The following is a 115,343-nucleotide window of genomic DNA, read 5'->3' as shown; positions in this document are numbered from 1 at the left end:
ACCTATTTAGATAGCCCTAGGACCAATCTAAAGGCGGCAGCACTAGACATGCTTTTAGCTTAGGGTATCACTGTAAGACGGTGTAATGCCGTGAACTAGGAGATAGAGCGCACTGCAACTAATCCCCACGCTCAGCCTTTGCCCCAGTAATGGTTGCACTCTAGTCATATCCTGATAGAAAGATTGTGTTCTTTGCAGCAGCGAGCGTTAAGTTAATCTAAAAATCTCCGCTCGGCAAAAAAAGCTTGGGCCGTCGCCTATCCGCCCACCACCAAAAACTGTTGTGAAGGATACTGGCTTCTGATAGGATGAGACTAATTGCGGTAGAAATACTTATCCTCCAGAATGGTCTTGTGCCTAGGGCGGTTTAGCCGCTTCAGAGGAGTATAGAAAGAGTCAGCGCTTGGGCTGTAGCTTATTTTCAGCCAGGCAAGCGGTGGTGATCTGAATGCTAGGGAAAATTTCGTACTCCCTCTATTCAGAAGACCTCGGCTTCACTGGCGCGACGTTCGCAAGGCATTCACTCCCTAGGCCGATTGGTTTCGGGATGTTAGGCAACGGCTAAACCAGATTCACGTCTAGGAATGGCTTTCTTTTGCTGCGCTGCAGCGCTGGGTTCTATGTATATAAGGTTGTTTTAGGGGGAACTTATGATTAGCAAGCCAGGTAAGGTAGTTCTAATCGGTGTCGCCGGTGACTCTGGATGCGGTAAATCGACATTTCTGCGGCGCTTGAGTGATCTGTTTGGCGCTGAACTCATGACCGTCATCTGCCTAGATGACTACCATAGCCTCGATCGCAAGCAGCGCAAAGAAGCCGGGGTGACCGCCCTCGATCCTAAAGCCAACAACTTTGATCTGATGTACGAACAGATCAAAGCCCTGAAAGAAGGCAAGAGCATTGACAAGCCGATCTACAACCACGAAACCGGTGAGCTCGATCCCCCCGAGCGGGTTGACCCCAACCGCATCATCGTCATTGAAGGCCTGCACCCCCTCTACGACGAGCGCGTGCGCGACCTGATCGACTTCAGCGTTTACCTCGACATCAGCGACGAAGTCAAAATCGCCTGGAAGATTCAGCGAGACATGGCCGAGCGTGGTCACACCTACGAAGACGTGCTGGCTTCTATCAACGCCCGCCGTCCCGACTTTGAGGCCTACATCGACATTCAAAAGCAGTATGCCGATGTGGTGATTCAAATTCTGCCCACCCAGCTCATCCCCAACGACGAAGAGAAGAAGGTGCTGCGGGTGCGCCTCATGCAGCGGGAAGGCATCGAAGGCTTCGACCCCGTTTACCTCTTTGACGAAGGCTCCACCATCGACTGGATCCCCTGCGGGCGGAAGCTCACCTGCTCCTACCCCGGCATTCGCATGCACTACGGCCCTGACTCCTACTACGGGCACGAGGTGTCGGTGCTAGAGGTAGACGGCCAGTTCGATCGCCTCGAAGAGCTGATCTACATCGAGAGCCACCTCAGCAACACCTCTACCAAGTACTACGGTGAAATGACTGAGCTGCTGCTCAAACACCGCGAGTACCCCGGTTCGACCAACGGCAGTGGTCTATTCCAGGTGCTGGTGGGTCTGAAGATGCGCGCTACCTACGAGCGCCTAATCGCCGCCGATCGCGAAGTGGCAGCTACGGCCCAAGCGTAAGCTGGTTTAGGGTAACAGGTATAGGGTTTAAGGCTTACCCTTGAACCTTAAACCGGTCTAATTGAGTTTATCTGGCTTAATCGGGAGAGGATATCGATGAAGATGTCCTCTCCTTTTTGCTATGGAACTAACTACCCCAGCGCTGCTATTCCCTGCAATTTCGCTGCTGCTGCTGGCCTATACCAACCGCTTTTTGGTGTTGGCTCAACTGATTCGTCAGCTCCACAGCTCTGAGCGCGACTACTTCCAAAGCCTGGTGCAGCGCCAGATCGCTAACCTGCGCCAGCGGATTGCCCTCATTCGCCTGATGCAGGCTCTAGGGGTTTCAAGCTTTATTGTCTGCACGCTATCGATGCTGGGGCTATTTTTGGAGCAACAGCAGCTGGCGGAAGTGCTGTTTGGCCTCAGCCTGCTTTTGCTGGTAGCTTCGCTGCTGACGTCGCTCTACGAAATTGCCATTAGCACTCGAGCGATCGAGGCCGAGCTGGCCGACATCGATGCAAAATCTCGCTATCCCAAAGTCTAGGCTGCGCTCAACTACCGAGAACTTTATTCCGGTAGCTGAGCAGAGCCGTTCACCCATTGTCTTCCTCGGGGAAAAACTACTGAGAGGTCAAGGTGAGGGTTTGGTTGGGCTCAACCACCACTACCCGCTGGGCAGTCGTATTGCCGATAATGGCTCCGGCGGCAGCTCCGCCGATAATACTGCCCACCGAGACGCGCCCGCTAAGAATGCCGCCCACAGCAGCACCGCCCGCCGCCCCAATGCCAGCATCGGTCAGAATGGCACCGGTGCTAGTTTCTCTGGGGTCTTTGATATCGCGCAGCAGTTCAGAAACGGCGTTGACGGTGTAGACCTGGTTGCCCACTTCGACAGCGGTGGCCACGTAGCGCACGCCGCCCTCGGCGGGCTCAAACCGACCGCGCACAAGGGAACCAGCGGGAATGCTGCGCCCGTTGAGATTAGTGGCGGCTCCTACCCGAAGGGTCTTCTCGACTGTGGCGTCGGTGTTGAGATAGAGGGTCTCGCTGTTGGGGGTGACGGCCTGAATGGGCGACGACACAAACAGCTGAGCCTGGGCAATGGGAGGTTGCTCCAGGGCAATTACCGGCATGACCGCTAACGACAAAGCGGCTAAGTGACTGACTTTCATCACAACCTCCAGAAAGATGCTTGAAAATGTAGGGGTGCCCTCGTAGCGAATCGGGCTTAGGGGAGAGTGGTAGGGTAACTGAGGCTCGCGATCGCCCCAATACCTATAGTCTAGGAGGACGAGCCGCCCCTTGAGATGTTCCTATCGGTTTTGAGCCGCTTTCACCTATGGAATCTACCGCCGAGTATACCTGCGCCTTTTGCGGCGAGATCAGTACCACCTTTGTCGATCTCTCGGCCGGGCTTACCCAGTCGTACATCGAAGACTGCCAGGTCTGCTGCCGCCCCAATCAGTTCTATGTCACGGTGGATGATGTCTCGTTGGCGATCGAAATTGCTACTGACTATGTCGAGTAAGCGCGATCGCCCCTTTTAGGGTGCCTTTGAGTGAGTTAGACAGTCCATTGCCACCGCTTTTTAAGCTGAAAACAATTACCCTGTCAAGGGCCTAGAGGGCCTCGTTTTTGCTGCCCTGGGTGGTCAACATCGACTGGCGCGGTCGAGAAATGCCCTTGCTAAGCAACACCGCTTCGATTTGCTGTAGCAGTTCAAAATCGGCTGCGGGCAAAGCGGCGCTGGCTTCAGAGGCTGGGTCAAGGTGCAAAAAGTCAAACGCCCCTAAAAACTGCTCTGGGGTGGCGGCGATGGGAGCCTCTAGGTGAGCCGGAATGATGCGCTCAAACTGCCAGGTGGCGACTTTTTTTGCCCAATCTAAAACTGCTTCTGGTCCTCGATTAAAAATTAAGGTTTTGAGAATTGGCGCTACCTGAAGCTGCCCGCCATTGTGCAGCGCCTCAAAGGATTTGCGCCAGTCAGACCGCCAGCGAAAGGGATAGAGGCCGAAGTAGTGCTGGCGCGATCGCACCGGGGCCTGCTTTGCCTCTCGCCACATTTCCCCCGTCGGGGCCACATCTAGGGTGCTGGGGCAAAAGTAAAAGGCAAATAGGGCAATTCGTTGCCAACCTTTGCGGCGATTCTCAGGCGTATCGACGATCGCATCGGTAGCCTTATCTCTAGCGTGAAATAGCAGGGGGAAGGGGTCGATCTGCACGATCGCCGGCGGCTCCGCCGGGATGGCTACGATCGCATCGGTCAGCAGCAGGGTGCGACTGGCCCGATGAAAGCAGGCGGTTTCGCCAAAGGGGCCTAGCCCCAGATCGATCGGGGGCAGCAGGGCGTAGTCAACCTGGTCAGCAAAGGGAGCCTGGGCACTTTCGGCGGGGAGGATGTGGGTGCGATCGCGCGGTAGCCCTAGCCACGGCAGCGGCAAGTTGAGCGGAAAACTCCACTGGTTCGGCGTTACGTACACCTGCGCCTGGGGAAACTGACGGGCAAAGGGACCGACAAACACCTTGTGCTCAATGCCCGTCACCGTCGACATGACAATGTATTTCACCGGGCCGTAGCGCTCTTCTAGCTCACGCACTAGAGCCACGCATTCCGGCGTGGGGGCGACTGGAGAATACACCAGCAGCCCGGCGGGCTCTAGCCGCACCACCGTCATGCGAATCGGCACGACCACGTAGAAAATGCCCTGGAACTGCTCAAAGGTCCACACCTGGTCTTTGACCACCTCCACCCGCTGGGTTGGTCGCTGGCCGTAGGGGTAGAGGGGCACTAGGGGCCAAAAGGGCCAAGCGCGGGCGCGGCGGATAGATGAGACAGAGGTAACAGCTGACATAGGGGCTCGGCGGCAATCCCTGAAGGGAATCAATCGTAGTCATAGCCTACTAAAAATTGGGGATTCAGGGGAATTGCAGCCAATTCTCAGGGCGCTATCAGCGTTGCCCAGGAGAGATACGTTAAGTTAAATAAAACAAGGTTCTGACCACGGCATGCTTGGCGATCGCCAGCCCTTACCCCCCCTACTGTTACCCTGCCATGAAGCGACGCAAGCTACTGGAAGCGGGCACCGCCATTATTGGCGGCAGCTGGCTTTTGAGCAATTTCACTGCTGAAGTTTTTTCTAATCAACTGGATACTATGGCTACTACCGACGAACAGTTTACCGTCAACAAAACCGAGCAAGAATGGCGTGACCAGCTCACCCCTGAGCAGTTTCGCGTACTGCGCAAGCACGGCACCGAGCGGGCCGGTTCTAGCCCCCTCGACAAGGTCTATGAGCCCGGTACCTACAACTGCTCGGGTTGCGGCACTCCCCTCTTTACCTCTGACACCAAGTTCAACAGCGGCACCGGCTGGCCCAGCTTCTATGCACCCATCGAGGGCGCTATTGCTACCACCACCGATCGCTCCTTCTTCATGACCCGAGTCGAAGTGCACTGTGCCAACTGCGGTGGTCACCTAGGCCACGTCTTCCCCGATGGGCCTGCCCCCACTGGTCAGCGCTACTGCATGAATGGGGTATCCCTGGAGTTCGTACCCAAGTCGGCCTAGACCTCCCCTAAGCCTGTCTCTGCCCCCGTTGTTGCTTTAGTCGCAACGGGGGCTTACTGTTGCAAATCCTGTAACCTAGGTGGTTGCTTCTATCGGCTTTTCTAAGATAGAGCAACAGTTACAAGAGCGTGCTATGAAAACACAAATAGGCTTATCACGGTGGTTTGGGCTAGCTGCTGGCCTCGGTCTACTGGTTGCCGGTGGGGCTGCAATTTCGATAGTTACCCAGGCAGAACCAAGCTTGGCTCAAACCGCTGAAGAATCGGCTTTGCCACAAGTGTGGCGACCCGCTAGCGAAGCAGATGAAGCGTTGATTTGGCGCTTTGTACTGCAAAGCCCTATGGGAGTAGCCGCACTCAACCAGCTTGCCATTGAAGGTTTTATCAGCCCCCTTTGCGAAAAGACGTTGTACACCCATGCAACCTACGAGTCGTTCCAAACGCTGCTGCAGGTGCAGTGTCCCACGCCGGGTGGCGTCTCTACAGCTCGAGCCTACGACGAAATGCGCGTTACCTTTAACCGCTTTGAAGACACCATTGACACCTTCTCGGTCGAGCGAATCTACACCGACTGACCTTTGAGATCTAGTCACCTGAACGGATAAGTCCGCAGGTCGCCTTAAATCAACGCTGTGCACGGTGTGTTGTGCTGTAAGCCTGACACACCGGTACGTTCAAGTTGATGCACCAGTGCGTCAGCTTAACGCATCCTTATAAAACTTAGGCATTTCTACTGCTTGCTGGCTTGCTTAGTGGCCCACAATAATTGCTCTTTTTGCGGTGAAATATTTAACAGTTTCTTCTTAAGAGATACATCTAATGAAAGAAGCCGATGACAGTTTGGCGTCATACCATCTATTCATGTAATCAAACTTTTAGTATTAGTTCTAAAACCTGGTCTTTTGCCAAGTCAAACGTTGCCGAAAGATGAATCATGTGAACGCGGCATTAAATCAGGTAAATTCTTCAGCATTATGCGTTGTATATCTCAGCTATTGGGTAACACCTTATCGAGCTTAAAGCCATGCTTTTTAAGAATAGAGTTGATGCTGGGCAACGGCTAGCCAATCTCCTACAACCCTATGCCAATCGGCCTGATGTAACTGTCGTCGCGCTACCCCGAGGTGGCGTACCGGTTGCGGCCGAAGTCGCCAATGCCCTTAGTGCTCCCCTAGATATACTAATTGTTCGAAAGCTAGGTATACCGGGGTTTAGGGAGACCGCCATGGGGTCGATCGCCTCGGGCAATTTTTTATATTTCAATCAAGATTTAATCCGGCGTTTGGCTATTACGCCTGAGGAAATTGATGTCGTAGTGCAGCACGAACAGGAGGAATTGCGGCGACGAGAGCAAGTCTATCGCGATGATCTTACTCCCCTAGATCTCCGCGATCGCATCGTTATTTTGGTTGACGATGGCCTAGCCACTGGGGCAACCATTCAGGTTGCCATTGAAGCCGTCAAGCAGCAGCGCCCTAGAAAATTGATTGTGGCCGTCCCAGTAGCGGACCGCGAGGTTTGCGACTCAGTTGGAACCGCCGTTGATCGCATCATCTGTGCCGAGACTCCCCAACCGTTCTATGCGGTGGGGCTTTGGTATGAGGAATTCGCTCAAACCTCCGACGACGAGGTGCGATCGCTTCTGAACCAGGGCAAACACCGTTCCCTAGAGACTGTCAGCCACCCTCAATAACCCCACCGCTCTCATTAAGCTGCTCTGGCGAACTGTTCATCAAGCCTACGGCGGCAGTGACTTCAGCTAGGGCTCACTCGGCGTTCATCTGTTGCCTCAAATTATAGAATTTGATGGCCATTGCGCTCGGCCTGGGAGGGCTCAACCGTTGGCAGCAACTTCTATAGTTAGTGCCTAGGCGTTTGAGTTAGAAACGTTTCTTTTAGCTCAGTAGAGTTCCACAAAGCTGTCATAATGGCTTGGCCATTATTAAAATAAGTAACGTGAGGCTGGCTCTCTAAGGCCGATTTTTCGTGCCCTCGGCTGCAAAGTTGAGGGGGTTTTGTGCTTCTAATTTTGCCCTGTCGCGCGTCCTATGGCCTTTTCTTCCATTACCCGTGCCCTGCAACGCTCTCCTTTAGCTAAGGAACTGCTGGCTAAGCTCGACCAGCAGGGCCAACTGGTGCTCAACGGCGTGGCTCGATTACCTAAGGGGCTGGTGTCCTCGGCCCTGGCCCTAGCTCAGCAGCGCCCCCTATTGGTGATCACCGCCACCCTAGAAGAAGCCGGACGCTGGGCTACCCAGCTCGAAGCTATGGGCTGGGACACGGTGCACTTTTACCCCACCTCCGAAGCCTCCCCCTACGACCCCTTTGATCAAGAGTCAGAAATGACTTGGGGACAGCTACAGGTCTTGGCAGAGCTGCTGGCCTTGCGGGCGGCCGGCGAAGCATCACCCTTGCGCAAGCTAGCGGTGGTGGCGACTGAACGGGCCTTGCAACCCCACCTGCCGCCGGTTTCTGCTTTGGAACCCTACTGCTTACGGCTAGAGCTGAAGCAGGAAATTAACTTCAAGGCGCTGGGGCAGCGGTTGGCCACTCTCGGCTATGAGCGCGTCACAGTGGTTGAAACCGAGGGCCAGTGGGCGCAGCGGGGCGACATTATCGACGTGTATCCGGTGGCGTCGGAGCTGCCGGTGCGGCTAGAACTATTTGGCGACGAGCTGGAGCGCCTGCGGGAATTTGACCCAGCCACCCAAAGATCCCTGGATGCCATTGACCACCTGGTGCTTACCCCCACTCAATATGGCCCGGTGATCATTGAGCATTTGCGATCGCAGGGCAAGCTGGAGGGACTGCTTTCTGAAGCTGCTCACGAAGGGCTAGAAAGTGGCATTCTCCCTGAAGGCACTCGTCGGTGGTTGGGCCTAGCCTTTTCCCAACCCGCCTCCCTGTTAGACTACCTACCCGAAAACACCCTGATGGCGGTGGACGAGGTCGATCAGTGTCAGGCCCATAGCGATCGCTGGCTAGAGCACGTCGAAGACCACTGGCAGGAGGTGAGGAGTCAAGGGGATGGGGGAGATGCGGAGGAGGACTCATCCACCCATCCACCCATCCACCCATCCACCCCCTACTCCCTCCCCAAAATTCATCGCCCCTTTCTCGACACCCTCAGCGATGCCGAAATTTTCCCGCGCGTTGATCTATCGGAAATCGCCGAGGCCAACAGCGGCTTAAACCTATCGAGCCGTCCGGTGCAGGCAATTCCGCACCAGTTTGGCAAGCTGGCGGAGACGATTCGCAAGGAGTGCGATCGCAAGTATTCTGTCTGGTTGGCCTCGGCCCAGCCCTCCCGCTCGGTATCTCTGCTGCAAGAGCACGACTGCCCAGCGCAGTTTATCCCTAACCCCAAAGATTTTAATGCGATCGACAAGCTGCATACCCAGCATGTCCCTGTGGCGGTCAAGTATTCAGGCTTGGCAGAATTAGAAGGTTTTGTGCTGCCTACCTTCCGCATTGTGGTGGTGACCGATCGCGAATTTTTTGGTCAGCACACCCTGGCAACAGGCGGCTACGTGCGCAAGCGGCGGCGGGCCGCCTCCAAACAGGTTGACCCCAACAAGATGAAGCCGGGGGATTTTGTCGTCCACCGCAGCCACGGCATCGGCAAATTCATCAAGCTCGAAAGCCTGGTGCTCAACAACGAAACCCGCGACTATCTAGTGATTCAGTACGCCGATGGGCTGCTGCGGGTGGCCGCTGACCAGGTGGGCTCTCTCTCCCGCTACCGAGCCGCCAGCGGCCAGGCCCCGGTGCTCAACAAAATGACCAGCACCGCCTGGGAGAAAACCAAGGGTCGGGCCAAGAAAGCGATCCAAAAAGTGGCGGTGGATCTGCTCAGGCTTTACGCCCAGCGGGCCAGGATGGAGGGATTTTCTTACCCCGCCGATATGCCCTGGCAGCAAGAGCTGGAAGACTCCTTCCCCTACCAGGCCACCCCTGATCAACTCAAGGCCGTGCAGGATGTCAAGCGCGATATGGAGAGCGATCGCCCCATGGATCGCCTGGTCTGTGGCGATGTGGGCTTTGGCAAAACCGAGGTCGCCCTGCGGGCCATCTTCAAAGCCGTCACCGCTGGGCAGCAGGTAGCCCTGCTAGCCCCCACCACTATCCTCACCCAGCAGCACTACCACACCCTCAAAGAGCGCTTCGCCCCTTACCCGATTCAGGTGGGGCTGCTCAACCGCTTCCGCAGTCAGCAGGAGAAAAAAGACATTTTGCAACGGCTCAAGACCGGCGAACTGGACGTGGTGGTGGGCACCCACCAGCTGCTCGGCAAAGGCGTCGCCTTCAAAAGCCTCGGCCTGCTGGTGGTAGACGAAGAACAGCGCTTTGGCGTCAACCAAAAAGAGCGAATCAAATCCCTCAAAACCCAGGTGGATGTGCTCACCCTCAGCGCCACCCCTATCCCCCGCACCCTCTACATGGCCCTGTCTGGGGTGCGCGAAATGAGCCTGATCACTACGCCGCCGCCCTCGCGCCGCCCGATTAAAACTCACCTGTCGCCCCACGACCCCGAAGCGATCCGCACGGCTATTCGCCAGGAGCTCGATCGCGGCGGCCAGGTGTTCTACGTGGTGCCTCGGGTTGAGGGCATTGAAGAGGTCTCCGCCAAAATTCGGGAGATGGTGCCAGCGGCGAGAATTGCGATCGCCCACGGCCAAATGGACGAAGGCGAACTCGAGTCGACTATGCTCACCTTTAGCAACGGCGATGCCGAAGTGCTGCTCTGCACCACCATCATTGAGTCGGGGCTGGATATCCCCCGCGTCAACACCATTTTGATCGAAGACGCCCACCGTTTTGGCCTCTCCCAGCTCTATCAGCTGCGGGGAAGAGTCGGGCGGGCGGGTATTCAGGCTCACGCCTGGCTGTTTTACCCCAAAAAATCCCTCACCGACAAAGCTCGCCAGCGCCTCCGCGCCATCCAAGAATTTACCCAGCTTGGCTCCGGCTACCAGCTAGCCATGCGCGACATGGAAATTCGCGGTGTCGGCAACCTGCTGGGGGCCGAGCAGTCGGGCCAGATGGATGCGATCGGCTTTGACCTCTATATGGACATGCTCGAAGAAGAAATCGCCGAAATTCGCGGTCAAGACATTCCCAAAGTGGAAGACACTCAGGTCGATCTCAACGTCACTGCCTTTGTGCCCAACGACTATATCCCCGATCTAGAGCAGAAGATGGGAGCCTACCGCTCCCTAGCTGCGGCCAACAGCAAGGTAGAGCTGATGCAGATTGCGGCGGATTTGAGCGATCGCTACGGCCCCATTCCCTACGCGACCGAGCAACTCGTGCGCATGCTGCAACTCAAGCTGGTGGCCAAGCACGCTGGTTTCTCGCGCATCAAGCCCGAGGGCAAGCAGCACGTGGTGATGGAAACCCCAATGGAAGAGCCCGCCTGGAAGAAGATCAGCGAGAATTTGCCCAGTCACCTAAAAACGCGCTTTGTCTACAGCGGCGGCAGGGTCGTGGTGCGCGGGCTGGGAGTGCTCAAGCCCGAAAAGCAGCTGGAGAGCCTGACCGAATGGTTGGGATACTTGCAGGGGGCAGTTCCAGAGCCGCTAGCTATCTAAACTAGAGATGCTGTGTAGTGATCTCTCGGGCGGTTGGTCTGTCTTATACCGTAGATGTCCAACCTGCCGCAGGATCTACGGTAGTCAATAGGTCACCACGGTAGAGGGTGAAGCCGTCCATTAGCCAGACTGCATTTTCTCCCGTGGTGCGGTTCTGCCAGAGAATATCTAATTCGCCATCCTGATCAAAGTCAGCAGCGCCTTGAGCTTGCCACTCAGCCGGGGCAGCGGTGGTTTCAATACCCTCAATAAGGGTAGTACCATCCATTCTCCAAAACACATTGGTGCCCGCAGTGCGGTGCCGCCAAAAGATATCCATGTTGCCGTCGTTGAAGAAATCTCCCACCGCCCCTACTTCCCAATTTAGGTCAGCGACGGGAGTAATGAGTTCGGCGGAGATGCGCTTAGTACCATTCATTATCCAGACAGCATTTTCACCGGAGATGCCATGTCGCCATAAAAGGTCGTCCTTACCATCGTTATTAAAATCGCCGGCTTCAACTACCTTCCAGTCTGGGCCAACATTCTCTAATACCTCACCCGATAGAAGATTTACCCCATCCATTAGCCAAATAGCGGCTTGGTTAGAAAATTTGTGTTGCCAAACTAGGTCGGAACTACCGTCACCATTCAAATTACCTACAGCTTTGATATCCCACGCCGCATCAACTTCAGGGCTGATGAAATCTACACTGGAAAAGTTAGTGCTATTCATTAACCAAAGACCGACTTTTCCTCCCGCCTGGTTACGCCAGACAATATCGGCCGTATCATCACCGTTAAAGTCGGGAAAACTGGGTAAAAGGGGAGGAATATTGAGGGTGACTTTGCCTAGAGTGAAGTCAGCATAACCTTGGTCAGTGTTATCGCCAAAGAAAAGAAAATTCTGGGTTTCGTAGGGGTTAATTGCAGTAGGAAAGGGAGGATTGCTACTAGATGGGTCAAAGTTATAGTCGCGAAGTAACCCCGTCAACAGAGTTTCGTTATTTACAGCTAGCGAATAGCGATCGCCTTTAACAGTAACTCGGTATTGGTTTTTGTTGCTGATTTCTAAAGCAGCTGTGCTCTTCTCCCCTGCGTTGACCGCATTGAAGTTTGCATTTTGAATGAAAATATAGTCGCCATTAGCACCAGCTTCTTTAAAGCCAAATTCGGCCCCTTTGCTGAGGTCGTTACTAATTAGGGTGAAGCTAAACCCGGCTCTATTGGGATTGCTCTGCTCATAGGCAATGGCCAGATCAAACTCGATGCTAAAACCCAAATCTGGATTTAAGGCAAGAAATGAGGGATTAACCGGTACCAGACTGGCCGAGTCAAGGTTGAAGTTAAAAATATCGACATTTTCAAGACCAAGATCGATGCTGTAGTTGCTAAACCCAGCGTAGCCCTGGTTGGCGGTAGGCGTTAAAAACCGTCCGGTGGGGATTTTAGTCGCCCCGTCTGAGAGATAGTAGGCTGTCGGATTGTAGCCTGGCGAAATTGCCAGCCGCGTTCCCCTAGTGTTGAGTCGAACCCCCGCACTGCTAGTGACTCTGCTGAGAGGTGCGACCTCAAAAACGTCGGTGATATCTGAGATGTTGCTGGGCGGGAACGCCTGCACAAAAATCGGAAAGGTTGGCAGTTGACCATAGGTTAAAAACCCGCCTGCTAAAGGATCCGGATTGATGGCAGGGTCATAGATAGTAGCTGACAAGCGAGGACGGATAAAATCAAATGACATGCGAGGCTCTCCAAAACAGCTGCTAGTTCGGTAATGACGTAGTGATAAGGTCGATCGCAGAAGGGGAGCGATGCCTTAGTCTGAAAGGCTAAACGGTGGCGCGATCGCAGCTAAAGTTCCCACAGTAGCGCCTTCTAGCATGTAGGAACTCTGCTAGGTGTAGAACACACCAGAATTAATTTCTCAGTAAATTTACGATACTTCTAGTTATTGATGAACTTCGTGGTTCACGCCTCTACTGGCAAGACGGCCTTGAGTGGTGGATTGAACTCCTCGGGACGTAGACGAAGGTGTATCGCTGGGCCGTGACGTGATCAGCTCGCTTTGCCCAAGGTCGCTTATCAACGCCTGCCTGCTAGCCCTAAATAGGTTGAGCCAGTTGAGTCTGAAGACTGTACCTCGGCTAGAGCCAATGGGTCTCCAACATCTTTTAGCCTGAGAAAAATGCCGGATCAGCGCGTTCATGCTGATGGGCAAAGTCTAGTTTGCTTGGCCCCAAATTAACCTCAATGGCTACAACCTCGCCTCCGCTTGTTGATAGTGCATCCCTGAATCTGGCGTTACCCTCAGTCACAATTGTGGAACCAGTTCAGTCAGCTCGGGCTGCTGGGCTGCGCTACATCTGCGACGATCGCCCCGGTTGGGGACGGCGGCGCAGCGGCAAGGGGTTCATCTACTTTGATGAGAAGGGCGATCGCATCTCAGACCCCGACCAGCTGAAACGCATTGAGGCTTTAGTTATCCCCCCCGCTTGGGAAACGGTGTGGATCTGTCCCTCTCCTAAAGGGCATCTGTTAGCCACCGGGCGCGATGCCAAAGGGCGCAAGCAGTACCGCTATCATCCCAACTGGCGCACCGTTCGCAACCAGACCAAGTTCGACCGGCTGATTCCCTTTGCCTATGCTCGTCCCCTCATTCGCGAGGTCACCGATCGCGATCTACGCCAGCGTGGCCTTCCGCGAGAAAAGCTGCTGGCAGTTGTCGTGCAGCTGCTCGATGCCACCGTGATTCGCATCGGCAACGACGAGTACCGAGACCAAAACCAGTCCTTTGGGCTCACTACCCTAGAGGAACAACACGTGGAGGTGGGAACGAGCAAAATTCGCTTTCACTTCGTGGGCAAAAGCGGCGTAGAGCACGAGATTGAACTGAGCGATCGCCGTCTGGCCCGAGCGATTAAACTTTGCCAAGATCTCCCCGGTCAACAGCTGTTTCAGTATTTGGATGACGAGGGGCAACCCCAAGCGATCGATTCCGATGATGTCAACCGCTATCTGCAAACCATTACCGGCGAAGACTTCACCTCCAAAGACTTTCGCACCTGGGCTGGTACTGTCTACACAGCCCGAATTCTCAACGAACTAGGAGAACCCACCTCAAAAACCCAGGCCCAGGCCAACATCCGCGAAGCCATTAAAGGAGCGGCGCAGCACTTGGGCAACCGGGTTGCTACCTGCCGCAAGTTTTACGTGCACCCCACCGTAACCCAGGCCTACGAAGAGGGCTGGCTGTTAGAAGTCTGGCAAGCGGGAGAACATACCCCTAGCGATCTAGATTTAACCACCGAGGAAAAAGCTTTGGTTGCGGTGCTGAGTCATCCTCAACAATAAAAATAATACGAAACCCGCCTTGGGAAACCCTGGTTCAAAACAGAGATCTCGTAGGGGCATTGCACTGCAATGCCCCTACAAACCGGGTGTAACTGACCAGCTACAGTTAGCTTTTTCTCTCCTTAATTAAGAAGAGAAAAAGAGGGTCTTTCCAACGCGTTTCATGAATACATCCGGTCCTATGAGTGAGGCTAAATTAACCGCTGCAAAACCATCAGCGATCGCGCCACCACCGGAATAGTATCATCACCTGTAAAGACACGTTCCTCACTAACAAATCGAGGTTCCGTCGTGTCGATTACTACTGACCATTCATGGGGTTGAAACAGCTCGGCCAGCTTGAAATCAATGGTCTCGTAATGGGCGTTGAAAAACATTAAAAAGTCATTGTCGCTAACCCGTTCTCCCTGCTTGCCAGGGCTGGGAATCTTGTCGCCGTTGAGGAAAACTGCGACCGACTTAATGTAGCCAATTTCCCACTGCTCTTGGCTCATCTCAGTGCCATCGGGGCTGTGCCAGCTAATATCGGTTACCCCAGAGCCGTGAATGGGCTGGCCCTGAAACCACTTGCGGCGACGAAACACTGGGTGCTGCCGCCGAAAGAAAATTAGCTCTCGGCAAAAATTGATCAGGTCTTCATTGCCTTTGGGCAGGTTCCAGTCAAACCAGGAAACTTCATTGTCCTGGCAGTAGCCGTTGTTGTTGCCCTGCTGGGTGCGGCCCATTTCGTCACCCCCCAGCAGCATGGGCACCCCTTGCGAGAGCATCAGGGTGGTTAAAAAATTGCGCCGCTGCTGCTCGCGCAGCTGCAAGACCCCGGCGTCATCGGTTTGCCCTTCTACCCCGCAATTCCAGGATGAATTGTTGCTTTCCCCGTCCTGACTGTTTTCGCCGTTGGCTTCGTTGTGTTTGTCGTTGTAGCTCACCAGGTCATTGAGCGTAAAGCCATCGTGGGCGGTGATGAAGTTAATGCTGGCATTGGGCTGCCGACCATTCATCTGGAAATAGAGGTCAGGGCTACCGGTGAGGCGATAGGCAAACTCACCCAGGGTTTCATCCTGGCCGCGCCAAAAGTCGCGCACGGTGTCGCGGTAGATGCCGTTCCACTCCGACCAGTTGACCGGAAAGTTGCCGACCTGGTAGCCGCCCATGCCCACATCCCAGGGCTCAGCAATCAGCTTTACCCCAGCCAGCAGCGGGTCTTGGTGAATTAGGTCGAAGAAGGCCGATAAGCGATCGACGTCGTACAGTTCTCGGGCTAGGGCAGACGCCAGATCAAATCGGAAGCCGTCGATGTGCATTTCGCCGACCCAGTAGCGCAAGCTATCCATAATCAGCTTGAGCACTTGGGGGCTACGCATGTGGAGGGAGTTGCCGCAGCCGGTGAAGTCCATGTAGTAGCGCGGGTCATCTTCCATCAGGCGGTAGTAGCTGACATTGTCAACTCCCCGCAGCGATAGGGTTGGCCCCATGTGGTTGCCTTCCCCAGTGTGGTTGTAAACCACATCGAGAATCACCTCAATGCCCGCTTGGTGAAGGGCCTTCACCATCTCCTTAAATTCCTGCACCTGTTCTCCTAAAATGCCGCTGGAGCTGTAGCCGGAGAAGGGTGCAAAAAAGTTGAGTGAGTCGTAGCCCCAGTAGTTTTTTAGCCCCTTGTCGACCAAGTGACCAGGGCTAGAGAGATAGTGGTGAATCGGCATCAGCTCTACAGCACTGATGCCAAGCCGTTGCAGGTGCTCAATGGCGACGGGGTGAGCCATGCCCGCATAGGTGCCCCGCAGCTCTTCCGGAATGTCGGGATGCTGCTTGGTAAACCCTTTGACATGCACTTCGTAGATGATGGTTTCGTGCCAGGGGGTGCGCAGTAGGGCATCGTCTTCCCAGTCAAAGGTTTCGTCGATCACGACAGACTTGGGCATGAGGGCGGCGCTGTCGAGATCGGAAAAGGAGAGGTCTTCGTCAGGGCTTTCCCAGTCGTAGCCAAAGATCTCAGGCCCGCTGCCCACTTCTCCCGAAATGGCTTTGGCGTAGGGGTCAATCAGCAGTTTGTTGGGGTTGAAACGGTGCCCTTCGTGGGGGGCATAGGGGCCATGCACCCGGTAGCCATACTCTTGACCGGGGCCGATGCCAGGTAGGTAGCCGTGCCAGACAAAGTTGCTGACTTCAGTTAGGGGAACCCGAGTCTCTGTGCCGTCTTTATCAAAAAGGCAAAGCTCAACTGCGGTTGCATGCTCAGAAAATAACGCGAAGTTGGTGCCTTTGCGGTCCCAATGGGCACCTAGGGGATAGACGTCACCGGGCCAAACTGCAACATGCATATGAGTGAAGGGCTTGGGATAGATGGGTAAAGGGCGATCGGCTACCCAAGTTTTTCTAAAGTTGTCAGCTCAAAGCCGACAGCCCTAGGAACAAACCTGGGCAACCGTAGTCAGAACACTAAGCCGAGGGCAAATCAGGGAATGTCTTAGAACGCAGGTTTCTAAGCAAAACAAAGCGACCCCTCCTCGCTACTATTTGAGAGAGTCAAGGCTGTTTTGTTTCGGCTTTTTAACTGCGTCCGAAGATTATCAGACCTTAGCAAAATCTTTTCTGTTCAGAATCTATCTAGGGAAAGACCAAAACCTCGGCGATTGCTACCCATTTCCAAACCGCGCCGCCACTCTAGTCGTTCGCCCTAGTGCCCGTTATTGCACCACCTGGCGCATGTAGTTGCCCCAGACAGCGGCGGCTTGACCGCTGCTGCCCTGGGTGGAGGTATTGTCGTCGTTGCCGAGCCAGACGCCCGTGGTGAGGTCGCGGCCGGGAACAAATCCTATAAACCAGAGGTCGCGGTTGTCGTCCGTGGTGCCGGTTTTGCCTGCTTCCCCTAGGCCCAAAAAGGCGCTGCGGCCAGTACCACCCTGCACCACGCCCTGCATGAGCCCCGTCAGAGTGCTAGCAATGCTGGAGTCGATGGCCTGGCGATCGGCGTCTCCGGCCTGGCCAAACTCGTAGATGACGCGGCAGGTGTTGATGTCGTTGAGGTCAGTGCAGTCGCTGCTGTCGAGCACCCTTAAAACGCCATGGGGTCGGTTCCACACGCCGTTGTTGCCCACAGCGGCAAAGGAGCCGGTGATTTCCAGCGGGGTGACTACACTTTCACCCAGGGTGAGGCCCGGCGAGGCCACCAACTCAGACTCGATGCCCATGCGTTGGGCTAAGTTGATGACGTTGCGCAACCCCGCCTCCTGGGCAATGCGCAGGGCCACGACATTCTCAGAGCGGGCCATACCGGCATACATATCCAGCGAGCCTGAGCCCGACCGGCAGCCTGCAAACTGCTGGCCGCTCCAGTTCATCGGTTCACAGGAGAACGATCGCCCCGGAGAAATGCCCTGCTCTAGGGCCGCCCCATAAGCAAACAGCTTAAAGGTTGAGCCTGGCTGGCGCAGCGCCTGAGAGGCCCGGTTGAACTGGCTCTCGGCAAAGTCTACGCCACCCACCAGGGCGCGAATGGCTCCGGTACTGGTTTCAAGGGTGACCACAGCCCCCTGGGAATAGGCCAAGGCAGCTCCCTGAGTGGCAATATCCTGGCTGAGGGTCTCTTCTGCCGCCGTCTGGAGATTGAGATCGACGCTGGTCTCCACATAAAAGTTGCCCTCCCGCGCCAGGTTGGTGCCCAGCACATTGTCTAGCTCTTCAAAGACATAGCTGTAGAAGTAGGGGGCGCGAGTGCTTTGAAGCTGGCGGGTGGCATCGGGGCTGATTTCAATGCGCGATCGCCGCGCCCGCCGCGCCTCTTCCTGGCTAACCATGCCTAGGGCCACCATGCGATCGAGCACAAGATCGCGGTTGGATACGGCAGCGCCGTAGTTCTGTACGGGGTTAAAGGCGTTGGGAGCGGGCAAGATACCCACCAGGGTCGCCGCCTCCGACAGGGTCAATTCGCGGGCGGGCTTGTCGAAGTAAAATTGAGATGCATCCTCAAAGCCGTATAGGGTTTCGCCTAGATAAACCCGGTTGAGATAGGTGAGCAGCAGGTAATTTTTGCTGTAGAAAGTCTCCAGCTTGAGGGCCGTGATCGCCTCACGAATCTTGCGTCCTGCCGAATCCTCAGTGCCTGTGTACTCACGGTAGACGCTGCGGGCCAGCTGCTGGGTAATCGTGCTGCCCCCTTGGCTAATACGACCACTGCGCAGATTAACCACTACTGCCCGTAAAACGCCGAGGGGGTCTACCCCCAGGTGCCAGTAGTAGCGAGCATCTTCAGACGCAATCAGAGCCTGGGGTAGGTAAGCCGAAAAGTCGCTTATGCGGCGCATTTCTTGGTGAGACTGAGTCAGCTGCTCCCGTAGCGGCACGGTAGCCCCGTCTTCTTCACCCAATACCACCACAGGTCCCTGCACCGAGTCGGGCAAAGGTCGCATCGGAATTTTGGGCCACTCTATCCCAACAATCCAGGCACCAACAGCTAGCGAGAGGCCGGTAAAGCCGTAAAGGGTGTAGCGGGCAGTTTTGACGTACCAGGGGGGCGGCTCGCTAAACCGCAGCTTGACGGCATCCTCCAGCTCTGGCGGGCCGAGGGTATAGACATCGCCGTGGTTCATCACAACCTGGGTGAGCCGCTTTTTGCCCCGATAAATGCCGTTGGTGGAGTTGCGGTCCTTCATCACGAAGGGCTGGCTGGGGCGATTGGTGTCGCGGGTGAGGGTAGCGTGCACCTGGCTGACGATGGGGCTGGGGGCCACAATGTCGCACTGGGAGGTGCTGCGCCCCATGATGTAGTGCTCACCTAGTAGGGGATAGGTGGTGGGCTTGCCGTTGACCGTGACCTCTAGCTCGGCGGCGCGAGCCCCAGGCTTGACCGCCAGCTTGCCAAAGTCAACCTTGGCTTGCACAGCCTGAAAGGCCTGGGTAACGGTTTTGAGCAGGGTGCGAGGCGGGGATGGGGGTGAGGGCGACATGGCAAGTGGCAATAAGCCCAACCGAAATACTGCCCTATTGTAGTCATAAGCTTCGCGATCGCTCTGACAGATAGACCACTTTTAGAGATTGCCACCCAAATTAACGGCCCTGCTCTAACGTTTCTATAACTAACTAAATGACTCCGTCTCAGTATATTGAGCGTTGTTTGCTATTCACAAAATCAAATTCTTTGTCGGGCGCTGAGTGCGACAGTACTGCACTAGGGCAATGAAGATAACTATTCCTGCAATGTATTTGAACTCGTCAGGAATCCAGGTCTGAGGCGAGAAAAACCCTTCAATCAGCCCCGCAATCACCAGCATGGGAATAATGCCGTAGAGCAGCTGAGCCGCCTGTAGGCCATACAATTTCAGTGCATCAATGCGGCGGTAGGGACCGGGCAGCAAAATGCCTCGAGCTAGCAGCAGCCCGCCTCCTCCGGCCATAAAAATAGCCGGTAGCTCCAGCGCCCCGTGGGGAAACACAAAAGCCCACAAGTCGTAGGCCAGGTTGGCTTGGGCCACCAGCACCCCAACGCAGCCAATCATCAGCCCGTTGAACACCAACATAAACACCGTAAACGCTCCGGGCGGCGTAACCAACGGCACCTCGGGCATAAACATCGTCACACCACCCACCAGCGCCCGCAAGGAAACCCCAATGTTGTTGATCATGATGCCGCTGGAGGCAACGGGCTCAATGCCCATGATCGAAACCGTCCACAACTCCTGGCTGGTTTTGACCTCTTCAACAAACTCTTGACCCAGCACTAGCGTGAGAAAGGCGGGGTCTTGCCAGGCAAACCACCAGCCCACCAGCCCACCGATCGCAAACAGTCCCGTAGCCACGGCAATGTAGGCCCAACTTCGCTGCACTACCGCCGGAAAGCCATAGCGGCAGAAGTCCCAAAGCGCTTGCCACTCTTGGCGGCGGGAGCCCTGATAAATTTGGCTATAGCTGCGACTGGTGAGCCGCTGCAGATCCTTAATGACGGCCTGACCCACACCATGCCCCTTGGCCCGAGCCAAATCTGCCGAGACTGATCGATAGAGGCTGGCCATCTGCCGCACCTCGACGGCAGAGAGCGACCTAAGCCCGCTTTTCTCAGCCTGGGCGAGTAGAGTTTCGAGCTGTCGCCAGCTCGCTTCTCGCCGGGCCATCCAACGCTGAATATTCATGAAGCAAAGCCAGAAAAACGGGCATTCTACAGAGAAGTGTAGGCTAACCTCGAAATGAACGCACACCGTTGTAAAACTCCTAGGAGACGGAGCCGATGACCCCATTCGCACAGCAGGGTAGCCATCTCGGCCCCCTCAATCCCGGTGATGTAGTGAGCGCGGCGCTGCGGCTCTGCAAAGACCGATTCAAAACGTTTTGTCAGTTGGCAGCGCTGGCCACCCTGTGGCTTGTGGGTGGGGTTTTTGGCATGGGTCTGGCGATCGCCATTCTGGCCGGCATCGGCTATGGGGCTGGCGGTGAGGCGGGGGCTGTGATTGGTGGCCTAGTAGGATCACTGCTAGGGTTTGCGCCTTTGCTCTACGGCTCTGCTAAGTATTACGCGCTCTCCAGCGTTATCGGCAGGCTTTCGTTTCGAGAGCTGATCAGCCAGCCCGAGACCGCCTTAGATGCTAGGCGCGCAGTGGCTCCTCGTTTGGGGCAGTTCTTATTTCTGGGCTTCTTACTGCTGCTGGCCTATATGGCCGCTTACCTGGCGGGGTCACTGCTGGCGCTGATTGCTGGAGGTAGCATCGGATTTTTGACAGCAGGCATTTTTTCGGCGCTGATTAATGAATCGGTCGGCGGTGTGATAGGCATTTCCTTAGGGATGCTGATCGGCTTTGGTGTTTTGCTCGTAGCGCTGATTTGGATAGCCTCGCGGCTATTTATTTCTGAGGTAGTGCTAGCCATCGAGCCTCAATGCGATGCTGGCGGCAGCCTGAGCCGCAGTTGGGAACTCACCAAAGATTCAATTGTGCGCATTCAGGTGGTGTTTCTGGCAACGTTTTTAATTCAGCTGCCCATTTTGGCTGTGACTAACTATATCCCCAGCATTTTGCTGGAGCTGATGCCCGTCAATGACGCAGTCTATGGCATTACCGCTATGCTCAGCCTGTTGCTGAGCATAGCGGGCAGCTTGGTGGTGCTACCCCTGTGGCAGGCGGTTAAAGGCGTGCTCTATTACGACCTGCGTAGCCGCCGTGAGGGACTAGATCTCTCCCTACGCCACGATGACGGGCAAGGGCTTAATTCTGATCCTTAGTCCTGAGGTAAGGACGATGAGGAGATAAGGGAGATGGGAGGTTAGGGAGAGTAGGTGAGTGAAGAGATAAAACCGTTTGATAAAACTTCCCTACCTTCCCCACCCTCCTCACCTTCCCCACCCCCCTTACCCATTCACTCCCTTACCCATCCACTCCCCACTCCCTCATCCCCCACCCCTCCATGCCCCTCTTCAACACCGTCACCATTCGCACCCCCGAGAGCGTTGAACTAGAGTTTGTGCTGGCGGGAGTAGGTAGTCGGGCTGTCGCGCTCACCCTCGACTACCTCTGCTTGGGGGCAGGGCTAACGGGACTAGCCGTTATCTATAGTTTTTTGCTGGTGCGGCTGCTGGCGATGGATACGCTGCTGACGATTCCGAGCGAGACCGTGCAGCTGTGGATCACAGCGATCGCCGCCGTTCTCGCCTTTGCCCTCTACGTCGGCTACTTTGCCCTGTTTGAAACCTGGTGGTATGGCCAAACCCCCGGCAAGCGCTACGCCAAAATTCGCGTCATTCGCGACGATGGTCAGCCCGAGCGATTGCCCCAGGCTACCCTGCGATCGCTGCTGCGCCCCATCGACGATATTCTTTTTGTCGGCTTCTTCTGCGTGTTGCTGAGCAAAACCGAGAAGCGAGTAGGCGACTGGCTAGCTGGCACCCTGGTCGTGCAAACCGACCCCGTGACCAGCGGTGAGATTCAAGTGTCCGAGCGATCGCAGGCGATCGGCAAAGACCTGCTAGCCCTGGTAGATATCACCCGGCTCTCCCCCGACGACTTTGCCACCGTGCGCGAGTTTTTGCAGCGCCGACAGGCCATGAGCCCCAAAGCCAAAATCCTAGTCAGCGACCAGCTAGCCCGCCGCTTTAGAGATCAACTCGGTCTTGAGACTCTGCCAACTGAGATGACTGCCGACACCTTCTTAGAAGCCCTCTACTCTGCCTACCAACAAGGGAAGTGAAGGGGTGAGGCGTAGAGTGTAGGGCTGAGGAATGTACCCCTACCTCCTACCCATCCACCCCCTACCCTCCCACTCCCCACACCTCCCCCCAATCCTTAGAAGCACCTTAAAGCTTAAGGAGTCCTGACAACGCGGCTGCTATCATTCCCGGAAGACAACTTGTCAGTCATCTACACCTCCAGGCTAGGTCATGTTCTTCGACCCCATTTACATCCTGCTGGTTGCTATCCCCACAGCCATCCTCACCTTTTGGGCGCAGAGCAAGGTCAAAGGTACCTATCGCAAATATTCTCAAGTGCATTCCACCATGGGGATGACGGGAGCCCAAGTGGCCCAAACCATTCTGGTCAAAAAGGGTGTGCGCGATATCAAGGTTGAGCCTGTGGCTGGTGAACTCACCGATCACTACGATCCCCGCGCTAAGGCCGTATGCCTTTCCGAGGGCATCTACAGGTCAGGTTCGTTAGCAGCGGCGGCGGTGGCGGCCCACGAGTGCGGCCATGTGCTGCAAGACGTGGAGGGCTATAAGTTTATGAACCTGCGGGCTGCCCTCGTGCCGGTGGTTAACCTAGGCTCTCACATGGGGCCGATATTGATTATGGCGGGGCTGATTTTTAACATTCTCAATTTGGCCTGGCTAGGGGTCATTTTCTTTGCGACGGTGTTGTTGTTTCACGTCGTTACCCTGCCGGTAGAGTTTGACGCTTCGCGTCGGGCCCTGCGGTTGGTCGATGAGTTGGGCATTCTTCAGGGTGAAGAGAATAAAGGGGCGAGAGCCGTGCTCGGTGCCGCCGCTCTGACTTACGTAGCCACGGCGTTTACCGCGTTTCTCAATTTGCTTTACTACATCATTTTAATCAACCGCCGCCGCTAGCTCCGTTCTACCATAGCCACTTGAGCTTCCACCGCCAAATTTCACGCGGGCATGGTCGAGATCATGGGCAGGGGTAGCTTGAGGTGAGGATGGGGCGATAGAAAATCGCACGGTGTTGCTGATTCTGGCTCATGAAGGTACTCTCCTTAGCGGGCCAAAAAGTATTCCATTAATTTTTGGTGGCTCCAAGGGCGATCGATCGCAAGGGATAGAATGCGGCCTAGTCAGCGATCGCGACGATCGAGGGCTATCCTCAATGTGCTCTAAGAGGCGTTTCACTGGGGCAAACAGCATGGCCTGTGGTGAATCGGCTCAAGCAGATGGTTTATCCTAGACCAAGCCTGCTTCAATGGCAGGGTCATGCAGCACCGACCTCAGGATGGTGCTGTAAGTCTGAACCGCAGGCGGTTGTGAGCCTGCTGCTGTCCCAATTTTGGGCAGCGATCGCCCACTGGTGGCCCATCTAGCGGGCTAACCTTACCCTTACCTAGAATCAGGTGCCCATGAAAATTGTAATTACTGGAGCCACGGGTTTTGTTGGCAGCCGCTTGGTAGAACGGCTCCAGGCCGATGGCCACATGGTGGTGGTGCTCACCCGCAGCATCGATCATGGCCGCCGGGTATTTCCTCAAGCCGCCTTCCCCAAGGTGGAAGTGGTGGCCTACAGCCCCCTAGAGTCAGGCAATTGGCAAACGGGCATACTCTCGGGCTGCGATGGGGTGGTCAACCTAGCTGGGGCACCGATTTCAGAGCGCTGGAGCGACGAGCACAAGCAGGCGATTTTAGACAGTCGCAAGGTGGGCACCGAAAAGCTAGTCGAGGCCTTGGCTAAGGCCGATCCCAAACCCAGCGTGTGGGTAAACGCTTCGGCCATTGGCTACTACGGCACCAGCGAAAGCACCACCTTCGACGAAACCAGCACCCCCATCGAAAATGACTTTCTCTCTCAGGTGTGCCAGGCCTGGGAAGGGGCGGCCCACTCGGTCAAAGACTACGGCACTCGCTTAGTCATTTTGCGCTTTGGCATTGTGCTGGGCATGGGCGGAGCGGTGGCCAAAATGCTCACCCCCTTTCGCATGTTTGCCGGCGGGCCAATCGGCAGTGGTCGCCAGTGGTTTTCGTGGATTCACCGCGACGATCTCGTGAATCTGATTGTAAAAGCGCTCAACGACCCTCAAATGGAAGGAATTTACAACGCTACCGCCCCCAACCCAGTGCGCATGGCCGAGTTCTGCAAAACCCTGGGTAAAGTTCTCAATCGCCCTTCTTGGCTGCCAGTGCCTGACTTCGTGCTAGAAGCCATTCTGGGCGACGGAGCCCAGGTGGTGCTAGAAGGGCAGCAGGTCTTACCCAAACGCACCGAGGCCAGCGGATTTACCTACCACTACGCCCAGGTCAAAGACGCCCTAGACGAGATTGTTTAATACCGAGCCCTTAAGCCTGAAAGATTAAGCCGAAACACGTCATGGATATTGGTGAACTGCGCCGTGACTACAGTCAGCGGGGGTTAGACCTAAGTGAGCTCAACCCCGACCCCTTTGCCCAATTTGAGCTGTGGTTTCAGCAGGCCCGTGAGGCTGAGTTATTAGAGCCCAATGCGCTGGTGCTGTCTACGGTGTCTCCAGCAGGGGCTCCCTACCAGCGCACCGTACTGCTCAAATATTTCGATCGCGACGGCTTTGTCTTCTTTACCAACTACGGCAGCCGCAAGGCTCAGCACATCGCTGAGAATGCCCAGGTTTCGATGCTGTTCCCGTGGTATTCCCTAGAGCGGCAGCTGACGATCGCCGGCCCCGCCAGCAAAATTTCGGCGGCAGAGTCGCTGCGCTACTTTTCGTCGCGCCCCCGGGGTAGTCAGCTGGGGGCTTGGGTATCGCAGCAGAGCAGCGTGATCGCCTCACGGCAGATGCTAGAGATGCAGTTTGAGAAGATGAAGGAAAAGTTTCTCAATCAGGAAGTACCCCTACCCGACTTTTGGGGGGGATACAGGGTCAAGCCCACCAGCTTTGAGTTTTGGCAGGGGCGACCCAGCCGCCTCCACGACCGATTCTTGTATAGCTGGCAGGAGGATGAGTGGGCGATCGCCCGGCTCTCTCCCTAGACCAACAGGCTAAAGTCCACTCGCTCATAGATATCCATCATGGGCAGGCGGGCATCGGTAATCGCCAGCTCTACCACTGAGTCGAGCCCGCTCTGAGCCGTCATGCCCCACAGATGCTCCTCTGCCCGATAAAATTGCTCTACCCGGGCCTCAGTCTGGTGCACAAACAAGTAGGCTTGCAGGTAAGGAATTGCCCGGCAGTGGCGAAACATGCGGCTGCGCTCGGGCAACGTGGCAGATTCTGGGTCGTAACTCGGGGTTGGCCCTGTTAGGATTTCGAAGATGACGCAGGGGTTGAGCAATCTATCAGCCTGACCATTGTGGAGCAGAGGTTCGCCAGCCACCACCAGCAGATCGGGGTAAATCCCTTTACCTTGCTCTGGCAGCCAGACCTGTACTCCGCGGGGCAGCACCTCGTAGAGGCTGTGGCCGCAGGTAACGTCCATCAGGCGCATAAGATTGCGTAAAATGCGCCCCTGGTTCACTGAACTGTCACTCATCCTCGTCTTCAGCCTCGCCCCCTACCACCACATTGCGAATGCGTAAGCTGGGGCCTCCACAGCCCACGGGCAGCCCATTCTGCCCACCCTTGCCGCAGCCTCCCGACTCATCCCAGTAGAAGTCATCGCCGATCGCTTCAATATCGGCCAGGGTGCGAAACACATTGCCCGATAGGGTAACATCGCGCACGGGCTCCGCCAGCTTACCGTTGCGAATCATCCAGGCTTCCCCGGCGGTAAAGGTAAACATTTCGCCATTGGTCATGCCCTCTAGCCAGTTGCGGGCATAGACGCCTTCTTTGATGTCAGCAAATAGGTCATCAACCGGCGTGGTGCCCCGCTCAATCCAAGTGTTGGTCATGCGCACCAGGGGCGAGTAGTGATAGTTGAGGCAGCGGGCATTGCCCGTGGGCTGCTCACCCAGCTTACCCGCCGTTTCGCGGGAGTGCAGTCGCCCTACCAAAACGCCATTCTCAATCAGCTGAGTGGTGGTGGCGGGGGTACCCTCGTCGTCATAAAAATAGCTGCCCCGGTGGCCCTGGGGAGCAGCGCCATCAAAAATTTGCAGGCTGTCGGGGCCAAACCGCCGGCCCAAACTCATCGACTCCAGCAGGTCGGGATTTTCGTAGGCCATATCGGCTTCTGACAGGTGACCAAAGGCCTCGTGAACAAACAGTCCGGTCAAAATTGGGTCGATCACCACATCGTAGGCGGCGCCCCGCACAGATGGTAGATCCAGCGCCGCAACTGCCCGTTGGGCGGCTCCCATGACTTGACCATCCAGATCCTCTAAATCTTCGTAAGCCTTACGCGAGCCAGTGGTTTCACGCCCGGTCTGTACAGTGTTGCCGTCGCGGGCGGTGGCGGCAAAGCGCATTTCCATGTCTGACCAGGCCTGATCGATTAGAGTGCCTTCGGAGGTGGCTAGGAGCACTCGCTGGGCCACATCGTTGTAGCGCACAGACGTGGTGGCGATCCGGTTGTCGATGCTCTGGAGCAGGTCAGCGTAGTGGTTGCACAAGGCCTTTTTGCGGGCTAGAGAGATCTGGCGTGGGTCGGTGCCGGTAAGAGGCAATTGGCGGGTGATTTGCACGGGGTCTACGGGGGCCAGCAGGGTTTCGTCATGGCCGACTAGGCGAGCGGCAGCGATCGCAGCTTCGACGCAGGGGGCCAAGCTCTCTAGATCATTGAAGCTAGCAAAGCCCCAGCCTCCCCGGTAACAGGCCCGCACATGGCCTCCGATCGCGATCGCCTCGCTGAGGGTTTCTGCCTGCCCACCCCGCAGAAAAATGTCGGTGCCCTCCGACTGCTCTAGGCGAATGGCCAAATAGTCTACGCGGGGACCCCAGCGATCGCATAACTCCTGCACCCGAGTCTTTGCCTGGTCAATCGCTTCTACCATATCCATGCCCCCAAGCCTTTCCCCAAATGTATCATTCAGAAGACCCTGTCCCCAGGCTAGAATCACAGGTATGACTACAGACTTTGACTACACCCTACCCCCCGCCGTACGGCGTATTTCAGGCTCCTTTCGCGTAGTAGGCTGGATCAGCTTTTGGGTACAGATAGTGCTAGCAGCAATCTCCAGCCTGGTGCTGATGTTTGCTCTAGTCAATCTGGGGGCGCGATCGGGGGGAACGGCAAATCCTGGCACCGGTGTGGGGCTGCTGTTTGCTGCGCTAGGGTTGGTAGCCGTCTACCTCAGCGCCTTTTGGGCCTTTCGCTACACTCAACTGGGGCGGCGGCTACGTAGCCGCGATATCGCCAAGCGCCCTAGTCCGAAAGATGCTCTCCAGGCCTTGCGGCTAGGCACCATCGTCAGCATGGTTGGTATGTTAATTACCCTGTTTGGCAGCCAGGCGCTGATTGGGTCTCTATTGGGGAAGGCATTGTCTCAACCCCAGGGCGGCACTGTATTTACGCCAGGCAATATCAATCAGTACGTTGAAGCCTTCGACATTTTTGTAGTGCAGGCCAACACCAACACGCTGCTGGCCCACTTTGTGTCGCTGTCTGCCACTCTATGGCTGCTGCGTATGGTCAATCGTGCTTAGGCCATGACCATGCCGCCGTCCACGTTGAACACCTGGCCCGTGATGTAAGAGGCCGCCGGATCTGCTGCTAAGAATCGCACCATGCCCGCAATATCCTCGGGCTGACCAAACCGTCCTAGGGGAATGAATTTGCGAATCTCGTCTGTGTTGGACAGATCGTCGGTCATGTCGGTTTCGATAAAGCCTGGAGCCACAGCATTAACGGTGATGCCTCGGCTAGCCAATTCTTTCGCCACGGTTTTGGTAAACCCAATCACGCCGGCCTTGGCCGCGCTGTAGTTAGCTTGCCCTGGATTGCCCATCTGACCAGCCACCGACGCAATGTTAACGATTCGCCCCGATCGCTGCTTCAGCATGATCTTGGCCACGGCCCGAGTGCATAAAAATACTCCGGTTAGATTGAGGTCGATGACGCTCTGCCAATCTTCAAGCTTCATGCGCAGCAGCAGGGTATCGCGGGTAATGCCAGCGTTGTTGACCAAAATATCGACGCGGCCAAACTTCTCTAAGGTGCCGCTAATCAGCGCGTCCACCTGATCGGTCTGGGAGACATCGGCTTGGATGGCTACGGCGCTGCCGCCTGCCTCTGTAATTTGAGCGACCACCTCATCGGCGGCGGTGCTAGAGCGAGCATAGTTGACAACAACTTGGGCTCCTGATGCAGCTAGGGCGATCGCTACGGCCCGACCAATACCCCGCGAAGCTCCTGTTACGATAGCTACCTGGCCCTCAAGGGATGGGGAAGATGCAACCATGGGATACCTCACTTAGCTCGCAAAACACGCCCATTGTTTTTATCACAAAATGGGGCCAGTCGTGAGTAGATAAACCCTGGGCATCAGATCGCCTAGCTGCGACTTTTAACAGTGTGGTACTTGGTTAGTTAAGACCAACTCTGGGGTTATCGCATTCAGTGTTATTGGCGGTTTTGAGACTACCTAACAAGTTAGCCACGATTACACACTGCTGGATTGTGCCTGGCCCGCCGCTGATAGTAACTACAAAGGGCAGTCTATTTCTATCAGTAGGCAATCCCTGGTGGTTAAAGGCAATACTGTTTACCGTAGTGTCTCTAGTGCCGTTAGGCAATGCCCTGTAGGCTGTTACCGTAATTTGCCCTGTTTTGTTAGCTTCTCCCCCAAGTACCTGTTCCCTGCCGTTAAATACCGCGGTGCCGGTGCTAAAGTCTAACGAGCCAATTCTAAGGGTGGGGTTAGTCGCAGTACTCACAACCTCTACCTGCCTGGCCTGCCGCAGCTGTATGGCGTCTTGCTGAGCAGTTTTAACCGCTTGAATAACATCGCTACGTACAGCGATCGCCCTCTGGCGGTTTGAAAAGGCAAACCAGCTCGGTGCCGCGATACCAGCTAGCACCCCAGCAATAACAATGACCACCAGCAGCTCAATTAGGGTAAACCCCGCTTCAGACTGTTTAGCTAGTGTGCGCAGGCGTTTCATAGCAGCTACCAAAGAAAACAACTCAACTCAAACTAACCTTGAACTGCACCTAATCAACTACAACCCAGGTTGCTTGTCTATAACACCCCGGATCAGCACTTCAGACTTCAGTGTGGGTAAGCGACCGGCCTGCGAAAATGCTCCAAGAGCCGGATTGTCAGCGGCAGTATTGCCTCGCAAAAATACAATTAGCGTTTGGTTACTGCCAACAGTTAAGCTACTGTCTTCAGTGCTAACCTGCGTGGTGCCTTGCCTCACACAGGCATAAAAATTATTTGCATTGGCTGGAGTTTGCAAATAGCCTGTTGGGCAAAGGCCAGTAGTCGCTTCGTTTGGATCAGTATTGTCTACATAGTCGGTAAGCACCGACAGGTTGCGAGGGGTAGTTCCTGTTCCTTTTGTCCAGGTGGCAAAGGTATTGGTGCTGCCCGTCGGTTCTGCATAGCCCGGCGTAATAGTTAGGCTTGACAACCCAGTTGCCGTGTATTTGGGTAGCTCGTAGCGCACAATTCTAGACCTGCCACCCCAAATGTCGTTGCCAGTGTTTTGCTGTTGGGCATAAATCACAAGGGTGTAGTAGCCCTGGCGAAGTCGTAGAGTATTGCACTCGTTGAGTTTGACCCCTGAAAAGGCTGCAGAACATGCTGTGTTAAAAAAGGTTCGAACGCCAGCATTAGTTGGATCTAACGGGTCTAGCCGCCAAAAGGCGAGCACTGGCACTTCGCCACCGTTGGGAAACCCATTGAGTTGGCCAAGTACCGCAGCGGGAGTTGAGTAAATATAGACAGCCTCACCAGCGTCGCGAGTGATGTAGTCGATCGCGCGACGCATATCCTGCTGAGTTTGGGTCAGTATTTCTTCGCGGCGGTTGATTCTCAGCATCTCAACCACCAAATATAGCATGGTGCCAACGATGAGCGACCCAACTACGATCGCAACCAGCAGCTCAATTAAGGTAAAGCCCCGACGACTAGTTTGTTTCGCCCGCAGCAGCCAAGCCAGCATTAAATTCATATCGGCTTTATTAGCCATAGGGTGTCACCCTCAAGAGATGATTGTAGATCGCACAGTTAGTTGCAGCCGGTAGGCACCGAAGCCGCAGTATTGAGATGCTGAATGTATTGACACAGCGAATTACCGCCCTCTCCCACTGTGACATTGGTGTAAAGAGCAACTAGAGGGCGTCGGCCCCGCTGCCCTGCACCATCAACCATGCGTAGAGCAGCGGGGTCTTTAGATAAGTTGCCGCTGCCCGTCAACACAGCTTCGTAGTCGTACACCCGCACGCCCATGCCAAAGGTAACGGGTACACTGCCGACAAATCGACCTGGGGTACGGTAGGTCTGCACGGCAAACTGGTTGCCGTTGAGGCTAGCTGCACGGGTCTGAAAGGCCGTAGTGGGGGCAGCCACAGGGGCACCGTAGGTTGGCCCGGCCACCTCAGCCACCCTACTGTCTGGGTTAGCACCGGCGATGGGAGTAGAGGGCGGCAGATTGCTATCATTGGCCTCAGCGCGCTCGACGAGTAGACGCACCCGATCGATTTCAGACTGGGCTAGCTCTAGGGCCTGCTCTGCCTTTTGGCTCTGTACCCGAGTGGCTACCGAAATAACCAGGGCAGGAGCAATGGCGCTGCTGACCAAACCCACGACAATAATGGCGACTAGACATTCAATCAGGGTGAGACCCTGCTGCCCTTGGGCTGGGAATCGCCCCCCAGCCCAGTAAAGATGGCGTTTGAGTCGATTGGTAATCACGGTGTGCGGCCTCCTGGTGTCACAGTGCGGGTGCAGTTGTTAGTTAGGCTTTTGTACAGAAATTAGGCATCAGCCTTGTACCAGCAGCATCTTCTGCGCAGCGCAGGTTAACGATGTATGGGTCGTCGGATGGCAGCTCGCGGTAGTACTCGCTGCGGGGGGTGCCAATGCTCACGAAGCGTCGAGCCGCAGGGGCTGGGGGCACGTAGAGTAGAGCTACATCGTAGCCCCAGCGGCGACTGGGCGGCTTGTAATAGCCCAGCCGTTCTGCGGTTTCAGGGTTTTGAGTAGGGTGCCAGGCATCATGCTCAAAGGGACCTGTGGCATTGGTTGAGAAGTTGAGCTGAATCAACGACCCAGCAATGTGTAGATCCACATCGTCGTTCCAGTCTTCTAGCAGGCGCACAAAGTTGTGAAGACCGCCGTAGCTTTGTTGAGGGCGCTGGGGTACCAGACCGCTGACAAAAGTGGCATTGACGAAGGTTGTAGTAGCCCTTTGTGTGTTTCTCCGTCTATCGTCGTCAGAAGTTGTGAAATCTGTCCAAGCACTGGCGCTGTCGTAGAGACTGTAGAACGGTTGAATTGGAGTACCAGTAGTAGCATTACTGCGGTAGTAGGTGCCATTGCGATCAATCCATACCGGAGCAACGGGAACACCTCCAACCACAGCAGCACTCTCACGTACCCAGCCTGTTTGATCGGCGCTCAGCGTAGGACGGTTTTGGTTCATGTAAGACGAGGTAGCACCACCGAGAGTTGCTGGCCTAGCCCTAACAAAGCCGTCTTCTATGGCACCGTCTCTGAAGGAGCCAGAGAGAATGGTGATGGCATCGGCCAAAATTTCTACCGGTCTCCAGTGGTCTGCAGAGAGGGTTGCAAACGTACTGGTGTTCAGCTCAGCCTGCGTTCGGGCGTTGTAGAACGGCAGGCCAAAGGCGTTGGCAGGGGTTTTGTTGTAAAGGGTGTCGGTAAACTCCTCAATGATGTTGCCAACGCCACCCGTGGTGCTGTGGGGGTTGAAGTCTCCTTGAATGTAGACGCTGTTGTCGGTAACAAATGTCATACCTACCCGGCGGGCAAAGCTAGTGCCGCTAAAGTCTGCCGGGGAGCCGCTAAAAGTGCGGAGCCTAAAGCCGTGGGCCCGACGCTGAGGATCGGCATAGAAGTCTACGGGTTTGAGGCTGATTAACTCATCTGTTAGGGGTGGGTCTTGAAAGACAGGGGTAGTCCCTGGCTCAACCCGCATGCGGCAGTTGGCCTCGGTTTCAATATTAAAGCGCCTAGGGGCAGAGCCATTAAGTGTTTGGCAGAAGGCTGCTGTGACAGTGTTCGTGGCATTTTTGGGTCGGGTGACTTCGTCTTCTCGCACGGCGTCTTCTCTAAAGGCGTAGACGACGCCCTCGCCCCGGTTGTCGGGGTTGGCCGAGAGCCAGAAGTCACCACCAGGAGTTGTGCGGGTAGTTAGCGCCTCAATGTCAATATCTAATGCTCGAGTATTGAGCTGTTCGCGACCGTTGTAGACGCCTTTGTCCAGGAAGGGAACTCGAATGACGGCACCGCCAGGGCCAAGGATTTTGAAGGCTTGATCCTGATCGCTAATGTTTGCGGCTGTGGGTGCCCCGGTAGCAGTGGCAGCAGGTACGGCCCAGCTGCCAGGGGTAGCCGACTTGGGTACGGCGGCAAGGTTGTCGGTATCAACAACGGGGTCTGCACCGCTGCCTACCCGGCGGAAGAGAATTGTGGTAGAGCCAGGGGGGTTGACTGCGCGAACGTAGGGGTTGGTGATGTACTCTTCAGCAGGCTGAGGGAGGATGGAGAAAACGGTGCCATCGGGCTGCTGGGTGCGGCCGTCGCCATCGAGATCGTGGTCAGCCAATGGGAACAGGTAGTACAGCGACGGGTGGCGGACATCCATAACTGTAGATTGGCTACAGGCAATGTAACCAAAGATGCCAACGTCGTCTTCGCCACCATTTCCACCAGCGACAGTTTCACCGAAGAAGTTGGGGTCGCACTGTAGCTTAAAGCGAGCGCTATTGCTGCCAAACAGATTAATGGGAGTTGTGTAGCCGGTCGCTGGATCCCAAGTTACGTTGTTTCCCCCGATGGTTGTAGGGCCAAGGGAAGTTTGTGGCAACCCTTTTCTAAAGCCCAGTTCGCGATCGCGAATAGTGCTGGTCAAGTAATCAATCTTTGTGGCGAAATCCGCAATTGCTGCTACTTCGGCCGGAGTCGCGTTAGTAGCCTGGCTCCCAAGGATTGTGATCCAGTCTTGACGAGTGTACTCGGCAAAATATTCGCCAAAGTCACAATCTTTTTGGTAGCCAGCGGAATCAGTAAGGCCGTTTTCACAGCTTGAGTTAGGGTCTTTGTCTACCCAGTCTCTGCTTTTACCCATCAGAGCAAACAGTGCCGATACACTGGTGCCTCTAACAGTCGGGTCGTCAGCACCGACACGACTCACATAGTTGTTAATCCGAAACAGCGCGTTTCTCATTTGAGAGCCGATGTTTTGGAAGTTGACGTTGATATCGCTACTAGCTAGGGCACGAGCTTCTAGGTAGTCGCTCTGGATGTTGTAGGCCAGCAGGCTAATGGTGCATGCGGCGCTGTGCAGGGTGGCTTTGTCAGCGGGGCTGAGGTTGGCGTAGGCTGTACCCGCATCAAGATATTCGACAAAGACGCGCCGCAGCGGGGAGAAGTCGCCCCACATGTTGAAGTAGGGAGCCGGATGCACTTCAGCACCAACGGCACCAGCTACATCTTGCACGGGCTTAAACGAAGGAGCACCCCCTTTGGGATCGCCCGCAAAGTAGGCCAGGTTTCTGAGGGCTTTACCCAAGGGCTGACCAGAGCCAATCTGCGTGGCAAATTCGCCTTCTGTATCAAAGGCCGGGTTAAGCGCAAACTCCCAACCGTTGGTGCCAGTGCCGTTTAAGAAATCGGCTCGCAGGCGCGTGGTAGAAACTGGGTAGTTATTGAAAGTGCGGCTGTTGAGAATGGTTTGGGCTGTACCAGGGTGGGCTGTTGTAGCCATGCAGGCGGCGGGGAAGGTGCCGCTGTTGATTTGATAGTGGTAGACAACCATGCCCTGGACGGCGGCCAGGTTGTCGCGCAGGGATTTGCGCTGTAAGTATTCGTGGCTACGACCAAATCGGTTGTCGGCAGCGGGTCTAATTTTCGCTGGGTAGAGCGGGTCTGCGCCGTTGTCAGCGGCTGGGGCCGCACCAACGGGGCTGGAGTTCCATGTGTTGGCATTGCCCAGCTCCAGGCGCTGGCCCACAATCAGGCGCATGCCGGTCGAGGTTGCCTGGCGCTCCCAATAACCATCGAGGCCATTGTCTGTATCGGTGAGCCGACCTAGGCCATTGATGCGATCGCCGATGGTGGCTGAGTTATTGGTGACATCCAGGGTAGTGTCACGGCTGTCGTAGCGGGGTTTTGGCCCCCAGCGATTGTCGGCCCGGTAGAAGTCGTCTACGAAGGGACGAACGACCTGATCGTTGATGATGCGTTGGCGAGTTTTGAAGTCATCCGCGGAAGCGTCATCCCAGTTAGGATCGCGCTGCCAAACTCCGGGGTTGATATGCTCGGTGACGTCGCGAGTAAACAGCGCCAGGGGGTTCATCGCCACGTCAGATGGACGGACGGTGTTATCTAAAGCGTTAGTTCTGACAGAGTCGGTCGCATTGGTGAGGCTGAGGTCAATTTTGGCAGCCACGCCAGCACCATTCCACACGTGGATAAGGGAGTTATTGCCGGCAGGTGTGTCATCGTCGCGCATGGTGCCTCGAACGGCCTGTCCCTGAAACTCTTGTTGACCGTTGACTACAGTACCTGGTACACCCCTACCATCGCCGTTGAGGTCGAGTTCAGACAGTGAAATTTCTGAGGCTTCCTGGCTATAGAGACAGGAGTTATGAGAGCTGACCATATGGGCGCGATAGCCGCGGCCAGCGCCAGTGCCACCAGGCGCAAAGGTGAAAAAGTTGCCATCGGTGTGCATGGCGCCATTCCAGTTAAATTCTGGAAAAGGGGATACGTCCAAGTCGTAGCGGAACCAGGCACCCCACTTATTGGCCCGAGCGGCAGTACGCGACTGCTGAAACTCTAAAGTCTCAAAGGTGCGGTTGGCATCGTTGAGGTTGGCAACAAAAGCGTTGACCTGAAAGTTCTTTTGCAGGGTTGAGTTGTTGCCCTGCTGCACTACCTGCCAACCGCCCTCTGCCAGCGCACCGGCACAGGCCGCGCTAGCTTCGGTAGTGGCTAGAGGCCCGGTGCGGGTTACTAAGGCATTGGCTTTGGCCTGGTTGACGGGGCCATCAATGCGGGTGGTAGTAGTGGCTTTTGGCCCTTGGTCGTCGACCAGAATTGAGTAGACAACTAGTTCGTTGGCGGCAACCGTGCCATCGCCATTGAGGTCGATGTTAAATGACCAGGCGTTGTCTAACTCACCATCATCATTGATGTCAACCCGGGTTTCGTCGGGAAGAGTGTAAGGATCGTTGGCACCCGGCAGGCGGGACACGCGGCCTGTATAGCCTGCATAGGTGTTGGTGATGAGCATGAGGTCGGCCAGAATGTCGCTGGCGGGCACCCCACTGGGAAATCGGTTATCGGTCTGAAACAAAAACTCAATCTTGGCTTTGGCCCGGTCGATGGCAGGCGTTGCAGCATTTGAAATGACCTGCTGCTCACGCTGGGAGATGGCCATATCGCTGCGGGTAAAAGAGCGATAGGTAAGAGCGGTGGCGGTGAGCACCACCATAAGCACTAACAACACCGTGGTAGGCAGCACAAAACCTGACCGGGCTAAACGGGCCGGTCGGTTAGCCAAAAGCACAAGTTGTAGCAGCCCGGTAACTAATCGCTTAATTGCTGCCTGAGGAAGCCGCAAAGCCTTTCGCAGTAGATGACGACTCATGTTTCTAAGACCGATATGCCGAACAACAAAACTGATAACGCGCGTGGGGTAAGGCTTAGGTTGGAGGCTAAACCTTACAGCAACAAATAAATGAGCCTAAAGCGCGATCAAGTGCCTAGTTAGGGCCGCTACGCCTAGGATGAAAACAGGGGTGCTCCATTGGCTTTTGGTAATAGCCAGTCAACGTCGAGGGCACTTCTACGGAAGTGACCAACGTTTACCTACTAAAATACCCAGCTATTGTAGCCAAGCGATCACGGTTGTAAAGTCGCTAGGACGACTACGGCGATCGCCTGCTATGTCTTTAACTGTTCTCCAAGTATGCCAGGGACCAATAGGTAAGCTTAGGGATGTGCACCTCAGGCCTCCATCTTAGTGAGAACTTCATATTGTGTACTGAGTATTTTTTCGATACTTAATAGGATCTGAGTAACTTTTTTATGCCAACACTAGCCAAATACGTAGATGGCTATGGAGCTGTACCAGCCATCTTGGCCAGATATGTATGCATAGGCTTCGAGACCAGTGCTGAGGTTGCTGGGTTCCTGGCTTAGGTGGTTTCTAGTTCCCAACCTTTTGTAGGTGACGGACCTCCCTTCGCGTGAACCATATCAACCTTGGTTGGGGGGGAGGTAACGCTGATTCTGGGCCGAGCGTTGCGCTGCTTGTCCATAGGGAGTACGGCAATCGTCTAAGAAAGGTCGTAAGCACCGTACAGCTAACGATTGGCCCTTCGGTAACTACTGCTAGCTTGGGGCGTTTCCCCCTCTGGAAGGGCGAAGGTTATGTACTGCAAAATCAAGACAGTGAGCGGTTGGCAGGGAGCTTCCCCAGCGCCTCGCACCTTTGAATTCGCCCCTATCTTATAGGACTTGCCCCATGAAAACGGAAACCCCCTTGCAGTCGGTCTACAGCACCTTTGTGGAGCAGGTCAACGATGCCCAGGTGCAGCGGGTGACGATCGAGCGCGATCGCATTGACTATACCCTCAAGCCTGAATTTGGCCGTCGCCGCTACACTACGCAACCAGTCGGGTCTACGGATGAGGTGATCAGCAAGCTCAAAAGTCAGGGGGTGCAAATCACCATTGCTCCTGAACCTTTACCGCCAGCGAGCATCGCGGGGTTGATTATTTCGTCAGGTCTGCTGGTTGGAGCCTTGGCCCTGGCCGCAAAATTTAGCAGCGCGGGTGGCGGGGTTGGCACCGCTGTGGGCATGGGCAAGAGTAAGGTCCGCAGCTATAGCAAGAGCAAGACTGGTGTCACCTTTGCCGATGTGGCTGGGGTAGACGAGGCCAAGCAGGAACTGCAAGAGGTGGTCGACTTTTTAGCCAACGGTGACAAGTACCGCAAACTGGGAGCAAAAATTCCTAAAGGGGTGCTGCTGGTAGGCCCTCCGGGCACAGGCAAAACTCTGCTAGCCAAAGCCGTTGCTGGCGAGGCGGGTGTGCCTTTCCTCAGCATGGCGGGCTCGGAGTTTGTGGAAATGTTTGTGGGGGTTGGTGCTTCACGGGTGCGCGATCTGTTCAACAAGGCCAAGCGCCAAGCGCCCTGCATTGTGTTTATTGACGAGCTGGATGCTGTCGGTAAAACCCGTGGCGGCAACCCTGTGGGCGGCAATGACGAGCGTGAGCAAACCCTGAATCAGCTGCTGACCGAGATGGATGGCTTTGACGGCAATGACGGTGTGATTGTAATTGCTGCCACTAACCGCCCCGAAACCCTAGATCCAGCCTTGCGCCGCCCAGGCCGTTTTGACCGTCAAGTACTGGTCGACCGCCCAGACAAGAGCGGCCGGTTAGAGATTTTGCAGGTTCACGGTCGGGCTGTCGTCCTTGGTGAAGACGTGAACTTGGCAGAAATCGCGGGTCAAACCGCTGGTTTCGCTGGTGCCGATTTGGCCAATTTAGTTAACGAAGCGGCGCTGATGGCCGCCCGCCACAACCGTCAAGCGGTGCTAATGACCGATTTTATGGAAGCCATTGAGCGGGTGATTGCCGGGCTAGAGAAGCGGTCTAGAGTGCTCACTCCAATGGAGCGGCAGACCGTGGCTTACCACGAAGTGGGCCACGCCCTGGTGGGAGCACTGGTACCGGGCGGCAACCGGGTTACCAAAATTTCGATTGTGCCGCGGGGGCTAGGAGCTCTGGGCTACACCATGCAAATGCCCGAGAATGACCGCTTTTTGATGCTCGAAGACGAATTACGGGGCCAACTCGCCACTCTGTTGGGGGGACGCGCCGCTGAGGAAATTGTCTTTGGCAAGGTTTCCACTGGCGCTAGCGACGACATTCAAAAAGCAACCGACCTGGCTGAGAAAGCGGTGACCGAGTACGGCATGAGTGCCAGCCTCGGGCCGGTGGCCTTTGCTAAAGCCTCGGCTCAGTTTTTAGATGGGGGTAGCGACAGGCGGGTGACTAGCCCCGAAGTGGCTACTGAAATCGATCGCCAGGTGAATTTGCTGCTCAATGGTGCTCGCACGGTGGCGCTGGCGATTCTTCAGCTCAATCGGGGGCTGTTGGAGTCTGCCACGCAAACGCTGCTTGAAACAGAGGTGCTAGATGGTGAACAGCTCAAGGCAGTTTTAGCTCAGGCTCAGGCTCCTGCGGAGTTAAAAGCCTGGTTGGCCCAGGGCAATAGCGTAGTGTAGAAAGTCTCAAGCCCGCTAGGGATGTTTTATCAATGGGGGCGGCGCGATCATCGCGCCGCCCCTTTTTGCCTGCAAATCAATCGGGCAGCTTGTACTGACTGACAATGCGCTTGGCAAACTCGGGCACGTGGGCAGCCAGCTTTTGCGGATAGTTGCGCTTGACGTAGAGATAGTTGCGGGTGAAGTGGGAATCGATCGAAAAGCGGGCGTACTCTAGCCCTTTGGGGCCAATGCGCTCGATCACGACACCCATCAGCTTGGCCGCCCACATGGGCAGGGTAACAGCCTTGTCATAGGCAGGGATGCTCTGCTGTACGGCGGCCTTGCGATCGCCCACCGACATCACTGGCTGGGTGTCGAGCTGATCCATGACGGTGTCGAGCATGGCCTGGCCGCGATCGTTGCGCACCACGATCCACTGCCAGCCGAAGGGGGCACCCATGTAGCCCACGACTAAATCAGCCAAGCCGTTCACATAGTCAAAACAGCTCATGCAGGAGGGGGCAAACACGTCCTTGAGCTGGTTGGTCTTGAGGCCAAAGAAGGGCACCGTTTCGGTAGAGCCATCTTCGTGCTTGAAGTGCACCCGAAAATCCTGCATGAATTCGTAGTGGACTACAGTGTCGGGCGATCGGCTGGTGGTTTCGAGAAACTTTTGTAGCCCGGCGCGGCTGACGTTATCGACACAGGGGGTGCCCAGCACGTAGAGCTGCTCTAGACCCAACTGCTTTTCCACCGCCCGCAATGCTTGAATTTGGCAGCCGACGCCAATCACCAGCAGGCGCTTCATGCCCGATCGCTCCACCTGTTCTAAGACGGATAGGTTAGGCGACAGGGTGGGCTTATTGACCCGCGCTGCCAAGATTTCTTCGGGGGTGGTAGCGAGGACTGGCTGGGGCTGGAAGCGATCGCTCTCCGTATTCTGAACGCACACCACCCCTTCTACCAACCCTTTGGTCAGCATTTCAATGGCAATGGTACTCACGATACCGGTCCACTGTGCTCCCTCGATGGGCTGCTGCTTGCGGGCGGCCATCATGTCCTGGTGCACGCCAAAGTAGACATCGTTCTCAGCCTCTAGATCGCGGCTGCGCCCGTGGGTCTGCTGCTCTAGGGTAGGGAACTGCTGGTTGAGAAAGGCGCAGGCCTCTTTGACGTAGTGAATGTAGTAGGTATCGCAGAAGCCGCACTCGCTACAGAGTTCTTTGGCGGGGCGGGTGGCCCCGGGGCGGAGGGCTTTAGCTTTGTTGTGGGAAGGCTGGGCCAGGGTCATAGCGACGGTGGTGGATTGCTCAGTGACAGCTGTTCTTCACCATACCGCAAGGGTTTGGGCCGATTGGCGCGATCGCCCAATTATTACGAAATATAGCGCCGGTCTTACGACTCAACAGGACATCAAACGCACTAGCACCGCAGTAAAAAGGGGGTGAGAATGCGATCGCCCTAGGTTCTTGCTACGCTTTTGTTTAACTTGGGAGTTACGCAGCATCTTCATCCTGCTTCCTCTTGGTTATGCAGCGTCACTCTGTGCTTTGGCTAGCTGGGCAAAATCCCCCTCTCCGACCGATTGCGGGTTAAATGGAAGTAAGCATAAGCAGAAGCTATGCCTCCGCTCCCCGGGTTTACCGTTGTGATGATCTGCTGCCTCAATCCCCACTGCACCCAGCCTAATCACGCTACCCTGGCTGCGGTTTGCCCCACCTGCGGCAGCCCCTTAGAGCATCGTCTTCGGGGCCGCTACCGTCCATTGAAGCTGATTGGCCGGGGTGGTTTTGGGCGCACCTACTTTGCCCTTGATGCCGATCGCCTCAACACCCGTTGCGTGATCAAGCAATTTGCTCCTCAGACCCAGGGCACCAAATCATTTTTAAAGGCCGTACAGCTGTTCGAGCAGGAAGCGGTACGGCTGCACGAACTGGGAGAGCACCCACAAATTCCCACGCTGTTGGCCTACTTTGAGCAAAATAAGTATCTCTACTTGGTGCAGCAGATGATTCAGGGGCGCACCCTGTATCAGGAGATTTCAGCCCAAGCGGCCTACAGCGAGGGCAGCCTACGCCAGCTGCTAGAAGATCTACTCCCGGTGCTGCACTTCATCCACGAGCACGGCGTCATTCACCGAGACATTACCCCGTCGAATATCATTCGCCGCAAAATTGACCAAAAGCCCGTGCTAATCGATTTTGGTGTAGCTAAACAGTTCAGCGAAGCGATTCGCTACGAGCAAGGCACACGCATTGGCACCGAAGGCTATGCCCCTATCGAACAGCTGCGCAGCGGCCAGGCTTACCCCTCTAGCGACCTCTATAGTCTGGGGGCCACCTGCCTGCATCTGTTGACCGGCCGCAAGCCAGAAGACTTATACAGTCCCCAGGAGGGCCGCTGGCTGTGGCAAGAGCACCTGCAAAAACAAGGGCGCACCATTCACGCCGGCCTAGCGGAGGTGCTCAACTACATGACCAAGGATTTGGTTAGCGAGCGCTACCAAACCGCCCAATCCGTGCTGGACGACCTGCGACGACTGCCCAAGATCGAGGGTGCGGTGCCGGGCTGGGTTTCAAATCAATCTGGCCAAAGCTTATTTACCGGCATCGATCGCCCCCCCCTGAGCAGACCAGGTCAGTCGGCTGGCCTGGTTATGCCCACCACCTCGCTGCCTTCCATGGCTGAGCCCCAGGTCCCCCTGACTGACCCTACCCCAAGTTCTCAGCCCGGGCCAGTTTCTGGCAAACCTGCCTCTGGCTTACCTCGACCTGTGAGCCGACCGCCTATCAGTAACGGCCCCAGCTCGCAGCCGCCTAGTTCTGGCCTAGGCTGGCAGCTCATTGCTACCTTGAAGGGGCACCAGTCGTGGGTTACTGCCCTTGCTTTTAGCGCCCAACAGCCCGTGCTTGTCAGCGGCAGCTTAGACGACAGCGTTCGCATTTGGAACTGGCAGACGGGAGACTTGCTTCACACCCTCAAGGGGCACGCTCGAGGTGTTAATGCTGTGGCCATTGATCGGCGTGGGCAACTGCTGGTCAGTTGTGGCGACGATGCGACCATAAAAATTTGGCAGCTAGGCGACGGATCGCTGCGCCACACCCTCAAGGGCCATTTGCGAGATGTGAATGCGATCGCTCTTGGCCATGGCGGTAACTTGATCGCTAGTGCCAGTGAAGACGGCACTCTGAAACTGTGGAATCTGAGCCAGGGCACCTTGCTTAAAACCCTGCCAGGCTCGGCGGGCATGCTCAAAACCGTAGCCTTTGCCGCTGCCGACCAGCGGCTGGTTAGCGGCGGCCTTGACAATACCGTTCGCGTTTGGGACGCGCAAACCGCCACTACCCTTAAAGTTCTCACTGGCCACACCAATACTGTCAACCAAGTTGCGATTAGCCCAGATGGTCGCCTAATCGCCAGCGCTAGCAAAGACCGCACCGTGCGTCTATGGGATTTAGCCGCAGGTACCCTACTGCATACGCTCCAAGGCCACACCCAGGAAGTGAATACTGTGGCCTTCTTCCCTGATGGACAGCGGCTAGTCAGTGGTAGCAGCGACGGAACTCTGCGGTTTTGGCACAGCAAAGATGGCACACTCAAAAATACCCTGTCGGCCCATATGAATCCCGTGCATCAGGTAGCGGTGCAGGCGGGTGGCAAACTATTGGCTAGTGCTAGTACTGATAAGACCATTAAGCTGTGGCAGTGGCAGCGGTAGCAGGTGGAGGCGTAAGGGGTAGGGGGTTAAGTAGTTTAGATAGGTTTGGAGGTCAGCACTAGACGCAGCTTGGCGTGGATGAGGTTGAGTTGCGCCATCCCTAAGTCAACGTCGCCTTCGACGACGACACCGGTATCGAGGAGGCGATCGAGCAGCTCTAAAATGGTGGGGTTTTGATTTTTTTGGCCGGGGTAGTAGTTGCCTTCTTTAGGCAGCAGGGTACCGATTTCCCCTAGGTCGATGTTGAGGTCGGCCGGGTCTACATCAAAGATTTCGCACATCGAAACGACCTGCTCCTCTAGCTTGCGCAGGCTGTCGGCGGCTCGTTCGAGGTCATTGTCGTTCAGGTCGCCCGATTCCATGCGGCGAATGACCTGAGCTTCCATCAGCTGCCGCACTAGCTCAATGACGGTGAGCAGCAGCGGCGCTAAGCCCGCATCAGTTTTGGCGGGAGGCTGTAGCGCTAGCGTGGTCGACAGGTCTGGCTCGGCATTTTCGGAAGTCATAGCCACAGTCTAGTGCATCCCAAGGCAGGCGATTCTGCCTCTATAGCCCTGGCTATGGCCGATTTTGCCACTGCTGTTGAAGCCACTGGCGACGGGCTTCTTCTGCTTGGGCTCGACTTTGTTGTTGGCCTATGCGGCCTGCATCAACTGGACGTAGGCGATCGCCTTGGCTGCGGCTAGGGACCGAGCGAAAGCTGGGAATGGTACGGCTAGTGGCAATTTGCCGCAGGGTGCGAATCGTCAGCATAGTAGTTCTTCTTTGGGGTGTTGGGTTGCATGGGAAACCCCTGGATTCTTCAAGAACCCAAGGGTTTGTCTGTGGCAAATCGACTGGGTTGCTAGCCTAACTCACGGGTTCGGCAGATCGTAGGGCTTTGAGTTCGGCCTCTAAGGTTTCTAAACGAGTTTGGAGCTGTTGATTGGCCTCTAGCAGTTCATTGGTGCGGCTGCTGAGGTAGGGATCGCTCTCCCACCAGTTAATGCCGATTTCGCGAGCTTTATCGACCGAGGAGATAATTAGGCGAATGCGGATGCTCAGCAGTTCTGTAGAACCGACGGAGACTGAGATATCTCCAGCAATCACAATGCCTTTATCGAGCACTCGCTCAATCACATCCACCAGGGAAGACCCCTGGGTGGCGGTGGCCATGCTGCGACCGGGTTGGGGACGGGTCGCGGGGGTGGAGGGGGTCACGACAGATTACCTTCAGTTAGAACTCAGCTGGTAGCCCTGGAGCTGCCCGTCAGTTTCCTGTTTCTCTATTAAGCCCTGATCGAGCATCGACTTGACAGCATTGACAGCCTGAAATCGGTTCAGATCTAGGGCTCCCTCAATGTTAACGAGAGATGCGGTACCGGTCGTGTCGAGATAGTCAAAAATGCGAGTTTCAATATCATCGTTGGGGTTGACCTGCACCTTGAGCACCTCCTCTGGCAAAGACTCGGCTTCAGCGGGTGCTTCTACTATGGTTTCACTTTGAGCCTCAGGGCTGATGGACTCAGCGAGGTCTTCAGTTTGAAGGTCTTGGTCTTGGGCCTCAACGACGGGCTCATCATCAATCGCAACATCGTCCTCGGCAGACTCAACCAGTGCCTCAAGGGGTTGGAGCGGGGCGTCATCCTCTTCTTCGCCATGGAAACGGGCAGCGGGCTGGGCCTCGGGCTTGAGGGTGAGGTCGTTAACCAGCGCGGCCTGGGACACCACAAAGCGGTTGAACAAGTTCCACAGGTGGCGGGTGGCATCTGGGGCGGGCTCTTTGGAGCGGGCTAGCAAAATGTCGCTGCACACATCGCGGAAGTCGGCGTTTTCGGCCAGGGGCAAAATGCCGTGGTCGTTGCAGATGGTGGCAATCATGAGACTGGGGCGCAAGCTGGAGACCATGTCTGGGGCGACCGACGACTGGAAGGCCTTGACCAACTGCACAATTTGCAGTGCCGCAGAGCTGTCGATGCCAACCTTTTGCACCAAAATTTGCTGCTGAGCCAGTTCGTCAGGCTCGGGCATGTTGATGGTGATTAGACGGTCCTGGAGCGCATCTTGGGTGCCGTGGACGCCGCAGTATTCTTCGGGGTTAGAGGTGAGAATGGCACGGAAGTGGGGGCTGACGCGAATGTACTCGGCCCGGTTGTTGCTGGGGGGCAGCACCAGAAGTTTTTCTTCGAGGGCCGACAGCAGCACGTTGTTGACCTCGGGGCGGGAGCGGTTGAACTCGTCGTACACCATGGTGAAGCCTTCGCGGCAGGCCAGGGTGAGGCGCGAGTCAGTCCAGTTGTGGCGCAGCTCGTCTTCCACTTTCACAACGCTGTGGATGTAGTTGTCGACCACTTTTTTGCGGGTGTAGCCCGACTGGTTGCCGATCAGGTCCGAGGTTTTGAACTCGTCATCGCCAAACAGCAGCATGATCGGGCGAGCCAGCAGGTCGGCTAGGTGCAGGGCCAGGGTAGTTTTGCCGGTACCAGCGGGGCCTTTAAGGTGAATTGAGTACCCCGATTGCAAGTACCGCAAGGCTCTGAGGCTGGTGCGCTCTAGGGTGGGGGTGGAGACAAAGTTGCGGGGGCGGGCTTGTAGAACGGTGTTCACAGAACGGCTTCCTCTTGGACGAGATAGGTACGGTCTTGCTTGACGACGAGGTCTTTTTGGATGAGCGATCGCAGCGCGTCTACCGCCTGAAATCGGTTAATGCCAAGCTCCGTCTCAATTTTGCTGAGACGGGCACCCTGAGCCAGGTGCAGGTAGTTGTAAACTACCTCTTCAAGGGAAGGGGGCTCGGGGGCGGGGGGCGGTTCCACAGCCACCGCTGCCGGGACAGCTGGGGCCGTGACGGTAGCAACCGGGGCAGAGCGGGTTGCTGCAACAGCGCGAGCAGGGGCGGTCTTGACCATGGCCGTTGGGGCTGGAGCAACCTTAGCCACAGGAGCTGCCTTAGCTGGTGCCGCTTTGGCGATTACGGGTTTTGGCGCAGCTTTAGGGGCCACCTTGGCTGGCGCAGGCCCACGAGCAGGTACCGAAGTAACGGCCGGCCGGCTCGTGGCTGAGTGAGGGGCTAGAGTCTGAGCTACGGCAGCGCTGCCCCAGACAACGTGGGAGAGCTGAGCCCGCTGGGCCTGAAGCTGGTGGCGAAAGTCGGCCAGTTCGGTGAACATGGCGTCTACGGAATCGGTGAGGGCGGCGCGATCGCTTTGCCGCTGCTCCTGGTTTACTACTGCTGCTTGCTGACGCACAGTGGTCAGGTCTTTGAGGGTGGCCTGTACCTGCACCTGGAGGTCTTCGACGTAGGCGGTAAGCTGAGGTAGCAGTTCGGCGCGTACCATAGCCTGCTCTTGGCGATAGCCCGCTAGCTCAACAGCCGTTTGAGCCTGAATGTTGGCAACCTGTTGCTGCACCTGGCGCAGTTCCTGGGCAATCTCTAGCCGCAGTTCGCTAACAGTAGCTTGAAGTACTTGGCAATCGTAAGCGAGCTTGTCTCGCACCTCAGCGGCACAAATTTCGCGATCGGCTTGGTACGTTGCAAGCAGCACTTCAGTATCAGCCTGGAGCTGCTGAATATAGTCTTGGCGAGCCTGCTGCCGGGGTAGAATCTGGACGGCGCGATCGGCGGTTGTTTGAGCTAGCCATAGGGTAGTGTTGGCGCGCAGGTCGGCCATCAGCTGGTCGAGGTCTTGGCGCAGCTGCACAGCGTGGGTCAGCCGATCAGTCTGCCAGCGCTCTAGGTCAGCAGAGACCTGATCGCGCCGGTTAACCACCTCGCTCTGGCGCAGTTGTCTTGCGGCTTGCCACTGGTCATAAAGTGCTGTCACAGGACTGCTCTCCCTTTGGTGAAAATGAAACGGGGTGAATGTGTGGTATTTGAGGACGGCAAGGAGAGGAGATGGCGCGGAGAGAAGAACGTTGCTAGACTCTAAAACTTAGCTATGTTTGAGTGTCTTAGTGCAGTAATGAGGCGCTGTTCTGAAACTTGCCGACAGCAGAATTGCCGCTGATGGTCGCTATTCAAAGCATTGAATTTGTTCGATTTATGGGGCAGCTAAACGTTGGTTAATCCAGCATTCTACTGCCCCATTAGGTATCAAAAGCGGCGCTCTTAGGCAGCAGGTACAGCGGCTTGAGCAGTCAGGCCAACGGCTTCGGCATACTTTAGATAGGTGTCAACGGAAGCGATTACAACGCGGGCTTCGATCGCCAGCAACTCAATCCCTACCAGAGAAACACGAACCCAAGCATCAATAACGATGCCTTTATCCAAAATGCGGTCAACAACTTCAGCCAAGCTAGAGGAAGAGTTTACTTTTTCGACAGCCATGGTTTTGAATCCCTAAACGATTAATGTGTTCAATGAAATTGCAAGAAGAATGCCTTTGGATGCACCTGACTGCTACTGCAAAGAAGCGGTAGAAACAGACTTAGTGCGTAGGGCTTATTCCTTGCACATTTGTAGTCTGCCCATCTGCTTAGAACTGCTCACAACTTTGAAAAAATCAGTTCACTTATTGTTACTTGCAACGCTTTGAGCTCTAGGAACCAAAGGCCAAAACGCTTTTAGACAGCCAATCTCAGCCAAATACTTGATAATCAAAGGCGCAACACAACGGTTAGGCAAAGGAAGCATGGATGACTCGACCCTAGAAGTGCTGCTGCAGAGCTTGAAGCAGGCCGATGAGTATCAGCGCGAGTTGGCAACCGCTGCTCTCTGGCAGCGTTGGTTTTACCAAAAGGGTGAAGGGGGCAATCAGCGTCTGCAAGACGCTCAGGCTTTAGTGGATAGCGGCCAGATGGATGCGGCAGAGGACCTGCTTTCAACCTTGGTGGGCGAACTGCCGGATTTTGCTGAAGCCTGGAATCGCCGGGCGGTGCTCTACTTTGTTCAGAAACGCTACGCGGAGGCCTTGGCTGACTGTGAGCAGGTGATTGAGCTGGTGCCCTACCACTTTGGAGCGCTCCATGGGCTGGGGCTGTGCTATGCGGCCTTAGGACAGTACGAGGAGGCAATTCAGTCGTTTCGTCGGGCGTTGGTGGTGCAACCCTACGCGCTGGTCAACCAGCGACTGATTTTAGAATGTACAGCACAGTTGAGCTAGGAGGCTGGGATTGCTGGTTGACGCCTGGTTGGGCATGGCGGCACTGCATCAACAGACTACAGAAATCAGGATTAACCTGAGCAACCCATGCAGTTCCCGTTTTGCAAAGTGAGGGATTTGGAGCGGCCTACTATGATTGGGTTGCTAAGGGCCAAGGTCTTCAGGGTCCAGACGATGCTTTTATGCCAGACAGGTCTATGCCAGAGAATGCCTCGACGATTTTGACTCGGTTGCGGGAGGGCAAGGTTCGTTTTGTGCGGGTGGTGTGGTGTGACAACGGCAACGTCATTCGTGGCAAGGCCATCCACATTGATGCGCTGACGCGGCAATTGGAAGGGGGAGAAACTGTTGCCGTGGGTCTATCGGCAGCGCAGCAGGCAATTCCGGTGGTGGCTGACGCAGTGGCCCCCGGCAGCGGGCTGGGGCCAGTAGGAGAGGTCTGGCTGGTGCCCGACTGGAAGACGCTGCAAATGCTTCCCTACGCCCCTGGCCAGGCGCGGGCGCTGGGAGAGATGGTGAAGGATGGCCAGCCCTGGCCCTGGTGTTCAAGGCAGTTTCTCAAGCGCATGGTGCAGCGGGCGGGCGATCGCGGGTTGACGATCAAAGCGGCCTTTGAGCCGGAATTTTACTTGCTCAAGCAGCGCGACCAAGACATTTTCCCTGCTGACAATATGCCCTTTGCCGCTAGTTTGGCGATGGACCTGCACCAGGAGGTGGTGATGGCGATCGCAGATGCCCTAAGCGCACAAGGCATGGCCGTAGAGCAGTATTACCCCGAGTCGGGGCCGGGGCAGCAGGAAATTTCGGTGCGCTACACCGATGCCTTAGCTGCCGCCGATCAGCAGGTGGTCTATCGCGAGACGGTAAAGGCGATCGCCCACCAGCACGGTCTAGTTGCTTCCTTTGTGCCCAAGCTGTTTGAGTCCTGTGCAGGCAGCGGGTGCCACCTGCACCTGAGTCTGTGGGAGGGAGAGCAAAATCTGATGCCTGATGGGGCTGGTGGGCTCTCCGAGACTGCCCGATCCTTTACCGCTGGGCTACTGCATCACCTACCCGCTCTGATGGCGATCACCACCCCCAGCCCCAACTCTTATCGGCGGCTGCAACCCCACAGCTGGAGCGGCGCCTACGCCGCTTGGGGTATGGACAATCGGGAGGCGGCGCTGCGGGTGCCGAGCAATTTTTCGCTGCCCAGCCCCACCCATCTGGAGCTGAAGACGGTGGATGGGGCGGCAAACCCATATTTGGCGTTGGGGGGGGCGATCGCCGCCGGTCTCGACGGCATTGCCCAGGGCTATTCGCTGCCGGAGCCGGTGCAGCAAGACCCGGGGAGTTTGTCGGAGGAGGAAAGGGGCGATCGCGGCATTGCCCTGCTGCCTCAGTCTCTAGCGGAATCCCTTGCCGCGTTAGAGACCAATTCTCTCTTGTTAGACGCTCTGGGCGAACCCCTAGCCAAAACCTACCTGGCGGTACGGCGGGCCGAGCTAGCCGCCATGGCCGACATGACCCTGGAGGCTGAAGTGGAATTGCTGCGCGATCGCTATTAGTTGGCTCAATGAACTTGATGGACAATCTACTCGACTGTTAGTTCGTGGATATTCCAGAGCGCACCGCCCAGGGCTGTAAATTTCACCCCCTGCACCCGGTTGCGCACCGCGGTGAGCGATAGGTTGTTGATCAAGTACATAAACGGCAGGTATTCCTGGGTGAGCTGCTGGGTTTCTTTGTACAGCTCAAAGCGCTCGTCTTCGTCGATTACCTGGGCGGCCTGGATGTAGAGATCGGCAATGCGGCGCTCCCATTCGGCGGCCTGCCAGCCCTCTAGGGGGTCTTGACCAGGGCCAGCATTCTGGTTAAAGGCGTGGAGGGCACCGTCGAGAAGCCACACGTTAGCACCACCGTTGGGCTCTGTGCCTCCCGTTAGGCCCAGCACCAGCGCCTCCCACTCCAGGCTATCGGTGAGGCGATCGACTAGAGAGTTAAAGGCCAGTGGTTGAAAATCAACCTGAATGCCCAACTTAGCTAGGTCATTCTTAATTTGCGCCCCAATCGATTCGCGAATTTTGTTGCCGGAGTTTGTGATTAGCGTGAAGCGCACCCGATTGCCCTCGGCATCGAGCAGGTCATCGGCAGCGTTGTACTGAAACCCATCGGCCAACAGCAGCTGCTTTGCCTTCTTAAGGTCGTAGTCATAAGTGCGAATGCCCATCTCGGGCGGGGCAAAGAAGGGACTAGGCACTGACATTGGCGAGGTTTGGGGTTGCCCCAAGCCTTGGAAAATATTGTTTACCATAGTCTGGCGATCGATAGCGTAGGAGACCGCCTGGCGAAACGCCACGCTATTGAACCAGGCTGACTTGACCGGGTTAACCAAAGGCTTGCCGTTGCGGCTAGCACGGTTGAGGTTAAAGGCAAAAAAGTTGGTGCCCAGACCAGGGCCGCCATTGTAGATGGTGAAATCGCCGCGCTCTTCTTCGCGCTTTAGCAGCGAGAAAAAGTCGGGTTGCACGCTCTCTAGGTCTAACCCGCCCGAGCGAAACTGGAAGAAAGCCGTATCGGTAGAGCCGACAATTTGCCAGACAATCTGCTCAATGTAGGGCTGCTGGTTGCCCTGGTCGTCTTTTCGCCAATAGTAGGGGTTGCGCTCAAAGACCAGCCGCTCCCCAGAAATATATTGGGCTAAGCGGTAGGGGCCATTGCCCACGATTTTCTTGGGGGCCGTGTCGGTGCCCCAGGTGGATAAAAACAGAGGATTGCCTTGGCCATCGGTGCCCTCTACTGTAGGCCGCAAGATATGGGCGGGGATAATTTCTAAAGACGTGTTTTGCAGCATGGGGGCAAAGGGCTCGGGCAGCGTAAACTGCACCCGGCGCTCGTCCACCTTGCTGACCTGCGGAAAGCGCCCTTCGGTGCCAATGCGAAACCCGTCGCGGCTGTTGGTTGGAATGGCTGGATTGAACAGCACATCGTAGGTAAAGACCACGTCGTCTACGGTCAGGGGTTCGCCGTCAGACCAGCGCAGCCCATCGCGCAGGGTAAATACCAGGATGGTGCCGTCGTCGGAGATCTCCCAGCTTTCGGCCAGGGCGGGTACGGTTTCACCGCTAATCCCGTCGGTGGTGGTTAGCCCCTCAAAGGTCAACCCAAAAATGTTGGGCGACTCCTGACTGAGAATGGGGTTGAAGGTTTTTGGGTCGCTCAGGGCGCTCAGCACCAGGCGGGGCACATCGGCGCTGGCTCGGGCAAACCGAGTCGGGTCGCAGCCGGCACTGGCTATACCAACCAAAATTACCAGCATCAGGGCTACAAGTCGCTTGATCTGACTGCGCCAGGTAATCAGACTGAGCCAACCTGGGGTTGTATGCGATGCCGTTGTCATGGTTGTGACCTCCTAACCCGCCAAGACAATGCCTCACACACTATAGCGAGTTACCCCTAGAGATTTTCACTCGCAGCGGTTTGAGTTGCGATCGCCCTAAGCGCAGCCATTCTCCAGGCGTTGGATTGTAGGAGCGGTGGCCCAACTACTCAGCAGCTCTGATTATCCTGTCGAAGGCTTTGAGGGTTTGGGCATTCTAGGTGCATCCCCCAAGAGACTGTCCTATGGCTGATCGCTACTATCTTTACGGTATTTTCCCGGCCCCTGGCCCCGCTGAGCTACCCCTGATGGGTTTAGACGAGCAGGTGGTGCAGGCTCAACAGCTGGGCGACTTTACCTTTCTTTATTCCCTGGCTTGCCAGAAGCGCTACCTGTCGAGCCGCAAAAACCTGCTGGGCCACGAGAAGGTGCTAGAAGCTGCTATGGAGCAGGGCCACCGCACGCTGCTGCCGCTTCAGTTTGGTCTGATTGTCGAGAGCTGGGACCAGGTGCAGGAAGATTTGGTGACTCCCTATGCTGAGGACCTGACCCAGTTGTTTGGGCGGCTCAACGGCTGCCGGGAGGTGAGCGTTAAGGTGCAGTGGGAACCCTCCACCGAGCTGGAGTTGATGATGGCCGAAAATGCTGACCTACGGGCCCAGCGCGACCAGCTAGAGGGTACGCAGCTGGGTATGGAGCAGGTGATCTTCATTGGTCAGCAGATTGAAGCGGCCCTAGAGGAGCGCAAGCAGGGAATTGTTGACCAGTTTCGCCAAGCGCTGTCCCCCCTGGCGAAGGACGTGCTTGAAAACGCGCCCCAAACCGATGTGATGATTTACAACGCTGCTTTCTTGATTCCCTGGGAGAGCGAGGCCGAGTTTAGCCAGGCGGTGGAAGCCATAGACAGCACCTTTGGCGATCGTCTGCGCATTCGCTATAACAATTTCACCGCTCCCTACAACTTTGCCCAGCTCAAGTAGGGGTTTAAGGTTTAGGAGTGCAAGGCAATCCTTGCGCCCTAGACCCTGCACCTTGCACCCTAATAATTTTTTCCATGCTGTTTAAACTTCTCTTTGCCCCCGTGCTCGGCCCCATTGAGGGCGTCAGCTGGGTCGCTAACAAACTGCTAGAGCAGGCCGACGTAGCCACCAACGACCTCGAAAGCCTGCAAAAGCAACTGCTCGCCCTCCAGCTTGCCTTCGACATGGGAGAGGTGGCTGAGGCAGACTTCGAAATTCAGGAGGAGGAAATTCTCCTCGCCATCCAAGCCATTGAAGATGAGGAAGACGAAGATGAGTGACCTAAAACTGGGGTGCTAGGATTCGAACCTAGGAATGCCGGGACCAAAACCCGGTGCCTTACCACTTGGCGACACCCCATTGCTTTCGCTTTGATAATATAGCAGGTTGCGTGGCGCTACTGTCAACATTACTTGAAAACTTGGAGCCAGAACCTGCCCTCTCTTTAGAGCGACGTGTCAGTCCTTTCTAGGATCGAGGCATGAGCACAGTATACAAAGATATGGTGTAGCTCACGTCCGGCATCCTGAGAGCCGGCAATTTGGGCTTCACAATATGTAGAAACAGGTAGTTTACCTCGGGTCTTTTAGCGCATCGTTACTGCCAGTTGGGCTTGCTCTCCATGTCTTGTGACACGTTCTACGCCGACCTACCGCCCCTCAAGCAATTTTTAGAATTAGCTAACCCTCAAAACTACGTTGAGGCTCCAAACGATTGGTACGTGTTGATTACCGATGTGGTCGATTCGACCCAGGCGATCGCGCGAGGACAGTACAAAGAGGTCAACGTGCTGGGGGCCAGCTCGATTATGGCGGTGCTCAACGCCACGGCCCCCCTGGAGATTCCCTTTGTGTTTGGGGGCGACGGGGCGCTGTTGCTGGTGCCCCCTGGGGCAGTGCAGGCGGCTCGGGAGGCGCTGCTAGGCGTTCGGGCGCTGGCCCATGGGTCGTTTGGGCTAGATCTGCGGGTGGGCATTGTGCCGCTGGCGGCGGTCGCCCCCAGCACCCGGTGCGAGTGGCAAAAATTCGCCTTAGCCCCAGCTATTACCAGGCCAGTTTTATCGGCGGTGGCCTCACCTACGCCACTGAATTGATTAAAACCGATTCGACTTATCGGCTAGATGCGTCGGGCGATCGGTCAACTACCAACCTGGCTGGGTTGGAGTGCCGCTGGCAAGATATCCCTAGCCCGCGGGGCCATACCCTGAGCTTGATAGTGGCGGCGCTGCCCAGCGGTGGCTACGTCAACAAATATCTGTATCGAGAAATTCTGGAAACCATCGGCGACATCTACGGCGAGGGGGAAAGCTACCACCCTGTGGCTCCATCGGCCCTCAACCTATCAATCAACCCAAGGCGGCTGCGGGCCGAGGCAAAAGCTAAAGCCAAAAGTGCTAGATGGGGCGATCGCGTCGCCTACACCGCTCGTGCCTATCTGGAAAGCCTTTTAGGTCTAGGCCTGATGCGGTTTGATGTGGAAGCGGGCGGCGTTGACTGGGGCCGCTACAAAGCCTCGGTGCGGGCCGCCTCAGACTATCAAAAAATTGACGATATGCTGCGCATGGTGATTGCCGGCAGCCCTGCCCAGACCGACCAAATTGTTGCCTATCTGGAGAGCCGGCTGGCTCAGGGCCATTTAGTCTATGGGGTGCATGTGTCAGACCGAGCGCTAATGACCTGTCTGATTATGGATCGGCGCGATCGCCACTTTCACCTGATTGATGGAGCCGATGGCGGCTACGCCCTGGCCGCCCAGCAGCTTAAGGCTCGACTTCAGGGTAAAGCCCAAAACTGGCAGGCCTACTCGCGTCTGGCCCGCCGCCGCCAGCAGCTGGGACAGGGGGCGCGGCAGCCCTAGGATAACGACATAGGCATTTTCAGCGAACCTAGCAACCCTAGGCGGCTATGTCGTATATTCGGCGTTGATCTTGACGTAGTCGTAGCTCAGATCGCAGCCCCAGGCCTGGCCGCTGCCGGGGCCATCGCCAATGCTGACCTGAATGGCAACGGTATCGGTCTTAAGGTATTCGCCCTGGGTGGCCGCCGTCAGGTAGGCGCTGGCGGCGGGGCGATCGAAATCTAGGGGCTGGCCGTGCTCCATCAGCAAAAAGTCGCCCAGCTGCACCCGCAGGTCGCTCTGGTCGAAGGTGACGCCGGCTCGGCCCGCGGCGGCGGCGATGCGGCCCCAGTTGGGGTCGTGGCCAAAGATGGCTGCCTTGACTAGGGATGACCCGGCAATGGTCTTGGCTACCTGACCCGCAGCGGCGGCGGTAACGGCCCCGGTGACGGTGACCTCGATCAAACAGGTGGCCCCTTCGCCGTCGCGGGCGACGCACTTGGCTAGATATTGGCAGACGGCGGTGAGCATGGCCTCTAGCTGGTCGGCCTCGGCCCCTTCGTCGGTGATGGCCGGAGTGCGCGACTCGCCGTTGGCCAGGGCAATTAGGGTGTCGTTGGTGCTGCTGTCGCCATCGACAGTGATCTGGTTAAAGCTGCGATCAGCGGCGCGGCGCAGCATATCTTGCCACAGTGTGGGCGATACGGTGGCATCGCAGGTGACAAAGGCTAGCATAGTGGCCATGTTGGGGTGAATCATGCCCGACCCCTTAGCGATGCCGCCAATGCGTACGGGGCGATCGTGGATGGTGGTTTCCATCGCCACCGATTTGGTTACCAGGTCGGTGGTGATAATCGCCCCAGCGGCGGCATCGGAGCCTTCAAACGACAGACTTTCGACCAGCTTAGGAATGCCCGCCTTGAGCTGGTCCATTTTGATGCGTTGGCCAATTACCCCAGTTGAGGCAATCAGCACGGCCTCGGGAGGAAGGTTGAGGGCTAAGCCGAGGGAGGCGGCACTTTCGATCGTATCAACCCAGCCCTGGTTGCCGGTGCAGGCGTTGGCCTGACCGGCGTTGATCAGAATGGCGCGGGCGCTGGGGCGAGCTTCGAGGCGCTGGCGGCAGTAGTCAACGCAGGCAGCGCGCACGTGGCTGGTGGTAAAGACCCCCGCTGCGATCGCCTCGCAATCTGAATAGATTAGCGCCAGGTCGGGCGCACCAGAAGGTTTGAGCCCTGCGGTAATTCCCGCTGCCTGGAATCCTTTGGGTGCCGTAATGCCCCCTTCAACCACCCGCCAGTCTGCCATGCTGTTGTTACCCCATAGGTCTGCCGGGGATTATACCAAGCTTCTGTGGGGATGCTGCTGGACGTTCAAACACCAAATCATGCCCGCGATCGCCATCGTCAACTGTGCAGAGCTTCAGCAGCAAGCCATCGATCACCTCGTTGCAGAGAGCCAGCGGGAGGGCTTTCGGTTTATGAAGCGACTGGTTGAGGAGTATGACAGCGGCGTAAATCGCTTCGACCAGCCTGGTGAGGCATTGCTCACAGCCATTGTGGAGGGGGCAATTGTCGGCATTGGCGGACTCAATCGCGACCCCTATTTCCATCACCCAAACGTGGGGCGATTGCGTCGTGTGTACGTTGAAGCTGCCTGGCGCAGGCGGGGGGTAGGGAGGGTTTTAGTTACTGCCCTCATAGATGCAGCCCAGCCGCACTACCAGCTTTTGACCCTGCGCACGGATACTGCTGCTGCCGATGCGTTTTATCAAACCCTAGGTTTCAAAACTGAGCCGCGCTGGACCCACACTACCCATCATCTACAGCTCGGGGATGGTGGCGATTATCAACCTGGGGTTATCAGCTAATGCGATCGCGCCTTCAGGTCTCCACTGTGGAGGCGAGAGGATGTTCCAGGAAAGCAAACTCAGCGACAACCTGACCGCCAATTAAGTGCTCTTGAATGATTCGCTCAATCACCGCTGGGGTGGCGCTGTGGTACCAGACGCCGTCGGGATAGACGAGCAGGATGGGGCCTTTGTGGCAAACCCGCAGGCAGTTGGCCTTGGTGCGAAAAACAGAGGTTGGGCGCTCTGCTGTAGGCCGATCTAACCCCAGCTCCTTAAGGCGGTTTTTGAGATAGTCCCAGGCGACGATGCTCTTGGCTTTGTCGCAGCACTTCGGTTTGGTCTGGTCGGCACAAATCAACACATGGTGCTGAATTGTGTTGAGCGCTAAGGCCTCTACACAGGCGGCTAGAGAATCACAGGTGTCGGGGGCGCTACTCATCAGGGGCGATCGCAGGTTTTGTGGGGTCAGTGGCCGCTGGAGATTCGGTCAATGCTGTGGTTTCAGGGGATGCCGCAGGCTCTACAGCCTTGGCGGGCTCAGGTGCAGCAGACTCGGTTCCAGAGGACTCAAGGCTGGTGGCAATGGCCTCGGATGCCGGCTCAGGTATGGCGGCAGGTTTAGGGGGAGGCAATTCCTCAACCGGAGGCAGCTCGGGGCGCACCCGGCGAATGGGCAGATTGGCGATCAGCGCCGTCATTCGCTGGTCGCTTTCGAGGGTGAATTCCAAATGCTCTTGGTCAAGCTCGACGTAGCGGGAGACTACGGCAAGAATCTCCTGGCGCATTTTTTCGACCATCTCGGGGGTGAGGTCGGCGCGATCGTGGGCCAGCACAAACTGTAGCCGCTGCTTGACCTCAGCCCGGGGGGTGATGGTGCGGCTGCGGTTAAACAGCTTATCGAGAAGTTCACTTAGCATCGGCACTGGCGGCTAGGTAGAGAAAACATCAAACACCGTGGCAATAAACGGCCCTAGCCCCTAAAGAAGCGGCGCAGGCGGCTGAACAAATCGTCATGGGTGGCGTTGAGGTCAATGAGGGGCACCTCTTCACCCAGCAGGCGGCGGGCCACGTTGTTAAAGGCGACCCCGGCCATGGAGAGCTCTTTGTCGAGCACCAGGGGCTCGCCCCGGTTCGATGAGACAATCACCCGCTCGTCATCGGGCACCACGCCCAGCAGGGGCACAGCGAGAATATCGAGCACGTCGCGCACCGACATCATTTGGTCTTCTTGCACCATCTTGGGCTTGATGCGGTTGATCAGCAGCTTGGTAAATTTCACATCGTTGGCTTCGAGTAGACCGATTACCCGGTCGGCGTCGCGCACGGCAGAAATTTCGGGGGTGGTGACGACGATCGCCTCTTTTGCCGGGGCGATCGCATTCTGAAAGCCCATCTCGATGCCCGCCGGACAGTCGATTAAAATGAAGTCGTTGCTGGGGGCTAACCCTGCCACCAGCTGCTTCATCTGGTCGGGAGTGATGGCTTCTTTGTTGCGGTTTTGGGCGGCAGCTAGCAGGCCGAGGGTGGGCTGGCGCTTGTCTTTGACCAGGGCTTTCTCGACCGTGCAGTCGCCCGCCAGCACGTCGAGGGCGGTGTAGACGATGCGGTTCTCGAGACCCAACAGCAGGTCGAGGTTGCGCAGGCCAAAGTCGGCATCGACGACGGCGACCCGCTGGTTCCGCTGGGCCAGGGCCATGCCCAGGTTGGCGGTGCAGGTGCTCTTGCCAACGCCCCCTTTGCCCGAGGTCATTACGATAATGCGAGTCATGGACGAACCCAACTTTCCTTAAAGAACCAACTACCCGACGAAAACAACCGTTAATAATACGCTATGGGTGCAGGCTGAGAACTGCGAATTTAGTCGATCTATAAGGTGCAGGGTTTAGGGTATATGGCTAAAGGACTGCCGTGAACCATATGCCGTAAACCTTGAACCCGATTAACCTGTCACCTTTGGCTGGGCAGACTACTAAATCTAAAACCCATCGGTTGGCTGTGCGCCCTGCTCTAGAGTGGCGTTGAAGTTTTGGCGGGCAAAGGCTTGGGCCTGGGCAATGCGGATGCCGTTGTTGCCCACGTAGGCCACTTCGGGTAAGTAGTCTCCGATAGGGCCATCGGGGGCGCGGGCTACCAGATCGGCCAGGCGCAGCTGGGTGGGGTGCATTTGCAGGGCCATGATGCAGCGACTGCGATCGCCCCCCGACCCCGCGTGAGCCATCCCCCGCAGCCTCCCCCACACCAAAATGTCGCCCTCCGCCACCAGCGAGCTGCCGGGGTTGACATCCCCTAGCACAACGATGGTGCCGGGATGGCGAATTTCGACCCCGCCCCGCAGGGTGGTTTGTAGGTACAGCGGTTCGGCTAGGGGCTGGCCGGGGGCCGGGGGCGACTGCACCAGGGTGTCTTCCGCGGCCAGCTGATCGACGGAGTAGCCGGCGGCCACGGCGGCCATGGCGGTCTGGCGACGGCTGGTGGCGACTCGCTTGAGGGTGAGCTGGGCAGCGGTGAGAATTTCTTCTAAAGTCTGGAGCTGGCGGGCATCAAGCAGGCGATCGCGGGCGGCTAGGTGCACCACCGTATTGGGCTGCCAAAATGGCTCGCTGCCATTTAGCCGCTGTTTGAAGTGCTGCAACAGCTCTCCCCACGACAGGGCACCGCCTTCGGCCTCGACCTGGGGGCCGTTGGGCATTAGAAGCACCAGGTGATCGCCGTCGTTGCGCAGCCGCAGCTGGGTGCGGGGGTCGATGGGGGGGGCGGGCACGGGGGCAGCGTCCGCCTCAACCTCGGGGCTGTCCGAGACTTCTGAATTAGTTGGGGCAGCGGCCTCGGGACTATCCGAAAACGCTGGAGTAGAGGCATTGGCCGAGGTCAAATCTGGGTCGGTGGCGGCCTCGGTTACAGCCAAGAAAGCAGAGTCGTCAGGAACCATAGGGGTTTGCGGAGGTTGAAAACACTGGGCCAAGCCCGGTGCTGCCATATTAGATCACGGTGGCAGAGATAGCCGGTCAGTTAAGGTCGGTTTTCCTCTTGCGGTTTGTCCCGGGCTGTTGGTTATAGTAGAGGAGGTCTCACTACGGCGTTGGTGACTACCAACAATGTTTGTCGATCTATGTTTGTTCCGAACGGGAGCCAAGTTGCACCGGCGGCAGTAAACCGAGCTTGTACTCGGAAACTTTAAGCCAAATGCCATGGCACCCCCCTGGTTTTCCCAGGTCGGAAACTGAGGTAAGACGGCGTTGCGGTGAGGCCTTCAAGATTTTTGGCATTCCCCTGTCTCTCGCAGATGGGGGAATTGCTTTTGAAATGTGATTTAGCTTACTTGAGCGCTAGTATTGACAGCATAGCTAGCCTCGAATTCAGATACTGCGATCGCTTAGCAGGTCGGCTTCAAGGTGGCTTGGTGGTTTCTTGTAGGGCCCGCACCGTTGAATTCGGTTGATTTTCCCGCCAGTGTAATTCGCTTGGAGAATGGGCTGACCCTGATCCACCAGGAGATTGCGGCAACGCCCGTAGTGGTGGCCGACGTGTGGGTGAAGGCTGGGGCCATTACTGAACCGGCGGAGTGGGCAGGCATGGCCCACTTTCTAGAGCACATGATTTTTAAGGGCACCGATCAACTGCCGCCTGGGGTTTTTGATTACGCGATCGAAACCCAGGGGGGCATGACTAACGCCGCCACCAGCCACGACTACGCTCACTTTTACATCACCATTGCGGCCGACATGCTGGCGCAGACCCTGCCCTACCTGGCCGATCTGCTGCTGCACGCGGCAATCCCCGCCGATGAGTTTGGCCGTGAGCGGCAGGTGGTGCTCGAAGAAATCCGCCAGGCTCAGGATGACCCCGACTGGTTAGGCTACCAGGCGATGTCGGAGCTGGTGTACCAAGACCATCCCTACGGTCGCCCGGTGCTGGGCACAGCGGAAATTTTGCAGCAGCGATCGCCCGAAGAGATGCGCTGCTTTCACCAGGCCCACTATCAGCCCGACAACATGACAGTGGTGATTACAGGCGGCATTCCCCTAGAGCCCACGGTGGCGATGGTCAAGCATGCCTTTCGCGGTTTTGCTTCCCCACCGCCCTGTCCAGCGGCGGCGATCGCGTCCATTCCCTCCCTACCGGGGGTGCGCCGCGAAACCCTTCACCTGCCGCGCCTTGAGCAGTCGCGCCTGTGCATCGCCTGGCTGGCTCCGGGCATTGCCCAGCTCGAAACCGCCTACGGCTTAGACCTGCTGGCGGCCATTCTGGCAGAAGGGCGCTCGTCTCGCCTAGTGCGCGAGCTGCGGGAAGACCGCCAGCTGGTGCAGGACATCAGCGCCGGATTTTCGCTTCAGCGCGATTGCAGCTTGTTCACTATTCAGGCCTGGCTCGACGGCAAGGATGTGGACCGGGTCGAGGCGATTGTGTGCGATCGCATCAGCGAGCTGGCAGCTAAACCGATTACCGATGCCGAACTGGCCCGCGCTAAGCGCCTGCTGTGCAACGATTACGCCTTTTCGACCGAAGCTCCGGGGCAACTGGCGGGTCTCTATGGCTACTACGGCACCGTTACCAACGCCGACCGCTGTCTCAGCTATGTCCCCACCCTAAAGCGCTACACCGAGGAGCGCCTGCGTCAGCTAGCCGCCCAGTACCTTACACCCCTGCGCTATGTGTCCACTATTTTGCGTCCAGCCTAATGCCGCCTGGGCAGACTATAGTTAGACTGGCCAGCGCCGCGATCGCCAAAGCCTAACAAATCCAAATCATTTCAAAACCATTCCCTGTTCGTTTCGTTAACCTACTTTTTGCCCTGTGACAGCTTCTCTTCTTCAAGCGCCACGCCTGCACCGCACCGTTTTAGCCAATGGCCTGACGGTGATTGTTTTAGAAAACCCCGTTGCTGATATTGTCTCCGCTCGTCTGTTTATTCGAGCTGGAAGCGCCTTTGAGGCTCCGCACCAGGCGGGGCTGGTAAGCTTTTTGATGGGGCTGCTGACCAAGGGCACCGAGACGCTTTCATCGATGGCGATCGCAGAAACCGTCGAGTCGGTGGGGGCCAGCCTGGGCACCGATGCCGCCGCCGACTACAGCCTTATCAGCCTCAAAACCGTCTCCGCTGACTTTCCCGAAATTTTTGCCCTGGCCGCTACCCTGCTGCGGCAGCCCAGTTTTCCCCTCGACGAAATTGACCTAGAGCGGCGGCTCACTCTGCAGCAGATTCGCTCGATGCAGGAGCAGCCCTTCACCATTGCCTTCAACCAGCTGCGCCAAGATATGTACGGCGAGCACCCCTATGCCCTGCCCGGCATTGGTACCGAGGCCTCGGTTGCGGCCATTACCCAGCAGGCCCTAACCGACTTTCATCGCCAGCACATGCGTCCCGACAACGTAGTGGTGACCATTGTGGGTCGCATTAGCCCTGAGGCAGCCCAAGCCCAGGTCGAGCAAACCCTGGGCGACTGGCAGGCTCCGGCAACGCCGCCTCCGGTGCTAACCCTGCCTGCGGTGGCTCCCGCTGCCACCTGCTCAATGGTGGCTCAGGAAACCAACCAGGCGATCGTCATGGTGGGCTACCCAGCGGCCCCGGTGAAGCACCCTGCCTACGCCGCCCTCAAGCTAATCAACACCTACCTGGGCAACGGGCTCTCTAGCCGCCTATTTGTCGAACTGCGCGAAAAGCGGGGTCTGGCCTACGATGTATCGGCCTTTTACCCCACTCGCCTGGGGCTGTCGCAGTTTGTTGCCTATATTGGCACCGCCCCAGAGAATGCTGCCACGGCCCTAGAGGGTCTGCGCTTTGAGGTGGAACGGCTGCAAGAGACGGTGCTCTCTGACGATGAGCTACAGTCGGCCAAAAACAAGCTGCTGGGCCAGTACGCCCTGGGCAAGCAAACCAACGCCCAGATCGCCCAGCTGCTAGGCTGGTATGAAATTTTAGGGCTGGGAGTCGAGTATGACCAGCAGTTTCAAGACATGGTGGCGGCGGTGACAGTGCTCGACGCCGAAGCCGTCGCCCAAGAATTTTTCCACACCCCCTGCATTTCGCTGCTGGGGCCAGAGGAATTTGTCGCTCCATTGGCTGCCGCCCAGGCTTAAGCCAAATTCTAGATTATTTCTATGGCCATGGAAATTGGTTACATGATGCTGAAGGCTTGACGCTAGAGATTAGTGCGATTAGTCATCCTCATTTTTACCAAAACCAAAGAGCCTAAAGTCAGTGACGATGCAGACAATTTGGCCATTGTCGTCGTATCCCCAGTAAGAGGCATAGCCACCGTCTCCCCAGCCTGAACCAAAGGCCATCACGTTGGCCCCGGTGCTCTCATTAATGCAAAAATTGGCCCAATCCCCTTTTCTGTCATAAGGATATTCAGCGCTGACGGCTGCTTCTCCATTGCTCTCCATTTCATCAACTACGGGTTGGCAGTATTCATTTTCAAATCTGTCGGAAGCCGCCTTTTGCAATGCCCACGCCGCTTCTCCACTTTCTTGCCATGCGGCAGCGTACTCGTCAGGATCAGGTTCATCCATCTGCTTCAAGATTTGGGCAACCTCGGCATCCATGAAGCTGCCAGTGCCTGAATCTACGCCGTAGTTTTGATAATTAGCGGGCCTGTCAGAATTAAGAATCGCCAGCTCCCATCGAACTGGCATCTGTTGGCTCACCTGTAGCATGGCACAAGCGATTCTTCTATCTTGTCTAGGTTTGAAGCCCGCAAGACTCAGCACCACAGGATAGCGTCCTGGCTCTACAGTTTGTGTAAAGCAGTACCTGAGATCAGGGGGTAAGAGCGGATCACAGGCTATCAACTGGCCTGAGGGCAGTACTAACTCCCCAATGGAATGGGTGGTAAATTCGACCGTTTGCGGCCCGTCGTAGGGCAAGTTGTACTGAAATTGATAGCCGTCTCGAAACGCCTTTTCAAAGTCAGTGCGGATATTCCCGTCGGCATCGCGGATGTTGAGCATAGGTAGACTCTGAAGCAGCTCGATCGGCATACATAGGTCAATAGTGCCCCAAACAGCTACCATCTACAGGCTCGCCAGCGGGTAAGATGAGGCGATCGCCTGATTGATAGACGCTGCTGAGCAGCCAGGGAGAATGCGGTGGGGAGTGGATTGGTATTGGCGCTGGCCGGGCTGTTGGCCGGGGTGCTGGCGGGGTTTTTGGGCATTGGCGGCGGCACGGTGATGGTGCCAGTGATGGTTGCCCTGGGGCTGTCAGGGGTGCAGGCAGTGGGGACGAGCACCCTGGCGATCGCCCTGATTTCCCTGGTTGGTAGCGTGCAAAACTGGCGCATGGGCTTTCTCAACCTCAGCAATGTCGCCATGCTGGGCCTGCCCGCCCTGATCACTGCCTACCTGGGTCAAAAGCTGGCTACGGCCCTGCCTGAGTATGCCCTACTGGGAATTTTTGGCCTGTTTCTGCTGCTCAACATCTACTTGATCGGTATCAAAAAACAGGTTATCCGTCAGGCGCAGCAGGCCGAAACGAGCGGTGGTGCTGTGCTACCCAAGGCGCGATCGCAGTCAGTATCACCTACGGTGTTTCGCTTGGGTATTGGTGGGCTGGCGGGATTTTTAGCTGGGCTGTTTGGCGTTGGCGGCGGCGTGGTGATGGTGCCGCTGCAAATTTTGCTGCTGCAAGAGCCGATTAAGGTAGCGGTGCAGACCAGTCTGGGGGCGATCGTGATTACCGGGCTGTGGGCCTGTCTGTGGCATGCCCAGGCGGGCAACGTGCTGCTGGTTACCGGCTTGATTTTGGGGGCGGCAGGGGCGATTGGGGTGCAGGTAAGCACCCGCTACCTGCCCCGCCTACCCGACCAGACGGTAAATATAATGTTTCGCGCGCTGCTAGCGCTGCTGTCTGGATACTTCTTCTTCAAAGCCTGGGTCAGCTACAACGGCTTCCCTGCCTAAGCTAACCAAAGCGCGAAGCTAGTGGTGCGGTGTTAAGCAGATTGAGCAAAGCTCGCTGAAGAATATTCCAGGCTCATGGCAACCGGCGAATAAACGGGCTAGCGTGCGTATAATGCGTTCTCACTGCCCATGCGACCTCTTCGGACCGGCCCCCTAACCGTTGAAACGGTGACTGTCCCCATCCGCGATCTGCCCCAGCGGCTAGAGGGCTGCCGCATTGTGCAGCTCTCTGACTTTCACTACGATGGGCAGCGCCTCTCAACTGGGTTGTTGCAGCAGGCGATCGATCGCGTCAATGAGCTAGCCCCCGATCTGATTGCTCTGACGGGCGACTATGTCACCCGCAACCCCGCCCCTATTTTTGACCTGGTGACTTATCTCAGCCAGCTCAAAAGCCGCTTTGGCACGGTGGCGGTGCTCGGCAACCACGACAACGTTACCAAGAAGGGGCGCAAGACAATTCTGCGATCGCTCCAGCAGGCTGGTATTTGCGTCCTGTGGAACGAGATCGCCTATCCCCTGGGCGACGATCTGCCGGTGGTGGGCCTGGCCGATTTTTGGTCTAAGGAGTTTCAACCAGCACCGCTGCTCGACTCGCTGCCCCCGACTCAGCCCCGGCTGGTGCTCTCCCACAACCCTGACTCAGCAGAGCTTTTGGCTGCCTGGCGGGTCGATTTGCAACTCTCTGGCCATACCCACGGCGGGCAGGTGGTGCTACCTGGTATCGGCCCTATGTCTGCTCTCCTTCAGTCTCTGCAACTGTCGGTGCTGCCGAAGTTGCCCTTCGACCTGCCGTTTCTCAAGCGCAAACGCAACCGCGCCAAAATCGTGCGTCATTGGGAATGGGTTTCAGGACTGCACGCCGTGGGCCAAAACCAGCTCTACGTCAACCGAGGTCTCGGCAGCTATGCGCCAGGGCGGTTGGGGTGTCCGCCGGAGGTGACGGTGTTGAAGTTGGTGAGGGGATGAGGAAGACGCTATGCAGGTAATAGGTTTAGAGACTCGCTTAACCCTAGGCACTTGCTAGGACGCAATCGGCTCGCGCTCAATCTTTTCGGCTGTCGGTTCCTTGGCGATCGCGACCTGGGGCAAAAACCCTACCGCTTTCATGATTGCCCCCAGATTAACGCCGTCTTCGAGCAGGCTGACGTGACCGCTGTGGGGCAAGGGATAGATGCGGGAATTGGGCAGTAAGGTGGCGAGGCGCTGGGCTTCTTCGAGGGAGGGCAGGAGGCGATCGCCCAAGGATGCCACTAGCAGAGTTTGTGCGGTCACCCGGTGCAGGCGCAGCGGCTCTAGGCGAAACTGTGACAGCAGTGACAGCCGCCAGGCAGTGCTGGCCTGGGTGACTGCAGCCATGGCGCGCATCAGCGCCTGGCGGTTGACCTCCCCAATGCGGCTGAGGTTGGCTAGTACTGGCAGGCTGGTTAATGTGGAGCTTTGGTATAGGGGCGGGGCGACCCAGGGGGTGATGCTGGCTACCCACTGCATCCATGGGAAGCGGTGGAATGCCGAGGCAGAGTTAATCAAGATCAGGTGGCTGGCTAGGGCTGGGGCCAGGGCGATCGTTCGCAGGGCCAAGCAAGCTCCAAACGACTCACCGCAGAGATAGATCGGGGCCGTTCTGGCTTCTTGGCGAATTAACTGCACTGCTTGGTGGGCCAGGCCTTCCCAGGAAGACATGTCATTGCCCGGAATCACTAGGCAGCGAATGTCAAAGTGAGATTTTAGTTCGGCGCTTTGAAGCCCAAATAACTCGCCACTGCCATCCATGCCGGGGAAATAAATAAATAGGGGATGCTGGGGATTCTTACCAAAGGGGGCATAGAGCTTAAGAATGGCAGGTTCAGGCATGGAGAAGTAGGGGTGACGACGGGCGCTCGGATAGGCCAACCAATACAGTTATACCCACTGGGGCATCAAAAGCACCCTAGTAAAACCCTTGCTTAAGCAGCATAGCTACTTCATCTTGGCAGCACTGGGTTAGCTCTGAGGCTAGAGCGCCATTGCCTTTGCTGCGGCGGTGCGATCGCAGTCGGGTATCTACCCGCACCGGGCGACCAACCATAATATCTACCTCGTGGTAAAACACCGCTGGATGCCAGCCCGGCTGCTGAAACAGCGGTTCAGAGGAGTCAAATAGGCTAAGCAACCGCAGGGGCAACACCGAGTTGTTGGTCTCGCGATGAGCGGCGATCGCCACGGGCACAATCGCCAGTTCATCCACCGGTGCTCGCAGGGCCAGTTGGGCAAACCCTCGATGAAAAGAGTTGAGATTGTCGGGGGTGGTTTTGTTCACCATGGGGGCCGCCCCCTCTGGGAAAATGCCTACCGCTTCCCCTTCTTTGAGCGCTTTCATGGCCCGACGAAAGAAAGCAGTTTGACCCTTGTCGGGGGCATCCAGCGGTAGACAGCCCAAGGCGTTGATCACCGTGCGGAGGACGGGCACCTGACTCATGTAGTGGTGGCAGGCAAATCGCACCGGACGCCCTAGGGCGCTCATTACCAGCGGCGCATCCATAATGCTACGGTGGTTGCTCACTACCACCATGGGCTGGTGAGGCGGCAAGCGGTCTTGTCCGTGAACTGACATCCGCACCTGCGATAGGGTCAGCAGCCAGTTGGACACGTCTAGGGGGTTAGCCGTTAGAGATGTTAGCGGCGGTACAGGAGCTAGGGTCATGCAAACCTACAAAGACGAAGAGAACTCAGCCACCTTTAGCAGGAGGTAGCAAAACCTTATAACTCACAACTTAACAAACTATTCAGCGTTCAGAAGTGTATAAACCCGTTGATTTAAGCGAGATCTCCCCACCGGTATAGCTCTATCGCTTAGAGGCACGCAGCTGCCCACAAGCAGCATTTTCCTCTAGCCCGCGCGAGTAGCGAACGGTGACAGCAACCCTACGCTTCTCTAGCTCGGCAACAAAGTTGCGAATGCTAGCTTCGCTGGGGCGTTGATAGTCGGCCTCATCAATGGGGTTGTAAGGAATTAGGTTGACGTGACTCTGAAAGCCGCGCAGGTGCTGAGCCAGCTCAGCGGCGTTGGCAGGCTGGTCGTTGAGCCCCGCCAGCAGAATGTACTCAAAGGTCACCCGGCGACCCGTCAGCTGCACATACTCTCGGCACTCGTCGAGCAGCACTTCTAGGGGATAGGCCCCAGCGCTGGGGATCAGCTGCAATCGCTGAGCCTGGTTTGAGGCGTGCAGGCTCACGGCTAAGGTGACTTGAAGCTGCTCCGCCGCCAGGGCGCGAATGCGGCCCGGCACCCCCACCGTAGATAAGGTCATAGCGCGCTGGCCAATACCCACATCCCGATTGAGGCAGCGGATGGCAGCTACCGTGTTAGCAGCATTCAGCAGCGGCTCGCCCATGCCCATAAACACAATATGGCTGACTCGCTGGCCAAAGTCTTCCTGAACCGTAAGCACCTGGTCAACAATTTCGTGGGTGGCCAGGTTGCGCATAAAGCCGCCCTTGCCCGTAGCGCAAAAGTCGCAGGCCATGGGGCAGCCCACCTGCGACGACACGCACACCGTCAGCCGCTTGGCCGAAGGAATGCCCACGGTTTCAATGATTTGGCCGTCGGCCAGTTTGAGCAAATACTTGACGGTGCCATCGCTGGCTACCACCCGGTGATGCAGGGTGGATCGGCCCAGGTCAATGTGGGCCACGGTTTGACGCCAGGCCTTAGAGAAGACTGTGATGTCTTGGAGCGATCGCGCTCCCTGCTGATAGATCCACTGGTAAAGCTGCTTGCCCCGATAGCTCGGCTGCCCCTGGGCTTGTATCCACTCGGTCAGCTCCTCCAAAGATTTCCCTAGCAAGGGCGCTGGCAAGATTTCCCCAGCTGTAGGGGTTGGCTGGGCAACAGCGTCTGCGAGAGGTGAGTCAGTGGAAGACAGGGGAGAAGCCATGGCCACAGGGAATGCACAATCCTCTATGGTAGCGATGTTTGAACCGTAAGGGTGCTACCGACGGCGACTGGGAAAGTCATCAGAGTCTTTCTTGGGGGATGCCGTGTCCGTGTGCATCAGCTCGACTATACCCTCTGTCAACATTTTAGGATCCATAAAGACCACTTTGGAGTTTTCGCTCTCCCCGAGTCTTTGGTTGGCCTCAACATAGCGCTGAGCTAGCAGATAATTCAAAATCTCGGAAGTGTCACCCTGGTTTTGCAGCGCCTGGGAGAGCATTTGAATCGATCGCACCGTAGCCTCAGCCCGCTTAATGGCGGCCTCCTGTTCGCCCTGGGCTTCGAGCACCATGGCCCGGCTTTTTAGCTCTGCTGCCTGCTGCAACTGCATCGAGCGCCTCACCTCTTCAGGGGGAATAATTTCTTGTACTTCGACCCGCGTCACCTTCACTCCCCAGGGCTCGGTCGCTTCATCCAGCTGGGAGAGCAACGCCCGGTTTAGCTCATCCCGAGAGGAAAAGGTCTTTTCAAACTCCATTTTGCCGATTTCCGATCGCAGGGTCGTTGTGACCAGTTCTTGAATGGCCTGTTCAACGTTCTCGATCGCGTAGTAGGTTAGCTCTAGTTCCAGAATGCGCCAGTACACCACCGCGTCAACTTCCAGCGACACGTTGTCTCTGGTGATCGCCCCCTGTTTGGCCACGTCGAGAATCTGCTCACGTACGCTGTCGCGCAGCACAATATAGTCGAGCACCGGCACGATGAAGTTTAACCCTGGCTTGAGTTTGCGGTTGTAGCGCCCCAGCCGTTCTACCAGAGCTTCGGTACCTTGATTGATGATGCGCACCGAGCCAACGGTGTAGCCAATAATGATTAATGCCAGAATCCCGATGATTGACGGCACGGCCAGCTCCCGGAGCTAAAGAGTCGAGTAAGCCTGTTCTACTGACCAGTGTACTGATTTCTCGCTAAAGTGAGCCATTTGCTCGGCCAAGCGGGTTCACGGTTTGGGGTCTAAGGTTTGACCGCATTACTCCTTGCTATCTCGAACAGGCCACCTGCTGTAGCACCGTCATCGGGCCAAAGGCTTTGAGCAGGTCAAGCTGCTCCGGGTTTTTGACCAGCAGCGACCCCGCAAACCCCAGCGAATTTACCGGAATCGATTGGTAGTGATCCTGCCGGCGAGCCACCGCCATCATCCACTCGCGGGTAATCAATAGGTTGTAGGGAAATGCTTGGGGGGGCTGACTCCAATCAACTCCTAGGTGAGTCAGCAGGGCGAGGTAGGTCTCCAGCAGCGTTTTGCCCTTTGGAAAAGCCCCCTCTTGGAGGGCAGCAATGGCGTGGTGAAAGGGCAATCGGGGGGAGGCTACTGGAGCCGAGGTGGGCTTAAGGGCCAGGTCGGCCACCACCGTGGCTAGGGGCAGAGGGCCGCGATCGGGGCAGAGGGGCGGTGGCACCAGCTGAAGGTGTTTGTGGCGCTGGCTTGCCCCGGCCAAACGACCGCCGTTGTAGAATGCTAGCCCGTCAATGTCGGCCATACAGGTGGCTAGGGCTTCAAAGTCGGCCAGGGTCAGCCAGCTATCTTGATCTTCGTAGGCGCGGGTGACGATCAAAATATGGTGGTCGACCACATTGTACTTATTTAAAAGGCACAGGTGGGTGGCTGACAGGTTGGCCACAAATAGGTCTGGGTCGTAGGGCAAAAAAGGATTGACGGGCTTGCCCATGCGCTGCTGGCTCTGCTGGGCCAGATCGGCCTTTTCCTTGCGGGCCAGGTTGGCCAAAATTCTGACTAAAAACCGCATGCCTCCCTGCTCTAGAAACTCGTAGCGGGTGTCGATGGGCTGAAGGGCACCACAGCTTTGGGCATGGCGCGTCTGCTGCTGAATTTTGCTCCAGAGGGCACCGGGCGCTAGCTCGACCTCGGGGAAATGCTCCATAGGGAAGGAAATGGGGAGAGAGTTGCCTTCCCGACTGTAGCAAACCGTTGACCGAGCAGTACTGTGACAAGGCTACAGAAAACGTCTATCAAACCTTTTTGAAACTAATTTCCTTTAAAGCAACAACACCCATTCTCTTGACCAAAGAACTTCCCGTTTATGGTTGAGCTTTCGTGGAGATACGGGACAAAACTTACACTTCAAAAGAAGGTGAGTTTATCGCGCTTAGAACTCCCATTTGCTACTGAAGGAAGGGTTGGTTTGAGCGTTGGGTGTTGCCGTTTGAACGAGACAGATGTATAGCTAACAGCGTTTCACTCCTTTTTCTGGGTTGACTTTTGGCTGTTTTATCTGCCAGGGGAGCCTCGTCAGCTCCACATTCAATATAGCCCCAGAACCTGCTAATCCCTGCTGCTGAAACGATAGTTAACAGTGAGCTGAATGCCAATATTTTTAACAAACAATGACCTTGATAAGGTCATTGTTTGTTAATGAGCTGAAGCAGTCTTTTTAGTCTGCTCAAAAAATATAGACGAGCGCACTCTGACGCAAATTGCGTAGAAACAGGCACTAATCTAGAGGGCTGAGTGAGCCTAATTCTCTGAAGGATCGTTGAAGCCACGGCTGCTTAAGATTTGCCGACCGCGCTGGCGGGCCAGTATTTGTAGGTCGATGCTGCGATCGGTCTCATCAACAATTTCGCCAGTCAGCACCTCTAGCACGTCTTCGAGGGTGACGACCCCCGACACGCCGCCGTACTCATCGACGACTACGGCTAGGTGTTCGCGAGCGGTTTGAAAGTCTTGCAGCAGCTTGTCGGCCCGTTCAGACTCGGCCACAAAACGCACCGGGCGGGCTACCTGGCTGAGCAACTGGTCTCCCTGACCGCGAATTAAGGCGGTGAGCAGCTCATTTTTGAGCACTAGCCCCACAAGCCGATCAATGTCGTTTTCGCTAATTAAGATGCGGCTGTGCTGAGAGTTGAGAATCTGGGCCTCGGCTTCGGCAATAGTGAGGTCGCCCGGCAGGTGGGTGACGGCTACCCGGGGCGTCATGATGTTGACCGATTTCATATCGTTGAGGCGAAACACCCGCAGAATCATTTCGGCTTCGTCGGCTTCAATAATGCCTTCTTGGTGGCCGATGGTGGCCAACAGCTTAATCTCAGCCTCGTTGGTGCTAGGCCGATTGCCATCGCCCACGAGGGGCGCTGTAACCTTCTCAAGCAGTAGTACTACTGGAGTAAACAGCCAGGTTATCCACCGCACCGGTATAGCCACGGCAAGGGCGACGGGAATGGCATAGCGCTCACCCAAAACCTTGGGGAAGATTTCCCCAAACAAGATGACGAGTAGGGTCAATACGCCGGTGAACAGCCCCAGCAGGGCATCGTTAAAAACCGTGGCGGCAATGCCCCCAGCTAAAACGCTGCCCACAATGTTGAACAGGTTGTTGAGGATCACAATGGTGGCAATGGGCCGGTTGATCTTGCGGCGGATGGCTAAAAGGGTTATGGCAGCAGGTTTTTTAGACTCGGCTAGCTGCTGGGCTTTAAGAACTGGCACCGATAGCAGTGCCGCCTCGCTGCAGGAGCACAGGGCAGAACCAATCAACATGGTCACAATGGCGATCGCGAGGGTCAGCATGGGTGAGTTAGGGGCGAACGAAATCCGCAGGAGGGACGCTGTTATGATTCATCTACTATGGTCCATTGCCGAGATTAATTAAAATTCTCTCGCACGCAGCTATTCAGCATTGCACTGGAGATTTGCTCCGGGTTAACTCTGAATAGCCTGCGCCGCGGGCTGCCCTGTTCTGAATCGTCTGTCTGCAAGCAACCTCATGAGCGATACCATTCTCAACGTTAAGCACCTCACCGTTCACTTTGAGGTCGACGGCCAGCTCATCCAGGCCGTGAATGACATTTCGTTTCAGGTGCAGCGGGGGCAAACCCTAGGCATTGTGGGCGAGTCGGGGTCGGGGAAATCGGTGACATCGCTAGCGGTGATGGGGCTGGTGCCCAATCCGCCGGGCAAGGTTGTCAATGGTGAAATCTGGTTTAATTCGGGCACCGGCGCCCCAGTGGATCTCGCTGCGCTGAGTGAGACTCAGCTGCAGGGCTACCGGGGTGGTCAGATATCAATGATTTTTCAGGAGCCGATGAGCTCGCTAAACCCGGTCTATACGGTTGGATTTCAGATGGTGGAGGCGATTCGTCAGCACCAGAATATTTCAAAGGAAGCGGCCCGTCAGCAGGCGATCGCCCGGCTGCAAGAGGTCAAACTGCTGCCTGCCGACGCTGCCCTAGCGGCTACCATCAAAACCGAAAAGCCGCGCATTGATGACGAATCTTTGAAGGAAGAGGTCGATCGCCGTCAGCAGGCCATTCTCGATCGCTACCCCCACGAGCTGTCGGGGGGCCAGATTCAGCGGGTGATGATTGCCATAGCGATCTCCTGCAACCCGGCTCTGCTGATTGCCGACGAGCCCACCACGGCGCTGGATGTGACGGTGCAGGCGACAATTCTCGACCTGCTGCGCGAACTGCGCGATCGCCGCGGCATGTCGCTGATTTTCATTACCCACGACTTGGGCATTATTGCTGAGATCGCCGACCAAGTGGCGGTGATGTACCAGGGCAAAATCGTTGAAGCCGGCCCAGTGTGGGACATTTTTGCTCAGCCCCAGCACCCCTACACCAAGGGGCTGCTGGCCTGTCGCCCCCAGCCCAACCAGCGGCTGCGGCTGCTGCCCACAGTGGCCGACTTTATGTCGGTGGAACTGGCGGGTACCGAGATCAACGCCGCGGCAGCCAACGGTGGCCTGCCGGTGGAGGGTGCAGCCCCCATCATTCGCGAGCGGGTGCTCGACGCCGAGGCCCAGGCCCGCTTTGCACCCCTGACAGAGGAAGAACTGACGGCACGAGCCGCAGCCCTAGCGGCCAACGGCCCCCTGCTGGCGGTCGAAAATCTTCAGGTGGGCTACCCGGTGCGGGGTATCTTTGGCAAGACCCGCAGCCACATCATGGCGGTGCAGGATGTGTCGTTTCAAATTCAAAAAGGCGAAACCTTTGGCCTGGTAGGCGAGTCGGGTTGCGGCAAAACCACCCTGGGCCGCGCCCTGCTGCGGCTGGTGCCCGCCATGGGCGGCAAGATTTGGTTTGAGGGGCGCGACGTGCTGGCGCTGGGCTCGTCGCCGCTGCGGCAGCTTCGCCGAGACATGCAGATTGTCTTCCAGGATCCCTACAGTTCGTTGGACCCGCGCATGAGCATTGGGGCGGCAATCGCCGAACCGCTCAAAATTCACGGCGTGATCAAGAGCAGGCGCAACCAGCAGGAGCGGGTGTCTTACCTGCTCGATCGCGTCGGTTTGCCCGCCAGCGCCATGAACCGCTACCCCCACGAGTTTTCGGGTGGGCAGCGCCAGCGGGTATGCATTGCCCGCGCCCTGGCCCTCAACCCCAAGTTCATCATCTGCGACGAGTCGGTGTCGGCCCTGGATGTGTCAGTGCAGGCTCAGGTGCTCAACCTGCTCAAAGAACTCCAGGCGGAGTTTGACCTCACCTATATCTTTATTTCCCACGACCTGGCGGTGGTGAAGTTTATGAGCGATCGCATTATGGTGATGAACCAGGGCCGGGTCGAAGAAATTGGCCCCGCCGAGCAGGTCTACCGCCAGCCCCAAACCCCCTACACCCAAGCGCTGATCAACGCCATTCCCATAGGCAGCCTCGATCGCATTCAGGAGTTGCAGCGCGATCGAGCCTCGGTAGCTTAGAACAATTGTTGGGAACTTTAGCGCTCATGCCTCGTGGGATAGCTCTCAAGCTCTGAATGTTTCAGATCCATCAAGAGAGGCCGCTTCAATAAAGATGCGGGTCACATCTTGATGGGTGGTGCGAATGCTCTGCTCGATACGGCGCACCGCCGCTTCGATCTCATCAGCAGAGAGATGATTGCAGAACTCAATATTCATCGCCAGCATGATATCCCTCGGGCCTAGGTGCAGGGTAATCGGTGGCCCCATGTCAGAGACGGCCTGGTCAGCTTTGACGAGGGTTTTGATGCTGTCTCGCACCGTTACCGAGGCGCTTTCCCCCATCAGTAGACTCTTAGTTTCGATGACCAACAGAATGGCGACTACGATGAGCAATAGCCCAATCATGATGGAAGCAGCGCCGTCATAGATAGCGTTGTCGAACATCTGGGTGAGCACAATTCCGCCAAAGGCAATGGAAAGGCGACCAGCGCAGCGGCATCTTCCACAATGACAATAAATGAGCCGGGATCTTTACTGTCGCGAATGGCCTGCCACAAACTAACCTCAACTTTGCGGGGATAGCTTTTGTTGAACTGCCGGATAGACACGGCTAGGGCTAAGCCTTCAAACACGGCAGCGGTGGCCAGCACGATATAGCTAACTAAGGCATGGTCGCCGACCTCAGGGTGTTGAAAGCTATGCCACCCCTCATACATCGACACGCCACCCCCAAAGAAAAAATCAGCACCGCAACCATCAGCAACCAAAAATACAGTTCTTGCCCATGACCCAGGGGAAATTGATCGCTTGGTGGAGCTTCGCTTTGCTTGAGACCGTAGAGTAGCAGCAGCTCATTGACAGAATCGACCACGGAGTGAATGCCCTCTGACAGCATGGCCGAGCTGCCGCTGATTGCAGCACCGACAAACTTGGCAACGCCAATGGCGATATTGGCTCCTAATGCGGCATAGATTGAAACTTTGGATTCACCACCAGCCATGCTCGCCTTCTTATACAGTTGCAACCCATTGTAGGGGCGTGCCCAGCCCAGCCAGAGGCTGTGATGAATTTTGATGGTGTGATTTTGACCAAACGCAATCGCTTTAGAACTGATGGCTATACTGCTGCGTGGCAAAGATGAACTCTGCTCTAGGCCGCACCCACGGCTTAACCAATCAGTGAGTTCGCGACTCTGTATTGCTGTCGGTGGTTTCTTTGATGCATCCATTAACAATGCTTGTATGACGGCATGACATTTGATTGCAAGGCCGCGATTCGTTAATGGGGGAACGTGATTTATGAATGCATCACCTTGCAATGTCAATGCATTGCCCCGCAATGCTAATACACACCCTCGCACTATTAATGCATTGCCTTGCAACGCTAATGTAGCAGCTTGATATTCAATGTCATCAATTGACAATGCCATTGTCATAGAGTGGTTCGATATATTGCAGCTTAAACAATCGATCTAAGGTTCAATAGGCTATGTGGTTTGTTGTTGCTGAATGCAAGGCAACTCACTGTAAATTCTGGCACACCGATCGCGCCATCCAGACGCGCCCATGACTACCCTAGGGGTGCTTTGCACGCCGAAAAAACCCGCCATGAAACGCGCCCTTGCCTTTGCTCTGGCTCCGCTTTGTCTAGGCCTTGCAACCACCCTGCCGCTGCCGACATTAAACGGCTGCTCGATGTTGGCCTGGGCGCAAGAAACCCGCATCTACGGCAGCGATGGCAGCGATGGCAGCAGTGGGCGATCGGGGCGCGATGGCACGGCTGGGCAGAGCCAAACTACCGTAGCCGATGGCACCTCTGCCAGCTTTACCCTCGCTGGCAGTGATGGCGAAGACGGTGAGAATGGCGAAAACGGCTATCGCCCCTCCTGTAGTGGTCAGCCCCGCAACGTTAACTACAATCTGCGCGCCCCCGACGGTGGCTCTGGTGGCGACGGCGGCAGCGGTGGCAGCGGCGGCAGCGGCGGCAATCTGACGGTTTACTATGGCGATCGCGCGGCTCTGCAACGGCTCTCGATAGATGCTCGCGGCGGGCGATCGGGGCGTGGCGGCCGCGGCGGCAATGGCACCGTGGGCTGTCGCTGTGCTGTGCACGAGTGGGAGCTTCAAACCTGCACCGGCACCCCTGGCCAGGCTGACTATCAATGCCGGGCAAACCGCTACCGCTGCTACGACGGCAGCAGCGGTACCAACGGTTCCTTTGGCCGCGATGGAACTGCCGGTGCCGACGGCCAGCTGTGGATTGTCAACCAGCTAGAGCCGCTGCTGAGCGAAACCCCGGCGATCGCGGTGGGGCTGCAAACTTTAGTTGACCAACCCGTGCGTCTCTCTCGCAACCTATGGGCTGAGAAATCGGGAGCCAACGCCCTGCTGGCCCCAGGGTCACGGGTCAACGATGTTTACCGCGAATATACCGGGCGAGTGGAAGGAGATGTCAGCCTCAACTGGCAAGCCCCCCGACCCCTAGGAAGTTTCGCGGGGGGCGACGTGCGCACCGAGATTCAGCCCGATGGGGCACTGACCGCCACCTTCCCTGACAGCCTCTGGGCCGACTACACCACCAGTCGCCAAGCTGACCAGCTCACCATCACTGTCACCAATGCGGTGCGGGCCAGCGATGTCACCCGCCTCGCCTCGGGAGGGGTGCAGGGCAGCGGTGCCAACCTCAAAGCCGTAGTGCTCGACTTGGCCGGTGAGTCGGCCTACCTAACTACCCAGTTTCGTCTGACGCTGAAAACCACCGACGGCGACCCCAGGGACGATCGTCGCCTGCGCTACGTCACCGTTTACGACGATGTGGTGCCAGCAGAACTGGTAAGCCTGATGGGCAACCGCTTTGAGCTAGCCCTGGGTCGCCTGCCCATCGATCGCGGCCCGTTGACCCGGGGAAAGTATGCCCAGATTGAGATTACGGCGGTGCGATCGCTGGGGACTAACAGCGCTGAGCAGTCGATTTCTTGGCAGGGGCAGTTCTAGGGAGTGGATGGATAGGTGGCTGGGTTCAAAGAATTCGAAGAAATCTCTGTAAAGCTTTGCAGTGGATGACGTAATCGCCCTTTAGGTAGCAGTGCGACTTGCCGCAGTTTGGCTATAGTAGCGGCGAGTAAATATCCTCGCTGGCAAAACATGGGTGGATAACGTATGACTATTTCCTTGGGGCGTCACCTGTGCGGTAATGCGGCGATCGCTACCCAGCAGGAATGGTTGGTCACTAACGGTGTCGGTGGCTACGGCTCTGGCACGGTGGCCGGGGTGCTGACGCGTCACTACCACGGGCTGCTGGTGGCAGCGCTCAAGCCGCCGCTGGAGCGCACCTTGCTGGTGACTAAGGTCGATGAAACTGCGACTTATTTAGGCCAGTCCCACGCGCTGTACTGCGATCGTTGGACCGATGGCACGCTGCAACCCGAGGGTTTTCTATACCTAGAATCGTTTCGGCTGGAGGGCACCATCCCAATCTGGGTCTATGCGATCGCCGATGCCCGCCTCGAAAAGCGCGTTTGGATGGAGCCGGGGGCCAACACTACCTACGTGCGCTACACCGTCAGTCGCGCCAGCGCCCCCGTGGACCTCACCCTAAAGGTGCTGGTCAACCACCGCCATCACCACCACAGCACCCAGGGCAAGGGTTGGCAAATGGCGATCGCCGACTGTCCCCAGGGCCTACGCATTCAGGCGAAAGGAAACGTTGAGCCCTTCTATTTGCTCAGCGAAACCGCTCCAGCTATACCCGCCCACACCTGGAACAATGGCTACAGCCTCGCCGTAGAAACCTACCGGGGCATTCACCCCTACGACGACCACCTGCACGCGGCCACCTTTGCCCCCACTCTGGGCCAGGGTCAGTCGTTTACCCTAGTGGCCACCACTGAGGCTGATGCCGATCGCTCGGGGCAAAGTGCCCTACTCCGCCGCCTGGCCCACGAGCAACATTTGACGACCCAGGGCAAGACGGCTCAACCCGACGACTCGCCGCCCGCCTGGGTAAGCCAGCTAGTCTTGGCTGCTGATCAGTTTATTGTCAGCCGTCCCATTACAGCGCTTGAAGCTAACGACTCCACTGGGGCCAGGGATTTCGAAGGCACCCCTACCCCCCTCCCATTGGGGAACTTTGCGCCTGTCGCCAGTCTGCAGGATGAGGTGAAACAGGAGATCCCCACTGCTTCCCAACCAGCAGATGAGGCGGCAGAATGGTCTGACCTCACCTTTGCCAGCCCAGGCAAAACCGTAATTGCGGGCTACCCCTGGTTTGGCGACTGGGGCCGCGACACCATGATCGCCCTGTCTGGGTTGACCCTAACCACCGGACGCCCTGCCCTGGCCCGGCTGATTTTGCAAACCTTTGCCCGCTTTCTCGATCGGGGCATGCTGCCCAACGCCTTTCCTGAGAATGGCCAAGCTCCCCACTACAACACCGTAGACGCCACCCTCTGGTATTTTGAGGCCCTGCGCGCCTACCACCAGGCCACCGCTGACACGGCGCTAATCGAAGAACTCTTTCCTCAGCTGCAGGAGGTGATTACCTGGCACTGCAAAGGCACCCGCCATGGTATTCAGGTCGATGCTACTGATGGGCTGCTCTCTGCCGGAGAGCCGGGGGTGCAGCTCACCTGGATGGATGCCAAAGTGGGCGACTGGGTAGTCACCCCTCGCATTGGCAAGCCGGTGGAGGTCAACGCCCTGTGGTACAACGCCCTGCTGGTAATGGCAGATTTTGCCGGAATTTTGGGCCAGCCCGTCGGCCTGTTTCAGGAGTTAGCTTCCCAAACCCGCCAAGGGTTTCAGCGCTTTTGGAGCGACGATTTGGGCTACTGCTACGATCTGCTGGATGGCCCTGACGGCGCAGATGCGGCCCTGCGGCCCAACCAAATTTTTGCCGTCTCCCTCCCCGATGCCACCCTGGGAGAACCCTGCCTGAGTACTGAGCAGCAGCGGGCGGTGATGAATGTGGTGGCCCAGCGACTGCTGACCTCCCACGGGTTGCGATCGCTCGATCCGGCCCATCCTGACTATCGTGGCCACTACGGCGGCGACCTGGTGAAGCGCGACGGAGCCTACCACCAGGGCACTGTCTGGAGCTGGCTGATTGGTCCCTTTGTGCAGGCCCACTGGCGGGTCTACCAAGATGCCGATCTGGCCCACAGCTTTCTCGACCCGCTGATTCACCATCTGCACGGCGGGGGCTGCCTGGGCAGCATCAGCGAAATTTTTGACGGCGACGCCCCTATGGAGCCGCGCGGCACGTTTGCCCAAGCCTGGTCAGTGGCCGAGGTGTTGCGGGTGAGCGCTTTACTCAGGCCGTTGATGAAGGAGTAGGAGAAGGGTTGAGGGTATAAGGTACAGGATCCAAGGTCTTCCCTTAAACCCTATGCCTTGCACCTTATTCCCTTTAAAGCGGCGCACTGTCACGATCGCAGCTTCCCCCCAGCGCCTCGACCACCACACAGGTATTCACCACCAGCACATCCTGCATAGTTTCGGCGGCACTGCCGGGACCACCTGGCCCTTCCACAAAGAGAGGCTGATCCGCTACGGTAACGCCCGCATCCTTAGCGACGGTTTCAATTAGCTGGGGGTTGGTGGTGGTTTCGGCGAAAATGGCGGGTACCTGGGCAGCCTTGACCTGTTCCACTAGTGCCGTCAGCGCACCGGGTGTCGGCTTTTGGTCGGTGCTGAGGCCGCTGAGCGCCCCTTTGACCTCAAATCCGTAGGCATCGGCAAAGTAGCCAAAGGAATCGTGGGTTGTTACTAGTTGGCGCTGGTCAGCGGGTACGGTAGCCACCTGCATTTGAATCCAGCGATCGATTTCTTCGAACTGTGAGACTAGGCGGCTGGCGTTCTCAGCGTAGAGATCGGCTTGGTCAGGGTTCGTTTCAGCTAGGCGATCGGCAATCACCGATGCCATGGCGGCGTTGTGGGTAGCACTGTGCCAGATGTGCGGATCGGGCGCTAGATCTGGCTCGTCGGTGTAGTTGGCAGACTCATCGCTACGCTCCTGGGCTGCCTCAGCGCTAGGTTCGTGGTTATGATCATCGGTTTCAGCGTGGTCGGTTTCGTGGTCGTGAGCGCTCATCAGAGGCTTCGGTACCGCTTGTTCGTACACCGCCACTCGCGGTGCCTCAGTGGTGCTGCCTTCCACCATCTCGATTAGGGTGGGGGCTGAGCCGTAGCCGTCGTAGAAAATCAGGTCAGCCTCCTCTATAGCCTGGCGATCGGAGGGTTTGACTTGGTAAGTGTGGGGGTCGGTGCCGGGGTCGAGCAAGCAGGTGAGGGCGACGGTGGTTTCGGCGATCTGCTGGGTGAGGTCGCAGAGCACGCTGGTCGTGGCGACGACCACTGGACTGTCCGCTGCCACCGGGGCTTCGGCTCCGGATTCTGCCACCGGGCCGCTGTTGCCGCTGCACCCGACTAGCCCTACTGTCAGGGCGATCGCGCTGCCCCACCGCTTCACTATTAGAGGTAGAGGCGCTAGCGGGTTAACCCGGTGTAAAAACATGGCCTACTTCTCCCAGAAACAGATAACTGCTTTAATATGATAGTGATAATGGTTATCATTTCATGGGTGCCATGCTAGAGGTTCAAAACCTGTCTGTCAACTACCGGGGAATGCCGGCCCTAGAGAACGTTTCTCTCTCCCTAGGGACGGGAGAACTGGTGGGATTGATCGGCCCTAACGGCGCGGGCAAAAGCACCCTAATTCAAGCGCTGTTGGGGCTGGTGCCCTGTCGGGGGCAGGTGCTCTTTCAGGGCGCACCGCTGCGGCGACGGCGGCGGTCGGTGGCCTATGTGCCCCAGCGATCGCGCATCGACTGGGATTACCCGATCACGGCCGGGCAGGTGGCGATGATGGCCCAATCAGCTCTGGCGGGATGGTTTCGGCGGCCCAGTCAGCGGGCGAAGCAGCGGGTCACGGTGGCTTTAGAAAGGGTGGATATGCTGCATTTGTGCGATCGCCCCATCGGTCAGCTCTCTGGTGGCCAGCAGCAGCGCGTGTTCCTCGCCCGCGCTCTGGCCCAGGATGCCGATCTGCTGCTGCTCGATGAACCCTTCACCGGCATTGATAAAAAGACCGAAGCTCTAATGCTGACGATCTTTGCCGAACTCCAAGCCGAGGGCAAAACCTTGGTGGTGTGCAGCCACGAGTGGGGCGACGCCCTACACCGCTACGATCGCCTGCTGCTGCTCAACCGCTGCCTGCTAGCCGATGACACCCCTCAAGCGGTGATGACCTTTGACAACATTCAGCGGGCCTACGGCCAGGGACCAGAACCCAGCGGGGCGATCGCCTCCTACGCCGATTTCTTTTGCTGATGGTTCGGCCTTGGGCGAATCGAAGGCTTCAGCTGGCGAGACATGGAATGGTTCCACCTGAGATTGAACTTTGCTAATAGTGGCCTTAAGCACCCTGAGGGTTAGCCTTTGAAAAGTCACGATCACAACATAGCAAGATTGCCTGCGCTAGGGCGAGCTGCGCCACTGCAGATGACGGTATTAGGGGCAAGAAGCTGCAATACCGGCATAGGACGATATCTCGCGGTAGCTTGAAGAAGCCGCTTGTGGCACTGAAACTTACCTTCTAACCGAGATGACCCAATATACGCTCTACGGACCGACCATCAGCACCTACGTGCGCACCGTCCGCATAATTTTAGCGGAGACCAACACGCCGTACGATTTCAAAGAGGTTGATATCTTTAGCGATCGCGACCCTGAATACCTAGCCAAGCATCCCTTTGGGAAGGTGCCCACCCTGGAGGTAGATGGGGAAGCGCTCTACGAAACCTGCGCCATTGTGGAATATCTTGACACGGTGGTGGGCAATCGCACCTTTACCCCCGCCGACCCCATGGGCCAGGCCCGCATGCGCCAGATCATGGGAATCGTCGATAGCTATCTCTACACCCCGGCCATTAGCACAATCACCATTCAGCGACTGATTGTGCCCAGTCAAGGCGGGCAACCCGACGAGGCTGCTGTGGCCGAAGCTACCCCTAAGGCGAAGACTGCACTGGAGGCAATTGAGGCGATCGCCTCCTGTAGCCCTTACCTGCTCGGCCCCACTATTACTCTGGCCGACTTCTATCTGATGCCGGTGATGCTGTATCTGTCTAAGACGCCAGAATTTGCCGCCGTCACCGGCCAAATCCCCAAGCTGAACTCTTGGTGGGCTGAGGTCAGTCATCGCCCCAGCTTTTTAGAGGTGATTGCCTAGAGCTACAAAGCAGAAGGATGGAAAGGGTCTAGATACACAAAGGTTTTCGCCTCAACAGACTGGGCGAGGTTGTTGCCGTTGCAGAGTGTCACTAGGCTTCTTAAATATTGGGATGCGTTGAAGTTGTCAACAACGCATCCTCACCGTTATTAGCCACACCTTTCGACGTAGGATTGCCACAAGTATTTTGGTGTCCACCCAAGGATACGCTTGGCATTTTCAATGTCTAACAGTGAACGAAAAGGGGCTGTTTCATAATCAATCCCGCCTCGCCATTCAACATCTGGCAGTACGAATTCTACAAGCTGACGGCTTGTCCTGCCTGAGGTGGTAACGTCGGCAGAAGAAACCAATAGACATGTGAACCGATCAATATTGCACGTTAGTGCGCAAATGCAGGCCTGCGATAGATCGCGAACATCAATAAATGCGCCGTACTCCAAAAAGGGTGCCATTCAAACTGAGCATGTTTTGCCCGTTCTAATTGAATCCAGCTATATGTTTCCTCCGTCCACACGCCGGGTGGTCGAAAACAGACAACTGAAACATCGGTAGATGCAGAGAACTGACGACACATCACTTCTGCAAGATACTTGGATATCGCATAGGGTGTGGCTGCATAGCAGGGATGAGAATCATCAAGAGGCAAGTAGTCTGGCGATCGCTCACCCTTGAAAACTCCCAATGCATCAACGCTACTCAAAAAGACAACTCTTGGGATGCTTAGTTTTTTCGCTACAGACAAAACATTCCAAGTTCCCTGTAGATTCACCGCCATAATGTCGGTATCACTTTGCTCAGGAAGCCCAAGCAGAGCTGCTGCGTGAATAATGGCGTCGCATTCTTTGGCTGAATGAAACAGTGAATCAGGATCGAGGATGTCTTGACCCTGGGCCAGATCGTACTCCACGACCTCATAGTCAAGACTCGTTAGATCTGATACAACCTGCGAGCCAACTAATCCACGACTACCGGTGACTAGAACTCTCATTGTTTGCAAAGTGCCCCTGTACAAGGCTCAACTTGAACCTTTAAACCGATTCAGAAGACTCAAAGGTGCCTGACGTTCAGGGATCGCTTAAAAGCTGAGATCAGAAATTACTCTCTCGAGCAATAATCTCCCTCTACCCCCGGAACTCTGAAGCTACAATCATCGAGCCAATGCCCAGATCGCTAAAGATCTCCAGCAGCAGGGCGTGGGGCACGCGGCCATCGAGAATGTGGGCGGCACCGACCCCCTGGGCGAGCGATCGCACGCAGCAGTTCACCTTCGGAATCATCCCCCCCGACACCACCCCGCTTTCAATCAGCTGCCGCGCCTGCTGAATATCGAGCTTGGGCAGCAGGGTGGAGGGGTCGTGGTAGTCCTCTAAAATGCCTTTGGTGTCGGTGAGCAAAATCAGCTTTTCGGCCCCCAGAGCGGCGGCAATTTCCCCCGCTACGGTGTCGGCGTTGATATTGTAGGCCTGGCCCGTTTCGTCGCTGGCCACGCTCGACACGATGGGAATGTAGCCCGCCTCCACCAGCGTTTTGATAATGCCCGAGTTAATGTTGCTCACCTCGCCGACAAAACCCACATCAGCCGAGCCCTGGGGCCGAGCGGTGATCAGGCTGCCGTCTTTGCCGCAGAGGCCTACGGCCTTGCCCCCCTCCTGGTTGATCAGCGACACCAGCTCCTTGTTGACCCGGCCCACCAGCACCATTTCCACCACGTCCATCGTAGGGGCGTCGGTGACCCGCAGGCCGTCTTTGAACTGGGGCTCAATGCCCAGCTTGCCCAGCCAAATGTTGATTTCGGGGCCGCCGCCGTGCACCACCACTGGGCGAATGCCCACGCAGGACATAAACACAATGTCGCGAATTACGCCCGCTTTCAGGCTGCCGTCTTTCATCGCCGCGCCGCCGTACTTCACTACCACTGTGCGACCCCGAAACTGCTGAATGTAGGGCAACGCCTCGCTGAGAATACGAACTCGGGCGGCCTCGGCCTCGTGGATGCTGTCCGTTTGTGAAGAAGGAGACTGAACCATGGCGCTACCGATAGGGTTGGCGGAAATTAAGCTGCCAGTAGTGTATCAATTGAGCACGGCAGAATCGGTACCAGAATTAGCCTCAGAACGAATTCTTTCGGCAACCAGATCGAGAATGCGGGCGGCGATCGCCTCCACCGCTTCCCCAGCCCCCACTGTCACCTGCACATCGGCCTGGGCGTAGAGGTGCTGCCGCTGCGCTAAAAGGGTGGTCAGCTGAGTTTCCCAATCCTGCCCCTGCAACAATGGCCGGCCCGTCTCCCCTGCCAGGCGCCCTTGCAGCACCGCGGTTGGCACATCCAGCCACACCACAATGCCGTGGTGCAGATAGCTCCAGTTTTTCTGCTGGGTGACAATACCGCCGCCTGTGGCGATCACCAGACGCCGGTAGGCCGAAAGCTCGGCCAGTACCTCGGTTTCAAGCTGACGAAAGGCGGTTTCTCCCTGGCTGGCAAAGAGGTCGGGAATGGACTGCCCCGCTGCTTCTACTACTACGGCATCGGTATCAAAAAACTGGTAGCCGAGCGTTTGGGCTAGGGCCGCGCCCGTGCTGCTTTTGCCAGCGCCCATCATGCCGATGAGGTAGAGGTTAATGCCGTTGAGGCGATCGGTCAGGGTCATGGAGGGAAGGGGTGAGGGAGTGGGCGGGTAGGGGGTGGGGAAGATGAGGGGATGAGGAAGGTAGGAGAGTTAGGGGGTGAGGGCCTCGTCGGTGTCGTCCCATTCGTCGTTGGGCGGGCGGGTGGGGGTAGATTCGCTGCGATCGGTCCAGGTTGTGGTGGTTGTGGTGGCTTCGGCGGCGGTGTAGGGAGGCACAATCACTCGATAGTCGGCATCGACGACGCCATCTTCAGCGATTTCGGGTTCACCTAGGTCGTCACCTTCTTCCTCATCTCTGTTGTAGGCACTGTTGTCGGCGGCATATACCGAGCCTCTGGCGTAGGCAGTGTCAACATACCGAGGGTCTGGGTCATTGCCGTAGATGACGTCATCAGGGGGGGCGTAGATGTTGTCAACCTGGCCACTCTGGGGGGCCGGGTCGTTTTCGTCGCGATAGCTGTAGGAGTACAGCGATCCGTCTCGATACAATCGGCGCGGGGCCTGGGAGGCTTCAAAATTACGATTGGGGTCGAGGCCGCGATCGCTAGTAGATTCCCAGCCCTGGGTGATGTCATCCAGGTGGTCTTCTACGGGGCTAACGCCAGATGCTCGGTAGGGGCGATTTTCTAGCTCGTCCCAGTCGGTGTCGAGCTCCCGCAGCGACTCGTTGACCCGCTGCTGCTGCTTGGCCTGTTGTTTGCTGCTGCTGAACCATGTAGTGACGCTATCGACTATCCCTGAAGCTGGGGAGGATGACGGGATGGTCTCGGGTTTAGGGGCTTGGCTAAGCGATTCCCAATCGCTCCACTGGGCGGGCGATTTCAAATTTGTCCAGGCTCGCCAGCTGGGGTCATCGTCAGCGGGATTATTGCTGCTGGTGCCTGGGGAGGCAGGCGATCGCCCCGCTCCGCCACTCCTCGATCCTGGTGTGGTGTAGTTGCGTCCGGTCTGGCCCGTCGAGGCCGTCCCAGAAGGTGAACTGGTGGGTTCGTAGAAGGACTGAGGCCGATATTTGTAGGCTGTGGAGCGATTGCCACCGCTAGGGCCAATCGACCCTAGCAGGGCGGTCAATGCCAGAGTGGTTAACGCCCCTAGACCCACGGCCCCGGTTAGCCAAATGCCAAGGGGCAAAGCCTGGGTTGTGCCGCCAAAAAAGACCAGGGGTAGAGCCGGGGCCAAGTTTTGCACCCCAAGCAGCAGCACTGCCCCCAAAACCAGCAAGACCACAATTAGACGTATGGTAGCCATGGTTAGCCCTATAGCGTCGTCCTGCCCATCCTATCGTGACTCGCGGAGGTTAGACGTTAGACAGGTGCCCCTGCCAGCGGTTGAGGGGCACACAGTCGATGTCGAGCTGATCGAGGGCGCGGGCCACCACAAAATCCACCAGGTCGTCGATGGTCTGGGGCTGGTGGTACCAGGCCGGAATGGCAGGCACAATGCGCGCGCCGGCCTCGGCTAGGGTGGTCAGGTTGCGCAGGTGAATCAGGCTAAAGGGAGTTTCGCGCGGCACCACTACCAGCTTGCGGCCTTCCTTGAGTTGGACGTCGGCGGCTCGCTCTAGCAAGTCGGAACTCAGGCCCGCTGCTAATCGTCCCACGGTGCTCATGCTGCACGGTATCACCACCATCCCCGCTGTGCGGTACGAGCCGCTGGCAATGGTAGCCCCCACATCTCCCCAGGGATGGCAGCGCAGCTTGCCTGCGGTGGGCACCCCCGCCTGGTCGCGCCAAAACTGCTCCTGCTTCTCAGGGTCGAGGGGCATGTGAATGCTCGACTCCGCCTGCCACACCATCTGCGATGCCTTGGAGGCGACTAAGTCGACTACCCCATCGGCGTTGAGCACATGTCTGAGGGTGCGCACGGCGTAGATCAGACCCGATGCCCCGGTGACTCCCACGATGAGGGGACGGGTGAAGGTAGGTGAGTCGGTGGAGGGCATTTAGGTGGACGGGTAAATGGGTGGATGGGTGAATTAAAGGGCGATCGCTCTGTTTGATCGCTGCTAACGCTTTTGCCCTCTTCATCCTAACGAGCTAGGAGAATTGGAGCTAATTCATCACCCCATCCCTCACTCATCCACCCATGCACCCCTAACCTGAATCACCCTCTACTCACTCTCATCCTGTCCACCGTTGCGTCCATCGTCGCGCCCTTCCTCGCGCTCCTCAATAAGTTCGCCGTTGTCGTCTTCGCTGTAGTTGTTGTCTTCGTCTTCGGGGGCTTGGCTGCCGCCGCCGACGGCGACGAGGTCGATCTGCTGACGGTAGTAGTCGACGCTCTTGACCTGCACGTCAACTTTGTCGCCGAGACGGTATTGCTGGCGGTTTTTGCGGCCGACAAGCTTCTGCTGGCGGGCGCGATATTCGTACCAGTCGTCTTTGAGTGAGCTGACGTGAACGAGCCCTTCTACCAGCAATTCTTCGATTTCAACGAAGAAGCCGTAGGACTGCACCCCGGTAATCAGGCCATGGAAGACCTCACCGGTGTGCGATCGCATAAACTCCGCTTTCTTCAGCCCTTCTAGGTCTGATTCGGCCTCCTGGGCTAGGCGCTCGCGCTCGGTCAAGTGAATGGCGATGCGGGGCAGATCGTCCTCTAGCTCGTGCTGAATCTCGGGGGGCAGCACATTCCAGTTGACTTGACCGTGGCAGGAGCTGTGGCGTAGGTTGGCTGGGTCTTTGGAGCGGGTGGAGCGGCGATCGCGGCCCGACTCAAACACCGCATGGAGAATGCGGTGGATCAGCAAATCCGCGTAGCGGCGGGAGGGCGAGGTGAAGTGGGTATAGCCCTCGGTAAGAGCCAGCCCAAAGTGCAGGTCAGCGTGGGTGCTGTAAAAAGCGGGCTGAATGGTCTCTAGCAATAGGTAGGTGAGAATTTTCTCCGCCCCGGAGGCGGCAAACTGTTCTACAAACCGCTGGTAGTCTTTTGGCTGGGGAGTAGCCTCGTCATTGAGAGTGAGCTGGATCTCCATGTTCTCAGCCAGTTTCACCAGCTCTTGAACGTCACTGGCATCGGGAGCGCGGTGCAGCCGGTAGATAGCGGGCACTCCCAGAGCCTTGAGCTGCTGAGCAATTAGCTGATTGCCCAGCAGCATGCACTCCGTCACAATTTGCCGAGAGGGCAGGCTAGTGGCCGTCACCATCACCCCGAGCAGTCCTTCATCGTCGTACTGAAATTTGGGCGATCGGTAATGGGCAAGTGGCTCACCCGCATCAGCAGGAAAGTCGTACTCCGGCAAATTTAACTCAAAGGAACCACGGTGAAGGCGCTGCCGCTTGATCGCCTGGCTCAGGTAAAGCAGATTATCCATCAGGTCGTAGACCGGCTCTAGGGCCTTGAGGGCCTTTGGCTTGATGCCTAGGCTCTCGAGGACATCGGAGTTATCGCGCTCCAATATTCCCTGGGCTTCTTGGTAGGAAATTTGGTGGTCTACGGCCACCACCGTGGGCTGTACCTCGTACTCCTTCACGGCACCTGTGTCGTCGAGGGTGACCAGCACCGAGATCGCCAGTCGGTCTTTGCCCGCCAGCAGCGACCCCAGCGGACCCGACAGGGGCGGCGGCAGCATGGGAATAACCTCATCGCCTAGATAGACCGAGGTGCCGCGCTTGCAGGCCTCCTGGTCAATGGCAGAATGAGCCGGGACGTAGTGAGAAATATCGGCAATGTGAATGCCCAGTCGCCACTGGCCAGCGGCAGTACGCTCCAGGCTGAGGGCGTCGTCAACCACCTGGGCGTTGGGACCATCAATGGCTACGGTGAGGGCATCACGCAGGTCGATGCGGTCTTTGATGTCGGCTTTAAGTACGCGGGTGGGCAGAGCCTGGGCGGCGGTGAGCACCGTGTCAGAAAACTTGCGGGGCAGGTCGTGCTTGCAGTAGACGATGTCGATGTCGGCGGCGGCCTCGGCGTCGCTGCCGAGAATTTGGGCAACCCGGCCCTGGGGCGGGTGCTGCCCCAGGGGATAGCGCACGATTTCGACATGGGCTAGCTGATCGACGGCGTCGGCCAAGTTGCCGCCGTTAGCCACCAGGGCCAGCTCAAACAGCAGGCGATCGTCGAGGGGTACGGCGCGGTAGTCGTCGGCCTCTTGCTTGACGCGGGCCAGCACTGAGGCATTGGCCCGCTCAAGAATGAGCTGCACTTCGCCTTCGGGACTGCGGCGGCGGCTGCCCTCTTTGGTGACTTTGACCAGCACGCGATCGCCGTTCCAGGCCGTATTTAGCTGACTCTCACGCACGTAGATATCGTCGGCACCCTCTTCGTCCTGAATGGCAAAGCAAAAGCCCTTGCTGGAGCAGCGCAGCTTGCCCTCAATCACATTCTCCCCCAACTCGCGGCGATACTTGCCCCGCTCTTTGACTAGCACCCCAATCCGCTCTAGAGCATCAACAGCAATCTGCAGGTCGCGCTGGCTAGTATCGTCGTTGCAGTGCAGCTTTTTCTCTAGACCCTTGAGGGTGTGGGTTTTATCTTTGGCAAAGCTTGCCAGTAAGGCCGCGATCGAGAGTTCCATGTAGCGACTGATTCCTAAAACTATTCATGACTGGGGTGCCCCGGGCTACGACAGGTCATCAACCCGTATGAGCACCAGGGATGCGGTCTCAGTACGCTGCCTGTGGCAACGAGGCGACGCCGAAACCAGTGCTGGGGGTGAGCCGTAGCGGCAACTGGCCTCGATTCGTCTTCCTCAAGGCAAGGTTGCAGACAAGCGCTTTGGCTCCCTCCTCTAGCTATGGCTGAGAGGACAACCGACAGACTGGGGTAGCCAACGCCCAAGTGTAACTGCTACAGCCGTGGATGAACCCGGCAGGAGAAAGTAACCCTCACCTCAGGCCCAGCCTCTCAGGGAGGCTAAACCCCTCAAACGATGGGGAGTCGGTTACACCCTACAGTTTCTCAGGAAATGGACCGCTGTCAAATCTTTTTGTCAATGGAAGGCAACGTTTTGTAAAGGAGTGTGGGCTATGGGGTACAAGGTTCAAAGCTATCCCTAGACCTTAAACCGTATACCCTAGTTCACCGCTCGCCCGTGACAATATAGGCCACCCGCTTGCCAATGTTGGTGGCATGGTCGGCAATCCGCTCCATGTAGCGAATGGCCAACACCAGCAGTACTGTCGGCTCGACCGAGCCGACCAGGTTAGTCTGGTGGGCTAGCAGGGCGTACAGCTCTTCGTAGTCGGCGTCGATGGCGTCGTCTTTTTGCTTAATCTCTAGGCCGCTTTTAGCGTCGAGGTCAGAGAGGGCCAGCAGGCACATCGCGACCATCGAACGGCAGCGATCGAGCATGGTCTGCACCCGCCCCATCAGAGGGTGTACGGGGTAAGGGAAGAGTTTAAGCGCTACTTCCCCCAGATCTTCGGCGTAGTCGCCGATGCGTTCTAGGTCGCGCACTAGCTGCATAAAGGCCCCAATGCGCCGTAGGTCTTTGGCCTCTGGCTGTGCCTGGAGCGTAAACAGGTGCATGCAGTCCATCTCGATTTGGCGGTAGAACTTGTCGATCTGCTTATCGTGACGGTGGAGCCGCTGGGCAGAATCGAGATTGCGATCGCACAGGGCTTCCCGAGCCAGCACACAGGAGTTTTCAACCAGTGCCCCCATGCGTAGCAGATCGCGCTGCACCCGCAGCAGCTGCCGATCAAAGTCACCACGCACGGGTTGAGTTGTATCCATATCAAGCATCGCGAAGCACACCGAGTAAAAAGGAAGACCGCAGCGATTGTGGCTCTTCAGCCTAGCAGCCCACCCGGGCTAACCCCAAACAGAAACCCTAGCGCTGCCTAGGGAGGTTCCCGTTAAGCTCTGTAACAGTTAGGCTGGCTGGCCTCGCGAAAGCTCCCATCTTAGTTAACAATCTGTCTAGACCCAGCGTCTTTGCTTAAGCAAGCGTTATTCACTCAGCTTGAGGAGTATTTTTTATGCCTCTTTCAGATACCCAAGTCTTTATTGCCCTAGCCGTAGCTCTATTGCCTGGTATTTTGGCAGTTCGCCTATCCACCGAGCTTTATAAATAGGTTAAGCCGGGGCATTATTTTAACGTCCCAAAGGCATAGTTCACCAAAACAAAAGACTTCGGCACCCGGGTGCCGAAGTCTTTTGTTTTGACCGACTGACAGTTAGGCTGGCCAAGACGCGCTAAAAGCTCATGGCGGGCTCATTCTTAACTGGCCCTAAGGCCCCAGAGTAGATCAGCCCCCGCCGGGTATCGAGGGTAAGAATGCTGCCGTCGCGGATGATCTCGGTGGCGTTTTTGACCCCCACAATCACCGGCACCCCCAGCCGCAGGCCAATCACCGCTGCGTGGCTGGTGGGGCTGTCATCTTCTGTGACAATACCGCCCGCCCGACGAATGGCCTCGACAAAGTCGGCGCTGGTGTGGGGCACCACCAAAATTTCGCCGTCGTTAAAGTCGTTGACCTCCAAGCTGGTGTGGGCAACTCGGGCTCGGCCGCTCACCGAGGCTTCGCCAATACCCAAACCTCGCCCTAGCACCGCTGTCACCACGTCGACCTTGATCAAATCGGTAGAACCCGATATCCCTTGCAGCGTCCCCGCTGTTAGCACCACCAGATCGCCGTCGTTAAGCAGGGCCTTTTCCTGAGCGACGCTCATGGCCGCCTGAAAGGTCTGGGTGCTAGAAGGCAGGTCGAGCACCAGCAGTGGCCGCACCCCCCATACTAGCTGGAGCTGCCGCGCCACATGAACATGGGGCGTCACCGCCAAAATTGGCGTCTGGGGACGGTATTTCGACACGTTGCGAGCGGTAGCCCCAGACTTGGTCAGGGTCATGATGGCCGCCGCGTTGAGCTGTGTCGCAATGCGGCCCACCGCCTGGCTAATGGCGTTGGGAATCGAGCGAGCCCCGCTACTGTCCTTGCGATCGCTCAGGGAAAGCCCCTCCTGCTCGGTACACACGGCCACCTTCGCCATCGTCGCCACCGCCTCCACCGGAAACTTGCCCACGGCAGTTTCGTTGGAGAGCATGACCGCATCGGTGCCGTCGAGAATAGCGTTGGCAATGTCAGACACCTCAGCCCGGGTAGGGCGGGGGTTTGACACCATGCTGTCGAGCATCTGGGTGGCGGTAATCACCGGAATGCCCAGGGCGTTGGACATCGCGATCAACCGCTTTTGCAGAATTGGCACCTCCTCGGCGGGTAGCTCTACCCCCAGATCGCCCCGGGCCACCATTACCCCGTCTGAGAGGGAGAGAATGGCCTCCATCTGCTCAATGGCCTCGTGCTTTTCAATCTTGACGATCACCGGCACGTTCTTGCCGGCGGCGTGGATAATCTCCTTGATTTCCAGCACGTCTTGGGGGTTGCGCACGAAGCTGAGGGCTACCCAGTCAACGCCTTGGTTGAGACCAAACAGCAGGTCTTCGCGGTCCTTGTCGGTGAGCGCCTTGACCGAGAGATACACCCCAGGGAAGTTGACCCCCTTATTGTTCGACAGGGTGCCGCCTACCACCACACGGCAGTGAAGCTCCTGGGCCACCAGATCGACCGACTCCACCTGCATTTCAACTTTGCCGTCATCCAGCAAAATCGTGGAGCCGGCGGGTACTTCCTGGGCCAGCTTGTCGTAGGTGACGCAGGCTCGCTCCTGGGTGCCCAAAATAATCTCGCTGGTGAGCACAAAGGGGTCGCCCTTAGCCAGCTGAATGGAGCCGTGCTCAAACTTGCCCAGGCGAATTTTTGGCCCCTGGAGGTCTTGCAGAATGCCCACCGGCTGGTTGAGCTCGAAGGAGATCTGCCGAATCAGGCGAATGCTGCGCTGGTGATCGTCGTGGCTGCCGTGGGAGAAGTTGAGCCGCAGGGTGGTGGCCCCAGCCTCGATCAGCTCCCGCAGCACATCGGCATTTTGGGTGGCAGGGCCGATGGTGGCAACAATTTTGGTGCGGCGGACAGAGTTGCGCAGGGGCATAAACGACCTCTACTGAGAGTAAAACGCTACTGCATCGGACCTTCAATCAAGCCCGTAGACTAGCAGCCATAAAGCACAGGGATAGTAGCACGAATGCCGATGGGCTTTACGCGTCACCCCAAAACCAGCAAGAATTTCAGCGTTTTCACCGACGATGGGCATGGAGTAAGGAGGTGAGGCAGGTAGCGCTCGTCTGGCACCTTCTATGGCGCGCTACTGACGGTGAGCTGCCGGAGACAGCGTTTATCTTTAGGCTATGTCACAAAAGTTTATTAATAAAGCATCGTAACGTATACTACCGAAGGCACTGGTGTAGGAGCGATGCATCATGTCGGTGGCAGCTGAAGCCCTGACGGTTCGAAAGACGGTTCCCCCTGAGTTACTCAAAACCGAAGGCGGATTGAGCCTCAACTCTCTCATGTTTATAGCTTCCGTCGGGCTGATTAGTCTGTCTACGGTGGGCTATTTTTGCTGGCATTGGACAAACTGGTGTGTGTTTCTAATGAATGTGCTGTCCCTACACCTGGCGGGGACGGTTATTCACGATGCTAGCCACAACTCGGCTCACCGCAACCGCGTGGTGAATGCCCTACTGGGCCACGGTAGCGCCCTGATCTTAGGGTTCTCGTTTCCGGTGTTTACGCGGGTGCACCTGCAGCACCATGCCCACGTTAACGATCCTAAGAACGACCCCGATCATTTTGTCTCGACGGGCGGGCCGCTGTGGTTAATTGCGGCGCGCTTTTTCTACCACGAGATCTACTTTTTTAAGCGCCGCCTCTGGCGCAACTGGGAGCTGCTGGAGTGGTTTTTAGGTCGCTTTGCAGTGGGGCTGCTGGTGTTCATCGCCTGTCGGTTCGACTTTGTGGGCTACCTCTTTAACTACTGGTTCTCGCCTGCCCTAGTGGTGGGCATTGCCCTAGGCCTGTTTTTTGACTATTTGCCCCACCGACCGTTTGAAGATCGCGATCGCTGGAAGAACGCCCGGGTCTACCCCAGTCCCATTCTCAACCTGCTGATCATGGGTCAGAACTATCACCTGGTACACCACCTGTGGCCCTCAGTGCCCTGGTATAAGTACAAACCCACCTACGAGGTAATGCAGCCCCTGCTGGATGAAAAAGGGTCGCCCCAGTCCCTTGGGCTGCTGAAAATGAAAGACTTCTTTGGCTTTCTGTACGACCTATTTCTGGGCATTCGGCTAAAGCGACATTAGAGGCGATCGCTCAAAAGAAACGACCCCAGATTTAGGCCCACAAAGCCATAATTCTGAGGTCGTTTTTGCAGTGCAAAATTCGTCAAAACCTTCCTTCTAACCCGTAACTACCAAGTCGGGACGCAGGTCGCGGGCGCCGCGCAGGTAGACGTGCTGAATTTTGTCGTGGGGGGCTGGGAGCTGCACGTGCATCAAAATGCGGATGCAGCAGGGTAGGCTGCCCTCGACATGCATGTGCTGCACGTCGAGGAGAGCAACGTTGTCCCATTGGGGTCGCTGGCGGGCGATCGCCGCCGGAAACACCGCATCCAAGTCGCGAGTGACGGAGAAGGTGGCGCTAATAATGCAGGCCGGGTCGAGGTGGTTGCTCTCTTCGAGGGCATCCATCAGCTCTGTGACGGCCTCCTGAATGGCCCCCTCAGTATTTTCTGGTACCGTTACCGCTCCCCGAATTGCCCACACTCGCCAGTCCACGCGTTAGCCTCCAAAGGTCATTCTTCAAAGCCTCAAAGGCACCGACGGCAACAATTGGGGCAGAGAGTTGACTGCATTTTACTGCTTTAATCCTACCAGGGCACTGGTCTGTGCTGGTCCTTAGGGCCGATACAGCCATAGGGGCATGCCGCTGGTAGAGCGTTCGAACTCCAGCCACTCTAGGGTCGCATTGAGGGCCGGTACCGCCAGCCCAGGATAGGCTAGGCCAGAGGCAGCGACATTGCTGTTGCCGGGCACTAGCCGCCGCAGGAGAGGCTTTTTCTCATCAAAGGTGATGCACTCGGCCTTGTCAGGGTCGAGGCCGGCTAGTTCGGCGGCCCAGCGGCGGGCGTCTTCCTCGCTGCCGAGCCGGTCTACAACACCAAGCTGGAGGGCTTGCTCGCCGGTAAAAATGCGCCCATCGGCAAAGCTACGCACCGTCTCTTCGCTCAGATGGCGGGCCTCGGCGACGGTTTTGACAAACTGGCTATAGCTGACGTCGATTAGCTCTTGCAGAATGCCTTTTTCGGGGTCGGTGAGTTCGCGATCGAAGGCGAGAATATCTTTATAGGGGCCAGACTTAATTACCTTGAATGACACGCCCACCTTGTCGAGCAGGCGCTCTAGATTATTGCCCCGCAAAATGACGCCGATGCTGCCGGTGATCGTGCCGGGATTGGCCACAATGTGGTTGGCTCCCATGCCGATGTAGACCCCACCCGAGGCAGAGATATTGCCAAAGCTGGCCACGATTTTGAGCTTGTCTTTGAGCCGTTTGAGGGCGATGTAAATTTCTTGGGAATCGCCTACGGTGCCGCCAGGGCTGTCAATGCGCAGCAGCAGAGCCGGGAAGCGCCTTTCCTCAATCTCTTTGAGGGCCTCTAGCATCCGCTTACGGGTGGCGGCCCCGATCACGCCGGTCACTTCGATGCGGGCAATGGACTTGCGAGAACGGCGAGAAAACGGCCAAATCATAGGGGTATTAAAACTGTAGGCGGACAAGGGTGAATAGTAGATAGCCCTGGCACTGAGCGTGCTAGGGCCAGGGTCTATTGTAGCCAAAACAACACTATGGCGGGGCGTTAGCGCCTCAGCCCGTTAGGGGGTGAGTGATTCGGGGCAGGACAGCACCCTACCCCGAACTGCGTTAACATTCCTTAAAGAAAGCCTTTTTGGCCACTGCGCTCGCCCTTGCGGGTCTTTAAACTATCTCCCTTCATTTCCCTACCATGGACTCAGTCTCCGTTCCCCAATCGGCCACTCGCAACCCCATTGTGCTGATTGCGCCCTTCTTTTTGTGGGGCACAGCTATGGTGGCGATGAAGGGAGCCATGCCCCACACCACACCGTTCTTTATGGCGGGTATACGGCTGGTGCCCGCGGGCATGCTCGTACTGTTGGTGGGGTTGTTGTTGGGCCGTCCCCAAGCCATTAGCCGCCAGGGCTGGCTTTGGATAGCGCTCTTTGCTTTGGTAGATGGTGCGCTGTTTCAAGGATTTTTGGCGGCGGGCCTGCAGCGCACTGGGGCAGGCCTCGGCTCGGTGATGATTGACTCACAACCTCTAGCGGTAGCGATCATGGCGCGAGGCCTATTTGGTGAGTACATTGGTGCCCTCGGCTGGATTGGCCTGCTGTGGGGCATTGCGGGTATCAGTCTGCTGGGCCTGCCCGACGAATGGATTTTTTCGCTCTTCCACGGCGACACCGCCTGGCTGACCGATGGCACGGCCCTCACCACCCTCTCGCAAGGAGGCGAATGGCTGATGCTGTTGGCCGCCCTGTCGATGGCCACTGGTACTATTCTGATTCGCTACGTTTGCCGCCATGTCGACCCTGTTGTGGCCACAGGCTGGCATATGGTGCTGGGGGGCATGCCTTTATTTGTGCTGTCATCCCTAGGGGAAGTGCAGCCTTGGCAGGGGTTGACGGGATTGGATTGGGGGGCGATCGCCTATGCAACCATCTTTGGCAGTGCCCTAGCCTACGGCATTTTCTTCTTCTTGGCAGCCCAGGGCAACCTCACCAGTCTCAGCGCCCTAACCTTTTTGACCCCAGTATTTGCCCTGCTGTTTGGCAACCTGTTTTTGGGTGAAACCTTAAGTTTGTTGCAGTGGTTGGGAGTCAGCTTTACCCTGGTCAGCATTTACCTGATTAACCAGCGCGACGTCCTGACTCAGAAACTGCGGCAGTTAACCTTGGCCTACGAGACCGCGACCTCGGGGGAGAGTACCCCAGTGGAGCCGGATTAGGGTGAGGAGTGGATGGGTGGATGGGTAGGGCAGAGTTTTGAGCTAATCGCTGCCGTAGCCTTGCTGAGAAGAAAGGGTAGGTGGAAGAGACAGGTATTCTTGCAAATGAGTACGTCTAGTGGAGTCGTTCAGTCGCAACTCCCCACCCATCCACCCATCCACTCCCTACCCATCCACCCTAGATCACGCTGCCCTCAGCAGGTTAAGTTACCTTAGGGGCATCGACACTGGGTAACCGTCGCCGCCAGCTATGGGCCGATATGAGACTTAGAATGCCAACGCCAGGGAGAGGTCTGGGCTGCCGCAGTGCTTCTGGGGTGAGGTTTGCTGTCTTAACCCTGGTTGCGGGTTTGACTATAACTGACCTGCCGGTGTTAGAGTCTGCGATCGCCAAAGCAACCACTGCCCCAGAGTCTGCCCAGTCAGATGCCAGACAGATTGCTCAATTAGAGGCTCCTGCTGCTAACTCCGAACTGCTACGGTCGGGGACTCAAGACGACGATGTCAAGCCCAATGAGACGGGGGTACCGGCTGAGCCCCCTGCGGGCGAAGACCAGGAAGCGGCTGAAGCTTCTGCGGTTGAAAATGGCACACCGGTTGAGGCTGCTGAGTCTGGTCGCCGCTGGACATGGTTAGTGTTGGGGGGGCTGGCGCTGGCGGGTTGTTTGGGGGGCTGGCGGTTCTTGGGGCAGGGGCGATCGACAAAGCGTTCCACAGCTAACTTAGAGCGAGTACCCAGCACAGCCCCCCAGGCCAAGAGTGGTGCTGAGCCTACCCTGACCCCAGACGATTCCACTGCTCCCCTGGGCACCGTGGGGCAAACAGAGGCGTTAGTCTCCCCGGCCCTCGGTCTGGCTACCCCGGCTGCTACGGCCACCGACCTGACTCTAGACGCCACCACCCGTCTCACCTCGGGGGATATTGTGGATTCATTGATCCATGAGTTGGATAACCGCGATGGGGCGATACGTCGCCACGCCATTTGGGAGCTAGGTCAGCTCGGCCATTCTGAAGCTATTCAGCCACTGATCAACAGCCTGCTCGATGCCGATTCCCAGGAAAAAAGCCTTATTCTCGCCGCCCTGGCCGAAATTAGTAGCCGTAGTCTCAAGCCCATGCACCGAGCTTTGGCCCTAGGCCTGCAAGATCCTAGCCCCGAGGTGCGCAAAAATGCCATTCGCGATCTGAGCCGGATTTACGACACGGTGGTGCAGCTCAGCCATATGTTGGCCCACGCGACCCAAGACCCTGATGCTGGCGTGCAGGAGACTGCCCAGTGGGCGCTCAGCCAGCTCAACCGCATCCCTGCGGCAACCTATTCAGCGGCGCTGCCCCCTGAGACGGCTTCCTTGGACTCACCCTACGACAGCGATAGCCAAAGACTGACTCCAGAGGGCCATCGTCTTCCCCCCGGCTAACTAGCGCCCGATCTCCTGACCTCCTTATCCCCCGATCTTTCCATCTCTCCTCATGACTCTTTCCCTTCGCCTGTTGTTTGTCTCAACTCCTGTAGGGCCGCTAGGGTCTGGTTTGGGGGGCGGGGTTGAGCTCACTCTGCTCAACTTGACTCAGGGCATGCGCGATCGCGGGCATCAAGTGACGGTGCTGGCCCCCGAGGGGTCAAGCCTGGGCGATGCTGCCATCGTGACGGTGCCGGGGCAGTTGCAGCCCACGGCCCATACCCAGGGACGCAGCGCGCCGGTCGTCCTTCCCGCGGACAGTGCGCTGGGCGCGATGTGGCGCTACGCTCGGCAGCACCAGGCCGAGTTTGACCTGATCGTCAACCTGGCCTACGACTGGATGCCCTTTTACCTCACAGAGTTTTTTGTCACTCCGGTAGCCCACTTCGTCACCATGGGCTCCCTCAACGATGCAATGGATGAGGCCATCTGCCAGGTTGCCCAGCAGTTTCCTCGGCGTTTGGGGGCCTACACGCGCACCCAGGCTGAAACGTTTGGGGTAGCCAATGCCTTTGAGCTGCTCAGCAGCGCCATTGATTTGGAGCTATACGAATTTTGCTTAACCCCCGGCGATGCCCTGGCCTGGCTGGGGCGCATTTCCCCAGAGAAAGGGCTAGAGGATGCCCTAGAGGCGGCCGAAATTGCCCAGGCTCCCCTGAAGATTTTGGGCAAGCTGGAAGACACCGACTACTGGCAGAGCCTTTGCGATCGCTTTCCCCGAGCGGCCGACTGCTACCTGGGGTTTTTGCCCACCCACGAACTACAGCAGGTGCTGCGCCAATGCCGTGCCCTGGTGATGACCCCACGCTGGGTCGAAGCGTTTGGCAATGTGGCGATTGAGGCTCTGGCCTGCGGTGTGCCGGTGATTGCCTACGCCCGTGGTGGCCCCGCCGAAATTGTGCGGCCAGGCGAAACAGGCTGGCTGGTGCCGCCAGATGATGTACAGGGGTTGGTGAGTGCGATCGCCAAAATCGACCAGCTCGATCGCTACGCCTGCCGTCGCCAGGCCGAAACCGAATATTCCCTAGGTGCCCTAGCCGTTCGCTTTGAGCGATGGTTTGAAACCCTGATTGCGAACCAGTAGAAAGACTTAACGCAAGTCGCTGCTACTGGGCCTGAGGTACAGGGGCTTGGCGCATCTGCTCTAGACGCTGAAAGTCGTGGTGCAGGGCTTGGCGCAAAGAGCGATTTTGGGGATCGACGCGGCGGGCCTTTTTCAGGCAGGCTTCTGCTTTTTGAAGGTTGCCGTGGTTGAGCAAGTCGTGCCCCCAGCGGTAATAGGTGATGGCGTGCCACTGGCGAATTTCTGGATCTTCTGGGAAGCGCTGCACCAGCCCTTCTACCAGGGCTACCGCTCGGGGGAAACGCTGTCCCTGAAACAGCTCTCGCAGCTGCTTAAAGCTATTTACCTTTAGCTGTTGATCGGCTTCTGAACCCCCAGGGGTAGGGCTGACAGTGAATTCGACCTCTTTGGCAGGTGGAGAGGTGATGGGTACTGAGGGGCGGGGAGCCGCAGCGGATGGGGTTGTTTGGGCAGGTGCTTTGGTGACCTGACTGGGAGCGGCTTTGCGCTGAGCCGCTACGGCTTCCACGGGCAGGGCGTTCACCAGAGCCTGATAGGCCTGGGTCACCTGAATGAATTTCTCTTTTGCTAACTGATCGCCGGGGTTGATGTCAGGGTGATATAGCCTGGCTAGATTGCGATAGGCCAGCTTGACATCGCCAAAGCTGGCCCCGGTTCTAAGCCCCAGTATGCGGTAGTAGTGCGCCAGCGCCATGGTTCGCTAACTCAATAGAATGAGGTACGTGTGCTGGCCCTATTCTGCCAACTGTCGGCAGAAATGGCGCAGCCAATTACACCGCAGCAGTGGCAGGAGAGACAAGTTCCTGAGAGCGGTCTTCAATCACTCGGTCGATCAGGCCGTAGGCAACGGCCTCTTCTGCCGACATGAAGTAGTCGCGATCGGTGTCCTTTTGAATTTGCTCAATGGAGCGACCGGTGTGGCGGGCCATCATTTCGTTGAGTTCTTGACGAACTCGCAGAATTTCTTTGGCCTCAATGGCAATGTCGCTGGCCTGGAGACGCTGCCGCCCGGTGCCGCCCATGGGCTGGTGAATCATGATGCGCGAGTGGGGTAGAGCAACCCGCTTGCCGTTGCTGCCCGCCGCCAGCAAAAACGCCCCCATGGAAGCAGCTAGACCCAAACAGATCGTGACCACGTCAGACTTGATGTACTGCATGGTGTCGTAGATGGCCATGCCCGCCGTCACCGACCCCCCGGGGGAGTTGATGTAGAGATAAATGGGCTTGGTGTTGTCGTCGGAGTCGAGGTACAGCATGGCTGCCACGATGGAGTTAGCCAGGGTGTCAGTGACCTCTTGGCCGAGAAAAATAATCCGCTCCTGGTTTAGGCGGGTGTAGATGTCGACCCACTGGGAGTACTGGCTACCGGGCAAACGATAGGGAACTTTGGGAGTGCCGATGGGCATAGTGCTCTTTCAACCTAAAAATAAAACAACGGACGTGGGATGGTTAAAGACCGACCTTGAGGGACGATTCTCCTCCGGGGAGGCTGCGCCATCGCCTCTCAAACCTGATACCTAGACCTAAAGCCCTGCCCCGGCGGGCACCGGTAATTCTTTGCGGCTAGACAGCACCCGGTCGATGATGCCGTATTCCTTGGCTTCTTCTGGGTTCATGTAGAACATGCGATCGGAATCGCGCAGCACCTGCTCTAGGGTTTTGCCGGTGCTCTTAGCCAGAATGCTCATCATGGAGCGCTTGTTGTCGAGCACTTCTTTAGCCCGAATTTCGATGTCGGTAGCTTGGCCCTGGGCACCGCTGCGAGGCTGGTTGAGCACAATGCGAGCGTGGGGCAGACTAGCCCGATAGCCCTTAGTGCCCGCCGCCAAAATCACTGCCGCTGACCCCATGGCCTGACCAATGCAGATGGTGTGCACTGGGGGCTTGATGTAGTTCATGGTGTCGCAGATGGCAAAGGCTTCGGTGTCGTAGCCAATCATGTTGCCGTCGTGCCAGGAGGTGCCGGTAGAGTTGATGTAGAAAAAGATGGGCTTGTCGGGGTCATCAAACTGCAAGAAGAGCAGCTGAGCAATGATCAGCTCAGTAACGTCAATACCCACCTGCTGTTTGATGTCATCCCCTGAAAACAGGGGCAGGCCCAGATACACAATCCGCTCCTTGAGCAGCAAGGAGGGCAGATCTGGGGGCGGCGTACGGTACGTCGCATCGCCATACGGTGCCTGCACGGCTTTAATCTCTAAACTCATAGACCGAAGACGCCCAAATACGCGTTTTTAACAGTGTAACGCGGGATTGAGCTGGGTTCTACGCCGTCCTTAAGACGGATATCCCCACCTAAGTCTCTGTCGAAATGTAGAGCCCGCTTGCTACTTTCTGGGGATGTATACCATTGGGCTTAACTCTAAAGTAGGGGAAGATTTTCGTTCAAGGAAATTAACCCTATGTCTATTGAAGATCGCGTCAAGGCCACTGCTCAAAATATTGAGGGCAAAGTGCAGGCGGCTGCGGGTGAAATTACGGGCGATACCAGGAGCAAGGCCGAGGGGCATGCCAAGCAGGCCGAAGCCCAAGCTACCCACGCTAAAGAAGATGTGAAGGATGCGATGAAAAAAGCCATCGACTAAGCGCTACAGCCTACTGTTTGAAACCTATTAGTGACCCCCCGGGGCAGCCAGTGGCTGCCCCTTTTTGTTGGATGGCAATAACGAGGGAGTAAAGATATTTCAGAACTATGGCTGGCTATATAGTTGCCGGGTAAATTTCAGTTTGGAAGCCAAAATGGGTTCTCTAAACCAGAGAGGATTTCCTGTCTAGCGTTGGGATGTGCCGCGACTATGTTCTCAATTTTTATACTGACCCACAATGAGGAGCGGGATATTGCCGCTTGTATTGAGTCGGCCCTGCTGTCCGACGATGTAATTGTGGTGGACTCGTGTAGCAGCGATCGCACCCAAGCCATTGCCACCCAATATCCCGTGCGCTTCATCGAACATCCCTTCGCTAGCCACGGCCAGCAGCGTACCTGGATGCTGGAGCACGTACCCTACCGCTACGATTGGGCCTACATTCTCGAAGCCGACGAGCGCATGACGCCAGAGCTGTTTGCCGAATGTTTGGATGTGATTGCCAACGGCGATAAAGCTAGCTACTACGTGGCCGAGCGGGTCATGTTTATGGGTAGCTGGATTCGCCGCAGCACCCAGTTTCCGCGCTATCAGCTGCGGCTGCTGCAGCGGGGCAAAGTCTGGTTCGACGACTATGGTCACACCGAGCGCGAGATTGTAGATGGCCCCACCGGCTTTTTGCAGGCCACCTACCCCCACTACACCTGTAGCAAAGGGCTCAGCCGCTGGATCGACAAGCACAACCGCTACTCAACCGACGAGGCCGCTGAAACCCTGCGGCAGCTGCAGAGCGGCAGAGTGGACTGGCGGGCCATGGTTTGGGGCAAATCTGAAGTCGAGCGCCGGCGAGCGCTGAAGGATCTCTCGCTGCGACTGCCCCTGCGCCCGCTGACCCGGTGGCTCTACATGATGTTTATTCTTGGGGGCTGGCGCGATGGCCGAGCCGGGCTCGCTTGGTGCACCCTCCAGGCGTTTTATGAGTATTTGATTGTGCTTAAGGCGCGGGAATTGATGCATCCCGAATACCTAACCGGCGTACAGCCAGAAGAGCCAACCACTGTTTCAAACAGTTCCCAATCTGTAGAAGAGCATGGCTCGGTTGCATCCAGCATTGCCGTCCCGCCGATGCAATAACCCCTCACTCCCTACCCCCTTATCTTCCTCGTCCCCCTCATCCCCTACCCACTCACCCTCCCTGGCCAAGGCGCTATCGTAGAAAAATGAGTGAATACAGGGTAAAACGGGTTACGGCTCCCCCAAAAAAAGCTTCGTGGCGCAATCTGGGTCAGTCGCTGGGCATGTATCGCTACGGGCAGCGCGCCATTCAGCTAGTGTGGCAGACCGACTGGCGGCTGACGGTAGTGCTGGGGTTGCTGACATTAGTGGCCGGTTTGCTGCCAGCGGCGATCGCCTACGTCGGCAAGCTGATTGTCGATGGCGTAGTCAAAGCTGCCCAGTCAGGATTGGCGGTTGATCGCCAGGCAGCGCTGATGTACCTGGCGCTGGAGGCTGTGTTGGTGGCAGGCTTGGCGGGAGCGCGCCAGGGTTTGACCCTGTGCCAATCGCTGCTGCGGGTGCTGCTGGGGCAGCGGGTCAACGTGATGATTCTCGAAAAGGCCCAGACCCTACCGCTGACCTACTTCGAAGATTCTGAGTTTTACGACAAAATGACCCAGGCCCGGCGCGAGGCATCGTCGCGGCCCCTGAGCATGGTCAACCGCACCTTTGGAGTCGTGCAGGACCTGCTGTCATTGCTCACCTTTGGGGGATTGCTGCTGCAATTTTCGGGCTGGGCGGTGGCGCTGCTGGCCGTGGCTACCCTGCCCGCCTTCATCGCTGAGACCCAGTTTGCGGGGGAGGCCTTTCGCCTGTTTAAGTGGCGATCGCCCGAAACCCGCCAGCAAATCTACCTGGAGGCGCTGCTGGCGCGGGAGGATTTTGCCAAGGAGGTGAAGCTGTTTGGCCTGGGGCCGCTGCTGCTCGATCGCTACCAAGATATTTTTCAGCGCCTCTATAAAGAAGACCGCAGCTTGACGGTGCGCCGCAGCGGCTGGAGCTACGGCCTGGGATTGCTGAGCACCGTATCGTTTTACCTGGCCTACTGCTGGATTGTGCTGGAGGCGATCGCAGGCCGCATTTCTCTCGGCGAGCTGACCATGTACCTGACGGTGTTTCGCCAGGGGCAGACCACCTTTGCTAGCACCCTGACATCGATCGGCGGCATGTACGAAGATGGGCTCTACCTGGCTAACCTCTACGAATTTCTCGAACAGTCGGTGCCGGAGGATATGGGAATAGCCGACCGAGGCCTTGACCCCGGTGACGGGCTGCGGTTTGAGCAGGTGTCCTTTAGCTATCCGGGCAGCGATCGCCTCGCCCTAGAGAACGTCTCGTTTCACCTGAAGCCGGGGGAAAAGATGGCGATCGTGGGGGAAAACGGCTCCGGCAAAACCACCCTGATCAAGCTGCTCACCCGGCTCTACACCCCCAGTCAGGGCCGCATTTTGCTGGATGGCCGCGACCTGCAAGAGTGGGATGCCAAGGTGGTGCAGCAGCGCATTGGCGTGATTTTTCAAGACTTTGTGCGCTACCAGTTTAAGGTAGGCGAAAACATTGGCGTCGGCGATGTCACCGACTTTGAGGATGCCCAACGCTGGCAGGTCGCCGCCGCCAAAGGCACCGCTACCGAATTCATCGAAGACCTGCCGGAGGGCTTCAACACTCAGCTGGGGAAATGGTTTTTTGGTGGGCAAGAGCTTTCGGGCGGTCAGTGGCAGAAGATTGCGCTCTCCCGTGCCTTTATGCGTACCGACGCCGATATTTTGGTGCTCGATGAGCCGACTTCCGCGATGGATGCTGAGGCCGAAACCCGCCTGTTTGAGCAGTTTCGCGAAGCCACCCAGGATCAGATGGCGATCCTAATTTCCCACCGCTTCTCGACGGTGCGGCGGGCCGATAACATTATTGTGCTGGCCAACGGTAGGCTAATTGAGCAGGGCGGCCACGAGGAGCTGCTGCATCAGGATGGTCGCTATGCCCGCCTGTTCACCATGCAGGCGGCTGGCTACCTGTAGCGCCCCCCAGTCTGGATCGACAACGCATTGGGTAATGGGCATAATGCCCCTAGAGTCAGTTACCAGCCTTGAGAACCGCTCAGTTTTGGCTAAATCAGCTAAATTTACGCCGCAGCTTTCGTCGCCGGTTGGGGGCTGCGATCGCTACCACTATCCTTATATTTTCCGTGCTTCTGGCCTGTATTGTTGGTGACATTAGCCAGCGCCAGATCCAGGCTGACCGTGGTGAGCTGATGGCCCAGATGGCCTACCAGCTAGCGGGGGCGCTCGATCGCGACATGTTTATCTATTATCAAGAAATTCAAACCCTGGCCTCGCTGGAGGAGATGCGATCGACCCAGCGCCCTACCGCCCAAAAACAAATGCTGCTCGATCGCATGCAAGAGGCCTTCAGTGACTTCGCCTGGATTGGCCTCACTGACTCGCGGGGCATTGTGATGGCCAGCACCCACGGGCTGTTAACTGGAGCCAATGTCTCCAAGCGGCCCTGGTTCATTGAAGGTCGGACCCGTCCCAACGTGCAGGATGTGCACTCGGCCAAGTTGCTCGCCGCCCTGGTGCCCAACCCCAGCTCCGACCCCCTGCGCCTAGTGGATGTCACCGCTCCTGTGGTCGATAACACGGGTACGCTGGTAGGAGTGCTAGGCGGACACCTTTACTGGCAGTGGGCCACTACCCTGCGAGACAACCTGCTTCAGCCGCTAAAAGACTACAAACAGGTAGAAATTCAGATTTTGTCGAGCACTGGAGACGTGCTGCTAGGGCCGGGCCGCAGCCCTAACGATGTCAGCGCACCAGTCAATTTGAGTGGTTTAAAAAGCTTTCAAGCCGCTCAACAAGGAGAAACCGAGGCAATAATAGAGCCCTGGCTAGACAACGCGCCGACCCTAACGGGCTACGCACAGACCCAGGGCTATCGCAGCTATCCCGGCCTGGGTTGGGTGGTGCTGGTGCATCAGCCCACCCAGGAGGCTTTTGTCCCGGCGCGATCGCTCAAGCACAACATTTGTCTCTGGGGCATTGCCCTAGGGTTACTGAGCGGTGCTCTTAGCTGGTATATCGCTGGGCAAATGGTGAAGCCAGTCATGGTGATCGCCCACACCGCCGAGGGCCTGCGCACCGGCACCACCCGCGCCCCCATGCCAATTTTTTCGGGGCAGGACGAGATTGCCCAACTGTCGCGATCGGTGGGCCAGCTATTTGCCAACCTCGACCAGCAGACTACTCTGCTTCAGCAGTTTAATGCTGACCTAGAGGCTCAGATCGCCGCCCGCACCGCCAGTCTCAACCAGACCAACCATCGTCTCCAGCAAGAAATTCAGGTGCGCAGCCAGACCGAGCAGGCCCTGCAAAACGCCAACCAAGAACTTCAGCGGCTTACCTTAGTGGACGGGCTGACGGGCATTGCCAACCGTCGCCACTTTGACCAATATCTAGAGCAAGAATGGCGACGCTCGGTGCGCGATCGTCTGCCCCTGTCGCTAATTTTGCTCGATGTAGACTATTTCAAACTCTACAACGACCACTATGGCCACCAATCGGGCGATGCTTGCCTGTGCCAGATTGCCCAGGCGATCGCGATTCCCCCCCGTCGTGCCACTGACCTGCCCGTCCGCTACGGCGGCGAAGAGTTTGCGGTGATCTTGCCCAACACCGATAGATCTGGGGCCATCTACCTAGCCGAAACCCTGCGCCAAGCGGTGAAGGCGCTGCATCTTCCCCATGCCAAGTCTGCCGTTGGCCCCTGGGTCACCGTTAGCCTGGGGGTAGCCACCTGTCTGCCCTCGGCCACGCTCAACCCCATCAATCTGATCCGCACAGCCGATGGGCTGCTGTATCAGGCTAAGCAGCAGGGGCGCGATCGCATCGTAGCCAATCCCTGACCCCTGCATTCCCCCAAATCAACAATCTGAGGCAGGATTGTCAGCTTGTTTAAAAGCTTTGATCAGACACTTTAAAGACTTGTCAAGGCTTAATCAAGAAACCTTTCTCCTTAGGAAATAGAGTGATATAAACGAAAGTAACAGCACCAATCATCGGCATTCCGATCGGAAAACCGTAGATTGGGTTTGTAGTCTTTTTTATTGCAGAGCTTTGCTCTTGGCCCTAGTCTTGCTTCCATCCCCTCCCAGGAGGGGATGGAAGCAAGACCGTTACTCTCAACCCTCCGCTCTCAACGACCGCCCATGACAAGTGTTATCCCCCTTCACAACCCGGACGATCGCTTCTACTACTTTGCCTACGGCTCCTGCATGTGCCCAGTCGATCTAAAACGCTCCTTGGGCGAAAGCACTCACGACTATGTGGTTGGGCCAGCGACGCTCGCCGGGTATCGGCTGGGGTTTTTTCGGCGATCGCGCCTTCGCAACTGCGGTGTGCTCGATGTCGTCCCGCACCCTGGTTCTACGGTGCAGGGCGTGCTTTACCACCTGCCCTGGCGGCTCAGCCCCGCCCTCGACCTGCGCGAAGAAGGCTACTGCCACGAAATGGTCACCGTCATCGCCAACGGGCAAGCCTACGCGCAAACTCGCACCTACTCGGTAATCAGCAAGACTCACGAAGAAATTGCTCCCAACGAGTGGTATTCCAGCGTGGTCATGCGAGGAGCCGCCACCTGTGGACTGCCAGAAGAATATTGCTGGAGCCTATTTCATCACATTCACTCGCTGCAACGGCGGCAGACAGAGGCTCCGCTGCGCCGCACGGCTTAACCTGCTAGCAACGGGTCAGAGCATTCCTTATAATGAGGGCTACTTACAACCCTTCACCCCGCTGCCACCGTGACCCAGACGCCGCTTTCGCCTCGCCCTGCTGTGACCGATGCTCGCCCCGATGCCCTGGGTCGTTTTGGCCAGTTTGGCGGTAAGTACGTGCCCGAAACCCTCATGCCCGCCCTCTTTGAGCTAGAGCAGGCATTTTACCAATACCGCGACGAGGCCGACTTTCAGGCCGAACTAAATGGCCTGCTCAAGGATTACGTAGGTCGAGCCACGCCCCTCTATTTCGCTGAGCGACTCACCGCTCACTACCGCCGTCCCGACGGTAGCGGTCCCGATATTTATCTCAAGCGCGAAGACCTCAACCACACGGGCGCGCACAAGATCAACAATGCTCTGGGTCAGGTGCTGCTGGCTAAGCGCATGGGCAAGCAGCGCATCATCGCCGAAACCGGGGCCGGGCAGCATGGAGTCGCCACCGCCACGGTGTGCGCCCGCTTTGGCCTTCAGTGCGTTATTTACATGGGCGTGCAAGATATGGAGCGCCAGTCGCTGAACGTGTTTCGCATGCGGCTGATGGGGGCTGAGGTTCGCGGCGTCACGGCGGGCACCGGCACCCTCAAAGACGCTACCTCTGAAGCGATTCGCGACTGGGTAACGAATGTAGAAAACACTCACTACATCCTCGGTTCCGTCGCCGGCCCGCACCCTTACCCGATGATGGTGCGCGATTTCCACGCCATTATCGGAGAAGAAACTCGCGCCCAGTGCCAAGAGAAGTTTGGCGGCCTACCTGACATTCTGATGGCCTGCGTTGGCGGCGGCTCCAACGCCATGGGCCTGTTCCACGAGTTTGTCAACGAGCCCACGGTGCGGATGATCGGCATTGAGGCGGCGGGCAGCGGCGTGGCTACCGGCAAGCATGCGGCCACCCTGACGGAGGGTCGAGTTGGCGTGCTCCACGGAGCGATGAGCTATCTCCTTCAAGACAGTGAAGGTCAGGTGATCGAAGCCCACTCCATCAGTGCTGGTCTGGACTATCCCGGTGTTGGCCCCGAGCACAGCTTTTTGAAGGATGCAGGCCGAGCCGAATACTACAGCGTTACCGACCAAGAGGCGCTAGACGCGTTTCAGCGGGTATCGCGTCTGGAGGGAATTATCCCCGCGCTGGAGACGGCCCACGCCTTTGCCTATCTCGAAACCCTGTGCCCGCAATTGACGGGCAACCCCCGTATTGTGATCAACTCCTCGGGCCGAGGTGATAAGGATGTCAATACCGTTGCCAAGGCGTTGGGCGGGCTAGAGTAGGCGGTCTAAGTCGCAGATCAATTGGAACGTGAGCGGATTGCCGTGGACACAAGTGGCGGGCCTAAATCGCTGTACGACACTGACTTCAACATTTGGTTGGAGACCACGGCTGCTCAACTGCGATCGCGCAATTTTGATGCCCTCGACCTAACCAACCTAATTGAGGAAATCGAAAGTCTCGCCCGACAGGATCGCCGAGCGCTGTCCAACTTGCTTCGGCAGATTTATGAGCGGCTGCTGAGGCTAAATTTTTGGGAGACTGAGCACGCTCGCCACAGTCGTGACTGGATTATGGGAGTACTGCACAATCGCCACGACATCCGTTGATTGTGGAGGATAGCCCCAGCCTGCATCTACACCTCGATACAACGTTCCCAAAGCAATATGGTCAACGGACGCGAGCTATTCTTGATCCTCAGCGGTGTCCAAGAAGGATGTGTTCCTACGACATCCTGCTTTACCCTGGAGCAAGCCCTGGACAGTGATTGTTTCCCGTGGCAGCCCGGTTTATCTGACAACAATTAGGAACCTCTATGGCCGACGGTTTTGAAATCTGCGATCGCGACCTCACCCCCGACTTGTTGGATCGCTATCGGCAGGCCAGCGCGATCGCCTGTGACACCGAGACCATGGGTCTACTGCCCCAGCGCGATCGCCTCTGCTTAGTGCAGCTCTCTGACGCTGACGGCTATGTATCGGTAGTGCGCATCGAACTCGGCCAAAAAGAAGCGCCCCTACTTAAAGAGCTGCTAGAAGCCCCAGACATTCTCAAGCTGTTTCACTTTGCTCGGTTCGATTTGGCCACCCTCAAGCACAACCTGGGCATTACCGTGGCCCCGGTGTTTTGCAGCAAAATCGCTAGCAAACTGAGCCGCACCTATAGCCCTCGCCACGGCCTTAAAGAGCTGGTCAAAGAGTTAGAGGGCATCGAACTCGACAAAACCGCCCAAAGCTCTGACTGGGGCAATGCTATGAATCTTTCCGACGAGCAGCTGCGCTACGCCGCCAATGACGTGCGCTACCTGCACAGCATTCACCAAACCCTGACTGCCATGCTCAAGCGCGAGGGCCGGTGGGAGTTAGCGCAGGATTGTTTTAGCTGTTTGCCTACCTTCGTCGCCCTCGACCTGCTCCTGTACCAGGGGGTGTTTGAGCACTGATTAACCATCCTTTTTTCCTCTAAGGGAGGCTGCGACAACGGCTCTGTTTAGGAAATGCCTGCGGCGATCGCGAGACAGGTAAGATAGGCCTATCCACTTTGAAGATGATCTCAGAGGAGAACGACTATGAGCGTTGATAGCAAGGACTTCCAAGACGAGCTGCAAAAAGCAATCGACTACGCCCATCAAATCACCGCCGAAAAGGGCGAAACCTCTGCCGAAGCCGCTGCCGCCTGGGACGTGGTGGAAGAGATGCGAGCCGAGGTTTCGCACCAGCATCAGATCCCTAAGAAAACCGGCTTTGACCAATATCTAGAAGACAATCCTGAAGCGCCCGAAGGCTTGATATACGACAATTAAAGGCAACTTCTAGAAGGCAACTTCACCCCTCCCATGGGTAGATTTGGAGTGTTAAAATTGTCTTAGTTAGTTTTCGGTAGATTTCGCTTGTTTCATTTCACTTTGATTTCCGATACAGCTTTGTCTCCGTTTACTCACTGCACTTTGTACAGTACGGAGACCATCCTATGTCACTCTATGTTGGTAACTTGTCCTACGATGTCACTCGCGAAGATTTAGAGCGGGTGTTTGCAGAATATGGCGAAGTCAAGCGGGTTAGCCTGCCCACCGATCGCGAAACCGGTCGTCCCCGAGGCTTTGCCTTTGTGGATATGGCCGCCGAAGCTCAGGAAGACACCATCATCGAATCCCTCGATGGAGCTGAGTGGATGGGCCGTGAACTGCGGGTGAACAAAGCTCGCCCCCGCGATGACGCTCGCAGTAGCAGTGGCGCTGGCGGCGGCAATGGTGGCAACTACCGGCGCACCGGCTTCTAGATCTGTTTAGCCAGCTCGATAAGCGCTAAATGTTTGAAGGGTAGACCGTTGCGGCCTACCCTTTTTTGCGGAAGAGCTAGGGTGCTAAAGCCCAAAAATTCGCTATCGTCTTGACTTTTCAATCCTTCGGCAAATCTTGGGCTAAACCGTAAAGCTACTACTGAAAACTTGCCCGCTCGGCCTCCACCGGAGAGCGATCGACGGTGGGCTGAGGCCTACCATTAGTATCCAAATAGCCCAGCTCTTGCAAAAAGGCGTAGAGGGCAGTGGGAAAGTCGGGATAGGTACCAGCTAGCTCACCCTGGTCGTTGTAGGTTTCGAGCCCCCAGTCGTCGGTGCGCTCGTAGTGGGCCAGCATGAAAAGCCAGGCCTCGCGATAGTTTCCTAGGCGAATATTTTGGGCCACGTAGCCCGCTAATACGCCGTTTTTGTCGCTGCGATCGGCAAACTCAGGGTCTTCTACCGTGAAGCGCATATCAGCTGCAGCGTCTTCCAAATAGTTGGTGAACTGAGGTGTGGTGTCGCGGTACTCACCATTTTCGTAGGTGAGAATGACGCTGGGTGGGTACGAGCCGGCGTAGGAGCTAAAGGTGTAGAAAAACGAGTTGTCGAGGGTGACGAACTCCATCAGCCCATCGCCGTTGAGGTCTTTGAATTGCCCGCCGCTACCGTCAAGGTAGCCAAAATAAACTGGGTTAAACTGCTCGTTTTGCCAAGTGTAGGTAGTAGTAGCCAGGCAGCAGTGGGCACCACCGCTGTAGGTTTGAACCACCACCTCTGAAGTGCCGTCGCTGTCGAGATCGATCAGCTCAATGCCTGCAAACATCGCAGCGGTGTCAGTGGTGGACAGCTTGAGCTCGTTGTTGTGAAACAGCTGAATCGTCAGGTTGTCGCTAACTTCTTCGGCGGCGTAATCGAGCGGCGTATAGCTGACGACAACGCGAATGGCCCCCTGCTCGATCGCTTGATCGCTAATCGCTTCAGTGTCGGAATCAATTTCAATGCGGGGATTTTCTGCTAGGGCGGGCAGGCCCAGGGCCAACAGACTACCGATAAGCAAGCTTTTGAGGATGGCTTTCATCAACTGTCTTATGTCTAATGACATTACTTACGTGGTTTGCTCAGCTTGCCCCGGTTGATTCTGCCGCTACCAGCGTCGCCAGTGGCGTTTGCCCACCACAAAAATTCCCAGCAGCACTCCTACCAGGAGGGGGTAAGACATGGCAACCAGCGCGGTAGGGATGGGCAAAAACCCTTTGACAAATAGCACCAGGGCGATGCAGGGCACCAATGCCCACAGTACGCCAGTGTCGATGTACACACTCTTAAACCAGCGTTCCAAAATGGTGAGGGCTAGGGCACCGATGCCAAAGCCGGCGGCGACGGGCAGCGCCATGAACAGCAGCTGCATCAGGGGCATTAGGCTGCTGCCGGTGTTGGCTAGCAATAGGGCTAACCCCTGAGCTAGCAGCAGGTCGGCGGCGGTGGCGATCGCCACCGCTACCAAAGCCACCTGAAACAAAATCGCCCAGGGCAAAGACTTAAACCGCCAAAAGGGATTACGCATAGCCGCAGCAATAGGAAGTCAAGCCCATTATTGCGCTGAATTTTCAATCTGGCTGTGGGAATGGTATCAATTGTGAGGCTAGGTGGGTGTCATGCTCCCCCTCAAAAGCAGGGATGATTGCCGTGATAAGTAAATCTTTGCGGTGCTGATGCCTTAGATATGGGATAACAATAGATGCGGGTTCAGGCGATCGCCTGGGCTTGGTTGCCCTAACTTCCTGTGTGATCTATGGAAAAGCTGCTGCGTGGTCTGCGTGACTTTCAGGAAAACTACATTCCCGACCGCCAGGAGCTGCTCAAAGAATTGGCTAAGGGGCAGCATCCCAGGGTGTTGTTCATTGGCTGCTCTGACTCGCGGGTAGACCCTACCATCATTACCCAAGCTGAGATTGGCGATCTGTTTGTGATTCGCAATGCCGGCAATATTATTCCGCCCTACGAGGCTACCAACGGCGGCGAAGGAGCCACCATTGAGTACGCCATGGAAGCTCTGGATATTCACCAGGTGATTGTCTGCGGCCACACCCAGTGCGGAGCCATGAAGGGACTGCTGCAAATTGGTGACCTTGAAGAAAAAATGCCCCTGGTCTACCACTGGCTGCGCCATACCGAGGCCACCCGCAAGCTAGTCGAAGACCACTACGGCAGCATGGAAAAGAAGGACAAGCTGGATTTACTGGTGGCCCAAAACGTCCTCACCCAGATCGACAATCTGCAAACCTATCCTTCGGTGCGCTCCAAGCTCCACGCCGGTACCCTAGCCATCCATGGCTGGATCTATAAGCTGGATTCTGCCGAGCTGCTGGCCTACGACGAAGAGGCTAAAGCCTTCGTGCCACCCCACAGCAAAATCTATGCCGATCTAAACGATGCGAAGTCGCTTAAGCCGGGTGGGCTTTCCCTAGAGTTCAACGACGCAGTCCGGCCCGGTGCGGGGGCCCCTTCAGTGGCGCTGCCCGAATTTTCTGAACCGGTGCAGCCCTACTGGCCGGGGGCCAACCGTCTCAGCCCCGAGCAGGCCGCTCGCATTTATCGAGGCGCTGGGGTGTAGGGCTACCGATCAAAATTCGCAATTCGCCGCGCCGCGCCAATGCTCTGCTCGCCCGGACCAAAGGTGACCTCTAGCGCCTGCTGGTCGGCAAAGGCGCTGGAAGCTTCGCGGTAGACGGTGCGAGTGGTGGGCAGGGTGCGCCGCTGGCCGTTGTAGTCGAAGGTGATGGCGTACTTGACATCCTTGAGCACCATTGGATCGGTGCGCTGCTCGATAGCTTCGCGCTTGCGGGCTTCTAGCTCATCGGCGGTGGGGCGAGGGGGCAGGGCGGGCCAGTAAAGCCCGTTGTCGTCGGGGCCAGTGGCGGCACCTTCAGGGCGCACGCCGTTGCGGTTGACGAGGGAGTTAGACTCAAAGATTTCTTGGTGAATGGTTTGGCGGCGGTCAAAGCTGCGGGCGTAGTCGACCTGCCAGGTTTGGGTAACAGTGGCGGTAGCTTCGTAGGTGCCGGTGGTGACGGTGTTGCCTGTAGCAGGGTAGTTCTCGCATCCCGCGACCAGTCCCAGAGTTAGCCCCAGTGCACTGGTCTGAAGCCAACGGGGTACAGAAAACGTAGAAGACAGCGTAGGCATAGCAACGGTCGGTGGTTTATTGACGGTTTGTCTGTATATAGACGCTACCAGCGCTTTGTACAGACCACCTATGTAATGCGGCAGAGGATGAAAGTGGCACAAGAAGGTAGTGAATCGGGTGCGTCGTTCCTCGCTGTGACAGCACTTTTCCTGGGGTACGACTTACGGTCCGGGAGCTAGAAGGTAAAAAGTTGGTCACTTTAACCCGACGTTATCTTATTGAGACTACCCAACCGCTTAGGATGGGGCAGGCTATGAAGGGTAATCAAACCGTCGCCGAACTTAAATTACGTTGTGTATCGATTTAGTGCATCTGCCTATCGCTTACTGAGCGTATTGATCAAACCTGGTGAATACTACGCTCCTGCTTTTGCATATTAAAGCTGCCCGGCTGCCCCCACCGTGCGTCCATACCCCCAGCTATGACCCAAACGTCGCTCTCGATTCAACAAACTTTTCAGTCTCTGGAGCCTTTTGATCGGCTGCCTGCCGAGGCGTTACAGCAGCTCTTGCAAACGGCCCAGCCCCTCAAGTACCGTGTCGGTCAGCCGTTGCTGCGACGGGAGGTACTGACCCAGCAGGTAATTGTGCTGCTAGAAGGGCAAGCTCGGCTGTTGGGCTACGACCCGCGCAGTCAGCAGCCGGTGACCCTAGGGCGCTTTGGCCGGGGTGAAATGCTGGGGGTGATCAGCTTAATTCGCGGGGTGCCCTGCGAAACGGTAATCGCCTCAAGTGAGGTGCTGGCCCTCACCCTGCCGTCGTACACGTTTTTGAGTTTGCTCAACGAGTACCCAGAGTTTGGGGGGGAAGTGCGCGATCGCGTCTATGCGATCGAGGCCTTTGACCTGGTAGCCGAGCATGCCAAAACCCATGCCCTCGACGTGGGCGATCTCAGGGCCAAGGCCCAGACGGTCTGTGACGAATCGGCGATCGTCACCCTACCCACCGGTTCCAATAATCTAGCTCAGCTCGATCGCGCCCTTACCTGGGTGCTCAGCGGCGGCACGGTGCTCAACCTGCCCGTGGGCTCAACCCTGGCCCTCGATCGCCCCGTGGAGATCCTTAGTCCCCAGGGAGCGCGGGTGCTGGGAATGACCCCGGCGGTGCTTGCCGAGACCCTGCCCGAACCTGCTGATCTGGAGCCAGAGGCCGTTGCTCGATCTGTAGAGGTGCTGGATGTCAACAATGTCCCCTACGCCACCGAGGCCGATCTGGTGCCCCGAGTCCAGGCGTCCTCAGCGTTAGAGAAGTCGCCCAGCCGCCGCTACCCCTTCGCGCGGGGTCGAGGCGAGGTCGATGGGGCGCTGGCCTGCTTTGACATGCTCAGCCAGCAGTTCTCCATGCCCTTTCGCAAAGATGTCATTCGCCGCATCTTGGCCAACCAGCACGAGCGCATGGGTCAGCTGTCGCTGCCGATCTGCGGTTCGGTGAGCGAGATGATGGGCCTCAAAACTCAGCTGGTGCGCGTGCCCGTCGGGGCGTTTGGCCGCCTCAATACCCCCTGCCTGATCCGTTGGCAGGAGAGCTTTGCGGTGCTCTACGAAACCAGCGAAAAAGCCTATATTTTGGGCGATCCCGAAGTGGGTATTATTCGCCGCACCCCCGAGAGCTTTGCCGAGGCCTGGGGCGAGAGCGGAGAAGTGCTATTGCTGGAGCCCACCCGCGAAACCCCCCAGCAAAAATTTGGCCTCCAGTGGTTTTGGCCCTCGATTCAGAAGTACCGCTGGGTGCTGATCGAGGTGTTTGTCGCCTCGTTCTTTGTGCAGCTGTTTGGCCTAGCCAACCCGTTGATGGTGCAGATCATCATCGACCGGGTAATTGTGCAAAACAGCGTCGATACCCTGCAAGTGCTGGGTGTCTTCTTGGTGGTGGTGGCCATTTTCGAGGCCCTGCTCACCAGTTTGCGCACTTACCTGTTCGTCGATACCACCAACCGCATCGATATGGCCCTGGGGTCGGAGATCATCGACCACCTGTTTCGCCTGCCCCTGCGCTACTTTGACAAACGCCCCGTGGGCGAACTCTCTAGCCGCATCAACGAGCTTGAAAACATTCGCCAGTTTCTCACCGGCACAGCCCTGACGGTAGTGCTCGACGCGGTGTTCTCGGTGTTGTACATCGTGGTGATGTTCATCTACAGCTGGGTGCTGACCCTGGTGGCCCTAGCAACGATTCCGCTGTTTGTATTAGTAACGGCGCTAACTGCCCCCATTGTGC

At 57.0% G+C, this 115,343-nt stretch carries 99 protein-coding genes, 1 tRNA gene, 1 other RNA gene and 1 pseudogene (1 of these 102 running past the window's edge); 49 read left to right on the top strand and 53 right to left on the bottom strand.

Annotated features, from left to right (window positions below):
• Window positions 1–650 precede the first annotated feature (650 nt).
• Both H6F59_RS14625 and H6F59_RS14620 read left to right on the top strand, forming a co-directional pair.
• The gene (locus H6F59_RS14625; protein ID WP_073608680.1) at window positions 651–1,661 is read left to right on the top strand and encodes a phosphoribulokinase; all 1,011 of its coding nucleotides are present in this window, start codon (window positions 651–653) and stop codon (window positions 1,659–1,661) included.
• A gap of 121 nt (window positions 1,662–1,782) precedes the next feature.
• Window positions 1,783–2,187, top strand: a complete 405-nt coding sequence (locus H6F59_RS14620; protein ID WP_190701254.1) for a DUF2721 domain-containing protein — start codon at window positions 1,783–1,785, stop codon at window positions 2,185–2,187.
• 76 nt (window positions 2,188–2,263) lie between these two features.
• Here the strand turns inward: H6F59_RS14620 and H6F59_RS14615 are convergent, their stop codons facing one another.
• Window positions 2,264–2,815 carry a hypothetical protein gene (locus H6F59_RS14615; protein ID WP_190701251.1) on the bottom strand — a complete coding sequence of 184 codons (552 nt, stop codon included), beginning with the start codon at window positions 2,813–2,815 and terminating at the stop codon, window positions 2,264–2,266.
• Window positions 2,816–2,982: 167 nt separating this feature from the next.
• On the opposite strand from H6F59_RS14615, the gene H6F59_RS14610 reads away from it, so the two are divergent.
• The gene (locus H6F59_RS14610; protein ID WP_190701248.1) at window positions 2,983–3,171 is read left to right on the top strand and encodes a CPXCG motif-containing cysteine-rich protein; all 189 of its coding nucleotides are present in this window, start codon (window positions 2,983–2,985) and stop codon (window positions 3,169–3,171) included.
• A gap of 91 nt (window positions 3,172–3,262) precedes the next feature.
• Here the strand turns inward: H6F59_RS14610 and H6F59_RS14605 are convergent, their stop codons facing one another.
• A complete protein-coding gene (locus H6F59_RS14605; RefSeq protein WP_190701245.1) occupies window positions 3,263–4,495 on the bottom strand; it encodes a DUF4336 domain-containing protein in 1,233 nt (410 codons plus the stop codon).
• A 302-nt stretch (window positions 4,496–4,797) separates the two neighbouring features.
• Between H6F59_RS14605 and msrB the strand changes: the two genes are divergently transcribed.
• From msrB to mfd, 4 genes are all read left to right on the top strand, one after another.
• Window positions 4,798–5,211 carry a peptide-methionine (R)-S-oxide reductase MsrB gene (msrB, locus tag H6F59_RS14600; RefSeq protein WP_242019589.1) on the top strand — a complete coding sequence of 138 codons (414 nt, stop codon included), beginning with the start codon at window positions 4,798–4,800 and terminating at the stop codon, window positions 5,209–5,211.
• A 133-nt stretch (window positions 5,212–5,344) separates the two neighbouring features.
• Entirely contained in the window at window positions 5,345–5,785 is a 441-nt protein-coding gene (locus tag H6F59_RS14595) for a hypothetical protein (RefSeq protein ID WP_190701239.1), read from the top strand.
• 449 nt (window positions 5,786–6,234) lie between these two features.
• Entirely contained in the window at window positions 6,235–6,903 is a 669-nt protein-coding gene (locus H6F59_RS14590) for a phosphoribosyltransferase (protein ID WP_190701236.1), read from the top strand.
• A gap of 355 nt (window positions 6,904–7,258) precedes the next feature.
• Window positions 7,259–10,801, top strand: coding sequence for a transcription-repair coupling factor (gene mfd / locus H6F59_RS14585; RefSeq protein ID WP_190701233.1), 3,543 nt, complete (start codon window positions 7,259–7,261; stop codon window positions 10,799–10,801).
• Window positions 10,802–10,844: 43 nt separating this feature from the next.
• On the opposite strand, the gene H6F59_RS14580 is transcribed toward mfd, so the two are convergent.
• On the bottom strand, window positions 10,845–12,521 hold the full coding sequence (locus H6F59_RS14580) for a VCBS repeat-containing protein (protein WP_190701230.1): 1,677 nt from the start codon (window positions 12,519–12,521) through the stop codon (window positions 10,845–10,847).
• 578 nt (window positions 12,522–13,099) lie between these two features.
• Between H6F59_RS14580 and H6F59_RS14575 the strand changes: the two genes are divergently transcribed.
• Window positions 13,100–14,131 (top strand): DNA topoisomerase IB, encoded by a 1,032-nt coding sequence (locus H6F59_RS14575; protein WP_313887215.1) that lies wholly within the window; start codon window positions 13,100–13,102, stop codon window positions 14,129–14,131.
• Between the two features lie 191 nt (window positions 14,132–14,322).
• Here the strand turns inward: H6F59_RS14575 and glgX are convergent, their stop codons facing one another.
• The 3 genes from glgX to H6F59_RS14560 form a co-directional block, all read right to left on the bottom strand.
• Entirely contained in the window at window positions 14,323–16,452 is a 2,130-nt protein-coding gene (gene glgX / locus H6F59_RS14570; protein ID WP_190514768.1) for a glycogen debranching protein GlgX, read from the bottom strand.
• A 366-nt stretch (window positions 16,453–16,818) separates the two neighbouring features.
• The gene (locus tag H6F59_RS14565; RefSeq protein ID WP_190701224.1) at window positions 16,819–19,077 is read right to left on the bottom strand and encodes a transglycosylase domain-containing protein; all 2,259 of its coding nucleotides are present in this window, start codon (window positions 19,075–19,077) and stop codon (window positions 16,819–16,821) included.
• Between the two features lie 174 nt (window positions 19,078–19,251).
• Complete coding sequence (locus tag H6F59_RS14560; RefSeq protein WP_190701215.1) at window positions 19,252–20,256, bottom strand: stage II sporulation protein M; 1,005 nt, start codon at window positions 20,254–20,256, stop codon at window positions 19,252–19,254.
• Window positions 20,257–20,351: 95 nt separating this feature from the next.
• Between H6F59_RS14560 and H6F59_RS14555 the strand changes: the two genes are divergently transcribed.
• The 5 genes from H6F59_RS14555 (at window position 20,352) to pdxH (ending at window position 25,275) form a co-directional block, all read left to right on the top strand.
• Window positions 20,352–21,338 (top strand): hypothetical protein, encoded by a 987-nt coding sequence (locus H6F59_RS14555; RefSeq protein WP_190701212.1) that lies wholly within the window; start codon window positions 20,352–20,354, stop codon window positions 21,336–21,338.
• 182 nt (window positions 21,339–21,520) lie between these two features.
• The gene (locus tag H6F59_RS14550) at window positions 21,521–22,300 is read left to right on the top strand and encodes an RDD family protein (RefSeq protein ID WP_190701210.1); all 780 of its coding nucleotides are present in this window, start codon (window positions 21,521–21,523) and stop codon (window positions 22,298–22,300) included.
• A 190-nt stretch (window positions 22,301–22,490) separates the two neighbouring features.
• Window positions 22,491–23,174: a zinc metallopeptidase gene (locus H6F59_RS14545; RefSeq protein ID WP_190701207.1), complete on the top strand. Its 684-nt coding sequence runs from the start codon at window positions 22,491–22,493 to the stop codon at window positions 23,172–23,174.
• A gap of 503 nt (window positions 23,175–23,677) precedes the next feature.
• Window positions 23,678–24,598: a TIGR01777 family oxidoreductase gene (locus tag H6F59_RS14540; RefSeq protein ID WP_190701204.1), complete on the top strand. Its 921-nt coding sequence runs from the start codon at window positions 23,678–23,680 to the stop codon at window positions 24,596–24,598.
• A gap of 41 nt (window positions 24,599–24,639) precedes the next feature.
• Window positions 24,640–25,275: a pyridoxamine 5'-phosphate oxidase gene (pdxH, locus tag H6F59_RS14535; protein ID WP_190701201.1), complete on the top strand. Its 636-nt coding sequence runs from the start codon at window positions 24,640–24,642 to the stop codon at window positions 25,273–25,275.
• Here the strand turns inward: pdxH and H6F59_RS14530 are convergent.
• A complete protein-coding gene (locus tag H6F59_RS14530; protein ID WP_190701197.1) occupies window positions 25,272–25,775 on the bottom strand; it encodes a Uma2 family endonuclease in 504 nt (167 codons plus the stop codon). The two genes, pdxH and H6F59_RS14530, sit on opposite strands and share 4 nt — an antisense overlap.
• Entirely contained in the window at window positions 25,768–27,177 is a 1,410-nt protein-coding gene (locus H6F59_RS14525; RefSeq protein WP_190702114.1) for a TldD/PmbA family protein, read from the bottom strand. Before H6F59_RS14525 ends, H6F59_RS14530 begins: the two co-directional genes overlap by 8 nt.
• Window positions 27,178–27,247: 70 nt before the next feature.
• On the opposite strand from H6F59_RS14525, the gene H6F59_RS14520 reads away from it, so the two are divergent.
• On the top strand, window positions 27,248–27,829 hold the full coding sequence (locus H6F59_RS14520) for a DUF3611 family protein (RefSeq protein WP_190701194.1): 582 nt from the start codon (window positions 27,248–27,250) through the stop codon (window positions 27,827–27,829).
• Here the strand turns inward: H6F59_RS14520 and fabG are convergent.
• From fabG to hpsA, 5 genes are all read right to left on the bottom strand, one after another.
• Window positions 27,826–28,584 carry a 3-oxoacyl-[acyl-carrier-protein] reductase gene (gene fabG, locus H6F59_RS14515; RefSeq protein WP_190701191.1) on the bottom strand — a complete coding sequence of 253 codons (759 nt, stop codon included), beginning with the start codon at window positions 28,582–28,584 and terminating at the stop codon, window positions 27,826–27,828. The genes H6F59_RS14520 and fabG overlap by 4 nt on opposite strands.
• Before the next feature lie 124 nt (window positions 28,585–28,708).
• Complete coding sequence (locus tag H6F59_RS14510; RefSeq protein ID WP_190701188.1) at window positions 28,709–29,287, bottom strand: prepilin-type N-terminal cleavage/methylation domain-containing protein; 579 nt, start codon at window positions 29,285–29,287, stop codon at window positions 28,709–28,711.
• Window positions 29,288–29,344: 57 nt separating this feature from the next.
• Window positions 29,345–30,319 (bottom strand): prepilin-type N-terminal cleavage/methylation domain-containing protein, encoded by a 975-nt coding sequence (locus H6F59_RS14505; protein WP_190701185.1) that lies wholly within the window; start codon window positions 30,317–30,319, stop codon window positions 29,345–29,347.
• Between the two features lie 38 nt (window positions 30,320–30,357).
• Complete coding sequence (locus H6F59_RS14500; protein WP_190701182.1) at window positions 30,358–31,044, bottom strand: prepilin-type N-terminal cleavage/methylation domain-containing protein; 687 nt, start codon at window positions 31,042–31,044, stop codon at window positions 30,358–30,360.
• Between the two features lie 43 nt (window positions 31,045–31,087).
• Entirely contained in the window at window positions 31,088–35,968 is a 4,881-nt protein-coding gene (hpsA, locus tag H6F59_RS14495) for a hormogonium polysaccharide biosynthesis protein HpsA (protein ID WP_190701179.1), read from the bottom strand.
• 879 nt (window positions 35,969–36,847) lie between these two features.
• Here hpsA and ftsH point away from each other — a divergent pair.
• Window positions 36,848–38,617: an ATP-dependent zinc metalloprotease FtsH gene (gene ftsH / locus H6F59_RS14490; RefSeq protein WP_190701176.1), complete on the top strand. Its 1,770-nt coding sequence runs from the start codon at window positions 36,848–36,850 to the stop codon at window positions 38,615–38,617.
• A 76-nt stretch (window positions 38,618–38,693) separates the two neighbouring features.
• Here ftsH and H6F59_RS14485 read toward each other — a convergent pair whose 3' ends face one another.
• The gene (locus tag H6F59_RS14485; RefSeq protein WP_190701173.1) at window positions 38,694–39,890 is read right to left on the bottom strand and encodes a Coenzyme F420 hydrogenase/dehydrogenase, beta subunit C-terminal domain; all 1,197 of its coding nucleotides are present in this window, start codon (window positions 39,888–39,890) and stop codon (window positions 38,694–38,696) included.
• 330 nt (window positions 39,891–40,220) lie between these two features.
• Here H6F59_RS14485 and H6F59_RS14480 point away from each other — a divergent pair, with 330 nt between their 5' ends.
• The gene (locus tag H6F59_RS14480; RefSeq protein WP_242021479.1) at window positions 40,221–42,317 is read left to right on the top strand and encodes a serine/threonine-protein kinase; all 2,097 of its coding nucleotides are present in this window, start codon (window positions 40,221–40,223) and stop codon (window positions 42,315–42,317) included.
• A gap of 35 nt (window positions 42,318–42,352) precedes the next feature.
• Here H6F59_RS14480 and H6F59_RS14475 read toward each other — a convergent pair whose 3' ends face one another.
• From H6F59_RS14475 to gvpA, 6 genes are all read right to left on the bottom strand, one after another.
• Window positions 42,353–42,823, bottom strand: a complete 471-nt coding sequence (locus tag H6F59_RS14475) for a gas vesicle protein K (protein ID WP_190514786.1) — start codon at window positions 42,821–42,823, stop codon at window positions 42,353–42,355.
• 52 nt (window positions 42,824–42,875) lie between these two features.
• The gene (locus tag H6F59_RS14470) at window positions 42,876–43,070 is read right to left on the bottom strand and encodes a hypothetical protein (protein ID WP_190701170.1); all 195 of its coding nucleotides are present in this window, start codon (window positions 43,068–43,070) and stop codon (window positions 42,876–42,878) included.
• 96 nt (window positions 43,071–43,166) lie between these two features.
• Window positions 43,167–43,517, bottom strand: coding sequence for a gas vesicle protein (locus tag H6F59_RS14465; RefSeq protein WP_313887214.1), 351 nt, complete (start codon window positions 43,515–43,517; stop codon window positions 43,167–43,169).
• Between the two features lie 12 nt (window positions 43,518–43,529).
• Window positions 43,530–44,903, bottom strand: coding sequence for a gas vesicle protein GvpN (gvpN, locus tag H6F59_RS14460; protein ID WP_190701167.1), 1,374 nt, complete (start codon window positions 44,901–44,903; stop codon window positions 43,530–43,532).
• A complete protein-coding gene (locus H6F59_RS14455; protein ID WP_190701163.1) occupies window positions 44,900–46,120 on the bottom strand; it encodes a hypothetical protein in 1,221 nt (406 codons plus the stop codon). Before H6F59_RS14455 ends, gvpN begins: the two co-directional genes overlap by 4 nt.
• Window positions 46,121–46,404: 284 nt before the next feature.
• On the bottom strand, window positions 46,405–46,623 hold the full coding sequence (gene gvpA, locus H6F59_RS14450) for a gas vesicle structural protein GvpA (protein WP_073608715.1): 219 nt from the start codon (window positions 46,621–46,623) through the stop codon (window positions 46,405–46,407).
• 304 nt (window positions 46,624–46,927) lie between these two features.
• On the opposite strand from gvpA, the gene H6F59_RS14445 reads away from it, so the two are divergent.
• On the top strand, window positions 46,928–47,398 hold the full coding sequence (locus tag H6F59_RS14445) for a tetratricopeptide repeat protein (RefSeq protein WP_190701159.1): 471 nt from the start codon (window positions 46,928–46,930) through the stop codon (window positions 47,396–47,398).
• Window positions 47,399–47,580: 182 nt separating this feature from the next.
• Complete coding sequence (locus H6F59_RS14440; protein WP_242021478.1) at window positions 47,581–48,945, top strand: glutamine synthetase family protein; 1,365 nt, start codon at window positions 47,581–47,583, stop codon at window positions 48,943–48,945.
• A 26-nt stretch (window positions 48,946–48,971) separates the two neighbouring features.
• Here H6F59_RS14440 and H6F59_RS14435 read toward each other — a convergent pair whose 3' ends face one another.
• A complete protein-coding gene (locus H6F59_RS14435; RefSeq protein ID WP_279308364.1) occupies window positions 48,972–50,696 on the bottom strand; it encodes an ABC transporter substrate-binding protein in 1,725 nt (574 codons plus the stop codon).
• 305 nt (window positions 50,697–51,001) lie between these two features.
• On the opposite strand from H6F59_RS14435, the gene H6F59_RS14430 reads away from it, so the two are divergent.
• Entirely contained in the window at window positions 51,002–51,736 is a 735-nt protein-coding gene (locus tag H6F59_RS14430; RefSeq protein WP_190701151.1) for a GvpL/GvpF family gas vesicle protein, read from the top strand.
• Window positions 51,737–51,810: 74 nt separating this feature from the next.
• Window positions 51,811–52,056, top strand: a complete 246-nt coding sequence (locus tag H6F59_RS14425; RefSeq protein ID WP_190701148.1) for a gas vesicle protein GvpG — start codon at window positions 51,811–51,813, stop codon at window positions 52,054–52,056.
• 7 nt (window positions 52,057–52,063) lie between these two features.
• On the opposite strand, the gene H6F59_RS14420 is transcribed toward H6F59_RS14425, so the two are convergent.
• Window positions 52,064–52,135: transfer RNA gene (locus H6F59_RS14420), tRNA-Gln, on the bottom strand.
• Between the two features lie 262 nt (window positions 52,136–52,397).
• Between H6F59_RS14420 and H6F59_RS14410 the strand changes: the two are divergent.
• A pseudogene (locus tag H6F59_RS14410) lies at window positions 52,398–53,632 on the top strand (DUF3095 domain-containing protein).
• A 45-nt stretch (window positions 53,633–53,677) separates the two neighbouring features.
• Here H6F59_RS14410 and argJ read toward each other — a convergent pair.
• The gene (argJ, locus tag H6F59_RS14405; protein ID WP_190701142.1) at window positions 53,678–54,919 is read right to left on the bottom strand and encodes a bifunctional ornithine acetyltransferase/N-acetylglutamate synthase; all 1,242 of its coding nucleotides are present in this window, start codon (window positions 54,917–54,919) and stop codon (window positions 53,678–53,680) included.
• On the opposite strand from argJ, the gene H6F59_RS14400 reads away from it, so the two are divergent.
• Window positions 54,888–55,481: a GNAT family N-acetyltransferase gene (locus H6F59_RS14400; protein ID WP_206755213.1), complete on the top strand. Its 594-nt coding sequence runs from the start codon at window positions 54,888–54,890 to the stop codon at window positions 55,479–55,481. The genes argJ and H6F59_RS14400 overlap by 32 nt on opposite strands.
• Window positions 55,482–55,494: 13 nt before the next feature.
• Here the strand turns inward: H6F59_RS14400 and H6F59_RS14395 are convergent, their stop codons facing one another.
• From H6F59_RS14395 to minC, 4 genes are all read right to left on the bottom strand, one after another.
• On the bottom strand, window positions 55,495–55,902 hold the full coding sequence (locus tag H6F59_RS14395; protein WP_190701139.1) for a ferredoxin: 408 nt from the start codon (window positions 55,900–55,902) through the stop codon (window positions 55,495–55,497).
• Entirely contained in the window at window positions 55,895–56,380 is a 486-nt protein-coding gene (minE, locus tag H6F59_RS14390; RefSeq protein ID WP_190701137.1) for a cell division topological specificity factor MinE, read from the bottom strand. The genes H6F59_RS14395 and minE overlap by 8 nt, the downstream gene beginning before the upstream one ends.
• Window positions 56,381–56,433: 53 nt before the next feature.
• On the bottom strand, window positions 56,434–57,231 hold the full coding sequence (minD, locus tag H6F59_RS14385) for a septum site-determining protein MinD (protein ID WP_190701135.1): 798 nt from the start codon (window positions 57,229–57,231) through the stop codon (window positions 56,434–56,436).
• A gap of 207 nt (window positions 57,232–57,438) precedes the next feature.
• On the bottom strand, window positions 57,439–58,392 hold the full coding sequence (minC, locus tag H6F59_RS14380) for a septum site-determining protein MinC (protein WP_190701133.1): 954 nt from the start codon (window positions 58,390–58,392) through the stop codon (window positions 57,439–57,441).
• Between the two features lie 136 nt (window positions 58,393–58,528).
• Between minC and ssrS the strand changes: the two genes are divergently transcribed.
• The 3 genes from ssrS (at window position 58,529) to H6F59_RS14365 (ending at window position 61,541) form a co-directional block, all read left to right on the top strand.
• Window positions 58,529–58,712: non-coding RNA, 6S RNA (ssrS, locus tag H6F59_RS14375), on the top strand.
• A 176-nt stretch (window positions 58,713–58,888) separates the two neighbouring features.
• Window positions 58,889–60,142: a pitrilysin family protein gene (locus H6F59_RS14370; protein WP_190701123.1), complete on the top strand. Its 1,254-nt coding sequence runs from the start codon at window positions 58,889–58,891 to the stop codon at window positions 60,140–60,142.
• 115 nt (window positions 60,143–60,257) lie between these two features.
• Window positions 60,258–61,541 (top strand): pitrilysin family protein, encoded by a 1,284-nt coding sequence (locus H6F59_RS14365; RefSeq protein ID WP_190701121.1) that lies wholly within the window; start codon window positions 60,258–60,260, stop codon window positions 61,539–61,541.
• A 78-nt stretch (window positions 61,542–61,619) separates the two neighbouring features.
• Here H6F59_RS14365 and H6F59_RS14360 read toward each other — a convergent pair whose 3' ends face one another.
• Window positions 61,620–62,477 carry a DUF4241 domain-containing protein gene (locus tag H6F59_RS14360; protein ID WP_190701118.1) on the bottom strand — a complete coding sequence of 286 codons (858 nt, stop codon included), beginning with the start codon at window positions 62,475–62,477 and terminating at the stop codon, window positions 61,620–61,622.
• A gap of 75 nt (window positions 62,478–62,552) precedes the next feature.
• On the opposite strand from H6F59_RS14360, the gene H6F59_RS14355 reads away from it, so the two are divergent.
• Together H6F59_RS14355 and H6F59_RS14350 are read left to right on the top strand one after the other, a co-directional pair.
• The gene (locus H6F59_RS14355; RefSeq protein WP_190701115.1) at window positions 62,553–63,365 is read left to right on the top strand and encodes a TSUP family transporter; all 813 of its coding nucleotides are present in this window, start codon (window positions 62,553–62,555) and stop codon (window positions 63,363–63,365) included.
• Window positions 63,366–63,494: 129 nt separating this feature from the next.
• Window positions 63,495–64,334: a metallophosphoesterase gene (locus tag H6F59_RS14350; RefSeq protein WP_190701112.1), complete on the top strand. Its 840-nt coding sequence runs from the start codon at window positions 63,495–63,497 to the stop codon at window positions 64,332–64,334.
• 54 nt (window positions 64,335–64,388) lie between these two features.
• Here H6F59_RS14350 and H6F59_RS14345 read toward each other — a convergent pair whose 3' ends face one another.
• The 6 genes from H6F59_RS14345 to H6F59_RS14320 form a co-directional block, all read right to left on the bottom strand.
• The gene (locus tag H6F59_RS14345) at window positions 64,389–65,219 is read right to left on the bottom strand and encodes an alpha/beta fold hydrolase (RefSeq protein WP_190701109.1); all 831 of its coding nucleotides are present in this window, start codon (window positions 65,217–65,219) and stop codon (window positions 64,389–64,391) included.
• A 76-nt stretch (window positions 65,220–65,295) separates the two neighbouring features.
• Window positions 65,296–66,048, bottom strand: coding sequence for a lysophospholipid acyltransferase family protein (locus H6F59_RS14340; protein ID WP_199308628.1), 753 nt, complete (start codon window positions 66,046–66,048; stop codon window positions 65,296–65,298).
• 142 nt (window positions 66,049–66,190) lie between these two features.
• Complete coding sequence (rlmN, locus tag H6F59_RS14335) at window positions 66,191–67,282, bottom strand: 23S rRNA (adenine(2503)-C(2))-methyltransferase RlmN (protein WP_242021477.1); 1,092 nt, start codon at window positions 67,280–67,282, stop codon at window positions 66,191–66,193.
• 54 nt (window positions 67,283–67,336) lie between these two features.
• A complete protein-coding gene (locus H6F59_RS14330; protein WP_190514805.1) occupies window positions 67,337–68,185 on the bottom strand; it encodes an SPFH domain-containing protein in 849 nt (282 codons plus the stop codon).
• Window positions 68,186–68,321: 136 nt separating this feature from the next.
• Window positions 68,322–69,224 (bottom strand): phosphorylase, encoded by a 903-nt coding sequence (locus H6F59_RS14325; RefSeq protein ID WP_190701106.1) that lies wholly within the window; start codon window positions 69,222–69,224, stop codon window positions 68,322–68,324.
• Window positions 69,225–69,817: 593 nt separating this feature from the next.
• The gene (locus tag H6F59_RS14320; RefSeq protein WP_190701101.1) at window positions 69,818–70,870 is read right to left on the bottom strand and encodes a hemolysin family protein; all 1,053 of its coding nucleotides are present in this window, start codon (window positions 70,868–70,870) and stop codon (window positions 69,818–69,820) included.
• Window positions 70,871–71,066: 196 nt separating this feature from the next.
• On the opposite strand from H6F59_RS14320, the gene H6F59_RS14315 reads away from it, so the two are divergent.
• Entirely contained in the window at window positions 71,067–73,001 is a 1,935-nt protein-coding gene (locus tag H6F59_RS14315; RefSeq protein ID WP_190701098.1) for an ABC transporter ATP-binding protein, read from the top strand.
• Window positions 73,002–73,046: 45 nt separating this feature from the next.
• Here H6F59_RS14315 and H6F59_RS27345 read toward each other — a convergent pair whose 3' ends face one another.
• Both H6F59_RS27345 and H6F59_RS27340 read right to left on the bottom strand, forming a co-directional pair.
• Window positions 73,047–73,439: a hypothetical protein gene (locus tag H6F59_RS27345; RefSeq protein WP_242021476.1), complete on the bottom strand. Its 393-nt coding sequence runs from the start codon at window positions 73,437–73,439 to the stop codon at window positions 73,047–73,049.
• Window positions 73,440–73,644: 205 nt separating this feature from the next.
• Window positions 73,645–74,418: a cation diffusion facilitator family transporter gene (locus H6F59_RS27340; protein WP_242021475.1), complete on the bottom strand. Its 774-nt coding sequence runs from the start codon at window positions 74,416–74,418 to the stop codon at window positions 73,645–73,647.
• A 172-nt stretch (window positions 74,419–74,590) separates the two neighbouring features.
• Between H6F59_RS27340 and H6F59_RS14305 the strand changes: the two genes are divergently transcribed.
• Window positions 74,591–75,976, top strand: coding sequence for a collagen-like protein (locus H6F59_RS14305; protein WP_190701096.1), 1,386 nt, complete (start codon window positions 74,591–74,593; stop codon window positions 75,974–75,976).
• 165 nt (window positions 75,977–76,141) lie between these two features.
• Complete coding sequence (locus H6F59_RS14300) at window positions 76,142–78,316, top strand: amylo-alpha-1,6-glucosidase (RefSeq protein ID WP_190701092.1); 2,175 nt, start codon at window positions 76,142–76,144, stop codon at window positions 78,314–78,316.
• Window positions 78,317–78,389: 73 nt separating this feature from the next.
• Here the strand turns inward: H6F59_RS14300 and H6F59_RS14295 are convergent, their stop codons facing one another.
• Window positions 78,390–79,496 (bottom strand): metal ABC transporter substrate-binding protein, encoded by a 1,107-nt coding sequence (locus tag H6F59_RS14295; RefSeq protein ID WP_190701088.1) that lies wholly within the window; start codon window positions 79,494–79,496, stop codon window positions 78,390–78,392.
• A 71-nt stretch (window positions 79,497–79,567) separates the two neighbouring features.
• On the opposite strand from H6F59_RS14295, the gene H6F59_RS14290 reads away from it, so the two are divergent.
• Window positions 79,568–80,311: a metal ABC transporter ATP-binding protein gene (locus tag H6F59_RS14290; protein ID WP_190701085.1), complete on the top strand. Its 744-nt coding sequence runs from the start codon at window positions 79,568–79,570 to the stop codon at window positions 80,309–80,311.
• Window positions 80,312–80,585: 274 nt separating this feature from the next.
• The gene (locus H6F59_RS14285) at window positions 80,586–81,212 is read left to right on the top strand and encodes a glutathione S-transferase family protein (protein WP_190701082.1); all 627 of its coding nucleotides are present in this window, start codon (window positions 80,586–80,588) and stop codon (window positions 81,210–81,212) included.
• Between the two features lie 382 nt (window positions 81,213–81,594).
• On the opposite strand, the gene H6F59_RS14280 is transcribed toward H6F59_RS14285, so the two are convergent.
• From H6F59_RS14280 to phoU, 7 genes are all read right to left on the bottom strand, one after another.
• Window positions 81,595–82,203, bottom strand: a complete 609-nt coding sequence (locus tag H6F59_RS14280) for an NAD(P)-dependent oxidoreductase (RefSeq protein WP_190701079.1) — start codon at window positions 82,201–82,203, stop codon at window positions 81,595–81,597.
• 133 nt (window positions 82,204–82,336) lie between these two features.
• Window positions 82,337–83,242, bottom strand: a complete 906-nt coding sequence (gene argB / locus H6F59_RS14275; RefSeq protein ID WP_190514817.1) for an acetylglutamate kinase — start codon at window positions 83,240–83,242, stop codon at window positions 82,337–82,339.
• A 45-nt stretch (window positions 83,243–83,287) separates the two neighbouring features.
• On the bottom strand, window positions 83,288–83,863 hold the full coding sequence (locus H6F59_RS14270; protein WP_190701076.1) for a shikimate kinase: 576 nt from the start codon (window positions 83,861–83,863) through the stop codon (window positions 83,288–83,290).
• A 69-nt stretch (window positions 83,864–83,932) separates the two neighbouring features.
• Window positions 83,933–85,090, bottom strand: coding sequence for a hypothetical protein (locus H6F59_RS14265; RefSeq protein WP_190701071.1), 1,158 nt, complete (start codon window positions 85,088–85,090; stop codon window positions 83,933–83,935).
• 49 nt (window positions 85,091–85,139) lie between these two features.
• Window positions 85,140–85,784, bottom strand: a complete 645-nt coding sequence (locus H6F59_RS14260) for a flavin prenyltransferase UbiX (protein ID WP_190701068.1) — start codon at window positions 85,782–85,784, stop codon at window positions 85,140–85,142.
• A 168-nt stretch (window positions 85,785–85,952) separates the two neighbouring features.
• Window positions 85,953–88,361, bottom strand: a complete 2,409-nt coding sequence (locus H6F59_RS14255; protein ID WP_190701065.1) for a ribonuclease R family protein — start codon at window positions 88,359–88,361, stop codon at window positions 85,953–85,955.
• 503 nt (window positions 88,362–88,864) lie between these two features.
• Window positions 88,865–89,521 carry a phosphate signaling complex protein PhoU gene (phoU, locus tag H6F59_RS14250; protein WP_190701062.1) on the bottom strand — a complete coding sequence of 219 codons (657 nt, stop codon included), beginning with the start codon at window positions 89,519–89,521 and terminating at the stop codon, window positions 88,865–88,867.
• 245 nt (window positions 89,522–89,766) lie between these two features.
• Here phoU and psaM point away from each other — a divergent pair, with 245 nt between their 5' ends.
• A complete protein-coding gene (gene psaM / locus H6F59_RS14245; RefSeq protein ID WP_190514823.1) occupies window positions 89,767–89,862 on the top strand; it encodes a photosystem I reaction center subunit XII in 96 nt (31 codons plus the stop codon).
• Between the two features lie 121 nt (window positions 89,863–89,983).
• Here psaM and pyk read toward each other — a convergent pair whose 3' ends face one another.
• Window positions 89,984–91,774, bottom strand: a complete 1,791-nt coding sequence (pyk, locus tag H6F59_RS14240) for a pyruvate kinase (RefSeq protein ID WP_190514824.1) — start codon at window positions 91,772–91,774, stop codon at window positions 89,984–89,986.
• 328 nt (window positions 91,775–92,102) lie between these two features.
• On the opposite strand from pyk, the gene crtR reads away from it, so the two are divergent.
• Window positions 92,103–92,990, top strand: coding sequence for a beta-carotene hydroxylase (gene crtR / locus H6F59_RS14235; RefSeq protein WP_190701059.1), 888 nt, complete (start codon window positions 92,103–92,105; stop codon window positions 92,988–92,990).
• A gap of 96 nt (window positions 92,991–93,086) precedes the next feature.
• On the opposite strand, the gene aroH is transcribed toward crtR, so the two are convergent.
• Both aroH and sppA read right to left on the bottom strand, forming a co-directional pair.
• Entirely contained in the window at window positions 93,087–93,464 is a 378-nt protein-coding gene (gene aroH, locus H6F59_RS14230) for a chorismate mutase (protein ID WP_190701055.1), read from the bottom strand.
• 120 nt (window positions 93,465–93,584) lie between these two features.
• On the bottom strand, window positions 93,585–94,439 hold the full coding sequence (sppA, locus tag H6F59_RS14225) for a signal peptide peptidase SppA (RefSeq protein WP_190701050.1): 855 nt from the start codon (window positions 94,437–94,439) through the stop codon (window positions 93,585–93,587).
• A 254-nt stretch (window positions 94,440–94,693) separates the two neighbouring features.
• On the opposite strand from sppA, the gene H6F59_RS14220 reads away from it, so the two are divergent.
• The 3 genes from H6F59_RS14220 (at window position 94,694) to H6F59_RS14210 (ending at window position 98,257) form a co-directional block, all read left to right on the top strand.
• Entirely contained in the window at window positions 94,694–95,713 is a 1,020-nt protein-coding gene (locus H6F59_RS14220) for a DMT family transporter (RefSeq protein ID WP_190701047.1), read from the top strand.
• 350 nt (window positions 95,714–96,063) lie between these two features.
• On the top strand, window positions 96,064–97,131 hold the full coding sequence (locus H6F59_RS14215; RefSeq protein WP_199325794.1) for a HEAT repeat domain-containing protein: 1,068 nt from the start codon (window positions 96,064–96,066) through the stop codon (window positions 97,129–97,131).
• 52 nt (window positions 97,132–97,183) lie between these two features.
• On the top strand, window positions 97,184–98,257 hold the full coding sequence (locus tag H6F59_RS14210; protein ID WP_190701041.1) for a glycosyltransferase family 4 protein: 1,074 nt from the start codon (window positions 97,184–97,186) through the stop codon (window positions 98,255–98,257).
• Between the two features lie 22 nt (window positions 98,258–98,279).
• Here H6F59_RS14210 and H6F59_RS14205 read toward each other — a convergent pair whose 3' ends face one another.
• The 3 genes from H6F59_RS14205 to H6F59_RS14195 form a co-directional block, all read right to left on the bottom strand.
• Complete coding sequence (locus H6F59_RS14205) at window positions 98,280–98,951, bottom strand: DnaJ domain-containing protein (RefSeq protein ID WP_190701037.1); 672 nt, start codon at window positions 98,949–98,951, stop codon at window positions 98,280–98,282.
• Between the two features lie 76 nt (window positions 98,952–99,027).
• Window positions 99,028–99,663, bottom strand: coding sequence for an ATP-dependent Clp protease proteolytic subunit (locus H6F59_RS14200; protein ID WP_190514831.1), 636 nt, complete (start codon window positions 99,661–99,663; stop codon window positions 99,028–99,030).
• 117 nt (window positions 99,664–99,780) lie between these two features.
• Window positions 99,781–100,464, bottom strand: a complete 684-nt coding sequence (locus tag H6F59_RS14195; RefSeq protein WP_190701034.1) for an ATP-dependent Clp protease proteolytic subunit — start codon at window positions 100,462–100,464, stop codon at window positions 99,781–99,783.
• Window positions 100,465–100,659: 195 nt separating this feature from the next.
• On the opposite strand from H6F59_RS14195, the gene H6F59_RS14190 reads away from it, so the two are divergent.
• From H6F59_RS14190 to H6F59_RS14145, 10 genes are all read left to right on the top strand, one after another.
• Window positions 100,660–100,842, top strand: coding sequence for a CsbD family protein (locus tag H6F59_RS14190; RefSeq protein ID WP_190514833.1), 183 nt, complete (start codon window positions 100,660–100,662; stop codon window positions 100,840–100,842).
• A gap of 210 nt (window positions 100,843–101,052) precedes the next feature.
• Window positions 101,053–101,976 (top strand): glycosyltransferase family 2 protein, encoded by a 924-nt coding sequence (locus tag H6F59_RS14185; protein WP_190701031.1) that lies wholly within the window; start codon window positions 101,053–101,055, stop codon window positions 101,974–101,976.
• 86 nt (window positions 101,977–102,062) lie between these two features.
• Entirely contained in the window at window positions 102,063–103,916 is a 1,854-nt protein-coding gene (locus H6F59_RS14180) for an ABC transporter ATP-binding protein (protein WP_242021474.1), read from the top strand.
• Window positions 103,917–103,984: 68 nt separating this feature from the next.
• Window positions 103,985–105,799, top strand: a complete 1,815-nt coding sequence (locus H6F59_RS14175; protein ID WP_190701028.1) for a diguanylate cyclase — start codon at window positions 103,985–103,987, stop codon at window positions 105,797–105,799.
• A gap of 303 nt (window positions 105,800–106,102) precedes the next feature.
• Window positions 106,103–106,627, top strand: coding sequence for a gamma-glutamylcyclotransferase (locus H6F59_RS14170; protein WP_199325793.1), 525 nt, complete (start codon window positions 106,103–106,105; stop codon window positions 106,625–106,627).
• A gap of 69 nt (window positions 106,628–106,696) precedes the next feature.
• On the top strand, window positions 106,697–107,941 hold the full coding sequence (trpB, locus tag H6F59_RS14165; protein WP_190701009.1) for a tryptophan synthase subunit beta: 1,245 nt from the start codon (window positions 106,697–106,699) through the stop codon (window positions 107,939–107,941).
• 42 nt (window positions 107,942–107,983) lie between these two features.
• Complete coding sequence (locus H6F59_RS14160; protein WP_190701006.1) at window positions 107,984–108,268, top strand: DUF29 domain-containing protein; 285 nt, start codon at window positions 107,984–107,986, stop codon at window positions 108,266–108,268.
• Window positions 108,269–108,474: 206 nt separating this feature from the next.
• Window positions 108,475–109,101 carry a ribonuclease D gene (locus H6F59_RS14155; RefSeq protein WP_190701001.1) on the top strand — a complete coding sequence of 209 codons (627 nt, stop codon included), beginning with the start codon at window positions 108,475–108,477 and terminating at the stop codon, window positions 109,099–109,101.
• A 126-nt stretch (window positions 109,102–109,227) separates the two neighbouring features.
• A complete protein-coding gene (locus H6F59_RS14150; RefSeq protein ID WP_190514840.1) occupies window positions 109,228–109,461 on the top strand; it encodes a Calvin cycle protein CP12 in 234 nt (77 codons plus the stop codon).
• A gap of 167 nt (window positions 109,462–109,628) precedes the next feature.
• A complete protein-coding gene (locus H6F59_RS14145) occupies window positions 109,629–109,937 on the top strand; it encodes an RNA-binding protein (RefSeq protein ID WP_190514841.1) in 309 nt (102 codons plus the stop codon).
• A 157-nt stretch (window positions 109,938–110,094) separates the two neighbouring features.
• On the opposite strand, the gene H6F59_RS14140 is transcribed toward H6F59_RS14145, so the two are convergent.
• Together H6F59_RS14140 and H6F59_RS14135 are read right to left on the bottom strand one after the other, a co-directional pair.
• Complete coding sequence (locus H6F59_RS14140) at window positions 110,095–111,018, bottom strand: hypothetical protein (protein ID WP_190700996.1); 924 nt, start codon at window positions 111,016–111,018, stop codon at window positions 110,095–110,097.
• Between the two features lie 66 nt (window positions 111,019–111,084).
• The gene (locus H6F59_RS14135; protein ID WP_190514843.1) at window positions 111,085–111,504 is read right to left on the bottom strand and encodes a peptide chain release factor 1; all 420 of its coding nucleotides are present in this window, start codon (window positions 111,502–111,504) and stop codon (window positions 111,085–111,087) included.
• 228 nt (window positions 111,505–111,732) lie between these two features.
• On the opposite strand from H6F59_RS14135, the gene H6F59_RS14130 reads away from it, so the two are divergent.
• Window positions 111,733–112,554 (top strand): carbonic anhydrase, encoded by an 822-nt coding sequence (locus H6F59_RS14130; protein WP_190700991.1) that lies wholly within the window; start codon window positions 111,733–111,735, stop codon window positions 112,552–112,554.
• A gap of 2 nt (window positions 112,555–112,556) precedes the next feature.
• Here the strand turns inward: H6F59_RS14130 and H6F59_RS14125 are convergent, their stop codons facing one another.
• Entirely contained in the window at window positions 112,557–113,126 is a 570-nt protein-coding gene (locus H6F59_RS14125) for a hypothetical protein (RefSeq protein WP_190700988.1), read from the bottom strand.
• A gap of 422 nt (window positions 113,127–113,548) precedes the next feature.
• Here H6F59_RS14125 and H6F59_RS14120 point away from each other — a divergent pair, with 422 nt between their 5' ends.
• Window positions 113,549–115,343, top strand: the 5' portion of a protein-coding gene (locus H6F59_RS14120) for a type I secretion system permease/ATPase (protein WP_190700985.1). Its footprint extends 1,190 nt past the window's final position; 1,795 of the gene's 2,985 nt are visible here — the first part of the coding sequence; the start codon lies at window positions 113,549–113,551; its stop codon lies off the right edge, out of view.

It is taken from the genome of Nodosilinea sp. FACHB-141 (assembly GCF_014696135.1).
Lineage (GTDB): Bacteria > Cyanobacteriota > Cyanobacteriia > Phormidesmidales > Phormidesmidaceae > Nodosilinea.
This window is presented reverse-complemented; position numbering and strand designations above follow the sequence as displayed.

Excerpts from the sequence above, each read along its gene's own strand:
- H6F59_RS14625 (WP_073608680.1), top strand. The coding sequence starts at position 651 with ATGATTAGCAAGCCAGGTAAGGTAGTTCTAATCGGTGTCGCCGGTGAC.
- H6F59_RS14620 (WP_190701254.1), top strand. The coding sequence starts at position 1,783 with ATGGAACTAACTACCCCAGCGCTGCTATTCCCTGCAATTTCGCTGCTG.
- H6F59_RS14615 (WP_190701251.1), bottom strand. The coding sequence starts at position 2,815 with ATGAAAGTCAGTCACTTAGCCGCTTTGTCGTTAGCGGTCATGCCGGTA.
- H6F59_RS14610 (WP_190701248.1), top strand. The coding sequence starts at position 2,983 with ATGGAATCTACCGCCGAGTATACCTGCGCCTTTTGCGGCGAGATCAGT.
- H6F59_RS14605 (WP_190701245.1), bottom strand. The coding sequence starts at position 4,495 with ATGTCAGCTGTTACCTCTGTCTCATCTATCCGCCGCGCCCGCGCTTGG.
- msrB (WP_242019589.1), top strand. The coding sequence starts at position 4,798 with ATGGCTACTACCGACGAACAGTTTACCGTCAACAAAACCGAGCAAGAA.
- H6F59_RS14595 (WP_190701239.1), top strand. The coding sequence starts at position 5,345 with ATGAAAACACAAATAGGCTTATCACGGTGGTTTGGGCTAGCTGCTGGC.
- H6F59_RS14590 (WP_190701236.1), top strand. The coding sequence starts at position 6,235 with ATGCTTTTTAAGAATAGAGTTGATGCTGGGCAACGGCTAGCCAATCTC.
- mfd (WP_190701233.1), top strand. The coding sequence starts at position 7,259 with ATGGCCTTTTCTTCCATTACCCGTGCCCTGCAACGCTCTCCTTTAGCT.
- H6F59_RS14580 (WP_190701230.1), bottom strand. The coding sequence starts at position 12,521 with ATGTCATTTGATTTTATCCGTCCTCGCTTGTCAGCTACTATCTATGAC.
- glgX (WP_190514768.1), bottom strand. The coding sequence starts at position 16,452 with ATGCATGTTGCAGTTTGGCCCGGTGACGTCTATCCCCTAGGTGCCCAT.
- H6F59_RS14565 (WP_190701224.1), bottom strand. The coding sequence starts at position 19,077 with ATGTCGCCCTCACCCCCATCCCCGCCTCGCACCCTGCTCAAAACCGTT.
- H6F59_RS14560 (WP_190701215.1), bottom strand. The coding sequence starts at position 20,256 with ATGAATATTCAGCGTTGGATGGCCCGGCGAGAAGCGAGCTGGCGACAG.
- H6F59_RS14555 (WP_190701212.1), top strand. The coding sequence starts at position 20,352 with ATGACCCCATTCGCACAGCAGGGTAGCCATCTCGGCCCCCTCAATCCC.
- H6F59_RS14550 (WP_190701210.1), top strand. The coding sequence starts at position 21,521 with ATGCCCCTCTTCAACACCGTCACCATTCGCACCCCCGAGAGCGTTGAA.
- H6F59_RS14545 (WP_190701207.1), top strand. The coding sequence starts at position 22,491 with ATGTTCTTCGACCCCATTTACATCCTGCTGGTTGCTATCCCCACAGCC.
- H6F59_RS14540 (WP_190701204.1), top strand. The coding sequence starts at position 23,678 with ATGAAAATTGTAATTACTGGAGCCACGGGTTTTGTTGGCAGCCGCTTG.
- pdxH (WP_190701201.1), top strand. The coding sequence starts at position 24,640 with ATGGATATTGGTGAACTGCGCCGTGACTACAGTCAGCGGGGGTTAGAC.
- H6F59_RS14530 (WP_190701197.1), bottom strand. The coding sequence starts at position 25,775 with ATGAGTGACAGTTCAGTGAACCAGGGGCGCATTTTACGCAATCTTATG.
- H6F59_RS14525 (WP_190702114.1), bottom strand. The coding sequence starts at position 27,177 with ATGGTAGAAGCGATTGACCAGGCAAAGACTCGGGTGCAGGAGTTATGC.
- H6F59_RS14520 (WP_190701194.1), top strand. The coding sequence starts at position 27,248 with ATGACTACAGACTTTGACTACACCCTACCCCCCGCCGTACGGCGTATT.
- fabG (WP_190701191.1), bottom strand. The coding sequence starts at position 28,584 with ATGGTTGCATCTTCCCCATCCCTTGAGGGCCAGGTAGCTATCGTAACA.
- H6F59_RS14510 (WP_190701188.1), bottom strand. The coding sequence starts at position 29,287 with ATGAAACGCCTGCGCACACTAGCTAAACAGTCTGAAGCGGGGTTTACC.
- H6F59_RS14505 (WP_190701185.1), bottom strand. The coding sequence starts at position 30,319 with ATGGCTAATAAAGCCGATATGAATTTAATGCTGGCTTGGCTGCTGCGG.
- hpsA (WP_190701179.1), bottom strand. The coding sequence starts at position 35,968 with ATGAGTCGTCATCTACTGCGAAAGGCTTTGCGGCTTCCTCAGGCAGCA.
- ftsH (WP_190701176.1), top strand. The coding sequence starts at position 36,848 with ATGAAAACGGAAACCCCCTTGCAGTCGGTCTACAGCACCTTTGTGGAG.
- H6F59_RS14485 (WP_190701173.1), bottom strand. The coding sequence starts at position 39,890 with ATGACCCTGGCCCAGCCTTCCCACAACAAAGCTAAAGCCCTCCGCCCC.
- H6F59_RS14480 (WP_242021479.1), top strand. The coding sequence starts at position 40,221 with ATGCCTCCGCTCCCCGGGTTTACCGTTGTGATGATCTGCTGCCTCAAT.
- H6F59_RS14475 (WP_190514786.1), bottom strand. The coding sequence starts at position 42,823 with ATGACTTCCGAAAATGCCGAGCCAGACCTGTCGACCACGCTAGCGCTA.
- H6F59_RS14470 (WP_190701170.1), bottom strand. The coding sequence starts at position 43,070 with ATGCTGACGATTCGCACCCTGCGGCAAATTGCCACTAGCCGTACCATT.
- gvpA (WP_073608715.1), bottom strand. The coding sequence starts at position 46,623 with ATGGCTGTCGAAAAAGTAAACTCTTCCTCTAGCTTGGCTGAAGTTGTT.
- H6F59_RS14445 (WP_190701159.1), top strand. The coding sequence starts at position 46,928 with ATGGATGACTCGACCCTAGAAGTGCTGCTGCAGAGCTTGAAGCAGGCC.
- H6F59_RS14440 (WP_242021478.1), top strand. The coding sequence starts at position 47,581 with ATGCCAGACAGGTCTATGCCAGAGAATGCCTCGACGATTTTGACTCGG.
- H6F59_RS14435 (WP_279308364.1), bottom strand. The coding sequence starts at position 50,696 with ATGCTGGTAATTTTGGTTGGTATAGCCAGTGCCGGCTGCGACCCGACT.
- H6F59_RS14430 (WP_190701151.1), top strand. The coding sequence starts at position 51,002 with ATGGCTGATCGCTACTATCTTTACGGTATTTTCCCGGCCCCTGGCCCC.
- H6F59_RS14425 (WP_190701148.1), top strand. The coding sequence starts at position 51,811 with ATGCTGTTTAAACTTCTCTTTGCCCCCGTGCTCGGCCCCATTGAGGGC.
- H6F59_RS14400 (WP_206755213.1), top strand. The coding sequence starts at position 54,888 with ATGCCCCCTTCAACCACCCGCCAGTCTGCCATGCTGTTGTTACCCCAT.
- argJ (WP_190701142.1), bottom strand. The coding sequence starts at position 54,919 with ATGGCAGACTGGCGGGTGGTTGAAGGGGGCATTACGGCACCCAAAGGA.
- H6F59_RS14395 (WP_190701139.1), bottom strand. The coding sequence starts at position 55,902 with ATGAGTAGCGCCCCCGACACCTGTGATTCTCTAGCCGCCTGTGTAGAG.
- minE (WP_190701137.1), bottom strand. The coding sequence starts at position 56,380 with ATGCTAAGTGAACTTCTCGATAAGCTGTTTAACCGCAGCCGCACCATC.
- minD (WP_190701135.1), bottom strand. The coding sequence starts at position 57,231 with ATGACTCGCATTATCGTAATGACCTCGGGCAAAGGGGGCGTTGGCAAG.
- minC (WP_190701133.1), bottom strand. The coding sequence starts at position 58,392 with ATGGTTCCTGACGACTCTGCTTTCTTGGCTGTAACCGAGGCCGCCACC.
- H6F59_RS14360 (WP_190701118.1), bottom strand. The coding sequence starts at position 62,477 with ATGGTAGCTGTTTGGGGCACTATTGACCTATGTATGCCGATCGAGCTG.
- H6F59_RS14350 (WP_190701112.1), top strand. The coding sequence starts at position 63,495 with ATGCGACCTCTTCGGACCGGCCCCCTAACCGTTGAAACGGTGACTGTC.
- H6F59_RS14345 (WP_190701109.1), bottom strand. The coding sequence starts at position 65,219 with ATGCCTGAACCTGCCATTCTTAAGCTCTATGCCCCCTTTGGTAAGAAT.
- H6F59_RS14340 (WP_199308628.1), bottom strand. The coding sequence starts at position 66,048 with ATGACCCTAGCTCCTGTACCGCCGCTAACATCTCTAACGGCTAACCCC.
- rlmN (WP_242021477.1), bottom strand. The coding sequence starts at position 67,282 with ATGGCTTCTCCCCTGTCTTCCACTGACTCACCTCTCGCAGACGCTGTT.
- H6F59_RS14325 (WP_190701106.1), bottom strand. The coding sequence starts at position 69,224 with ATGGAGCATTTCCCCGAGGTCGAGCTAGCGCCCGGTGCCCTCTGGAGC.
- H6F59_RS14320 (WP_190701101.1), bottom strand. The coding sequence starts at position 70,870 with ATGCTGACCCTCGCGATCGCCATTGTGACCATGTTGATTGGTTCTGCC.
- H6F59_RS14315 (WP_190701098.1), top strand. The coding sequence starts at position 71,067 with ATGAGCGATACCATTCTCAACGTTAAGCACCTCACCGTTCACTTTGAG.
- H6F59_RS27340 (WP_242021475.1), bottom strand. The coding sequence starts at position 74,418 with ATGACAATGGCATTGTCAATTGATGACATTGAATATCAAGCTGCTACA.
- H6F59_RS14305 (WP_190701096.1), top strand. The coding sequence starts at position 74,591 with ATGAAACGCGCCCTTGCCTTTGCTCTGGCTCCGCTTTGTCTAGGCCTT.
- H6F59_RS14300 (WP_190701092.1), top strand. The coding sequence starts at position 76,142 with ATGACTATTTCCTTGGGGCGTCACCTGTGCGGTAATGCGGCGATCGCT.
- H6F59_RS14295 (WP_190701088.1), bottom strand. The coding sequence starts at position 79,496 with ATGTTTTTACACCGGGTTAACCCGCTAGCGCCTCTACCTCTAATAGTG.
- H6F59_RS14290 (WP_190701085.1), top strand. The coding sequence starts at position 79,568 with ATGCTAGAGGTTCAAAACCTGTCTGTCAACTACCGGGGAATGCCGGCC.
- H6F59_RS14285 (WP_190701082.1), top strand. The coding sequence starts at position 80,586 with ATGACCCAATATACGCTCTACGGACCGACCATCAGCACCTACGTGCGC.
- H6F59_RS14280 (WP_190701079.1), bottom strand. The coding sequence starts at position 82,203 with ATGAGAGTTCTAGTCACCGGTAGTCGTGGATTAGTTGGCTCGCAGGTT.
- argB (WP_190514817.1), bottom strand. The coding sequence starts at position 83,242 with ATGGTTCAGTCTCCTTCTTCACAAACGGACAGCATCCACGAGGCCGAG.
- H6F59_RS14270 (WP_190701076.1), bottom strand. The coding sequence starts at position 83,863 with ATGACCCTGACCGATCGCCTCAACGGCATTAACCTCTACCTCATCGGC.
- H6F59_RS14265 (WP_190701071.1), bottom strand. The coding sequence starts at position 85,090 with ATGGCTACCATACGTCTAATTGTGGTCTTGCTGGTTTTGGGGGCAGTG.
- H6F59_RS14260 (WP_190701068.1), bottom strand. The coding sequence starts at position 85,784 with ATGCCCTCCACCGACTCACCTACCTTCACCCGTCCCCTCATCGTGGGA.
- H6F59_RS14255 (WP_190701065.1), bottom strand. The coding sequence starts at position 88,361 with ATGGAACTCTCGATCGCGGCCTTACTGGCAAGCTTTGCCAAAGATAAA.
- phoU (WP_190701062.1), bottom strand. The coding sequence starts at position 89,521 with ATGGATACAACTCAACCCGTGCGTGGTGACTTTGATCGGCAGCTGCTG.
- psaM (WP_190514823.1), top strand. The coding sequence starts at position 89,767 with ATGCCTCTTTCAGATACCCAAGTCTTTATTGCCCTAGCCGTAGCTCTA.
- pyk (WP_190514824.1), bottom strand. The coding sequence starts at position 91,774 with ATGCCCCTGCGCAACTCTGTCCGCCGCACCAAAATTGTTGCCACCATC.
- crtR (WP_190701059.1), top strand. The coding sequence starts at position 92,103 with ATGTCGGTGGCAGCTGAAGCCCTGACGGTTCGAAAGACGGTTCCCCCT.
- sppA (WP_190701050.1), bottom strand. The coding sequence starts at position 94,439 with ATGATTTGGCCGTTTTCTCGCCGTTCTCGCAAGTCCATTGCCCGCATC.
- H6F59_RS14220 (WP_190701047.1), top strand. The coding sequence starts at position 94,694 with ATGGACTCAGTCTCCGTTCCCCAATCGGCCACTCGCAACCCCATTGTG.
- H6F59_RS14210 (WP_190701041.1), top strand. The coding sequence starts at position 97,184 with ATGACTCTTTCCCTTCGCCTGTTGTTTGTCTCAACTCCTGTAGGGCCG.
- H6F59_RS14205 (WP_190701037.1), bottom strand. The coding sequence starts at position 98,951 with ATGGCGCTGGCGCACTACTACCGCATACTGGGGCTTAGAACCGGGGCC.
- H6F59_RS14200 (WP_190514831.1), bottom strand. The coding sequence starts at position 99,663 with ATGCCCATCGGCACTCCCAAAGTTCCCTATCGTTTGCCCGGTAGCCAG.
- H6F59_RS14195 (WP_190701034.1), bottom strand. The coding sequence starts at position 100,464 with ATGAGTTTAGAGATTAAAGCCGTGCAGGCACCGTATGGCGATGCGACG.
- H6F59_RS14190 (WP_190514833.1), top strand. The coding sequence starts at position 100,660 with ATGTCTATTGAAGATCGCGTCAAGGCCACTGCTCAAAATATTGAGGGC.
- H6F59_RS14185 (WP_190701031.1), top strand. The coding sequence starts at position 101,053 with ATGTTCTCAATTTTTATACTGACCCACAATGAGGAGCGGGATATTGCC.
- H6F59_RS14180 (WP_242021474.1), top strand. The coding sequence starts at position 102,063 with ATGAGTGAATACAGGGTAAAACGGGTTACGGCTCCCCCAAAAAAAGCT.
- H6F59_RS14170 (WP_199325793.1), top strand. The coding sequence starts at position 106,103 with ATGACAAGTGTTATCCCCCTTCACAACCCGGACGATCGCTTCTACTAC.
- H6F59_RS14155 (WP_190701001.1), top strand. The coding sequence starts at position 108,475 with ATGGCCGACGGTTTTGAAATCTGCGATCGCGACCTCACCCCCGACTTG.
- H6F59_RS14150 (WP_190514840.1), top strand. The coding sequence starts at position 109,228 with ATGAGCGTTGATAGCAAGGACTTCCAAGACGAGCTGCAAAAAGCAATC.
- H6F59_RS14145 (WP_190514841.1), top strand. The coding sequence starts at position 109,629 with ATGTCACTCTATGTTGGTAACTTGTCCTACGATGTCACTCGCGAAGAT.
- H6F59_RS14140 (WP_190700996.1), bottom strand. The coding sequence starts at position 111,018 with ATGAAAGCCATCCTCAAAAGCTTGCTTATCGGTAGTCTGTTGGCCCTG.
- H6F59_RS14135 (WP_190514843.1), bottom strand. The coding sequence starts at position 111,504 with ATGCGTAATCCCTTTTGGCGGTTTAAGTCTTTGCCCTGGGCGATTTTG.
- H6F59_RS14130 (WP_190700991.1), top strand. The coding sequence starts at position 111,733 with ATGGAAAAGCTGCTGCGTGGTCTGCGTGACTTTCAGGAAAACTACATT.
- H6F59_RS14125 (WP_190700988.1), bottom strand. The coding sequence starts at position 113,126 with ATGCCTACGCTGTCTTCTACGTTTTCTGTACCCCGTTGGCTTCAGACC.